Source organism: Stenotrophomonas sp. YIM B06876 (assembly GCF_030711595.1).
In the GTDB taxonomy this organism is placed as follows: Bacteria; Pseudomonadota; Gammaproteobacteria; order Xanthomonadales; family Xanthomonadaceae; genus Stenotrophomonas.
Map to the genome: position 1 here is coordinate 1 of NZ_JAUJUJ010000004.1, position 111,815 is coordinate 111,815.

General features: G+C 65.9%; 108 protein-coding genes, 1 other RNA gene and 1 pseudogene (1 of these 110 running past the window's edge). 48 read left to right on the forward strand and 62 right to left on the reverse strand.

The window, feature by feature from the left end; genetic code table 11:
- The 3 genes from sucB to QZH66_RS03185 form a co-directional block, all read left to right on the forward strand.
- On the forward strand, positions 1–899 hold an 899-nt coding region (sucB, locus tag QZH66_RS03175; RefSeq protein WP_305804507.1), incomplete at its 5' end, for a dihydrolipoyllysine-residue succinyltransferase.
- A 126-nt stretch (positions 900–1,025) separates the two neighbouring features.
- Positions 1,026–2,450, forward strand: coding sequence for a dihydrolipoyl dehydrogenase (gene lpdA, locus QZH66_RS03180; RefSeq protein ID WP_305804508.1), 1,425 nt, complete (start codon positions 1,026–1,028; stop codon positions 2,448–2,450).
- Positions 2,451–2,562: 112 nt separating this feature from the next.
- Positions 2,563–3,156 (forward strand): TIGR00730 family Rossman fold protein, encoded by a 594-nt coding sequence (locus tag QZH66_RS03185; protein ID WP_305804509.1) that lies wholly within the window; start codon positions 2,563–2,565, stop codon positions 3,154–3,156.
- Positions 3,157–3,264: 108 nt separating this feature from the next.
- On the opposite strand, the gene QZH66_RS03190 is transcribed toward QZH66_RS03185, so the two are convergent.
- Positions 3,265–6,168: an EAL domain-containing protein gene (locus QZH66_RS03190; protein WP_305804510.1), complete on the reverse strand. Its 2,904-nt coding sequence runs from the start codon at positions 6,166–6,168 to the stop codon at positions 3,265–3,267.
- 422 nt (positions 6,169–6,590) lie between these two features.
- On the opposite strand from QZH66_RS03190, the gene QZH66_RS03195 reads away from it, so the two are divergent.
- The 3 genes from QZH66_RS03195 to QZH66_RS03205 all read left to right on the forward strand — a co-directional run bounded on the left by QZH66_RS03195 (position 6,591) and on the right by QZH66_RS03205 (position 9,241).
- On the forward strand, positions 6,591–7,187 hold the full coding sequence (locus tag QZH66_RS03195) for a YigZ family protein (RefSeq protein WP_305804511.1): 597 nt from the start codon (positions 6,591–6,593) through the stop codon (positions 7,185–7,187).
- Entirely contained in the window at positions 7,180–8,946 is a 1,767-nt protein-coding gene (locus QZH66_RS03200; protein WP_305804512.1) for an ABC transporter transmembrane domain-containing protein, read from the forward strand. The genes QZH66_RS03195 and QZH66_RS03200 overlap by 8 nt, the downstream gene beginning before the upstream one ends.
- A 94-nt stretch (positions 8,947–9,040) precedes the next feature.
- The gene (locus tag QZH66_RS03205; RefSeq protein WP_305804513.1) at positions 9,041–9,241 is read left to right on the forward strand and encodes a hypothetical protein; all 201 of its coding nucleotides are present in this window, start codon (positions 9,041–9,043) and stop codon (positions 9,239–9,241) included.
- 513 nt (positions 9,242–9,754) lie between these two features.
- Here QZH66_RS03205 and pdxY read toward each other — a convergent pair.
- The 4 genes from pdxY to grpE form a co-directional block, all read right to left on the reverse strand.
- Positions 9,755–10,663 (reverse strand): pyridoxal kinase, encoded by a 909-nt coding sequence (pdxY, locus tag QZH66_RS03210; protein ID WP_305804514.1) that lies wholly within the window; start codon positions 10,661–10,663, stop codon positions 9,755–9,757.
- 135 nt (positions 10,664–10,798) lie between these two features.
- Positions 10,799–11,926, reverse strand: a complete 1,128-nt coding sequence (gene dnaJ / locus QZH66_RS03215; protein WP_305804515.1) for a molecular chaperone DnaJ — start codon at positions 11,924–11,926, stop codon at positions 10,799–10,801.
- 172 nt (positions 11,927–12,098) lie between these two features.
- Positions 12,099–14,021 carry a molecular chaperone DnaK gene (gene dnaK, locus QZH66_RS03220; protein ID WP_305804516.1) on the reverse strand — a complete coding sequence of 641 codons (1,923 nt, stop codon included), beginning with the start codon at positions 14,019–14,021 and terminating at the stop codon, positions 12,099–12,101.
- 146 nt (positions 14,022–14,167) lie between these two features.
- Positions 14,168–14,689, reverse strand: coding sequence for a nucleotide exchange factor GrpE (gene grpE, locus QZH66_RS03225; RefSeq protein ID WP_305804517.1), 522 nt, complete (start codon positions 14,687–14,689; stop codon positions 14,168–14,170).
- 297 nt (positions 14,690–14,986) lie between these two features.
- Here grpE and recN point away from each other — a divergent pair, with 297 nt between their 5' ends.
- A complete protein-coding gene (gene recN, locus QZH66_RS03230) occupies positions 14,987–16,651 on the forward strand; it encodes a DNA repair protein RecN (protein ID WP_305804518.1) in 1,665 nt (554 codons plus the stop codon).
- Between the two features lie 74 nt (positions 16,652–16,725).
- Here the strand turns inward: recN and fur are convergent, their stop codons facing one another.
- Entirely contained in the window at positions 16,726–17,139 is a 414-nt protein-coding gene (gene fur, locus QZH66_RS03235; protein ID WP_305804519.1) for a ferric iron uptake transcriptional regulator, read from the reverse strand.
- Positions 17,140–17,237: 98 nt separating this feature from the next.
- Here fur and bamE point away from each other — a divergent pair, with 98 nt between their 5' ends.
- Positions 17,238–17,633 (forward strand): outer membrane protein assembly factor BamE, encoded by a 396-nt coding sequence (bamE, locus tag QZH66_RS03240; protein WP_305804520.1) that lies wholly within the window; start codon positions 17,238–17,240, stop codon positions 17,631–17,633.
- 10 nt (positions 17,634–17,643) lie between these two features.
- Here the strand turns inward: bamE and QZH66_RS03245 are convergent, their stop codons facing one another.
- Together QZH66_RS03245 and QZH66_RS03250 are read right to left on the reverse strand one after the other, a co-directional pair.
- Positions 17,644–17,913, reverse strand: a complete 270-nt coding sequence (locus QZH66_RS03245) for an RnfH family protein (RefSeq protein ID WP_305804521.1) — start codon at positions 17,911–17,913, stop codon at positions 17,644–17,646.
- Positions 17,906–18,334 carry an SRPBCC family protein gene (locus QZH66_RS03250; protein ID WP_305804522.1) on the reverse strand — a complete coding sequence of 143 codons (429 nt, stop codon included), beginning with the start codon at positions 18,332–18,334 and terminating at the stop codon, positions 17,906–17,908. Before QZH66_RS03250 ends, QZH66_RS03245 begins: the two co-directional genes overlap by 8 nt.
- Positions 18,335–18,392: 58 nt before the next feature.
- On the opposite strand from QZH66_RS03250, the gene smpB reads away from it, so the two are divergent.
- Both smpB and ssrA read left to right on the forward strand, forming a co-directional pair.
- Positions 18,393–18,896 carry an SsrA-binding protein SmpB gene (smpB, locus tag QZH66_RS03255; protein ID WP_305804523.1) on the forward strand — a complete coding sequence of 168 codons (504 nt, stop codon included), beginning with the start codon at positions 18,393–18,395 and terminating at the stop codon, positions 18,894–18,896.
- Between the two features lie 294 nt (positions 18,897–19,190).
- Positions 19,191–19,544, forward strand: a transfer-messenger RNA (tmRNA) gene (ssrA, locus tag QZH66_RS03260).
- A 64-nt stretch (positions 19,545–19,608) separates the two neighbouring features.
- Here ssrA and QZH66_RS03265 read toward each other — a convergent pair.
- Genes QZH66_RS03265 through lexA form a run of 4 tightly spaced genes read right to left on the reverse strand, consistent with a single transcriptional unit; the run spans position 19,609 to position 25,346 of the window.
- Entirely contained in the window at positions 19,609–22,695 is a 3,087-nt protein-coding gene (locus QZH66_RS03265; protein WP_305804524.1) for an error-prone DNA polymerase, read from the reverse strand.
- Positions 22,692–24,110 carry a DNA polymerase Y family protein gene (locus QZH66_RS03270; RefSeq protein WP_305804525.1) on the reverse strand — a complete coding sequence of 473 codons (1,419 nt, stop codon included), beginning with the start codon at positions 24,108–24,110 and terminating at the stop codon, positions 22,692–22,694. The genes QZH66_RS03265 and QZH66_RS03270 overlap by 4 nt, the downstream gene beginning before the upstream one ends.
- Positions 24,111–24,117: 7 nt before the next feature.
- Positions 24,118–24,738 carry a translesion DNA synthesis-associated protein ImuA gene (gene imuA, locus QZH66_RS03275; RefSeq protein ID WP_305804526.1) on the reverse strand — a complete coding sequence of 207 codons (621 nt, stop codon included), beginning with the start codon at positions 24,736–24,738 and terminating at the stop codon, positions 24,118–24,120.
- Positions 24,738–25,346, reverse strand: coding sequence for a transcriptional repressor LexA (gene lexA / locus QZH66_RS03280; RefSeq protein WP_305804527.1), 609 nt, complete (start codon positions 25,344–25,346; stop codon positions 24,738–24,740). The genes imuA and lexA overlap by 1 nt, the downstream gene beginning before the upstream one ends.
- A 94-nt stretch (positions 25,347–25,440) precedes the next feature.
- Here lexA and QZH66_RS03285 point away from each other — a divergent pair, with 94 nt between their 5' ends.
- Positions 25,441–26,463, forward strand: a complete 1,023-nt coding sequence (locus tag QZH66_RS03285) for a GGDEF domain-containing protein (RefSeq protein ID WP_305804528.1) — start codon at positions 25,441–25,443, stop codon at positions 26,461–26,463.
- A gap of 370 nt (positions 26,464–26,833) precedes the next feature.
- Here QZH66_RS03285 and QZH66_RS03290 read toward each other — a convergent pair whose 3' ends face one another.
- Together QZH66_RS03290 and QZH66_RS03295 are read right to left on the reverse strand one after the other, a co-directional pair.
- On the reverse strand, positions 26,834–27,529 hold the full coding sequence (locus tag QZH66_RS03290) for an OmpA family protein (RefSeq protein WP_305804529.1): 696 nt from the start codon (positions 27,527–27,529) through the stop codon (positions 26,834–26,836).
- A gap of 137 nt (positions 27,530–27,666) precedes the next feature.
- Positions 27,667–29,073 carry a deoxyribodipyrimidine photo-lyase gene (locus QZH66_RS03295; RefSeq protein WP_305804530.1) on the reverse strand — a complete coding sequence of 469 codons (1,407 nt, stop codon included), beginning with the start codon at positions 29,071–29,073 and terminating at the stop codon, positions 27,667–27,669.
- A 152-nt stretch (positions 29,074–29,225) separates the two neighbouring features.
- Here QZH66_RS03295 and QZH66_RS03300 point away from each other — a divergent pair, with 152 nt between their 5' ends.
- Entirely contained in the window at positions 29,226–30,089 is an 864-nt protein-coding gene (locus QZH66_RS03300; protein WP_305804531.1) for a hypothetical protein, read from the forward strand.
- Between the two features lie 9 nt (positions 30,090–30,098).
- On the opposite strand, the gene QZH66_RS03305 is transcribed toward QZH66_RS03300, so the two are convergent.
- The 6 genes from QZH66_RS03305 to QZH66_RS03330 all read right to left on the reverse strand — a co-directional run bounded on the left by QZH66_RS03305 (position 30,099) and on the right by QZH66_RS03330 (position 38,496).
- The gene (locus QZH66_RS03305; RefSeq protein WP_305804532.1) at positions 30,099–31,523 is read right to left on the reverse strand and encodes a replicative DNA helicase; all 1,425 of its coding nucleotides are present in this window, start codon (positions 31,521–31,523) and stop codon (positions 30,099–30,101) included.
- Between the two features lie 222 nt (positions 31,524–31,745).
- On the reverse strand, positions 31,746–32,294 hold the full coding sequence (locus QZH66_RS03310; protein ID WP_305804533.1) for an NADPH-dependent FMN reductase: 549 nt from the start codon (positions 32,292–32,294) through the stop codon (positions 31,746–31,748).
- Between the two features lie 68 nt (positions 32,295–32,362).
- Positions 32,363–34,312, reverse strand: coding sequence for an asparagine synthase (glutamine-hydrolyzing) (gene asnB / locus QZH66_RS03315; RefSeq protein ID WP_305804534.1), 1,950 nt, complete (start codon positions 34,310–34,312; stop codon positions 32,363–32,365).
- A 2-nt stretch (positions 34,313–34,314) separates the two neighbouring features.
- Entirely contained in the window at positions 34,315–36,591 is a 2,277-nt protein-coding gene (locus QZH66_RS03320; RefSeq protein WP_305804535.1) for a thiamine pyrophosphate-dependent enzyme, read from the reverse strand.
- Between the two features lie 44 nt (positions 36,592–36,635).
- Positions 36,636–37,295, reverse strand: a complete 660-nt coding sequence (locus tag QZH66_RS03325) for a glutathione S-transferase family protein (RefSeq protein WP_305804536.1) — start codon at positions 37,293–37,295, stop codon at positions 36,636–36,638.
- A 376-nt stretch (positions 37,296–37,671) separates the two neighbouring features.
- Positions 37,672–38,496, reverse strand: a complete 825-nt coding sequence (locus QZH66_RS03330; RefSeq protein ID WP_305804620.1) for a glycine zipper 2TM domain-containing protein — start codon at positions 38,494–38,496, stop codon at positions 37,672–37,674.
- 160 nt (positions 38,497–38,656) lie between these two features.
- Here QZH66_RS03330 and QZH66_RS03335 point away from each other — a divergent pair, with 160 nt between their 5' ends.
- Entirely contained in the window at positions 38,657–38,878 is a 222-nt protein-coding gene (locus tag QZH66_RS03335) for a DUF6116 family protein (RefSeq protein WP_305804537.1), read from the forward strand.
- 4 nt (positions 38,879–38,882) lie between these two features.
- Positions 38,883–39,653, forward strand: a complete 771-nt coding sequence (locus QZH66_RS03340; RefSeq protein ID WP_305804538.1) for a TatD family hydrolase — start codon at positions 38,883–38,885, stop codon at positions 39,651–39,653.
- Between the two features lie 21 nt (positions 39,654–39,674).
- Here QZH66_RS03340 and QZH66_RS03345 read toward each other — a convergent pair whose 3' ends face one another.
- The gene (locus QZH66_RS03345; protein WP_305804539.1) at positions 39,675–40,526 is read right to left on the reverse strand and encodes a tRNA threonylcarbamoyladenosine dehydratase; all 852 of its coding nucleotides are present in this window, start codon (positions 40,524–40,526) and stop codon (positions 39,675–39,677) included.
- A gap of 74 nt (positions 40,527–40,600) precedes the next feature.
- On the opposite strand from QZH66_RS03345, the gene QZH66_RS03350 reads away from it, so the two are divergent.
- Entirely contained in the window at positions 40,601–41,032 is a 432-nt protein-coding gene (locus tag QZH66_RS03350; RefSeq protein ID WP_305804540.1) for a hypothetical protein, read from the forward strand.
- 115 nt (positions 41,033–41,147) lie between these two features.
- The gene (locus QZH66_RS03355; RefSeq protein ID WP_305804541.1) at positions 41,148–41,627 is read left to right on the forward strand and encodes a glycine zipper 2TM domain-containing protein; all 480 of its coding nucleotides are present in this window, start codon (positions 41,148–41,150) and stop codon (positions 41,625–41,627) included.
- A gap of 71 nt (positions 41,628–41,698) precedes the next feature.
- On the opposite strand, the gene QZH66_RS03360 is transcribed toward QZH66_RS03355, so the two are convergent.
- Positions 41,699–41,908 carry a cold-shock protein gene (locus tag QZH66_RS03360; protein ID WP_305804542.1) on the reverse strand — a complete coding sequence of 70 codons (210 nt, stop codon included), beginning with the start codon at positions 41,906–41,908 and terminating at the stop codon, positions 41,699–41,701.
- A gap of 225 nt (positions 41,909–42,133) precedes the next feature.
- On the opposite strand from QZH66_RS03360, the gene QZH66_RS03365 reads away from it, so the two are divergent.
- The 4 genes and pseudogenes from QZH66_RS03365 (at position 42,134) to QZH66_RS03380 (ending at position 45,079) form a co-directional block, all read left to right on the forward strand.
- Entirely contained in the window at positions 42,134–42,619 is a 486-nt protein-coding gene (locus tag QZH66_RS03365) for a DUF456 domain-containing protein (protein WP_305804621.1), read from the forward strand.
- Positions 42,620–42,877: 258 nt separating this feature from the next.
- A pseudogene (locus tag QZH66_RS03370) lies at positions 42,878–44,130 on the forward strand (phospholipase A).
- Positions 44,130–44,492 carry an arsenate reductase (glutaredoxin) gene (gene arsC, locus QZH66_RS03375; protein ID WP_305804543.1) on the forward strand — a complete coding sequence of 121 codons (363 nt, stop codon included), beginning with the start codon at positions 44,130–44,132 and terminating at the stop codon, positions 44,490–44,492. Before QZH66_RS03370 ends, arsC begins: the two are co-directional and overlap by 1 nt.
- A complete protein-coding gene (locus QZH66_RS03380; protein WP_305804544.1) occupies positions 44,492–45,079 on the forward strand; it encodes a hypothetical protein in 588 nt (195 codons plus the stop codon). Before arsC ends, QZH66_RS03380 begins: the two co-directional genes overlap by 1 nt.
- 124 nt (positions 45,080–45,203) lie before the next feature.
- Here the strand turns inward: QZH66_RS03380 and QZH66_RS03385 are convergent, their stop codons facing one another.
- The gene (locus tag QZH66_RS03385; RefSeq protein WP_305804545.1) at positions 45,204–46,757 is read right to left on the reverse strand and encodes a fumarate hydratase; all 1,554 of its coding nucleotides are present in this window, start codon (positions 46,755–46,757) and stop codon (positions 45,204–45,206) included.
- A 136-nt stretch (positions 46,758–46,893) separates the two neighbouring features.
- On the opposite strand from QZH66_RS03385, the gene QZH66_RS03390 reads away from it, so the two are divergent.
- The 3 genes from QZH66_RS03390 (at position 46,894) to QZH66_RS03400 (ending at position 50,470) form a co-directional block, all read left to right on the forward strand.
- Complete coding sequence (locus tag QZH66_RS03390; RefSeq protein ID WP_305804546.1) at positions 46,894–47,538, forward strand: trimeric intracellular cation channel family protein; 645 nt, start codon at positions 46,894–46,896, stop codon at positions 47,536–47,538.
- A gap of 202 nt (positions 47,539–47,740) precedes the next feature.
- A complete protein-coding gene (locus QZH66_RS03395; protein WP_305804547.1) occupies positions 47,741–49,606 on the forward strand; it encodes an ABC transporter ATP-binding protein in 1,866 nt (621 codons plus the stop codon).
- Between the two features lie 84 nt (positions 49,607–49,690).
- Positions 49,691–50,470 carry a ferredoxin--NADP reductase gene (locus QZH66_RS03400; RefSeq protein WP_305804548.1) on the forward strand — a complete coding sequence of 260 codons (780 nt, stop codon included), beginning with the start codon at positions 49,691–49,693 and terminating at the stop codon, positions 50,468–50,470.
- Here QZH66_RS03400 and QZH66_RS03405 read toward each other — a convergent pair.
- Entirely contained in the window at positions 50,437–50,667 is a 231-nt protein-coding gene (locus tag QZH66_RS03405; protein ID WP_305804549.1) for a hypothetical protein, read from the reverse strand. The genes QZH66_RS03400 and QZH66_RS03405 overlap by 34 nt on opposite strands.
- A 105-nt stretch (positions 50,668–50,772) precedes the next feature.
- Positions 50,773–51,264: a glutathione peroxidase gene (locus tag QZH66_RS03410; RefSeq protein WP_305804550.1), complete on the reverse strand. Its 492-nt coding sequence runs from the start codon at positions 51,262–51,264 to the stop codon at positions 50,773–50,775.
- Between the two features lie 152 nt (positions 51,265–51,416).
- Here QZH66_RS03410 and QZH66_RS03415 point away from each other — a divergent pair, with 152 nt between their 5' ends.
- Positions 51,417–53,594 (forward strand): M3 family metallopeptidase, encoded by a 2,178-nt coding sequence (locus tag QZH66_RS03415; protein ID WP_305804551.1) that lies wholly within the window; start codon positions 51,417–51,419, stop codon positions 53,592–53,594.
- A gap of 96 nt (positions 53,595–53,690) precedes the next feature.
- Here the strand turns inward: QZH66_RS03415 and cfa are convergent, their stop codons facing one another.
- From cfa to QZH66_RS03430, 3 genes are read right to left on the reverse strand one after another with little or no spacing between them, the layout of a single operon-like run.
- The gene (gene cfa / locus QZH66_RS03420) at positions 53,691–54,893 is read right to left on the reverse strand and encodes a cyclopropane fatty acyl phospholipid synthase (RefSeq protein ID WP_305804552.1); all 1,203 of its coding nucleotides are present in this window, start codon (positions 54,891–54,893) and stop codon (positions 53,691–53,693) included.
- Positions 54,826–55,659 carry a DUF3298 and DUF4163 domain-containing protein gene (locus QZH66_RS03425; protein WP_305804553.1) on the reverse strand — a complete coding sequence of 278 codons (834 nt, stop codon included), beginning with the start codon at positions 55,657–55,659 and terminating at the stop codon, positions 54,826–54,828. The genes cfa and QZH66_RS03425 overlap by 68 nt, the downstream gene beginning before the upstream one ends.
- 58 nt (positions 55,660–55,717) lie before the next feature.
- The gene (locus tag QZH66_RS03430; protein WP_305804554.1) at positions 55,718–56,005 is read right to left on the reverse strand and encodes a GNAT family N-acetyltransferase; all 288 of its coding nucleotides are present in this window, start codon (positions 56,003–56,005) and stop codon (positions 55,718–55,720) included.
- Positions 56,006–56,226: 221 nt separating this feature from the next.
- Here QZH66_RS03430 and QZH66_RS03435 point away from each other — a divergent pair, with 221 nt between their 5' ends.
- The gene (locus QZH66_RS03435; RefSeq protein WP_305804555.1) at positions 56,227–56,385 is read left to right on the forward strand and encodes a hypothetical protein; all 159 of its coding nucleotides are present in this window, start codon (positions 56,227–56,229) and stop codon (positions 56,383–56,385) included.
- Between the two features lie 95 nt (positions 56,386–56,480).
- Here the strand turns inward: QZH66_RS03435 and QZH66_RS03440 are convergent, their stop codons facing one another.
- Entirely contained in the window at positions 56,481–57,101 is a 621-nt protein-coding gene (locus QZH66_RS03440; protein WP_305804556.1) for a rhomboid family intramembrane serine protease, read from the reverse strand.
- A gap of 8 nt (positions 57,102–57,109) precedes the next feature.
- Positions 57,110–58,681, reverse strand: a complete 1,572-nt coding sequence (locus QZH66_RS03445) for an oligopeptide:H+ symporter (protein ID WP_305804557.1) — start codon at positions 58,679–58,681, stop codon at positions 57,110–57,112.
- A 258-nt stretch (positions 58,682–58,939) separates the two neighbouring features.
- On the opposite strand from QZH66_RS03445, the gene QZH66_RS03450 reads away from it, so the two are divergent.
- Positions 58,940–59,767, forward strand: a complete 828-nt coding sequence (locus QZH66_RS03450) for an endonuclease/exonuclease/phosphatase family protein (protein WP_305804558.1) — start codon at positions 58,940–58,942, stop codon at positions 59,765–59,767.
- An 82-nt stretch (positions 59,768–59,849) separates the two neighbouring features.
- Here the strand turns inward: QZH66_RS03450 and QZH66_RS03455 are convergent, their stop codons facing one another.
- Complete coding sequence (locus QZH66_RS03455) at positions 59,850–60,461, reverse strand: superoxide dismutase (RefSeq protein ID WP_305804559.1); 612 nt, start codon at positions 60,459–60,461, stop codon at positions 59,850–59,852.
- Between the two features lie 256 nt (positions 60,462–60,717).
- Between QZH66_RS03455 and QZH66_RS03460 the strand changes: the two genes are divergently transcribed.
- Positions 60,718–61,164 (forward strand): ribonuclease domain-containing protein, encoded by a 447-nt coding sequence (locus tag QZH66_RS03460; protein ID WP_305804560.1) that lies wholly within the window; start codon positions 60,718–60,720, stop codon positions 61,162–61,164.
- Positions 61,161–61,601, forward strand: coding sequence for a barstar family protein (locus QZH66_RS03465; RefSeq protein WP_305804561.1), 441 nt, complete (start codon positions 61,161–61,163; stop codon positions 61,599–61,601). Before QZH66_RS03460 ends, QZH66_RS03465 begins: the two co-directional genes overlap by 4 nt.
- A 226-nt stretch (positions 61,602–61,827) precedes the next feature.
- Here the strand turns inward: QZH66_RS03465 and QZH66_RS03470 are convergent, their stop codons facing one another.
- Positions 61,828–63,720, reverse strand: coding sequence for an ATP-binding cassette domain-containing protein (locus tag QZH66_RS03470; RefSeq protein WP_305804562.1), 1,893 nt, complete (start codon positions 63,718–63,720; stop codon positions 61,828–61,830).
- Positions 63,721–63,759: 39 nt separating this feature from the next.
- Positions 63,760–64,677 (reverse strand): LysR family transcriptional regulator, encoded by a 918-nt coding sequence (locus tag QZH66_RS03475; RefSeq protein WP_305804563.1) that lies wholly within the window; start codon positions 64,675–64,677, stop codon positions 63,760–63,762.
- 106 nt (positions 64,678–64,783) lie between these two features.
- Here QZH66_RS03475 and QZH66_RS03480 point away from each other — a divergent pair, with 106 nt between their 5' ends.
- Both QZH66_RS03480 and dbpA read left to right on the forward strand, forming a co-directional pair.
- The gene (locus QZH66_RS03480) at positions 64,784–65,854 is read left to right on the forward strand and encodes a YeiH family protein (RefSeq protein WP_305804564.1); all 1,071 of its coding nucleotides are present in this window, start codon (positions 64,784–64,786) and stop codon (positions 65,852–65,854) included.
- Between the two features lie 40 nt (positions 65,855–65,894).
- Positions 65,895–67,271 (forward strand): ATP-dependent RNA helicase DbpA, encoded by a 1,377-nt coding sequence (gene dbpA, locus QZH66_RS03485; RefSeq protein WP_305804565.1) that lies wholly within the window; start codon positions 65,895–65,897, stop codon positions 67,269–67,271.
- 56 nt (positions 67,272–67,327) lie between these two features.
- Here the strand turns inward: dbpA and QZH66_RS03490 are convergent, their stop codons facing one another.
- The 4 genes from QZH66_RS03490 to QZH66_RS03505 all read right to left on the reverse strand — a co-directional run bounded on the left by QZH66_RS03490 (position 67,328) and on the right by QZH66_RS03505 (position 70,542).
- Positions 67,328–67,858 carry an adenine phosphoribosyltransferase gene (locus QZH66_RS03490; RefSeq protein ID WP_305804566.1) on the reverse strand — a complete coding sequence of 177 codons (531 nt, stop codon included), beginning with the start codon at positions 67,856–67,858 and terminating at the stop codon, positions 67,328–67,330.
- A gap of 50 nt (positions 67,859–67,908) precedes the next feature.
- Positions 67,909–69,465 carry a protein adenylyltransferase SelO gene (locus tag QZH66_RS03495; protein ID WP_305804567.1) on the reverse strand — a complete coding sequence of 519 codons (1,557 nt, stop codon included), beginning with the start codon at positions 69,463–69,465 and terminating at the stop codon, positions 67,909–67,911.
- A gap of 38 nt (positions 69,466–69,503) precedes the next feature.
- A complete protein-coding gene (locus tag QZH66_RS03500; protein ID WP_305804568.1) occupies positions 69,504–70,190 on the reverse strand; it encodes a glutathione S-transferase in 687 nt (228 codons plus the stop codon).
- A gap of 142 nt (positions 70,191–70,332) precedes the next feature.
- On the reverse strand, positions 70,333–70,542 hold the full coding sequence (locus QZH66_RS03505) for a cold-shock protein (protein ID WP_039005002.1): 210 nt from the start codon (positions 70,540–70,542) through the stop codon (positions 70,333–70,335).
- 340 nt (positions 70,543–70,882) lie between these two features.
- Here QZH66_RS03505 and QZH66_RS03510 point away from each other — a divergent pair, with 340 nt between their 5' ends.
- A complete protein-coding gene (locus QZH66_RS03510) occupies positions 70,883–71,359 on the forward strand; it encodes a YaiI/YqxD family protein (RefSeq protein WP_305804569.1) in 477 nt (158 codons plus the stop codon).
- A 3-nt stretch (positions 71,360–71,362) separates the two neighbouring features.
- Here QZH66_RS03510 and QZH66_RS03515 read toward each other — a convergent pair whose 3' ends face one another.
- The gene (locus QZH66_RS03515; protein ID WP_305804570.1) at positions 71,363–72,235 is read right to left on the reverse strand and encodes a pseudouridine synthase; all 873 of its coding nucleotides are present in this window, start codon (positions 72,233–72,235) and stop codon (positions 71,363–71,365) included.
- A gap of 60 nt (positions 72,236–72,295) precedes the next feature.
- On the opposite strand from QZH66_RS03515, the gene QZH66_RS03520 reads away from it, so the two are divergent.
- The 3 genes from QZH66_RS03520 (at position 72,296) to QZH66_RS03530 (ending at position 76,192) form a co-directional block, all read left to right on the forward strand.
- On the forward strand, positions 72,296–72,844 hold the full coding sequence (locus QZH66_RS03520) for a YaeQ family protein (protein ID WP_305804571.1): 549 nt from the start codon (positions 72,296–72,298) through the stop codon (positions 72,842–72,844).
- Complete coding sequence (locus QZH66_RS03525) at positions 72,841–74,025, forward strand: NAD(P)/FAD-dependent oxidoreductase (RefSeq protein WP_305804572.1); 1,185 nt, start codon at positions 72,841–72,843, stop codon at positions 74,023–74,025. The genes QZH66_RS03520 and QZH66_RS03525 overlap by 4 nt, the downstream gene beginning before the upstream one ends.
- Before the next feature lie 94 nt (positions 74,026–74,119).
- Positions 74,120–76,192: an EAL domain-containing protein gene (locus tag QZH66_RS03530; protein ID WP_305804573.1), complete on the forward strand. Its 2,073-nt coding sequence runs from the start codon at positions 74,120–74,122 to the stop codon at positions 76,190–76,192.
- Positions 76,193–76,264: 72 nt separating this feature from the next.
- Here QZH66_RS03530 and fabV read toward each other — a convergent pair whose 3' ends face one another.
- The 7 genes from fabV to QZH66_RS03565 all read right to left on the reverse strand — a co-directional run bounded on the left by fabV (position 76,265) and on the right by QZH66_RS03565 (position 83,977).
- The gene (fabV, locus tag QZH66_RS03535; RefSeq protein ID WP_305804574.1) at positions 76,265–77,524 is read right to left on the reverse strand and encodes an enoyl-ACP reductase FabV; all 1,260 of its coding nucleotides are present in this window, start codon (positions 77,522–77,524) and stop codon (positions 76,265–76,267) included.
- Positions 77,525–77,828: 304 nt separating this feature from the next.
- Positions 77,829–78,803 carry a protein translocase subunit SecF gene (secF, locus tag QZH66_RS03540; RefSeq protein ID WP_305804575.1) on the reverse strand — a complete coding sequence of 325 codons (975 nt, stop codon included), beginning with the start codon at positions 78,801–78,803 and terminating at the stop codon, positions 77,829–77,831.
- Positions 78,804–78,822: 19 nt separating this feature from the next.
- Positions 78,823–80,676 (reverse strand): protein translocase subunit SecD, encoded by a 1,854-nt coding sequence (secD, locus tag QZH66_RS03545; protein WP_305804576.1) that lies wholly within the window; start codon positions 80,674–80,676, stop codon positions 78,823–78,825.
- 59 nt (positions 80,677–80,735) lie between these two features.
- A complete protein-coding gene (gene yajC / locus QZH66_RS03550; protein ID WP_305804577.1) occupies positions 80,736–81,062 on the reverse strand; it encodes a preprotein translocase subunit YajC in 327 nt (108 codons plus the stop codon).
- A 121-nt stretch (positions 81,063–81,183) separates the two neighbouring features.
- Positions 81,184–82,323 carry a tRNA guanosine(34) transglycosylase Tgt gene (tgt, locus tag QZH66_RS03555; RefSeq protein ID WP_305804578.1) on the reverse strand — a complete coding sequence of 380 codons (1,140 nt, stop codon included), beginning with the start codon at positions 82,321–82,323 and terminating at the stop codon, positions 81,184–81,186.
- A gap of 112 nt (positions 82,324–82,435) precedes the next feature.
- Positions 82,436–83,467 carry a tRNA preQ1(34) S-adenosylmethionine ribosyltransferase-isomerase QueA gene (gene queA / locus QZH66_RS03560; RefSeq protein WP_305804579.1) on the reverse strand — a complete coding sequence of 344 codons (1,032 nt, stop codon included), beginning with the start codon at positions 83,465–83,467 and terminating at the stop codon, positions 82,436–82,438.
- A gap of 78 nt (positions 83,468–83,545) precedes the next feature.
- Complete coding sequence (locus QZH66_RS03565; RefSeq protein ID WP_305804580.1) at positions 83,546–83,977, reverse strand: Lrp/AsnC family transcriptional regulator; 432 nt, start codon at positions 83,975–83,977, stop codon at positions 83,546–83,548.
- 117 nt (positions 83,978–84,094) lie between these two features.
- Here QZH66_RS03565 and QZH66_RS03570 point away from each other — a divergent pair, with 117 nt between their 5' ends.
- The 3 genes from QZH66_RS03570 to QZH66_RS03580 all read left to right on the forward strand — a co-directional run bounded on the left by QZH66_RS03570 (position 84,095) and on the right by QZH66_RS03580 (position 86,900).
- A complete protein-coding gene (locus QZH66_RS03570; RefSeq protein WP_305804581.1) occupies positions 84,095–85,591 on the forward strand; it encodes an aminotransferase class III-fold pyridoxal phosphate-dependent enzyme in 1,497 nt (498 codons plus the stop codon).
- A gap of 294 nt (positions 85,592–85,885) precedes the next feature.
- The gene (upp, locus tag QZH66_RS03575; RefSeq protein ID WP_305804582.1) at positions 85,886–86,521 is read left to right on the forward strand and encodes a uracil phosphoribosyltransferase; all 636 of its coding nucleotides are present in this window, start codon (positions 85,886–85,888) and stop codon (positions 86,519–86,521) included.
- 79 nt (positions 86,522–86,600) lie between these two features.
- Positions 86,601–86,900: a PsiF family protein gene (locus QZH66_RS03580; RefSeq protein WP_305804583.1), complete on the forward strand. Its 300-nt coding sequence runs from the start codon at positions 86,601–86,603 to the stop codon at positions 86,898–86,900.
- An 85-nt stretch (positions 86,901–86,985) separates the two neighbouring features.
- Here QZH66_RS03580 and QZH66_RS03585 read toward each other — a convergent pair whose 3' ends face one another.
- From QZH66_RS03585 to QZH66_RS03595, 3 genes are all read right to left on the reverse strand, one after another.
- Positions 86,986–87,876: an MBL fold metallo-hydrolase gene (locus tag QZH66_RS03585; protein WP_305804584.1), complete on the reverse strand. Its 891-nt coding sequence runs from the start codon at positions 87,874–87,876 to the stop codon at positions 86,986–86,988.
- Between the two features lie 117 nt (positions 87,877–87,993).
- On the reverse strand, positions 87,994–89,736 hold the full coding sequence (gene ggt, locus QZH66_RS03590; RefSeq protein WP_305804585.1) for a gamma-glutamyltransferase: 1,743 nt from the start codon (positions 89,734–89,736) through the stop codon (positions 87,994–87,996).
- Positions 89,733–90,017: a YfhL family 4Fe-4S dicluster ferredoxin gene (locus QZH66_RS03595; protein ID WP_305804586.1), complete on the reverse strand. Its 285-nt coding sequence runs from the start codon at positions 90,015–90,017 to the stop codon at positions 89,733–89,735. Before QZH66_RS03595 ends, ggt begins: the two co-directional genes overlap by 4 nt.
- Here QZH66_RS03595 and QZH66_RS03600 point away from each other — a divergent pair.
- A complete protein-coding gene (locus QZH66_RS03600; RefSeq protein WP_305804625.1) occupies positions 89,941–90,171 on the forward strand; it encodes a hypothetical protein in 231 nt (76 codons plus the stop codon). The genes QZH66_RS03595 and QZH66_RS03600 overlap by 77 nt on opposite strands.
- Here QZH66_RS03600 and QZH66_RS03605 read toward each other — a convergent pair.
- Genes QZH66_RS03605 through rsmD form a run of 3 tightly spaced genes read right to left on the reverse strand, consistent with a single transcriptional unit; the run spans position 90,147 to position 91,805 of the window.
- Positions 90,147–90,638: a hypothetical protein gene (locus tag QZH66_RS03605; protein WP_305804587.1), complete on the reverse strand. Its 492-nt coding sequence runs from the start codon at positions 90,636–90,638 to the stop codon at positions 90,147–90,149. The genes QZH66_RS03600 and QZH66_RS03605 overlap by 25 nt on opposite strands.
- A 16-nt stretch (positions 90,639–90,654) precedes the next feature.
- Complete coding sequence (coaD, locus tag QZH66_RS03610) at positions 90,655–91,188, reverse strand: pantetheine-phosphate adenylyltransferase (protein ID WP_305804588.1); 534 nt, start codon at positions 91,186–91,188, stop codon at positions 90,655–90,657.
- Complete coding sequence (rsmD, locus tag QZH66_RS03615) at positions 91,185–91,805, reverse strand: 16S rRNA (guanine(966)-N(2))-methyltransferase RsmD (RefSeq protein WP_305804589.1); 621 nt, start codon at positions 91,803–91,805, stop codon at positions 91,185–91,187. The genes coaD and rsmD overlap by 4 nt, the downstream gene beginning before the upstream one ends.
- A gap of 204 nt (positions 91,806–92,009) precedes the next feature.
- On the opposite strand from rsmD, the gene htpG reads away from it, so the two are divergent.
- From htpG to QZH66_RS03635, 4 genes are all read left to right on the forward strand, one after another.
- On the forward strand, positions 92,010–93,923 hold the full coding sequence (htpG, locus tag QZH66_RS03620) for a molecular chaperone HtpG (RefSeq protein ID WP_305804590.1): 1,914 nt from the start codon (positions 92,010–92,012) through the stop codon (positions 93,921–93,923).
- Positions 93,924–94,331: 408 nt separating this feature from the next.
- A complete protein-coding gene (gene ftsY, locus QZH66_RS03625) occupies positions 94,332–95,615 on the forward strand; it encodes a signal recognition particle-docking protein FtsY (protein ID WP_305804591.1) in 1,284 nt (427 codons plus the stop codon).
- A gap of 85 nt (positions 95,616–95,700) precedes the next feature.
- Entirely contained in the window at positions 95,701–96,762 is a 1,062-nt protein-coding gene (mutY, locus tag QZH66_RS03630) for an A/G-specific adenine glycosylase (RefSeq protein ID WP_305804592.1), read from the forward strand.
- Positions 96,763–96,795: 33 nt separating this feature from the next.
- A complete protein-coding gene (locus tag QZH66_RS03635; RefSeq protein WP_305804593.1) occupies positions 96,796–97,071 on the forward strand; it encodes an oxidative damage protection protein in 276 nt (91 codons plus the stop codon).
- Between the two features lie 54 nt (positions 97,072–97,125).
- Here the strand turns inward: QZH66_RS03635 and QZH66_RS03640 are convergent, their stop codons facing one another.
- From QZH66_RS03640 to QZH66_RS03685, 10 genes are all read right to left on the reverse strand, one after another.
- Complete coding sequence (locus QZH66_RS03640) at positions 97,126–97,584, reverse strand: DUF6491 family protein (protein WP_305804594.1); 459 nt, start codon at positions 97,582–97,584, stop codon at positions 97,126–97,128.
- A gap of 101 nt (positions 97,585–97,685) precedes the next feature.
- Positions 97,686–98,399, reverse strand: a complete 714-nt coding sequence (gene lolD / locus QZH66_RS03645) for a lipoprotein-releasing ABC transporter ATP-binding protein LolD (protein ID WP_305804595.1) — start codon at positions 98,397–98,399, stop codon at positions 97,686–97,688.
- A complete protein-coding gene (locus QZH66_RS03650) occupies positions 98,392–99,633 on the reverse strand; it encodes a lipoprotein-releasing ABC transporter permease subunit (RefSeq protein ID WP_305804596.1) in 1,242 nt (413 codons plus the stop codon). Before QZH66_RS03650 ends, lolD begins: the two co-directional genes overlap by 8 nt.
- Before the next feature lie 23 nt (positions 99,634–99,656).
- Positions 99,657–100,106, reverse strand: coding sequence for a hypothetical protein (locus QZH66_RS03655; RefSeq protein ID WP_305804597.1), 450 nt, complete (start codon positions 100,104–100,106; stop codon positions 99,657–99,659).
- Complete coding sequence (locus QZH66_RS03660; RefSeq protein WP_305804598.1) at positions 100,057–100,311, reverse strand: succinate dehydrogenase assembly factor 2; 255 nt, start codon at positions 100,309–100,311, stop codon at positions 100,057–100,059. Before QZH66_RS03660 ends, QZH66_RS03655 begins: the two co-directional genes overlap by 50 nt.
- Positions 100,312–100,431: 120 nt before the next feature.
- Entirely contained in the window at positions 100,432–101,217 is a 786-nt protein-coding gene (locus QZH66_RS03665; RefSeq protein ID WP_305804599.1) for a succinate dehydrogenase iron-sulfur subunit, read from the reverse strand.
- A gap of 18 nt (positions 101,218–101,235) precedes the next feature.
- Positions 101,236–103,026, reverse strand: coding sequence for a succinate dehydrogenase flavoprotein subunit (gene sdhA / locus QZH66_RS03670; protein ID WP_305804600.1), 1,791 nt, complete (start codon positions 103,024–103,026; stop codon positions 101,236–101,238).
- 4 nt (positions 103,027–103,030) lie between these two features.
- Positions 103,031–103,414, reverse strand: a complete 384-nt coding sequence (gene sdhD / locus QZH66_RS03675) for a succinate dehydrogenase, hydrophobic membrane anchor protein (RefSeq protein ID WP_305804601.1) — start codon at positions 103,412–103,414, stop codon at positions 103,031–103,033.
- Complete coding sequence (gene sdhC, locus QZH66_RS03680) at positions 103,411–103,803, reverse strand: succinate dehydrogenase, cytochrome b556 subunit (RefSeq protein WP_305804602.1); 393 nt, start codon at positions 103,801–103,803, stop codon at positions 103,411–103,413. The genes sdhD and sdhC overlap by 4 nt, the downstream gene beginning before the upstream one ends.
- 56 nt (positions 103,804–103,859) lie before the next feature.
- Positions 103,860–104,033, reverse strand: coding sequence for a DUF1674 domain-containing protein (locus QZH66_RS03685; protein WP_305804603.1), 174 nt, complete (start codon positions 104,031–104,033; stop codon positions 103,860–103,862).
- A gap of 39 nt (positions 104,034–104,072) precedes the next feature.
- On the opposite strand from QZH66_RS03685, the gene QZH66_RS03690 reads away from it, so the two are divergent.
- Entirely contained in the window at positions 104,073–104,942 is an 870-nt protein-coding gene (locus QZH66_RS03690; RefSeq protein WP_305804604.1) for a folate-binding protein, read from the forward strand.
- Positions 104,943–104,948: 6 nt separating this feature from the next.
- Here the strand turns inward: QZH66_RS03690 and ugpC are convergent, their stop codons facing one another.
- On the reverse strand, positions 104,949–106,037 hold the full coding sequence (ugpC, locus tag QZH66_RS03695) for a sn-glycerol-3-phosphate ABC transporter ATP-binding protein UgpC (RefSeq protein WP_305804605.1): 1,089 nt from the start codon (positions 106,035–106,037) through the stop codon (positions 104,949–104,951).
- 379 nt (positions 106,038–106,416) lie between these two features.
- Here ugpC and zwf point away from each other — a divergent pair, with 379 nt between their 5' ends.
- The 5 genes in view from zwf to eda are tightly spaced (at most 54 nt apart) and all read left to right on the forward strand, a layout consistent with a single transcriptional unit that may run on beyond the window.
- Positions 106,417–107,859, forward strand: a complete 1,443-nt coding sequence (gene zwf, locus QZH66_RS03700; RefSeq protein WP_345783822.1) for a glucose-6-phosphate dehydrogenase — start codon at positions 106,417–106,419, stop codon at positions 107,857–107,859.
- The gene (glk, locus tag QZH66_RS03705) at positions 107,856–108,863 is read left to right on the forward strand and encodes a glucokinase (protein ID WP_305804607.1); all 1,008 of its coding nucleotides are present in this window, start codon (positions 107,856–107,858) and stop codon (positions 108,861–108,863) included. Before zwf ends, glk begins: the two co-directional genes overlap by 4 nt.
- On the forward strand, positions 108,860–109,582 hold the full coding sequence (locus tag QZH66_RS03710; RefSeq protein WP_305804608.1) for a 6-phosphogluconolactonase: 723 nt from the start codon (positions 108,860–108,862) through the stop codon (positions 109,580–109,582). Before glk ends, QZH66_RS03710 begins: the two co-directional genes overlap by 4 nt.
- Positions 109,583–109,631: 49 nt before the next feature.
- Positions 109,632–111,548 (forward strand): phosphogluconate dehydratase, encoded by a 1,917-nt coding sequence (edd, locus tag QZH66_RS03715; RefSeq protein ID WP_305804609.1) that lies wholly within the window; start codon positions 109,632–109,634, stop codon positions 111,546–111,548.
- Positions 111,549–111,602: 54 nt separating this feature from the next.
- Positions 111,603–111,815, forward strand: the beginning of a protein-coding gene (eda, locus tag QZH66_RS03720) for a bifunctional 4-hydroxy-2-oxoglutarate aldolase/2-dehydro-3-deoxy-phosphogluconate aldolase (protein WP_305804610.1). The gene runs 447 nt beyond the window's last position; only the first 213 of its 660 coding nucleotides appear in the window; its start codon is at positions 111,603–111,605; its stop codon lies beyond the right edge, outside the window.

Here is a 111,815-nt window from a genome sequence, read left to right on the forward strand (position 1 = left end):
CTGCCGCCGCTGCCGCCACCGCCCCCGCACCGGCTGCCACGTCGGCCGCCGCTACCCTGCCCCCGGGCGCCCGTTTCTCGGCCATCACCGAAGGCGTGAACCCGGCGGATGTGGACGGCACCGGCCGTCGCGGCGCGGTGACCAAGGAAGACATCGTCAATTACGCCCGCAGCGGTGGTGCCGGCAAGGCCGGCGGCGCCCGCCCGGAAGAACGCGTACCGATGACCCGCATGCGCCAGCGCATTGCCGAGCGTCTGATGCAGTCCAAGAACACCACCGCGATGCTGACCACCTTCAACGAGGTCAATCTGTCGCGCGTGATGGCCGCCCGCAAGGAGCTGCAGGACGACTTCCAGAAGGCGCACGGCATCAAGCTCGGCTTCATGAGCTTCTTCGTGAAGGCCGCCGCCAATGCGCTGCAGCGTTTCCCGCTGGTCAACGCCTCGATCGACGGCACCGACGTGATCTATCACGGCTATTCCGACATCTCGATCGCCGTGTCCACCGACAAGGGGCTGGTGACCCCGGTGCTGCGCAATGTCGAGCGCCAGTCGTTCGCCGACATCGAGAAGGGCATTGCCGACTACGCCAAGAAGGCGCGTGACGGCAAGTTGAGCCTGGACGAGCTGCAGGGCGGCACCTTCACCGTCACCAACGGCGGCACCTTCGGCTCGCTGCTGTCGACCCCGATCGTCAACCCGCCGCAGAGCGCCATCCTGGGCATGCACACGATCAAGGAGCGTCCGATCGCCGAGAACGGCCAGGTCGTGATCGCGCCGATGATGTATCTGGCGCTGTCCTACGACCACCGCATCATCGATGGCAAGGATTCGGTGCAGTTCCTGGTGGACATCAAGAACCAGCTGGAAAACCCGGGCCGGATGCTGTTCGGCCTGTAATCCCTCCGGCCCCTCGCCCGCAATGGCGAGGGGCTTGGTTTTGCAGGCTCGCATCACCGCCCTCTTCCCGGCGCCCGGCGCCACCGGCTCGGTCCCGAGCCGACGGAAAGCAACAAGGAATCTCAAATGGCTGAACAATTCGACGTCGTCGTCATCGGTGCCGGCCCGGCCGGCTATCACGCCGCCATCCGCGCCGCCCAGCTGGGGCTGAAAACCGCCTGCATCGACGCCGCACTGGGCAAGGACGGCAAGCCCGCCCTCGGTGGCACCTGCCTGCGCGTGGGCTGCATTCCGTCCAAGGCGCTGCTGGACTCCTCGCGCCAGTTCTGGAACATGGGCCACATCTTTGGCGACCATGGCATCAGCTTCAACGACGCCAAGATCGACGTCGGCGCGATGGTTGGCCGCAAGGACAAGATCGTCAAGCAGTTCACCGGCGGCATCGCGCAGCTGTTCAAGGCCAACAAGGTTGCCGCCTACTACGGCTTCGGCCAGCTGCAGGCCGGCAACATCGTCAAGGTCAAGCAGCATGACGGCACCGAAGTCGAGCTGAAGGGCACCAACGTCATCATCGCCGCCGGTTCGGATTCGATCGAACTGCCGTTCGCCAAGTTCAACGGCGACACCATCGTCGACAACGTCGGCGCGCTGGACTTCACCGAAGTGCCCAAGCGTCTGGCCGTGATCGGCGCCGGCGTGATCGGCCTGGAACTGGGCAGCGTGTGGAAGCGCCTGGGTTCGGAAGTCATCATTCTGGAAGCCATGCCGGAGTTCCTGGCCGCGGCCGACGCCGAAGCGGCCAAGGTCGCCGCCAAGGAATTCAAGAAGCAGGGTCTGGACATCCAGCTCGGCGCCAAGGTCTCCAGGACCGAGGTCAAGGGCAAGGAAGTGCTGGTCACCTACAGCGATGCCAGCGGCGAGAAGACGATCACCGTGGACAAGCTGCTGGTTGCTGTCGGCCGTCGTGCCGCCATCAAGGGCCTGCTGGCCGAGGGCACCGGCGTGCAGATCAACGAGCGCGGCCAGATCGCAGTCGATGACCATTGCCACACCGGCGTCGATGGCGTGTGGGCGGTCGGCGACTGCGTGCGCGGCCCGATGCTGGCCCACAAGGGCTTCGAGGAAGGCATTGCGGTAGCCGAGCTGATCGCCGGCCTGCCGGGCCACGTCAATTTCGACACCATCCCGTGGGTCATCTACACCGAGCCGGAGCTGGCATGGGTCGGCAAGACCGAACAGCAGCTCAAGGCGGAAGGCATTCCGTACAAGGCCGGCAGCTTCCCGTTCGCCGCCAATGGCCGTGCGGTTGCCATGTCCGAGCCGGCCGGCTTCGTGAAGGTGCTGGCCCACGCTGAAACCGACCGCATCCTCGGCATGCACATGGTCGGCGTGAACGTCTCCGAGCTGGTGCACGAAGGCGTGCTGGCCATGGAATTCAGCGGCTCCGCTGACGACCTGGCCCGCATCTGCCACGCCCACCCGTCGTTGTCCGAAGTGGTCCACGATGCGGCCATGGCGGTCGGCAAGCGCTCGATCCACAAGGCCAACTGAAGCTGATGCATGTGGAAAAGGCTCCGCCCCGCAAGGGTCGGAGCCTTCTGCTTTCTGGCGTTGGCACCCCCGTCCGCTGCCGGCACCAATCTCGAAAATCCAAGGAAAACCCATGAAATCCATCTGCGTCTATTGCGGTTCCAACCCCGGCAGCAAACCGGTCTATGTGGAGCGCGCCACTGCGCTGGGCAACCGCATCGCCCAGGAAGGACTGCGCCTGGTCTACGGTGGCGGCAATACCGGGCTGATGGGCGCGGTGGCCAACGGCGTGCTCGACGCCGGTGGCCAGGTCACCGGCGTCATGCCGCAGCACCTGATCGACCTGGAGGTGGCGCACAAGGGCCTGACCTCGCTGGAAGTGGTCGGCTCGATGCACGAGCGCAAGTCGCGCATGTTCGATCTTTCCGACGGCTTCGTCGCCCTGCCCGGCGGCTTTGGTACCGCCGAGGAAATGTTCGAGATGCTTACCTGGCGCCAGCTCGGCATCGGCAACAAGCCCTGCGCGTTTCTGGATGTGGACGGCTTCTATGAGCCGCTGATCCGCATGATCGACCACATGGTGAACGAGCGCTTCCTGCACCCGGAACAGCGCACCGATCTGTGGCACGGCCAGGACATCGATCAGATGCTGCAATGGATGCGTGACTATGAGCCGGCGCACGTTTCCAAGTGGATGGACGAAAAGCGCCGCAGCGCCCTGCGCTGAGGGCTGCTTGCACGGCGGCATATGCGCCACGCTTGGCCGACTGGAGCCACGCACGGCGTGGCGGCCTGCCCGGCTCCCTGGGCCGCCTGCCGTCGCCGCCGGCAGGGGTCAGACCGTCTCGTGCAGCTGCCGCGGCGCGGGATAACCCAGCAGGTAGCCTTGCCCGTAGTTGCACCCCAGCTGCTGCAACGTCTGCAGCTGTTGCGCGGTTTCCACGCCTTCGCCAACGGTTTCAATGCCCAGCGTGCGCGCCAGCGAGAGGATCCCTTCCACCAGCGCCCGCGTGTTCTGGCCGTCGTTGGTGTGCAGACCGGAGATGAAACTGCGATCGATTTTCAGCGTCGCGATCGGGAACCGGTGCAGGTAGGAAAGCGCCGAGAATCCGGTGCCGAAGTCGTCCAGCTGTACAACGATGCCACGCTCGCGCAACAGCCGCAGGGTGCGCAGGGTGCGTGGACCGTCATCGAGCAACACCGTCTCGGTGATCTCGACCCGCAACCGGTGCGGATCGGCGCCAGCGGCTTCGATCATGCCGAACAGGCGCGAGGTGAAGTCGGGGGAACGGAAGTGGCGCGGTGACACGTTCACCGACACATAACCCTGGCCGCCGCGCGCCAGGTGGTTGATGACCTGCGCGTAGAGCAGCCAGTCCACCTGCTCGATCAGGCCACTCTCCTCGCCCAGCGCCAGAAAATCACCCGGCAGCAGCAGCCCGCGCCGCTCGTGCTGCCAGCGCAACAGCGCCTCGTAGCCGACCACCCGGCCATCTTCCAGCGCGATGATCGGCTGGTAGAACGGCAGGAAATCGCGGTTGATGATGGCCCGGCGCAGGTCGGCCTCCAGCTCCAGGCTGCTCAGCGCAGCCTCGCGCATGGCGCTGTCGAATATCACGCACCGATCCTGCCGCTGGGCCTTGGCGCGATACATCGCCGCATCGGCATCGCGCAGCAATTCGTCACCGCAGCTGTAACGCGGATGCCACAGGGCGATGCCGATGCTGCCCGAAGGAAACAGCTCGCGATCGGCCACCCACATCGATTCCTCCAGCCCCAGCAGCAGCCGTTGCCCCAGCTCCAGCATCTGCGCCGCTTCGCCACTGCAGCGGACCAGCAATGCGAACTCGTCTCCTCCCAGACGCGCCACCACATCGTCGCTGCCGAGCATGCCGACCAGCCGCCGCGCCACCTCCACCAGCATGCGATCGCCCGCGGCATGGCCAATGCTGTCGTTGACCAGTTTGAACCGGTCAAGATCCAGGAACAGCAGCGCAAAAGCATCGCCTTCGGCAAAGCGCGCCCGCTGGATCCGCTCTTCCAGCCGGTCAAGCAGATGCAGCCGGTTGGGAAGGCCGGTCAACACGTCGTGCATGGCCAGATGGGTGAGCCGCTGCTCGGCGCGCAGGCGCTCGCCTATCTGCGACAACAGCTGCTGGTTGACCTCGCCCAGCTCCCGGGTGCGCTCGCTGACCCGCTGTTCCAGTTCCGCATGGGCGACCCGCAACCGGTTCTGGTCACGTTGGCGGGCCAGCCCGTTGCCGATGTTGTGCGCGACAAATGCCAGCAGCCGCTGGTCGTGCGCGGTGAATTCCACGGCGTCGCTGTAACTCTGTACGGCAATCGCCCCCACCACCTCGTCGTCACTGAAAAGCGGCACCCCAAGCCAGCAATGCGACTTGACCCCGAACTCGGACACCTCGCCGGTGGCCAGCAATGCATCGATATCGCGACGTGACGCCAGCAGCGGCTGGCGCCGCCGCACCGTGTACTCGGTCAAGCCGCCACTGAACGCCCGCGATGTGCGGATGCGGTTGTACTCGTCCACCGAGTAGACAAAGTCCAGTCCATCGCCAGTCGCGTTGACCAGCGCGATATAGAAGTTGCGCGCGTCCAGCAGCCGCCCCACCACCGCATGCACTTCGGCATAGAACTGCTCCAGACTCTGGCAGCTGATCGCCAGCTCGGAAATGTTGAACAACGCCGCCTGCAGCGACTCCGCGCGGCGGCGCTCGACAATCTCCTCCTGCAGGCTGCGGTTGGCCCGCTGCAGCTCCTGGGTGCGGCGCAGCACGCGCTGTTCCAGCTCCACGTGCGCCTGCCGGCGGTCCATTGCGGTAAGGATGTGCTCGGCGACGAAGTTCAACAACGCCCGCTCATCATCCCCATAGCGCGCACCCGGCTCGTAGCTCTGCACCACCACCGCACCGCGCACCTGGCCGTCGCGCCACATCGGCACACCGAGCCAGTCACTGCTTTCCGGACCGGCGCCGGCATCGCGTTGCGTATCCAGCAACTGCAGCAGGGCGCGCGATGGACCATTCAACGGCTGGCCGTGGCGCAGCAGTGCGAACGTCAGGCTGCCGGGCATTTCCGCATGGCTGTAGCTGCGCTCCGGATCGGGCCGGAAAGCATGCTGGGTGTCGGCAAAATACAGGAAGCGGATGGTGCTCTGGGTGTCGTCGCACTCGACGATGAAACAGTTTTCCGCATACATCAACGTGCCAAGCACGCGATGGAAATGACCGAGCATTTCCCCCATTTCCAGATCGGCACCGGCCAGGTCGGCGATTTCATACAGCGCCTTCTGCAAACGTTTGGAAAGCTCCAGCTCTTCGATCTGCAGCCGTTGCCGGGCGGACTCCAGCGCTGAGGCCAACAACGCCTTGGCGGTGCCCAGCCAGGCCTGCTGCTGCATCGGATCCAGCGCAACCGGCGTATCGGCGATGGCCGCAATCCGGCCATTGCTCCCGTCGGCAGTCCAGGCATGCCGCAATTGCCAGTCGCCGGATTCCCCGGCAGGCAGCCCCTGCAATACCTGCAAGGCGCTGTGCCGGAGCTCCCCCTTCGCCCGCGGATAGGTGCTGCTGCCGCTGCCGAGCACACTGTCCTCCCAGGCCACCGCTACTGAACTGCCCGCCGGCAACAGCCCATGCAGCGTCGTCACCACTGTTTCGGCGGGCAAAGTGGTTTCAATCGCGGGCTTTCCCGCGCTGGCTACAGGCTGGCTCGACAACATGCAATCCGATCTCTATCGCCCCGGCATCCCGAAGCTCCCCTGAGCCCAGCATAGCGTCGTCAAAGCACGAAATCCGCCGGCGCCCCCGTTCATTTTCAAGCATCGGGCAGCAGCGGTACTCCACCTCGGCAGAGTACCGGGCGAACAGGCTGCACCGACCCGAGCACCCAGGCTGCACTCCCTGGATGCTGCCCTCCCCTTTTCGATGAAAGCCGGGTGCCGGCCTCTGCGGGCGACGCCCTGCATGCCCGCCATCGCGCGCGGCTGCACCACCTTCTGCTGTGGCAGCCGGGGCCTGCTTGTCGCTTCGCCTTCGATGGTCCCGAAGACCGCATTCTCCGCGACCTGCCGGCCGCCGCTGGAACATCGGGCCGTCGGCGCGGACGCGCACAGCCGCACCGGCAATCACTAGAATGGGGCCAATGCCCGACACCCTTGCCGCAGCCGCCAGCCACACACTGGAGATCAAACACAGCCGGTTCCTGGCCCAGGCCGCGCCGATTGCCGACACCGCCGCTGCGTTGGCCTTTGTACAGCAGGTGAGCGTTGCCGATGCCACCCACAACTGCTGGGCCTACCGGCATGGCAACGAGTACCGCTCCAGCGATGATGGCGAGCCGGCGGGAACCGCCGGTCGGCCGATCCTGGCCGCCATCGACGGCCAAGGCTACGACCGTACCGTGGTGGTGGTGACCCGCTGGTACGGCGGTATCAAACTGGGGGCCGGCGGGCTGGTCCGCGCCTACGGCGGCACCGCTGCCGAATGCCTGCGACTTGCCCTGCGCCAACCATTGATCGAGCTGGCCACACGGACACTGCATTGCGGCTTCGAGGACATCGGTCTCGTGCATGCCGCCCTGGCCGGTGCGGGCGCCGAAAAACTGCACGAAACATTCCTGCCCGAAGGATTGCAGCTGCAGATCCGGCTCCCCGCCGACCAGCTCGACACGTTCACCCTGCGCCTGCGCGACGCCACCCGCGACCGCATCCGCATCACGGAATCCACGCCCCATGAATGACACCGCGCCCACCACGGAACGTTCGCTGCGCAAACTTGGCAGCCTGACCACCCTGTGGCCATTCGTCCGCCGCCACCTCGGCCTGTTTTCCGCATGGCTGGCGGCGTTGGCGGTCTCTTCGGTGGCGACGTTGAGCCTGCCGATGGCAGTGCGGCAGATGATCGACAACGGCTTCTCCGGTGGCGGCCAGATCAACCGCGCCTTCGGCCTGCTGTTCGCCGTGGCGGTGGTACTGGCGCTGGCGACCGCGGCGCGCTTCTTTTTCGTCTCCGTCCTCGGCGAAAAAGTGGTCGCCGACCTGCGCGGCCGGCTCTACGGCCACCTGATCGGGCTGGATGCCGGCTTCCACGACCGCAACCGCAGTGGCGAACTGGTATCGCGGCTGTCGGCCGACAGCGAGCTGCTGCGCAGCGTGATCGGCTCGACCATGTCGGTGGCCTTGCGCAGCGCGGTGACGGTGGTCGGCAGCCTGGCCATGCTGTTTGTCACCAGCCCGCGCCTGGCCGCCTATTCGCTGATCGGCATTCCGCTGGCGGTGCTGCCGATCGTGCTGGGCGCGCGCCGGCTGCAGAAGGTTTCCCGCGCCAGCCAGGACCGGGTCGCCGATGCCAATGCTTTGGCGGCCGAAACCCTGGGCGCGGTGCGCACGGTGCAGGCGCACGCGCGTGAACCCTATGAGCGCGGCCGTTTCGACAGCGCGCTGACGATTTCGGTGGCCACCGCGCGGCAGCGCATCCGCACTCAGGCCATCGTCACGGCGGTGGCGATCATGCTGGTATTCGGCGCCATCGTGCTGGTGCTGTGGTCCGGCGCGCACGATGTGGTCGACGGCCGCATGAGCGCCGGCACGCTCGGCCAGTTCGTGCTGTATGCGCTGATTGGCGGCGGTTCGATCGGGGCATTGGCCGAAGTCTGGAATGAACTGCAACGCGCCGCCGGCGGCATGGGGCGGATCTCCGAATTGCTGCAGGAGACCCCACAGGTACTGCCCCCCGCACAGCCGCAAACGCTGCCGGTACCGCTGCGCGGTGAGATCCGTTTTGAACAGGTGTCCTTCCATTACCCGCAACGGCCGGATCTGCCCGCGCTGGACGGTTTCGACCTGCAGGTGCGGCCCGGCGAAACCGTGGCGCTGGTCGGCCCCTCCGGCGCCGGCAAGAGCACGGTGCTGTCCCTGTTGCTGCGCTTCCACGATCCGCAAGCGGGCTGCGTGCGGGTCGATGGCATCGACGTGCGCCAGCTGGATCCGGCCCGGTTGCGCCAGCAGATCGCGCTGGTGCCGCAGCAGCCGACGCTGTTTGCCAGCAGCGCCGCCGACAACATCCGCTATGGCCGGCTGGAGGCAGACGATGCCCAGGTCCGCGACGCCGCGCGTGCCGCGGAAGCCGACGAATTCCTGCGGCAGCTCCCCGACGGCTACGACAGTGATCTGGGCGAGCGTGGCGCCCGGCTCTCGGGCGGCCAGCAGCAGCGCATCGCCATCGCCCGCGCCCTGCTCAAGGATGCGCCGATCCTGCTGCTGGACGAAGCCACCAGCGCGCTGGATGCACAGAGCGAGCGTGCGGTGCAGCAGGCGCTGGAGCGCCTGATGGCCGGCCGCACCACGCTGGTGATCGCACATCGCCTGGCAACCGTATTGAAAGCCGATCGCATCGTGGTGATGGAACACGGCCGCATCGTCGCCCAAGGCACGCATGCGCAACTGCTGGCCGAAGGCGGACTGTACGCGGAGCTGGCCAAGCTGCAGTTCATCGATTGACGACGCCTCGCTAACGCCGGTTTTCCGATGATCGGCGCCGGTGATGCGGCCATGTCGCGCATCGAACTGCAGCGAATTCCCTTGGAGGCAGATCATGGCTTTCCGGCAATTTCCCGCAACCGGCGCCGACGGCGAGAGCTACATCATCATCGAATTCAAGGACGACGGGCAGCCATCCGGGCACAGCGACGAGCCCCCGTCACCGCGCTACGAGCTGGCTGACGGACGCCACCTGCACCGCCGCGGTCACCAGTTCACTACCGTCGGCGGAGAGTTGACATTGTCGATCGCGTAACGCGACGCCGCTCGCCTTCTGCCGACTTTGCCGATCCAGCCGGACACTGGCCAATATTTCAACAACCGTATTGACACGCTTGCGGCACAAGGGCGGCTGACGGTTATCCACATGTTTGTGCGCATTCCATCCACACCGCCTGTGGATTAGTGTGGCGTTGCAACAGTCAATCGCGCAGCACCCGCCCCCGACCGGTGGCGATCGATTCCGATGGCGCGGCGATGAGCGCATCGGCCTCGCAGTGCGGACCCGAACCGGGGCGGAATTGCACTTTGCCGGCCGCACTGCGCGGGGATGGACGGAGCCCGGGCTCAGGGGGTGAGGTTCGAACACCACGCAACAAACCGGCGCGGTTAACCGGCAGATGCGCGTTTCATCCACGCGGCGGGATGAGCTCGCCCGGCAGATAGCCCACCGCTGGAAACTGCAATGGCCCTGCGTCAATGCGGACACGTCCATCGCGTCGTGGTTGAGCGCAGGAACTGCCGACGCTACGGATCAGCGGCGCCGGGCTCACCCCAGCCGCTGGGCACGGAAACGATGCGGTGCCGACAACGCCGCCGGAGTCGCAGCCAGCACATCCAGCTCTTCGTGACCGGCCGCCAACGTGGCTTCCAGCGCGGCATGCACCCCGGAGATCGCGCGGCCCACGGCTTCTTCGAAGGCCTCGCCACGCAACAGGAAACCCACCAGCAGCGCCATCAGCACATCCCCGGTGCCGGCCACGTCCACCGGCAGGTGCGGCGAGGTCCAGCGCCAGACCTGTTCACGGCTGATGGCCAGGGTGACCAGTTCGCCCGGATCCCCGGACACCGAGTGCGCGATCACCCACTCCGGCCCTCGTGCCAGCAGCACGCGCGACGCGGCGATGGCATCGTCCTCGGCCAGGCTCGGCATGCCGGTCAGCCGGCCCAGTTCGAATGCGTTGGGCGTCACCAGCCAGGCGTGCGGCAGCAGCCGTTCGGAGAAAATATTCTCCAGCCCCGGCTCGACATAAGGGCCGGTATGGGTGTCGCCGATCACCGGGTCCAGGCAATAGCGCAGGTCCGGCGATTGCGGCAGCACCTCATCCAGCCAGTCGGCGAATGCCGCGCCATTGGCAACGCTGCCGAAATAGCCGGAAACCACTGCGCCGGCGCGCTGCGGCAGGCCGCGCTCGCTGGCGCCCTGCAACAACTCGGCCAACCAGTCCGCCGGCAGCACCCGGCCCCGTGTGGTGTCGTAGAACGGCGCATTGCTCAGCAGCGTGGTGGGGACTTCGGCCACGCGCAGCCCCAGCGCCCGCAACGGCGGCACCGCCGCACTGTTGCCGGCATGGCCGTAGACCAGCTGGGATTGAACCGAAATCACGTCCACCGGCGACGGCCCATCAGGACGTTGCCGGCGGCCGTGCACAAGATGGCTTTGGTCGGGATTGTTCATTGCCGCATTTTACTGCGGGCGGAAGTCCCAGGAGCCCCGGGCTGGCGGCTGCGCGGCCGCCCACCGCTCGGGCTTGAGACGGACAAAAAAAGCCGCAGCGAGCTGCGGCTTTCCGGTACGGATCAAACTGCGCGATCAGGACGAGGTCATACGGTCCCAGAAGCCTTTGACACCATCGATGAAGGTGGCCGACTTCGGGGAGTGCTTGCGCGCTTCATCACCGGTGAACGTGGTCTCGAACTGCTCGAGCAGCTTGCGCTGTTCTGCGGTCAGGTTGACCGGGGTTTCGACCACCACGCGGCAGTACAGGTCACCTTCGCTGCGGCTGCGCACCGACTTGACGCCCTTGCCGCGCAGACGGAACAGCTTGCCGGTCTGGGTTTCGGCCGGGATGCGGATTTCCGCATAGCCGCCGAGCGTGGCCACCCGAACGGTGTCGCCCAGTGCCGCCTGCGAGATGCGGATCGGCACATCGCAATGCAGGTCGTCGCCATCGCGCTGGAAGATCGCGTGATCGCGCACCCGCACTTCCACATACAGATCACCCGGTGGCGTGCCGGCCGGGCCGGCCTCGCCTTCGCCGGACAAGCGGATGCGGTCGCCGGTATCCACGCCCGCCGGCACCTTGACCGAGAGCACCTTGTCTTCTTCGACCCGGCCGCTGCCCTGGCAGGTCTTGCAGGGTTTGGCGATGATCTGGCCACGCCCGCCACAGTTGTGACACGCCTGCTGCATGGCGAAGATGCCGCGCTGGATGCGCACCTGCCCGCGACCATGGCAGACGTTGCAGGTCTCGACCTTGCCGTCTTCCGAGCCGCTGCCATCACAGTCATTGCATTCGGCCAGCGTCGGAATCTCGATGCGGCGCTCGACACCGGCCACCGCCTCTTCCAGATCCAGCTCCATCACGTAGCCGATATCGGCCCCGCGACGGGCCTGACGCGGACCGCCCTGGCCGCCCCCGAAAATATTGCCGAAGATGTCGCCGAAGATATCGCCCATGTCCGCGCCGCCGGGACCGCCGCCGCCCATGCCGTGCTCGAACGCGGCGTGGCCATGGGCGTCATACATGCGCCGCTTGTTGCCATCGGCCAGGATTTCGTAGGCCTCCTTGCACTCCTTGAACGCCGCTTCCGAAGCGTTGTCGCCGGGATTGCGGTCCGGATGGTGCTTCATCGCACAACGGCGATAGGCCTTCTTCAGTTCTTCATCAGTTGCCGTGCGGGACACGCCCAGCACTTCGTAGTAATCGCGCTTGCTCATTGGGAAAATCGGGATCCAGGAGTCGGGATTCGTCAAAACGGAGGAACGGAACCGCTTCCGCCCCTCCGCTGGCCGCCCCGACACCGGCTTATCCGGTTGTCAGGACCAATTGCTGCAGGAAGGAACCGGGGCACCGGCAGCACGCCGCCGCCCCGTGTTTCCTGTACCCGGATCAGGACTTCTTGTCGTCCTTGACCTCGGTGAACTCGGCATCGACGACGTCGTCGCCGGCCGGGCCTTCGTTGCCGGCAGCACCGGCAGCCGGCCCCTGCTCACCCGCCGCGGCGGCGGCATACAGCGACTGACCGGCTTCTTCCAGGGTCTTGGCACGCGCTTCGATCTGCGCCTTGTCGTCGCTCTTCATCGCCGTTTCCAGATCCGCCAGGGCCGCCTCGACCTTGCCGATCACGTCGCCGCCGACCTTGCTGCCGTGTTCGGTGATCGCGCTGCGGGTGGCGTGGATCAGGCCGTCGGCCTGGTTGCGCGCCTGCACCAGCTCGTGGAACTTCTTGTCTTCCTCACGGTTGGCTTCGGCATCGGCCACCATGCGCGCGATCTCGTCCTCGGACAGACCCGAACCGGCCTTGATCTCGACCTTCTGCTCCTTGTTGGTCTTCTTGTCCTTGGCCGACACGTGCAAGATGCCGTTGGCGTCGATGTCGAAGGACACCTCCACCTGCGGCAGGCCACGCGGCGCCGGCTCGATGCCGGACAGGTCGAACTTGGCCAGCGACTTGTTGTAGCGGGCCTGCTCGCGCTCACCCTGCAGCACGTGCACGGTGACTGCCGACTGGTTGTCCTCGGCGGTGGAGAACACCTGCGAGGCCTTGGTCGGGATGGTGGTGTTCTTCTCGATGATCTTGGTGAACACGCCGCCCATGGTTTCGATACCCAGCGACAGCGGGGTCACGTCCAGCAGCAGCACGTCCTTGACGTCGCCACCGAGCACGCCACCCTGGATCGCCGCACCGAGGGCCACGGCCTCATCGGGGTTGACGTCCTTGCGCGGCTCCTTGCCGAAGAACTCGCTCACCGCCTGCTGCACCTTCGGCATGCGGGTCTGGCCACCGACCAGGATCACTTCATTGATGTCGCTCGAACGCAGCCCGGCGTCGTTCAGGGCGACACGGCACGGCTCGATCGACTTCTTGATCAGCTCTTCCACCAGCGCTTCGAGCTTGGCGCGGGTCAGCTTGATGTTCAGGTGCTTGGGACCGGAGGCATCGGCGGTGACATACGGCAGATTCACTTCGGTCTGCTGCGCGGTCGACAGCTCGATCTTGGCACGCTCGGCGGCGTCCTTCAGGCGCTGCAGGGCCAGCGGATCCTTGCGCAGGTCGATGCCCTGGTCCTTGTTGAACTCGTCCACCAGGTATTCGATGACGCGGTTGTCGAAGTCTTCGCCGCCCAGGAACGTGTCACCGTTGGTGGCCAGCACTTCGAACTGCTTCTCGCCATCGACGTTGGCGATCTCGATGATCGACACGTCGAAGGTGCCGCCGCCCAGGTCGTAGACCACGATCTTGCGGTCCCTGTTGTCGCCCTTGTCCAGGCCATAGGCCAGCGCCGCGGCGGTCGGCTCGTTGATGATGCGCTTGACGTCCAGACCGGCGATGCGGCCGGCGTCCTTGGTCGCCTGGCGCTGGGAGTCATTGAAGTAGGCCGGCACGGTGATGACCGCTTCGGTGACCTTCTCGCCCAGGAAATCCTCGGCGGTCTTCTTCATCTTCTCCAGCACCCGCGCGGAGATTTCCTGGGCGGCCATGCGCTTGCCGTCGCTGGTCTGCACCCAGGCATCGCCGTTGTCATGGGCCAGGATGCTGTAGGGAACGTGGGAAATGTCCTTCTGCACCTCACCGTCGGTGAACTTGCGGCCGATCAGGCGCTTCACCGCGTAGAAGGTGTTCTTCGGGTTGGTGACAGCCTGGCGCTTGGCCGAGGCGCCCACCAGCACTTCGCCGTCCTTGGTGTAGGCGACGATGGAAGGCGTGGTGCGGTCGCCTTCCGAGTTTTCGATGACGCGGGCCTTGCCGCCGTCCATGATCGCCACGCACGAGTTGGTGGTGCCGAGGTCGATACCAATGATCTTGCCCATGAGGGACGCTCCTGAAGATGTGTCTGGTGCCCGGCCACTGCCGGGTTACGGTTGGGATGTGGGGATGGCCGGATCACATTCAAGCCATTCCCGAAACTGGATTACCGCCAGCGACCCGCATTAAGCGGGCAGCCGGCAAACCTGGATCAGTCGACGCGCGCCACCACCACCAGCGCCGGACGCAGCAGGCGTTCGTTGAGCAGGTAGCCCTTCTGGAACACGGTCACGACCGCACCCGGGGCCACGCCAGCCGGTGCGTCGACCTGGCTGATGGCCTGGTGGTGTTCCGGATTGAAGGTTTCGCCGGAAGGATCCAGCAGGGTCAGGCCGTTGTCGCCGGCCACCTTCAGCAACTGCTTGTAGGTCAGCTCCAGCCCTTCGCGCAGCGGGCTGGGCTCGGCACCGGCGGCGTTGAGCCCGGCATCCAGGCTGTCGAACACCGGCAGCAGCTCGCCCAGCAGCTTCTCGTTGGCGAACTTGCGCGCCTGTTCGATATCGCGGGCCACGCGCTTGCGCTGGTTGTCCAGATCAGCGCGCTCACGCAGCGATTCGGCCTTCAGGGCTGCCAGTTCACTTTGCAGGGCATCGATCTGCTGCTGCGCCGGATCGAGTTCGGGCGCGGCCGGGTCGGGGGTTTCTGGGTTGAAGTCGGGGTTTTCTTGGTTCATTTCCATTTCCCGGGCGGGAGTTCTGCCGCCTACTGCGACCTCGTATGTGGGCATGTGGCGCAGTTTCAAGGCGCCGGCGGTGTCTTCGGCCACCGCCGGCCCGCGGCGGTCTGGTCCGGCCGGGCAAGCCCCTTCCCGAACCGGTAGCGGCCACCTCGTCGACGCCAGGGCCCTCGCCAGGCTTCCGACTCATCTGGTGAGATCGGCAACGGTTACCGTCGCTGGCCCCTTCCCCGCCCGCTCTTTGACCATCCCTGCGCGCATGCTAGCTTTGCGCGGCCTCCGGACCTGCCGACCATGCTCAGACATCTCTCTATCAAGGATTTTGCCGTCGTCCGCGCCACCGAGCTGGAATTCGGCGCGGGCATGACCGTGGTATCCGGTGAAACCGGGGCCGGCAAATCGCTGATGGTGGACGCCCTGGGCTTTCTGTCCGGCCTGCGCGCCGACAGCGGCGTGGTCCGCCATGGCGCCAGCCGCGCCGAGCTGTCCGCCGAATTCACCTTGGCCGATGACGCCGCCGCCCGCCGCTGGCTGCGTGACAACGAGCTGGATGACGATGAGCAATGCCAGCTGCGCCGGGTGATCCGCGCCGATGGCGGCTCGCGCGCCTTCATCAACGGGCGGCCGGTGACGGTGTCGCAGTTGACCGAGCTGGCCGCGTTCCTGGTGGAGATCCACGGCCAGCATGAGCAGCAGGCGCTGCTGGCACGCCCCAGCCAGCTGGCGCTGCTCGATGCCTATGCACGCAACGAGGCCGAACGGGCGCAGGTGCGCACGGCGGCCGCGCAATGGCAGGCGCTGATCGACGAGCGCGACGCGCTGTCACTGCAAGGTGACGTCTCCGATCGCATCGCCTTCCTCGAACACCAGCTGTCCGAGCTCAAGCGCGAGGACCTGGAACCGGCCTCGGTTGCCGCCCTGGGCGCCAGCCATCGCCGCCAGGCCCACTCGGCCGCCTTGATCGAGGCCTGCCAGACCGCCAGCAGCCTGCTCAATGGCGATGAAGGCCCGGCGGTAGTGCATGCGCTGCAGCAGGTCCGCCATGAACTGTCGCGGGTCAGCCAGCATGACGCGCGACTGGGCGAGGTGGATGGAATGCTCGACAGCGCCGCGATCCAGCTGCATGAAGCGCTGGCGCTGCTGGACCGCATCCACGACGACCTCGATGCCGATCCGGAACAGTTCGAACAGATCGAACGCCGGCTCGGGCGCCTGCACGACCTGGCCCGCAAGCACCGGGTGCCGATGGAAGCGCTGGCCGCCCACCGCGATCAGATGGAAGCCGATGCCGAACAGCTGCGCGGCGCCGACGAACGCCTGCAGAAATTGGCCGGTGAAATCGACAAGGCCAGTACCCGCTGGCGGGAAGCGGCCGCGCGCCTGACCGCCAGCCGCGCCGCTGCCGCCGCCACGCTTTCCGCCACCACCACCGGGCTGATCGGCGAGCTGGGCATGGGCGGCGGCCAGTTCCATATCGAGCTTGAGCCCCACAACCAGCTGCGCCCCGATCCCAATGGCGCTGAGCGGGTCGAATTCCTGGTCGCCGCCAACGCCGGCCAGCCGGCGCGCGCGCTGCGCAAGGTCGCCTCCGGCGGCGAACTGTCACGCATCTCGCTGGCGATCGAAGTCGCCGCCTTGGGCATGGATGCGGTGCCGACCATGGTGTTCGACGAAGTGGATTCGGGCATCGGCGGCGCGGTAGCCGATATCGTCGGGGCCAAGCTGCGCGCACTGGGCGAAAAGCGCCAGGTGCTGTGCGTGACCCATCTGCCGCAAGTGGCCGCCAAGGGCCACGCCCACTACCGGGTCAGCAAGGCGCCGGTGGACGGCATGACCCAGAGCGCGGTGGAACTGCTCGACATGGCCCAGCGCCAGGAAGAGCTGGCGCGCATGCTCGGCGGCGTGGAAGTGACCAGGGAAGCGCGCGCCGCCGCGCGCAAGCTGCTGCAGGAAAGCTGACCTGCAAAAGCCGGTGCACATCGGCACCGGCTTCGGGATTTCATCGGGCTGGCGGCATCCGCCAGCAGCCGGGCTCAGCGGCGTTTCTTGCGCACGTAGAGCACCAATGAATGCTCTTCCAGATCATAGCCGTGCTGCTCGGCGATCTGCCGCTGCAGCTCTTCGATTTCGTGGCTTTCGAATTCGATGATCTTGCCGGTATCCACATCGACCATGTGGTCGTGATGGCCCCCGCGGTCCAGCTCATAGACCGCCTGCCCGCCTTCGAAATTGTGCTTGAGCACCAGCCCGGCGGCTTCAAACTGCGTAAGTACGCGATAGACCGTTGCCAGTCCGATTTCATCACCACAATCAAGCAGCTGCCGATAGATGTCTTCGGCAGTCATGTGGTGGTGCGCGGTGCGCTGCTCCAGTAGAGCGAGGATGCGCATCCGTGGATGCGTCACCTTGAGACCGACTTTACGCAGGTCGTGGGATTCCTTTGCCATCATATTCATCGGCGGTTTAACGCCAGTTGCCTCCGTTCGGATCGCGGTGGGTGTCCGGGAGTGTATCATCGGGCGGATTTCCTAAATCCCCATTCCCGATGCGCAATCTCCTGTTGGTCGCCGTTGTAGCCTTGTCCACCACCGGCTGCGGCATCATCTACAAGCAGCCCATCTATCAGGGCAACCTGATCCGCGAGCAGGCCGTCGGGCAGCTCCAGGTCGGCCAGAGCAAGCAGCAGGTCAACGCCCTGCTCGGCACGCCCTCGATCGCAGATCCGTTCCACGCCCAGCGCTGGGACTACACCGCCAGCGAGCGTACCGACCGCGTCGGCAAGACCGTGGTGAAAAATTTCACCGTGTTCTTCGACAACGACCAGGTCACCCGCTGGGAAGGGGATTATTTCCCGAACCAGGATGCCGAGCTCGCCAAGAAGAGCGTGCGCCAGTTCGGCCGCAACCTGGCCAAGGACAAGAAGAAGCGCGGCGGCCGCTGAGGCCCGCAGGTCAACTGCCGGCGTTCGCACGCCGGCGGCGGTTTTCCTTGGGATCGGCCAGTAACGGCCTGAGCAGCTCCACCCGGTCTCCGTCCCGCAGCACCTGCTGTGCCGACGCCAACAGGCCGTGGATCGCATACGCAACCACCGTATCCGCGGTATCCAGCGCCGCCTGTGCCACCGCATCGGCCACCGTGGCACCCTCGCCCATGACCAGCTGTCGCGACTGGCAACGGTCGGGCCACGCCATTACCACCTCGATGCGCAGCGGCTCACTCATTGTCATCGGCGACGCGCACGAAATCGTTGACCATGCGATCGGCCAGTCCCTGGAACCCCAGCGCCAGCGCCGGCCCCAGCAGGCGCGCGGTCGGCTCGAACTCCATCGTCAACGTGACCTTGCATGCATCCTCGGCCAGCACGTGGAATTCCCAGCGGCCATGCAGCCGCTTGAACGGCCCTTCCCGCAACTGCATATCGATACTGTGCGGACGCTGCAATGCGTTTTCGGTCATGAACCAGGTACGGAACGCCCCCAATCCCAGATCCAGCCGCGCCACCAGGCGTTCCGGGCCTTCTTCCAGAATCTGGGCGTTGTCACACCAGCGGAAGCGGCGCGGATACGCGGCAACATCATTGACCAGGTCGAACATGCGCGAAGCCGAATGTTCGACCAGGGCACTGCGGCGGATAGTAGGCATGCGATACGGAATACAGAAGGATCGTCCGGGGAAGCCCCGAATCGGAGACAATAAGGGAATGAGCAAGAAACCCGGCAAGGATAAAGCAAAGAACGCGACGGCCAACAAAACCATCGCGTTGAACAAGCGTGCGCGTCACGAATACCATCTGGAAGAGCGCTTCGAAGCGGGGCTGGTGCTGCAGGGCTGGGAGGTCAAGGCCATCCGCGCCGGCCGCGGCAACATGACCGATGCCTATGCCTACGTGCGCGATGGCCAGATCTACCTGATCGGCGCGCAGATCACGCCGCTGATCCAGGCCTCGACCCACGTGGTGGCCGAAGACCGGCGCCAGCGCAAGCTGCTGCTCCATCGCAGCGAGATCGACAAGCTGATCGGTCGCGTCGAGCGCGACGGCTTCACCCTGGTCCCCACCGCGATGTACTGGAGCAAGAACAAGATCAAGCTGGAAATCGCCCTGGCCAAGGGCAAGCAGAACCACGACAAGCGCGACGCCGCCAAGGACCGCGACTGGGAACGCGACAAGCAGCGCGTCATGCGCCGCCACAACCGCGACGCCTGACGCCATTACCAGCGGATCGGCCAGCGCGCCTCCTCGTGGCCGATCCCGCCACGGCCTCTCCGGATCAGGCGCGGAGCGGAATCCAGGCCCTGCAAGCAGGCTCTGGACAGTCGCCAAAACGGCAATCACCGCACTTCCGCCGCCGCGCCGTCAGCCGCTGCGGCCGAGCATCTCGAAGCAGACCATGGCGCAAACCGCCGGGTGACGATTCAGCTTCTTTCGCGTAGGATGGGCCACGTCAAGTAGTCTTCTGGTCAGTCGTAGATCCAGAAGTGCAGTAACACTGAAGAAATCGGGGGTGCACTGGTTTCGACGGGGGTTATGAAGTCGCTTGGTGCATGCCGAGGGGGTAGCTTTCCTCGTTAATCCAGCTGCAAAACTCTAGTTGCCAACGACGACAACTACGCTCTCGCCGCTTAAGGCGTAAGCCCCGAACCCACTTGTGCCCGTGCTCGTGGATGTAGGGTCATTATCACGGAACCGGCTGTGACGGCTGCCTGTCAGTCACGGCTTAACCAAAACAGGCTGGTCCTGGGGTGCGCTTTGCACACCGTGCTGCCACAGGATGAGACCCAACGGTGAGCTAAGCATGTAGTACCGGGGATGGAGTGCCTTCGGACGGCGGTTCAATTCCGCCCACCTCCACCAATTGGTCACCCAGGTGACACGGAAAAAGCCAGCTAATAGCTGGCTTTTTCTGTTTCAGGCCACCTCAGTGGAAGTCGCGACTGCGGATATCCAGGCTGCCCAGCAACGGCGTCAGGTCTTCCAGGCTGCGGGCGATGACATGGCGCACGCCGGTATCCGCCTCCAGCCGGCCGCTCACCATCAGCAGTTGCGCCTCCAGGAAGATCCGGCGCTGGCGTTCGGCCAGTTGCTGCCAGACCACGACGTTGATCTGGCCATGTTCGTCTTCCAGGGTGATGAAGGTGACGCCACTGGCCGTCTGCGGGCGCTGGCGGCCGGTGACCAGTCCGGCCACCACGATGTGCTGGCGGCCCTGCAGCGTGACCAGCTCCCTGGAGCTGCGGCAGCGTCGGGCCTGCAGCTGGCGGCGCAGGTGCGACAGCGGGTGGCGCTGCAGGGTGGTGCCGAGCGTGGCGTAGTCGGCGCGCAAATCTTCGCCGGCCGTCGGCATCGGCAAGGGCACCTGCACCTCGTCCGTGGCTGCCTGCCCGGCGAACAACGGGCGTTGCGCCTCGACGCCGGCGATTGCCCAGCGGGCGCGATGGCGATGGCCGGCGAGGCCACGCAGTGCCCCGGAATCGGCCAGCAAAGCCTGGGCGCGGGCATCGAGGGCCGCGCGGTGACACAGATCGGCCACATCGGCAAAAGCCCGCGCCGCCCTGGCCTGCTCGATCCGCTGCGCATCGTCTGGATTGAATCCGCGCACCATGCACAGTCCCAGACGGATGGCGAAGCGGGCCGCGTCACGTTCCGGCTCGAGGCTGCAATCCCAGCCGCTGTACCGGACATCCACCGGGCGCGTGGCCACGCCATGGCGGCGCACGTCCTGCAGCAGCTGGTCGGCACTGTAGAAGCCCATCGGCTGGCTGTTGACCAGCGCGCAGGCGAACTCCGCCGGGTAATGGCACTTGAGCCAGCTGCTGGCATAGGCGATCAGCGCGAAACTGGCGGCATGGCTTTCGGGAAATCCGTAACTGCCGAAGCCTTTGATCTGTTCGAAGATGCGCTCGGCAAAGGCCAGCGGATAACCGCGCTCGAGCATGCCCCGGGTCAGCCGTTCACGATGCGCTTCGAGTCCGCCATGGCGCTTCCATGCCGCCATTGAACGCCGCAGCTGGTCGGCCTGGCTGGCGTTGTAGCCGGCGGCGATCATCGCGATCTGCATCACCTGCTCCTGGAACAGCGGCACGCCCAAGGTGCGTTTGAGCACCTCTTCCAACGCCGGCGAGGGATAGCTCACGGCTTCTTCGCCGGTACGCCGTCGCAGGTACGGATGCACCATGTCGCCCTGGATCGGCCCGGGACGCACGATCGCCACTTCGACCACCAGATCGTAGAACGTGCGCGGCTGCAGTCGCGGCAGCATCGCCATCTGTGCCCGTGATTCGATCTGGAACACGCCCACGGTATCGGCGCGGCTGATCATCGCGTAGGTGTCCGCATCCTCGGCCGGGATCGTCGCCAGTGTGTAGTCGCGGCCGCGATATCGCCGGATCAGGTCGAAGGTCTTGCGCACCGCGGTGAGCATTCCCAGCGCCAGCACATCGACCTTGAGCAGGCCCAGCGCCTCCAGATCATCCTTGTCCCACTGGATCACGGTGCGCCCTTCCATGGCCGCGTTTTCCACCGGCACCATGGTGTGCAGCGGCCGTTCGGAAATGACAAAACCGCCCGGATGCTGCGACAGGTAGTGCGGGAAGTTCAGCAGCTCCCCCGCCAGCACCAGGATGCGTCGCAGCAGCGGGCTGTCCGGGTCGAAGCCCTGCTCGCGCAGGCGTTCCCCGGCCGGCATCTGCTCGGACCACTGGCCGACAATGCCGGTCAGCCGGGCAATCGCATCCTGCGGCAAGCCCAGCACCCGGGCGACATCGCGCAAGGCACCGCGGGCGCCATACAACGTGGCGACCGCCGCCAGCGCCGCACGCTCACGCCCGTAGCGGGAAAATACATACTGGATCACTTCTTCGCGCCGCTCGTGCTCGAAATCGACATCGATGTCGGGCGGCTCGTCGCGATCAGCTGAAATGAAGCGCTCGAACAGCAGATTGCTGTGCATCGGGTCCAGTTCGGTGATGCCCAGGGCAAAACACACCACCGAGTTCGCCGCCGAACCGCGCCCCTGGCAAAGAATGCCGCGACTGCGCGCATAGGCGACCAGGTCATGCACGGTCAGGAAATAGGACTCGTACTTTTTATACGCGATCAACGCCAGCTCCTTGTCGATCAGCGCCTGCGCAGCGGCGGGCGTGCCCTGCGGCCAGCGTCTGCGCGCGCCCTGCACCACCAGGTGCGCCAGCCAACCCGCCGCGGTCTGCCCCGCCGGCACCAGTTCATTGGGATACTGGTAATCGATGGCGGCCTTGAGATCGAAACCGCGGCAGCGCGTGGCGACGTGCAGGGTCTGGGCCAGCGCTGCGGGCGGGTAAAGCTGCTCCAGCGCGGCCAGCGGGCGCAGGTGGCGCTCGCCATTGGCGAACAGCAGGTGGCCGGCCTCGGCCACGTTGACGTGATGGCGGATGGCCGTCATCACGTCCTGCAGGGCGCGGCGACCGCGTGCGTGCATGTGCACATCGCCACTGGCCACCAGCGGCAGCGACAGACTGGCGCCCAAGGCCTGCAGATACGCCAACCGGGCGGCATCGTCGGCGCCGTGATGCAACTCCAGCGCAATCCACAGCCGCCCGGGAAAGCGTTCGCCCAGCCAGCGCCCTTCCTCCAGCGCACCGCCCGCGGCCGGAATCCACAGCGCCAGCAATCCTTCCAGGGAGGTTTCCAGATCCTCACGCAGCAGACGGTACCCGCCTTTGCCCGCCCGCCGCCGCGCCTGGGTGATCAAGCGGCACAGGGTCTGGTAGCCGCCGTTGTCTTCGACCAGCAGCACCAGTTTCGGGCCGTGCTCGACCTGCATTTCGCTGCCGACAATCAACGGCACACCGGCGTCCCTGGCCGCCTGCCAGGCGCGCACGATGCCGGCCAGGGTGCATTCGTCGGTGATGGCCAGGGCCTGATAGCCATGCTGCCGGGCGCGCTGGAACAGCTCCGAGGCGGTCGAGGCACCGCGCTGGAAGCTGAAAGCCGACAGGCAATGCAATTCGGCATAGCCGCCACTCATGCGAACCATCCCTGCAGCATGAAGCCGCCCTCGCCGCCCACCTCACGCCAGACCCAGGCGTGCTGGCCGAAACGACTGCTGACCCGGTAGTAGTCACGGCGCATGTCGGCGCCATCCCACCAGCCGCTTTCGATCCGCTCCGGCCCCGACAGCAGCTGTGGAGCGGCGCCCGGCCATGGCACGGCAGCCGGCAACAGCCAGCCCGGCCGCGCGGCAGGCGGCGCGACCGGCACGGTTTTCTTTTCAGCAACCGCTTCGCTGCGCCAGGCCTGCTCCGGGCGGTGGTCGGCGTGCACCCGCAGCCCGTGCACGGCCTGTTCGCCGAGGCGGGCGCGCAGGCGTTCGCGCAACTGCTCCCATGGCGTGTTCTGCTGCGGTCGCGGATCGAACAGTTCGCGATGCCCGGGCACGAAAGCCGGCAACTGGTCGGCGTACAGTCCCATTGCCCGTACCGCTGCAGGCAGCTGCGCCTGCTCCAGGCGATTGCGGGCGATGTCGAACAGCAGCGCCGGATCGCGCTCGGCCGCGAGCAGTCCGATGGTCACCGCGGTGGCCGCGCAGTCCTCATGTTCCAGTTGCAGGGTGAAGCGCTGCACGCTGCCATCGCGCCCGGCCAGGAACGCGGCCAGATCCGAGGCCAGGCGCCGCAACGGGAACAGCAGCGCCTGCGAGGACTCCACTTCATAGCCCAGCTCGATCCGCGCTTCAAACACATCTGGCGGCTGGTAGGGCTGCAGCGGAAACGCGCGCTCCCCCAGCAATGCATCCAGATGCTGCAATACCTGCGGCGGGAAACGCCGGGCAATACTGTCGCGTGGCAACGCGTAAAGCTGCTTGAGCGTGCGCAAGCCCATCCGTTCAAACGCGGTGGCCGCCTCCGCCCCGAAGCCGGCCCGCTGCACCGGCAGCTGTCCCAATGCAGCCCGCAGCTGGCCGGCGTCAATCGCCAGCCCGTCATGGGCATTGGCCAATGCCCGTGCCGCCACCGGATTGGGGGCCAGCACGATACGGTGGCGGAATCCCAATGCCTGCAGCCCATTGCGCAGCCGCGCCTCGAACTGCGGCCACGGCCCGAACAGACCGAGGCTGCCTTCGACTTCGACAATCAGCGCCTGCGCGTACTGCAGGCTGACCTGCGAACTGAAACGGTAGGCCCAGGCCGCCAGCAAGGCATGCCAGCGGGCCTCATCGGCCGGGTCATGGCTGCTGCTTTCAAAACCGGCGGCCAATGCCTGCGCGGTCACCAGCGACAGCCCCGCCTTCAAACCCAGTGCGGCGGCGGCCGGATTGACCGCATGCAGTACCCGGCGCTGCGCCGGCCCGCGCACCAATACCCGCGGTGCGGCGGGATCGGCACAGCCGCGCAGCACGCCGTCCAGCGCCAGATGCGGCAACAGGATGCAGGCCCAGCGCATAAGCCCCTCATTGCACCGCGGCGAAGGGGATCGGCCGCGTCGGCGCCAATCCACCGCGGCATTTGAGCACCCGCAACTGCGCAGGTTGCGCGTCGATGGCAATCCGCAACGCGGCCGGCGAGGGATTGCGCACCGCCGGCAACGGCCGGCAGGCGAAACCCAGGGTCTGCCCGGATTCGGCCGCCACCTGCAGCCGGCGCAAGGCGCGATCATCGGCCAGCTGCGGCCAGCACAACACCGCCGCGCAGCTGCCCGAACGCAGGCACTGCTCGGCGGCCCACAGCGCATCGCGCAACTGCGGCGCCTGTACCACCTGCAGCTGGCGCAACTCGATGCCGGCGGCCTGCCAGGCCGGCGCGTAGGGAATGTAGGGCGGTGCAATCAACACCACCCGCTCGCCGGCCTGGGTCAGCCGTGCCAGCGAGGGCCACAACAAGCGCAATTCGCCCACGCCATCGGCCGGCACCAGCACCTCGGTCAAAGCGGCTTCCGGCCACCCGCCGGTCGGCAGGACCGCATCCAGCGCGGCATGCCCACTGGGCTGGCGACTGGCCGGCATTGGCACCGGCCGGCCACGCCAGATCCGGCGCTCGTGCAGCAGACTGTCCAGAGCCACAACGGCGCCCATCAGCCGCGCCTTACCAGCCCGCAGAACACGCCCTCGATGGCGAAATCCTGCCCCGGCTCCACTTCGATCGGCTGATAGGCCGGATTGCGCGGCAGCAGGCGCAGCGCATGTGTCGAGCGCGACAGCCGCTTGATGGTCAGTTCGCCGTCCAGCCGTGCCACCACCACCTGGCCATTACGGGCATCGGCACTGCGGCGGACCCCGACCAGATCGCCATCGAGAATGCCGTCCTCGATCATCGAATCGCCCTGCACCCGCAGCAGATAGTCCGGCTTGGTGGAAAACAGCCGCGCATCCAGCGCCAGCGTATCCACCAGCCCGGCATCGGCGCCGATCGGGATGCCGGCCGCCACCCGCCCCAGAACCGGCACCCGCAGCAGGTCGGCCCGCGCCTGCAATCCGGCCGGACGGATGCCGCGCGCCTGCCCGGCGGTGACCTCGATCAATCCCGCCCCGGACAGTGCCAGCACATGCTTGCGCGCCGCCCCGCGCGAGGCCAGGCCACAGGCCTGTGCGATTTCCGCCAGCGTCGGCGGCTGGCCATGACCGCTGACCCGATCACGGATGAAAGCCAGGATGGTGGCGCGGCGGGGACTGAGTTCGCTCATGGAGTACATTTGTACTCTATTGTGCGTTTACCCACCAGCGGTAACGGAACAGTGAAAATAGTGAATACGCGATCCCTGTTATTGTCGAAGGCATATGAAACCTTCGCGCGACCACTCCGCCCTGTCCGCCGTCCAACGTGAATTGCGCGGCGCGCCGCTTCACACCCTCGCCCCGGTTACCGCACTGGTGCTGGTGCTGTTCGGACTGTGGCAAGGGGTTGGCGGCCACCCGGGTAACGCCGCCATTTCAGCGGTGTGCGCGCTGCCGGCCATCATCGCCACCCTGATGCTGCGGCAGTCGGCACACCGCTGGGAAGGGGCCGGAATATTGCTGTGCATCAGCACCGTACTGGGCAGCCTGCTCGCGGCCTGGTGGCTTGGGCCCACCGCCCTGGCCTGGTCCTATCTGGCCTTGATGGCCAATTTCTTCATCGCCCGCATCCAGGTGGCCGCCCCGGCCAATCTGCTGTTGGTGGCGGCCCTGCTGGCCACCCCGGACCTGCTGCTGGGCAATCCGGCCAATGTTCCCGGTCTCATCGTGATCGCCCTCACGTTCGGTATCGGCTACCACTTTTCCCGGCGCCTGCAGGGCGACCGTGCCCGGCTGGAGCAACTGGCGGCACTGGACAGCCTCACCGGCCTGCCCAACCGGCGCATGCTGGAAAAAACCCTGCTGCAGCTGATTGGCGATGCCCGCGCCGACCGCTACCAGCATGCGCTGGTGATTCTCGATATCGACCATTTCAAGGGCATCAATGACAGCCATGGCCACAGCGCTGGCGACACCGCTTTGTCGGACCTGTCGATGATCCTGCGCTTCGAACTGCGCGAACATGACAGGGTGTTCCGCTTCGGGGGCGAGGAGTTCGTGATTCTGGCCCATGCCACCTCGCGCGAAAACCTGGAAAGTTTTACCGAACGCATACGCAAAGCGGTCTACCAGTCACTGCGCGGCCCGGATGGACGTATCACCATCTCACTGGGCGCGGCCATGTACGGCGGGGAGAAACACTGGCAGGACTGGTTTTCACGCGCCGATGCGGTGCTGTACCGGGCCAAAAGCAACGGCCGCAACACCTATGTCATCGCCGAAGACATCGTCGAAGAGGTCGCCTGATCCGGCGCAGCCGAGCGGACAGGGGCGCACTGTCCCGCCGTGTCTCACCAGCAGCACGGCGGTACCGCTTGCGAAAGCAGGCATCGCCCGCATTGACCGCAGCGGCCAGTCGGCTGCGACGGAGTATCGGCAGATCCGCGCCACGGTGCGCCGCCTTGTCCGCACGCGGCTGGAACTCCCGCACCGCGCTTGAACCCCAGGCATCGCATGTTCCGCCGCACGGAAGCGCAGCAGGAGGCGGCCGACCAGCCCAGGACAACCGGGTCGTTGACGGCAACGCGTGTACGTGGGCACTTCGCCGCTGCAGATACCGGAAAGGCCGCTTGCGCGGCCTTCCCTTCCTGTTATCGCTGTCAGACGATCGCAACGATCACGAACGCAGCGGGATCAGCCGGATCTCGACGCGACGGTTCTGCGCCCGGCCGGCATCGGTGCTGTTGCTGGCAATCGGATAGGCCTTGCCGGCACCCAGGGTTTCAATGCGCGCACGCTGCACGCCCTGTGCAGTCAGATAGGCCGCCACCGCATCGGCGCGCTCCTTGGAGATACGGTTGTTGACGGCATCGGTGCCGATGCTGTCGGTATGCCCCACCACTTCGATCATGGTCTGGTTGTATTCGGTCAACGTGCTGGCCACGCCGTTGAGCGCACTGTAGAACTGCGGCTTCAACGAGGTCTTGTTGAAATCGAAGGTGATGCCATCCGGCAGATTCAGGGTGATGTTATCGCCCTGACGCTGCACATCGATGCCGGTGTTGGCGGTGCGCTCACGCAGCGCGCGTTCCTGGCGATCCTGGTAGTTGCCCACCGCCGCACCACTGAGTGCACCGATACCGGCGCCGATCATGGCGTGCTGGCGACGCTCGGTCGCGCTGTTGCCCGTCAGCAGACCGGCTGCGACACCGATGGCGCTCCCGATCACCGCGCCCTTGCCGGTGCGGTTCTGTTGCTGGGTGGGGTTGCCGTACTGGTCGCTCTGCACATACGAGCCGCCAGTGGCGCAAGCAGACAGGACAGCGGCGGTGAGCAGCGCGAGGGACACATTGCGGGTTGCGGATCGGATCATGATGTTTCTCCTTGGGGCCGGACAGGGCGGCATGACGTGGCCGGTGAAGCATAAACAGCCGTACGCGATGCGTGCATGACGAGCGCCGCATTCTGTGGCATCCATTCATGTTTCTGTGTGTGCCGTTCAAACAGGACTCACACCCGCTGGTATGCCGCCAGCGCCGCCTCCCGCCCTTGGGCCAGATCCACCAGCGGCTGCCGCGGATAGTCCAGCGCTTTGTCTGCCAGCAATGCCGGGAACAGCCACGGGGCGAAGCGCGCCTTGAGCGGCAGCGCGCCCAGCTCGGGCACCCAGCGGGTGATGTAGCGTGCCTCCGGATCGAATTTCTGCGCCTGTGTCACCGGGTTGAAGATACGGAAATACGGCGCCGCATCCGCGCCGGTACCGGCGACCCATTGCCAGCCCATCGTGTTGTTGGCCAGGTCGGCGTCCACCAGTGTGTCCCAGAACCAGCGCGCGCCATGCAGCCAATGCAGCCGCAGGTGCTTGCACAGGTAGCTGGCCACGATCATCCGCACGCGGTTGTGCATGTAGCCGGTGGCCCACAGTTCGCGCATCCCGGCATCGACGATCGGAACGCCGGTGCGCCCCTGCTGCCATGCCGCCAGCAGCGGTGGATCGGGCGCGGTCCAGGCAAACCGGTCAAACCGGGGGTTGAGGTTGCGCTCACTGGTGTGCGGGAAGTGGTGCAACAGGTGCGTGGAGAATTCGCGCCAGCCCAGTTCGCGCAGATAGCCGTTGACGTCGGCTTCGTTGGCCGCGGTGCGCTGCCGCTCCAGCACCGTGGCGATATGCCACGGCGCGATTTCACCGAAATGCAGATGCGGCGACAACAGCGAAGTGCCCACCCGGTCCGGCAGGTCGCGCTGCTGCCGGTAGCCCTGCAGCGCGCCTTCCACAAAAACGTCCAGCGCCTCGTGGGCCCCGGTTTCCCCGGGCTGCCAGTGTTCCCAGAACCCGTTGTCCCAGGCCAGCGCCGGGTGCAACTGCAGCGCGTCCAGTGGCACGCCGGAAATGGACGGGCGTGGCAGGGCGGCCGGCGCGGCGGACAGCACCGGCAGCTTCCAGCGGGTCAACGCAGTGCGCCAGAACGGGGTAAACACCTTGTAGGGCCCGCCCTGCTGGGTCGCCAGCTCCCACGGCTCGAACAGCAGGCTGCCGTTGTGGCTTTCGGCAACGATGCCCTGCCCGCGCAGCTCGCGCTTGAGGGCGGCGTCACGCGCCTGCGTGGCCGGCTCGTACTTGCGGTTCCAGTACACCGCCTGCGCGCCGGTTTCGGCAATCAATTGCTGCAGTGCTGCGGCACTCGGGCCATGGCGTATCACCAGCTGCGAGCCACGCGCGCGCAGGTCCGCATCCAGGTTCGCCAGCGAACGGTGCAACCAGGCATTGGAGGCCGCGCCCGGCGCCCACGCCCCCTCCTCGTCGGGCGCATGCACATAGACCAGCAGCGGTTCGTGCCCGGCCGCAAGCGCCGCCTGCAATGCGGGATTGTCCTGCAGGCGCAAGTCACGCCTGAACCACACCAACGCAACGGACATTTTCTGAGGCACCGGCCAGTTCGAAGACGCTGATGATAGGTGGTCGCCCGGTGAAAAGAGTGCCCCTGCGGCTGTGCCATGATCCGCAACGGCGGCCGCAGCGGCCCGCCCACGCGCCCCGTGCGGGTGTGCGCCAGCGACGAGGTGCCGTGATGGAAACGCAGCTCAGTGCGGATGCTTCGATCTACCGGATCCTGGTTTTCGATGAAGTGTATTCAGCGCGTGCGGCCCAGGAGCAGGCCGAGAAGAGCAAGCTGTCCGCGTTCGGCACGCTGGCACGCCTGAACCCGCTGAACCGGCCCAGGGCCGAGACGGTCAACCTGTCCAAATCGGAGCTGCGCTACGAGCCGTTCTGGCATGTGGCCGCGCGGCGCGAGATCGACTACGTGCATGAGGCCGTATATCCGCTGCAGGTCACCAATCCCCATGCGCGCCAGCTGGAGATCGCCGGGCAGGCGTTCGAGGTGCTGGCCAACGGCAACAAACCGCGGGTGGAGCTGGCCGTCAATGAACTGTGCCACCGCAAGATCGAGACGATGTTGTACCAGGACGGGCTGAAACGCCCGATCCGCCAGGCCAAGCTGCAGGGCTATGTGCAACGCTACCGCGCGGTGGAGCAGCAGCAACTGGATCTTCCCGGCGGCGTCGCCCCGCAGATGCCCTTCGCCTCGGTGATCCAGGTGATCAAGTCGCAGCTGGCCGCCGAAGCGATCGACGCCCACCGCATCGACAACGACCTGCTGGAATTCGTCAGCGCCAACCTGTACTTCCGCCCGGTGTTCGCCTTCGAATACCTGTGGACCGGCGCCGGCAAGATCGGCGTGATCGAGATCGACGGCCTGACCGGCGAGGTGGTGGAGGATGGCCAGTGGTTCCGCGACAAGCTCGATACCGTGATGTCGCGCGAGATGCTGTTCGAGCTGGGCGCGGAAATGGCCTCGGCCGCGGTGCCCGGTGGCGGCTTCGCGGTGAAGGTGCTGGGCAAGCTGACCCAGGAGCGCAACGGGCGCCCCTGAGCGGATGGCCTATTCGAACGAGCCGACCGAGTCGTGCGAGAGGTTGTCGAAACGGGTGTATTCGCCGAAGAACTTCAGTTTGCACGAACCGGTGGGGCCACCACGGTGCTTGCCGATGATGATCTCGGCCAGGCCCTTGTCCGGCGAACTTTCCTTGTTGTAGTAGTCGTCGCGGTAGATGAACACGATCATGTCCGCGTCCTGCTCGATGGCGCCGGATTCGCGCAGGTCGGCCATCACCGGACGTTTGTCGGTCCGCGTTTCCAGCGAGCGGTTGAGCTGCGACAGCGCGATCACCGGCACGTTCAGCTCCTTGGCCAGCCCCTTGAGCGAACGGCTGATCTCGGAGATTTCGGTGGCGCGGTTCTCGCTGTTGCCGGGCACCGACATCAGCTGCAGATAGTCGATCACGATCAGGCCCAGGTCATGCTCGCGCTTGAGCCGGCGGCACTTGGACCGCAGGATCTCCGGCGACACGCCAGGCGTATCGTCGATGAAGATCTTGGTTTCCTTCAGCATCCGGATCGCACCGGTGACGCGGCTCCAGTCCTCGTCCTCGAGCTGGCCGGTCCGCAGGCGCTGGGCATTGATGCGGCCGTTGGAGGAAATCAGGCGCATCGCCAGCTGCGAGGCGGACATTTCCATCGAGAACACCGCCACGCCCTTTTTCGACTTGATCGCCGCGTACTCGGCGATGTTCAGTGCCAGCGTGGTCTTGCCCATGGCCGGACGCGCGGCAAGGATGATCAGGTCGGTCGGCTGCAGGCCGGCGGTCATCGCATCGAAATCGGTATAGCCGGTCGGCAGGCCGGTGATGTTGCCGCCGTTCTCGAAACGGTTGCGCAACTCCTCGAACGCGTCCTTCAGCGCGCCGGGCATCGCCACGAAGTCGGTGCGGCCGCGCGCGCCCTGTTCGGCGATGGCGAACACCGATTTCTCGGCGCTGGACAGCAGCTCGGCACTGTCACGCCCTTCCGGCTGGAAGCCATCGTTGACGATGTCGGTACCGACCTGGATCAGCTGCCGCAGCACCGCCTTGTCGCGCACGATCTCGGCGTAGGCGCTGATGTTGGCCGCCGACGGCGTGGTGCTGGCCAGCTCGATCAGATAGGCGCCATCGCCGACCACTTCCATCTTGCCCTGCGACTCGAACCATTCGCCCAGGGTGACGGCGTCGAACGGGCGGTCACGCTCGCACAGCTCACGGATCGCGCGGTAGATCAGCTGATGGTCGCGGCGGTAGAAATCCTTCTCGGTCAGCTGCTCGTTGACCTGGTCGAACGCCTGCGGCGCCAGCATCAGGCCGCCCAGCACCGCCTGTTCGGCTTCCACCGAATGCGGCGGCACGCGCAGGCTGTCGATGCGCTGCTCGCTGCGCTCGGAACGGTCATTACGGTCGCTGCGGTCGGAACGGAAACCAGAACGGGCGGACATGAAAAAGCACTTCCTGCATTGAATAACCGTCGGGCATGGTAGACATGCGCCGGCAGCCGGAGCCACGGACAAAGCTGTGGATAACCTGTCTACAAACCGGGATAAGGCGGTCACCGCCCGCCGGTCGTGACACGGTCACATCGCACAACATGCGACCGGCCCCCTTGCGGCGCCGGGACGGGGATTATCGCAGATGGCGCCCGTCCCATGCGCCGGCACGATTCAGCCGTGGTGCTTGCCGATCCAGCGGATGAACGCATCGACAAACCCCTGCAGGAACTTGCGGGTGCCCTCGTTGCTGATGCTGCCATCAGCCTCGATCAACCCCTCCTTGAATTGCAGGAACGCCTCCGGCTGCGCCATCACCGCCAGGTTCACAAACACCAGCACGTTGCGCAGATGCTGCTGGGCCATGGCGGCACCGGGCGCGCCGGGGGAGGCCCCGATCACCGCCGCCGGCTTGCCATCGAAGGCACCGTCGCCGTAAGGGCGCGAAGCGGTATCGATCGCGTTTTTGAGCACGCCCGGGATCGAGCGGTTGTACTCGGGGGTGACGAACAGCACCGCGTCGGCACCGCGCACGTGATTTTTCAGGCGCACGCCCTGTGCCGGGAAATCGCCGTCATTGTCCTGGTTGTACAACGGCAGGTCATCGATCCGCGCGTATTCGAACGTGGCCTGGCCGGCGGCCAGTTTTTCCAGCGCGCGGGCCAGTTGCAGGTTGATGGACTGCTTGCGCAGGCTGCCGACGAAAACAACGATGCGGTACATGCCGGTCCTCCAAAGGAAAAGACCCGCACAGCGTAGTCAGCGTCCCCTTCGGCAACAGTGAAGAACGGTCACGACGAACGTGAGGCCACATCGGCCCGGCTCGCGCGCCAGTGCTCCTGCCAGGCCTGGAACATCAGCACATTCCACAGGTGGGTATGCCATTTGCGCTCGCCCTGGCGGAACCGCCCCCAGATCGCGCCGATGGCCGCAGCATCGAATATGCCGTCTCCGTGCAGGCGCGGCGCCGACAGCAGATCGCCCGCCCACGGCTGCAGGTCACCGCGCAGCCACTGGGTGACCGGTGCGCCAAAGCCGCGCTTGCCGCGATACACCATCGGCGCCGGCAGATAGCGGCACAGCACCTTCTTCAGCAGGTATTTGCTGACGCCATCGCGCAGCTTCATCCGCATCGGCAACGACCAGGCGAACTCGGCCACTTCCCAGTCCAGCAGTGGCGCCCGCGCTTCCAGGCTGGCCGCCATGGTGGTGCGATCGACCTTGCACAGCAAATCGTCGGCCAGATAGGTGGTGAAATCGGCCAGCATCATCGCGTCGGCCGGGCTGCCGGCGCCATGCAGCGGATCGGCCAGGCTGTAGAAGGTGGCCGGCTCATGCGCGCCCAGCACCACCGCGGCAGGATCGCGCCAGCGCGAAATCCGGTTGCGGTACACATCGCCGATGCCCCGGGCACCGGTTTCGGCCAGCAGCGCCGCCAGTCCCCCGGCTCGTGAAGCCTCGCCCTGTCCGGCGGCGCGCTGGCCCAGCCAGCCGCGCACCGCGCCGGGCACCTTCCGCAGCATCGCCCAGTTGCGCATTGCCCGCTGGTAACGGGTGTAGCCGAAAAACAGCTCGTCGCCGCCATCGCCGGACAACGCCACGGTGACGCCGCCACGGGCCAGCCGTGCGACCAGCGCGGTGGGCACCTGCGAGGCATCGGCAAAGGGTTCATCGAACATCGCCGGCAGCTGCGGCACCACCGCCAGCGCGTCGGCGCCGGTGACATACAGCTCGGTGTGGTCGCTGCCCAGATGGGTGGCCACCTCCTTGGCCAGCGGCGCCTCGTCGTGGTGCGAGCCTGCAAAGCCGATGCTGAAACTGTGGATCGGCTGCGTACTTTGCGCCTGCATCATCGCCGCGACGATGGAGGAATCGGTGCCGCCGGAAAGGAACACCCCGACCGGCACGTCGGCCACCATCCGCAGTCCCACCGCCTGGCGCAGGCGCCGGTCCAGCTGTTCCTCGGCCTGCGCGTCGTCACCGCTGAACGGATGGACCAGTGCCGCCTGCATGCGCTCGCGCGCGTTCCAGAATGGCTGCTGCGCCTGATCCGGCCGGTGCGCGGCGGCCCCCGCGGCCACGCTGGCCGCATCCAGGCGCAGGATGCGCCCGGGCATCAGCTTGAAGGCGCGCTCGTGGATGCAATGCGGCGCCGGAATGTAGTCCAGCCGCAGCAACAGGGTCAGCGCGTCGCGGTCGATGCCGTTGTCGAAATCCGGGTGCTGCCACAGCGCCTTGAGTTCGGAGCCGAACACCAGGGCGTCACCGGCCCAGCCGTAGTACAGCGGCTTTTTGCCAACGCGGTCACGGGCCAATGACAGGCAGCGCTGCTGGCGGTCCCACAACGCGATGGCGAACATGCCGTTGCAGCGCTGCAGCGCCATCTCCAGCCCCCACTGCATGATCGCCGCCAGCAACACCTCGGTGTCCGAGTGGCCGCGGAAGCCATGGCCGACCGCCTCCAGCTCGGTGCGCAGCGCGGCGAAATTGTAGATCTCGCCGTTGTAGGCCAACTGGTAGCGGCCATCGGCCGAGGCCATCGGCTGGTGGCCCAGCGGCGAGAGGTCGAGGATGCTCAAGCGGCGATGGGCCAGGGCGACGCCCTCGGCCGCATCGACCCACACCCCGCGGTCATCCGGGCCACGGTGGGCCAACGCATCGCCCATCGCCCCGGCCAACGCCGACAACACCTGCTCCTGCTGCCGCGCCACCGGCAGCAGCATTCCCGCCAATCCACACATATCTATTCCTGCGCCAGCTCCGCGGCGGCGTTCAAGATGTCATTGTCGCCCGGAAGCACCAGCAACGCCGCACCGGCCAACGGGGTATAGGTGTCGGCGCCCACCACCCGACGCATCGGCAGCGCGCCGTGACCGGCCTCGACCAGCGCGGTGATCACCCCTTCGCCCACCCCGGCACTGCGCCGCCCCTCGTCCACCACAATGATCCGCCGGGTCCCGGCCGCCTGCGCGGCGATGAAGTCCGCGTTCAACGGCACCAGCCAGCGCAGGTCCACCACCTTGACCTTCCAGCCGTGCGCGGCCTCGATACCCGTGGCCGCACGCAGGCTCATCGGCACGCCATTGCCATAGGTGAAGATCACCAGGTCCGCGGCGCCTTCGGCATAGACCCGCCCTTCGCCCGGCAGCATCGCCTCATCCGCTGCCGGGTACGGGAACAGCCACTGGCCATCTCCGGCTTGATGCAGATCCTTGGTCATGTACAGCGCGATCGGTTCAAGGAATACGCAGACCCGCCCGTCCACCCTGGACAGCGCCGCCAGGGTACGCAGCATCGTGGCGGCGTCATCGCCGCGCGACGGGCAGCCCACCACCAGCCCGGGGATGTCGCGGATGGCAGCGATCGAATTGTCATTGTGGAAGTGACCGCCGAAGCCCTTCTGGTAACCCAGCCCGGCAATGCGCACCAGCATTGGATTGCGATACTGGTCGTTGGAGAAGAACTGCAGCGAGCAGGCCTCGCCACGCAGCTGGTCGGCGGCGTTGTGCAGGTAGGCCAGGTACTGGATCTCGGGCACCGGCAGCATGCCCATGTTGGCGAACCCCTGGGCCATGCCCAGGATCATGGTTTCATCGAGCAGCGTGTTGAACACCCGGCGCGCGCCGAAGGCTTTCAACAGGCCCTTGCTGACCGTGTAGACCCCGCCCTTCTGCGCCACGTCCTCACCGAACAGCACCGTTTCGGGGTACTTGCAAAACAGGTCGTGCAGTGCCTGGTTGATCTGGACCGCCAGATGCCGCGGCGGCTGGTTTTCCGGCAAAGCCGCTTCGCTGCCGAAGACCTGCAGGCGCCGCGCGGCAAAATCCGCCCGCGCCGCTTCGGCCTGCACCTTGTCCGGCGAATACGGTGCCAGTGGCCGCACCACCTCGGCCAGTGACGCCAGCCGCGGGCGCTGGTCCGCCGCTTCGGCCGCGGCAAAACAGCGCTGGCGGGTCTGTTCGTACAGCGCCAGTACTTCGGCCTTGTCCATGACACCGGACTCCACCGCGATCTGCGCCGAGCGCAGCAGCGGGTCGGACGCCTCGACCGCGCACAACTCGTCCAGCGCCCGCCATTCGATCTCGAAATCGGTACCGGCGTGGCCCATCAGCCGGGTCGTGCGCAGATGCAGGAAGGTCGGCCGCCGCGTCTGCCGGCAGTGCTGCACCGCGCGCTGCACGTCCGCATAGCCGTGCGCCAGATCCAGCCCGTCGGCCTGGAAGTAATCCAGCCCGGGGCGGTTGCGGAAGCTCTCGCCGATCCAGCCGCTGGGGGTTTTCACCGAAATGCCGATGCCATTGTCCTCGCACACGAACAGCACCGGCGCCGGCAGCTTCTGGTACGCGCTCCAGGACGCGGTATTGAAGGCGGTCTGCGCGGTGGCGTGGTTGGCCGAGGCGTCGCCGAACGAGCAGATGGTGATGCTGTCTTCGGGAATGGGCAGCGGATGCCCCAGACGTTTGCCGGCCTCGATCGCCATCGCCGTTCCCAGTGCCTTGGGCAGGTGCGAGGCGATCGTGGAGGTCTGCGGCAGCACCCACAGCGGCTTGCTGCCCCACACCTTGTGGCGGCCGCCACTGGCCGGATCATCCTTGCTGGCGGCAAACGACAGCGCCGAATCCATCACCGGGTCCATGCCCGGCAGCTTGCGGAAGCGCTCGGCCATGAACCCGCCGGAGCGGTAGTGCAGGAACGCCGGATCGGTATGCCGCGCCGCCCGCGCCACCATGGCGTTGCCCTCGTGGCCGGAGGAACCGATGGTGTAGAAGACCTTGTTCTGTACCCGCAGCACGCGCGCCATCAGGTCCAGATGGCGGCTGATCAGCTGCGACTGGAACAGTTCGCGGAACCCGCGCACATCCAGGGCGCTTCCCGGCACCACCGGCGCCTCGTCCTGCGGCGCGCTACGCGGCCCCTCGGGCAATCCTTTTACGAATTCGGTGAAGTTGAAGTCACAGATCTCGGCGCGGTTCAGACCCTTCATACGTGCCGGAATGGGATGGGGAACACTTGCGAACATGCAGTCGGACTCCGCTCCACGACGGGAGATGATGAGAGGAAGATTCAGTGTGATCGGGCGATTCGGGCGCCGGCCTCGGCGTCAGGTTCAGGCATCGCCACAAAGCCGGACTGCTGGCCGATCCGCGCCAGCCAGCGCCGGATTGACGGGTACGGCTCCAGCGTGATGCCGCCATGCGGCGCGACCGCGGTATAGGCGTGCAGCGCGATGTCGGCGATGCCGTAATCCGCACCGGTGAACCAGTCGTTGTCGGAAAGATGCCGTTCCATTACCGCCAACGCCTGGTGCCCGCGCGCGCGCAGCGCAGGCAGCTCGCCGCGGCGCGGCGAATCAGCGGCGGTCCAGCCGCAGATGAAACGCGCCACCGCGATATACGGCTCGTGGCTGTACTGCTCGAAAAACATCCACGACAGCGCCTGCGCGCGCTGCCATCTGTCCGCGGGCAGAAACGGCGTGCCTTCAGCCAGCCAGCACAGGATGGCGTTGGATTCGGTCAGGATGCGGCCGTCCTCGCGCTCGAGGATCGGCACTTTTCCATTCGGATTGCGCGCCAGGAACTCGGCGCTGCGGGTCTGGCCGTGGGCACTGTCCACCTCCACCCAGCGGTAACGGCTGCCCAACTGCTCGAGCAGCAACCGCACCTTGTGGCAATTGCCCGAGGTGGACATGCCATATACGGTCAGTGGCGCTCGCGGAGTGCCCATCGCTGCGATTCCTCGGGTGGTTGCCGATACCGGACGCCGTCAATCACACCGCAATCACATCGTATTGAAAAGGGCCGCCGCAGCAATCGTCCGGGCGGCCGCGGCCGCGCCACGCCTGCCGCGATTCAACCCGTCCCCGGATTGCGTGCCGATCGGGCCGGCAGGCGCTCGATCCGCCAATCAACAGGACGGGCCCAGCCTGGGCCACCGCCGTGCGTTGACGTTGTCCCGGGCGATGGAATGGCCCCCTCTCCCATCCCAACGTTCCCGATAGCCAGCCGATGCCCGCCGATGCGGCCCCGGCGCTTGGTCGTGACCCTGAAATGCAACGAGGCCGGCAATGCCGGCCCCGGTGCTGTCATCCATGGGATGGCGGTTACTGTTTGCTGGACGCCGTTTCGACCGCAGCCGTCTGCGTCACCACCTGGCCATCGACCACCGGCAGGCGGTCACTGGCCGGCTTGGCCGGCATACGGATGGTCTTTTCCTGGCCATCGTAACGATAGGTCACGTCGTACCCGATGGTCTGGTTGGCATTGCCCATGGCGATCCGGCTGCCGGGCTTGCTGTCCATGCGCATGGTGCCGGTGGTGCCGTCGGCGTTGCGGTAGGTGACGTTGTAACCGGTCACGCGCGAGGACTCGGAGGTGCTGTTCTCGGTACGGCACTGACGCTCGGTGCGGGTGACCACGCGGCCACCCACATGGCGCTTGTCGACCTGGTTGCCGATCACCCCGCCCGCCACCGCACCGGCCGCCGTGGCCGCCTTCTTGCCGTTGCCGCCGCCAACCTGGTTGCCCAGCAGGCCGCCGATCACCGCACCGGCCACGGTGCCGCCGACGTTGCCGTCACGCTCCGGCAGGCGTTCCTGCACCTGCACGTCCTCGCACACTTCACGCGGCACGGTGGTGGTCGAGGTTTCCCGTACCGGCTCGGTGCCGATGACCGCGGCGTACAGCTTTTCCTTCTGCGTCACCGGGTTGACCTTGAGCACATCGGCGTATTCAAGCTTGCCACCGGCAGCCAGCTCATCCTTGGCCACGGCATCGTCGGCCACCAGCGCGGTATCAAGCACCGGACGACCGGCATCGCCCAGCACCGCGGGGGTCTTGTCGCGGCCACTCATGAATGCAGCAGTGGCGATGCCGCCGACCAGCAAGGCTCCCGCAGCAACGAGGATCGTTGTCGTGTTGCTCTTCATTTCCAGCTCCTTGCGGAAGATCCGCACTGTTGATGGGCGCAATTCCACCATGATCAAGCTGAACAGATCCATCCGGCCCTAACAATTGCCCTTCGAAAGTTGAGCCTGCGTCGCAATATCGGGCGTGTTAGCGTCTTCCACGATCCTGAAGGACCCCGCCATGTCGAGCCCGATACTGCTGCCGCTGCTGGGATGGGCGCGCAAGCTGCGCTATCCCACCCTGTTCAAAATCACCGCCGCGCTGTTCGTGCTCAGCGTGCTGCTGCCCGACCCGGTGCCATTCATCGACGAGATCCTGTTCGGCCTGGGTACCCTGTTGCTGGCCAACTGGAAGCGCCGCAAGGATCCGGTCCAGCCGCCGGCGCTGCCGCGCAGGCGTTGAGCCGGTGCAATTGATCGACAGCCATTGCCATCTGGATGCGGCCGAATTCGATTCCGACCGCAGCGCCGTGATGGCGCGCGCCGCGGCCGCAGGAGTGGTGGCCCAGGTGGTTCCGGCGGTCACCGCCGGCAGCTGGGCCAAGCTGAAATCGGTGTGCGCCCAGCATCCCGGTCTCTACCCTGCCTTTGGCCTGCATCCGATGTTCCTGGCCGAACACCGGCCCGAACATCTGGCCGCGCTGGGTGAATGGATTGAACGTGAGCGCCCCTGCGCGATCGGCGAATGCGGGCTGGACTTCTTCATCGAGGGATTGGACCCGGACCGCCAGCGCCACTATTTCAACGGCCAGCTGCAGCTGGCCCGCGACCACCGGCTGCCGCTGATCGTGCACGCGCGGCGCGCGGTGGAGGAAGTGATTCTGTCGATCCGCCGCACCGGTGGCTTGCGCGGCGTGGTGCACAGTTTCTCCGGCAGCCCCGAGCAGGCGCGCCAGCTGTGGGATCTGGGCTTCCTGATCGGCCTTGGCGGGCCCATCACCTATCCGCGCGCCAATCGCCTGCGCACGCTGGTGGCCGGGATGCCGCTGGAATTCCTGCTGCTGGAAACCGATGCACCCGACCAGCCGGACCTGGCCATCCACGGCCAACGCAACGAACCGGCGCGGCTCACCCACATTGTCGAGACGGTGGCGGCGTTACGCCGGCAGCCGGTGGCCGAGATCGCCACGCAAACCACCGCCAACGCCCGCCGCCTGTTCAACCTGCCGGCACGCTGAAGCAGGCCGCGCGCATGCCCCTCATCCGGCCGCCACCTCCTGCGACATGGCCCCCTCCGCCGCCCCCGTCCCAACCTGCCTGCCCGGACGCGGTTTGAGCAGCATCTCCAGCGCCTTGCCCACCGCGGCAAACGCGAATGCGCCGGTGATGTGTGTGGCAGCGCCCAGTCCGGCGCCACAGTCCAGCTTCAGCGCAGCATCGGCCCCCAGCTGCGGCCGCAGCCCGCACACGCTGCCATCGGCCTGCGGATACTTGACGTTCTCCAGCGAGTACACCGCCGGTACCCCGAAGTAACGCGAGGCGTTCTTGGGGAAATGGAAGTCGGTCCGCAATTTCTTGCGGATCAGCGCCATCATCGCGTCATGCTCGGTACGCGAGACATCGCGGATCCTCACCAGGGTCGGATCGGTACGCCCACCGGCCGCGCCGACGGTCAAAATCGGCAGCTTGCGGCGGCGGCACCAGGCGATCGCCTCCACCTTCACCCGGAAACTGTCACAGGCATCGATCACCAGGTCGAAGCCGCGGTCCAGCAACGGCTCCATATTGGAAACGGTGAGGAAGTCCTCGATCGCCTCGGCCTCGATATCCGGATTGATCGCCCGGCAGCGTTCGGCCATCGCCAAAGCCTTGTTGCGGCCGTACTGCCCGGCCAGCGCCGGCAACTGGCGGTTGGTGTTGGAGACGCAGATGTCATCGGCATCGATCAGGGTGAGATGGCCCACCGCGGTGCGCGCCAACGCCTCCACTACCCACGAGCCGACCCCGCCCATGCCGACCACGGCCACCCGGCACGCCGAAAGCCGCTCGATGGTGCCGGCACCATACAACCGGTCGATACCGGCAAAACGTTCACGCAGTTGTTCATTCATGCGCGCATTTTAAACGTGACCGCCGCCGCGCCGCGCGTCGTACCATCGCCAGAACCCAAACCGAGCCCGTGCCCATGCCTGACGCCCCTCGTCCGCCGTCCAACGCTTCGCGCTATCTGTTTGTGCTCATCGCCGGTCTGCTGATCGGTGCCGTCGCCACGGTGATGCTGGTGCGCGCCATCCACGCCCGCCAGGACCCGCTTCCCGGCAGCCTGATGCACGTCATGAATGCGCAGGCGCAAATGCTGCGCAAGAGCCGGGATCAGAACCGGTGCGGCGCCACCGAGGTCGTTCCACGCCTGCAGGCCATGCGCCTGCTGTCCAATGACCTGGACCTGGCGTTTCCCGGCCTGCGCGATGACAGCCGCTTCCAGCAGCATGCCAGCCGGTTCCGCGCGACCTTGAACGATGCGCTGGCCGCGCCGCCACAGGATTGCGTCGCGCTGGCAACGCTGAATGAAGCCATCGGAACTGATTGCAAGGCCTGTCACCAGGATTTCCGTTGACTGCGAACTCGTATTCATCCTGACGCACGGTTGGCACTGTGTTCACGTGCAAGGCGACACGATCGGCGCCATGCGGATCAACTCCGCATCCTTTTCACTGGCAAGGAGAACCACCATGAACATCAAACTGATCGCCGTCGGCGCCGTTGCCAGCCTGGCGCTGGCCGGTTGTGCCACCTCACCCGGCTACAGCAACGGCGGCTACAGCAACAACAGCTACGGCAACCAGGGCTACCAGAACACGCGTTGCAACGACTGCGGCATCGTCACCCGTATCGATACAGTGGCCTCGGGGCGCACCGCGCCTGCCGCCACTGGCGCCATCCTGGGCGGCATTGTCGGCGCCGTGGCCGGCCATGAGATTTCCGACCATACCGGCGGCAGCCGCGGCAACAAGAACATCGCCTCCGTCGCGGGCGCTGCAGCCGGCGCATTGGCCGGCAACAAGATCCAGCAGAATGTCACCGGCGACTCCTACGACATCCAGGTACGGATGGATGACGGCCGCGTGGTCGTGATCAACCAGAAAGACCTGGGAGGAATCCGCGAGAACACCTATGTCCGCGTCGTCAACGGACGTGTTGTGCTGCGCTGACCGGTCAGCGTGCCCCCCCCAACAGAAAGGCCCGCGCAAGCGGGCCTTTCTGTTGCATGTGCCCGGGGAAATCAGGCCGGCTGCACGGCGTCGGCCTGCAGGCCCTTCTGCCCTTGGACGACCGTGAAGCTGACCTGCTGGCCTTCTTTCAGACTCTTGAAGCCATCGGTCTGGATGGCGCGGAAATGCACAAACACATCCTCGCCATTTGCGCGGCTGATGAAGCCGAACCCCTTGGCATCATTGAACCACTTGACGGTACCGGTTTCGCGATCGGACATCTCACTGACTCCATGTAACAGGATCTCGTTGTTGGATACGCCCCTTCTAGGGCGGCTGACTGCAAGGAGGAAGCGAGGTGCAGCGGATCGATCACTCAACCCATCAGGCCACGATTCACGGTGACCTTGCCAAGCTCAGCGGCTGAAACGTAACCCGCGCGCAACCTATTTGCAATATCCAAAACACCGCCCTGTCAAGTCCATTTCAGCACACCGGGGACAATTATCGACGTTTCGTTCATCTTGTATCTGGTCGCCACGGTGCTGGTGCTCACGGGCATCGCCGGCGTGGTGCTGCCGGTCCTGCCCGGTATTCCACTGGTGTTTGCCGGATTGCTGCTGGCGGCCTGGGCAGACGGGTTCCAGCACGTGGGCTGGCTGCCCTTGTTGATCCTGGGACTGTTGACGCTGGTATCGCTTGTCATCGACCTGATTGCCACCACGGCCGGTGCACAGCGGCTCGGCGCCAACCGCAAGGCGGTGTGGGGGTCCCTCGCCGGCACCGTGGCCGGGCTGTTTTTCATGCCGATCGGGCTGTTTGTGGGGCCATTTATCGGCGCCCTGCTTGGCGAATACTGGCACGGCCGGCAAATCGGCCAGGCCGCGAAAGTCGGACTGGGCACCTGGCTGGGCATCATTCTGGGAGTCGCCTTCAAACTCGGCCTGGCGCTGGCCATGCTGGGGGTGTTCGCCCTTGCCTGGTTTATCTGAGGCGCCTCTCTCCCATCATCTGCCCGCAATTCCCGCAACGCGCGGGAGCAGCCACTGCAACCGCACGCAGGCGCCGCACATGGCTTTTCTCCGACTTGCCGCCGGCGACGCGGAAAGGGCGAAAAACCGCTGCGTGCTGCCGTCAGAATCCGGATCATCGACAATATGGACGGATCGGGCAGCTGGCGACGGAACCTTCCGGAAGTTCCCGCCCCCGTCGCCCGCCTTCACTCCTCTGTACCCGCAACGGAAGCTCCCATGCGCAAACGTCCGCTCCACCGGCTCCTGCTACTGTCCTTGCCGGCGATATCGCCACTGGCTTTTGCCCAGGATGCCACGCCCATGCCGGCATCCCCCGAGGCCTGCCTGGCCCTGGACGCGGACGCGGCACGCCTGGCCTGTTACGACACCGCGCTCGGCCGTGCCCCGGTCGACACCCGCGCCGCCGATGCGGCGGCCAGCGCTGCGCTGCTTGAAAAAAGGCAGGAACAAACCCCACAGGCATTGCAGGACAGCACCGGCACGGGCGGCGTACGCAAGCGGGTGCGCGAACTGTTTGCCTATGACGAGCGGGAGGACGTGATGGCCAATATTGGCAAGGGCTCCCTGCTGGACAGCCGCTGGGAGCTGGCCAAGGATTCCAAGTTGGGCACCTTCCAACTGCGTGCCTACAAGCCGGTCTATCTGCTGCCGGCGTTCTGGGCCAGCAAGCCCAACCAGATGCCGCAATCGCCCAACCCGGCCAATTCGGTCTCCCAGCCCGAAGACCTGAGCAGCTCCGAGGTCAAATTCCAGATCAGCTTCAAGACCAAGATCGCCGAAAACCTGTTCGGCAACAACGGCGATATCTGGGGCGGCTATACCCAGAGCTCGCACTGGCAGGCCTACAACAGCGCGCTGTCGCGTCCGTTCCGGGAAACCGACTACGAGCCGGAAGTGATGCTGGTGTTCCGCAATGGCTATTCACTGTTCGGCTGGAACGGCCGCATGAGCGCGATCCAGCTCAACCACCAGTCCAATGGCCGCAGCGACCCGCTGTCGNGGTGTTCCGCAATGGCTATTCACTGTTCGGCTGGAACGGCCGCATGAGCGCGATCCAGCTCAACCACCAGTCCAATGGCCGCAGCGACCCGCTGTCGCGCAGCTGGAACCGGGTGATCTTCAATGTCGGGCTGGACCGGGAGAACTGGGCGCTGACGCTGCGTCCGTGGTACCGCATTCCCGAAGGATCACGCGACGACAACAATCCCGATATCCAGGATTACATGGGCCGCGGTGACGCCACCCTGGTCTACAACCGCGATGGCCATGAACTGGCGTTGATGGCCCGGCATTCGCTGCGCAGCGGCAAGCGCGCGCATGGGGCGCTGCAGCTCGACTACGGCTTCCCGCTCAACAAGCAGCTGCGCGGACATGTGCAGGTGTTCGACGGCTATGGCGAAAGCCTGATCGATTACAACCACAAAGCCACCTACATCGGTGTAGGTGTTTCACTTCTGGAGTGGTTCTGATGAAAGCGACAATCTGGCACAACCCGCGCTGTTCCAATTCCCGTGGCGCACTGGCGCTGCTTCAGGAAGCAGGCGCGGAGGTGGAGGTCATCAATTACCTGGACACGCCGCCCTCGGCGACCGAGTTGCATACCCTGCTGGCCGAAATGGGTATGCCCGCGCGCGACCTGCTGCGCAGCAAGGAGGCCGCGTACAGTGAGCTGGGACTGGCCGCGCAGCTTGACGACGACTTGGCGCTGATCAACGCCATGGCCGCGCACCCGGCGCTGATCAACCGCCCGATCGTGCGCACCCCCAAGGGCACTGCACTGTGTCGCCCGCCGGAAAAGGTGCGGGCTCTGCTTCCTGACTACAACGGATGATGATTTCCTTGTTGCTCGCCGGCGCTTTGGGCTGGGCCGTGGAGCCGGGCATCATCTGCCGCAAAGAAGGCCAAGGTGAGGTCATGGAACGGATGGGTCCCGTAGCGGAGGGCCACTACCGATTGGGTGGATATGGGGATTACATACCGCAAGCAGATGTATTCGAGCTGCGCCGCTCAAACCAATTGCAAGCCCGCCTGGTACACCAGTCCATGGGCTACAGCTGTGAAACCTATCTGGACGAGAAGCAATGCCCGTCTCTTGTTCAGGCAGAGCAGGCGCTCATGCAACTTTCCTATATTGAAAAAAATGGGCCCGCGGCACCGGTATGGCCCCGAAATTCTCGCCCCGTGCACGGCGACGGATTTGTATTCGAGTATCAGCCGTCCGGCGAAGGCATTCGCAGGGCTGTTTACGACCCGACTCTGCTGGCCCGCCAACCCGAACATCCGGCGGGGAAACTGATCGCCCGCATCTGGCAAGTGGAACGCCAATGCGGGCCCGACCTGGCCCGCAAAACACAGCGAAAGAATTACGAAGCTGATAAAGCAAAGAACCAGGCTCTGAATCTGGGTGTCCGTAGCTGATTTGCGCCAAGGGCAGGCGCCCCAACCAGCGATGTGCCGGCCCTCCGCTGACCGGCTCCGCCGGAAAACAAAACGGCCCGGGCAGAACCCGGGCCGTTTCGGCATCCTCGGCAGCACTGGCGGTTTATTCGACCACCACCGGAATCTTGCCGATGCGGGCCTGCCATTCGCGCGGACCGGTGGTGTGCACCGACTCGCCGGTGGAATCCACCGCCACGGTCACCGGCATGTCCTGCACCGTGAACTCGTAGATGGCCTCCATGCCCAGATCGGCGAAACCGACCACCTTGGCCGCCTTGATCGCCTTGGACACCAGATAGGCCGAACCGCCCACCGCCATCAGGTAGGCCGACTTGTTATCACGGATCGCCTCGATCGCCGCCGGGCCACGCTCGGCCTTGCCGACCATGCCCAGCAGGCCGGTCTGTTCCAGCACCTGGCGGGTGAACTTGTCCATGCGGGTCGCCGTGGTCGGGCCGGCCGGGCCCACCACTTCGTCGCGCACCGGATCGACCGGGCCAACGTAGTAGATGAAGCGGCCCTTCAGATCGACCGGCAGCGGCTCGCCCTTGTCCAGCATTTCCACCATGCGCTTGTGCGCGGCATCGCGGCCGGTCAGCAGCTTGCCGTTGAGCAGCAGGGTCTGGCCCGGCTTCCAGCTGGCCACGTCTTCCGGGGTGATCGTGTCCAGGTCGACCCGGGTGCCCTTGGAGGCATCGTAGGTGATCTGCGGCCAGTCTTGCAGCGACGGCGGATCCAGCATCACCGGGCCGCTGCCGTCCAGGGTGAAGTGCGCGTGGCGGGTGGCGGCGCAGTTGGGGATCATCGCCACCGGCAGGTTGGCGGCATGGGTCGGGAAGTCCTTGACCTTGATGTCCAGCACCGTGGTCAGGCCACCCAGGCCCTGTGCACCGATGCCCAGCGCATTGACCTTGTCGTACAGCTCCAGGCGCAGCTCTTCGGCACGGTTGGACGCGCCGCGGGCCTTGAGCTCGTTGATGTCGATCGGCTCCATCAGCGATTCCTTGGCCAGCAGCATCGCCTTTTCGGCGGTGCCGCCGATGCCAATGCCGAGCATGCCCGGCGGGCACCAGCCGGCGCCCATGGTCGGCACGGTCTTGAGCACCCAGTCCACGATCGAGTCGGACGGGTTGAGCATGGCGAACTTGCTCTTGGCCTCCGAACCGCCGCCCTTGGCCGCGACGATCACCTCGACCGTGTTGCCCGGCACCACCTTGACGTTGACCACGCCCGGGGTGTTGTCACGGGTATTGGTGCGCTTGCCGGCCGGATCGGCCAGCACCGAGGCGCGCAGCTTGTTGTCCGGGTAGGCGTAGGCGCGGCGCACGCCCTCGTTGGCCATGTCCTCCACGCCCATGGTGGCGTCGTCCCAGCGCACGTTCATGCCGATTTCCAGGAACACGGTGACGATGCCGGTGTCCTGGCAGATCGGCCGGTGACCTTCGGCGCACATCCGTGAATTGATCAGGATCTGGGCCATCGCCTCCTTGGCGGCCGGCGACTCCTCGCGCTCGTAGGCGGCGGCAAGGCTCTTGATGTAATCGACCGGGTGGTAGTACGAGATGTACTGCAGCGCGTCGGCGATGGACTGGATCAGGTCTTCCTGCTTGATGGAGACCGGCTGACGGGAATCACGGGAATTGACGGGATGGCTCACGGCGGGCTTCGACTCGGCTTGCAGTGGGAGAACCCGGCCATTCTACGCCGGCAAGCCGAAAGCGGCCTGCGCCGGTCCGCATCGCAGGCAGCGGCCACGATGGCCGGCCCCGCCGGCAGCGGTCACAATCCCCATCATGAATACTCTGGTACTGATCCTCGACCTCATCGGCACCTTCGTTTTCGCCCTGTCCGGGGCGACGATGGGGGTGCGCCGCCATCTGGATATCTTCGGCGTGCTGGTGCTGTCCTTCGCCGCCGCGCTGGCCGGCGGCATCACCCGCGACCTGCTGATCGGCGCCACTCCGGTGGCGGCGATCAGCGACTGGCGCTACCCGGCCATTACCCTGGCTGCCGGCACCGTCACCTTCTTCTGGGCGCCGCTGATCGAGCGCATGCAATACCCGGTACGCATGTTCGATGCGATGGGCCTTGCCCTGTTCGCCGTGGCCGGCACACAGAAAGCACTGTCGTACGGCATCGATCCGCCGATCGCCGCGGCGCTGGGCATGCTTACCGGCATCGGCGGCGGCATCGCCCGTGACGTGCTGTTGGCGCAGGTACCGCTGGTGTTGCAGGCCGAGCTGTATGCCGTTGCCGCGCTGGCCGGCGCCGCCGTGGTGGCATTGGGGCACTGGGGCGGCCTGCCGCCCGTGCCCTGCGCCCTGGCCGGGGCCGGTCTGTGCTTCGGCCTGCGGATGATGGCCATGCATTACGGCTGGCACCTGCCGGTGGCGCTGCAGTCCTCCGATCCCCCGCCACCGGAAGGCCCGCGGCGCTGAGCGTGCCCCGCATTCGCGGCGATGTCCGGTGGGCGGCATCAGACCAGGGCCGTAAAACCCTGCTGCGGCAGATGCTTCGGGGGGTTTTTGGCATTGCCGGTTGCCGGTGGCCACGCTGGGGTGGCTGCGTGGCTGCCGCCTGTGCCGCAGACGCCGATGCGCTTACCCTGAAGCCGTCTTCCGCGTCCGCGTTGCGCCCGTAATGCCAACCACCCCCGCTCCCACCGCACGAACCCAGCCCAGCCTGCGTGCGCGCTTCAACGCGATGCGCAACCTGCCGCCGTTCCTGCACATGATCTGGCGTACCAGCCGCGGCTTGACCCTGGCCAGCCTCGGGCTGCGCCTGCTGCGCTCGCTGCTGCCGGTGGCGATGCTGTACGTGGGCAAGCTGATCATCGACGAGGCGGTGCGGCTGGCAGGGTTGCCCGGCGCCTTCCCGCCGCTGGAGCAGGCGCTGTCCACCCACCTGCTGGACCACCTGTTGCTGCTGCTGGCCATCGAGCTGGGGCTGGCGATCGGGTCGGACCTGCTCGGCCGGCTGGTCAGCTACGCCGACGGATTGCTGTCCGAGCTGTTCACCAATGCCAGCAGCATCCGCCTGATGGAGCATGCCGCGGAGCTGGATCTGGAGGATTTCGAAGACCCGGACGTGCAGGACAAGCTGGATCGTGCGCGACGCCAGACCATGGGCCGGATGAACCTGATGAGCCAGCTGTTCGGCCAGGTGCAGGACGCGATCACCGTGGCCAGTCTGGCCGTCGGGCTGGTCGTCTACGCCCCGTGGCTGATCGCGCTGCTGGTGGTGGCGCTGGTGCCGGCGTTCATCGGCGAATCGCACTTCAATGCGATCGGCTATTCGCTCAACTTCCAGTGGACGCCGGAACGCCGCCAGCTCGACTACCTGCGCCAGACCGGGGCCAGCGTGGAAACCGCCAAGGAGGTGAAGATCTTCAACCTCCACCGTTTCCTGATCGAGCGCTACCGCGCCCTGGCCAGCAGGTTCTACCTGGCCAACCGCGCGCTGGCCCGCAAACGCGCGGTCTGGGGCACCCTGCTGGCCGCGCTCGGCACCCTGGGCTACTACGTGGCCTACGGCTACATCGCCTGGCGCACGGTGCGCGGCGACTTCTCCATTGGCGACCTGACCTTTCTGGCCGGCAGCTTCCAGCGCCTGCGGCAGTTGCTGGAGGGGCTGCTGATCGGTTTTTCGCAGGTCGCCAGCCAGGCCATGTACCTGGACGACCTGTTCTCGTTCTTCGCCATCGAACCGGAAATCCAGTCACGCAGCGACGCGCTGCCGGTACCGCAACCGATCCGCCAGGGTTTCGTGTTCGAGAATGTGGGTTTCCGCTATCCCGACGCCGAGCGCTGGGCGGTGCGCGGCCTGGATTTCGAACTGCGTGCGGGCGAAGTGCTGGCGCTGGTCGGCGAAAATGGCGCCGGCAAGACCACGCTGGTGAAGCTGCTCGCACGCCTGTATGACCCGGATGAGGGCCGGATCCTGCTCGACGGCCGCGACCTGCGCGACTACGACCTGCACCAGCTGCGCGCCAATATGGGGGTGATCTTCCAGGATTTCGTGCGCTACCACCTGTCTGCCGGCGAGAACATCGGCGTCGGGCGGGTGGACGCCATGGACGACCCGGCGCTGATCCGCGATGCCGCACGCCGCGCGATGGCCGATGCAGTGGTCGAAGGCCTGCCCGGCGGCTATGACCAGCTGATCGGGCGCCGCTTCAAGACCGGCGTGGACCTGTCCGGCGGCCAATGGCAGAAGATCGCCATCGCCCGGGCCTACATGCGCGATGCGCAGGTGATGATCCTCGATGAACCGACCGCCGCACTGGACGCGCGGGCCGAATTCGAGGTGTTCCAGCGCTTCAAGGAGCTGTCGGACAACCGCACCGCGGTGCTGATCTCGCACCGCTTCTCCAGCGTGCGCATGGCCGATCGCATCCTGGTGCTGGCTGACGGCCGGATCGAAGCCAGCGGCACCCACGCCGAGCTGATGGCGCAAGGCGGCCGCTACGCCGAACTGTTCGAGCTGCAGGCCGCCGGCTACCGCTGAAACCCCGGCATGGCCCGGGTTAATGAGAGTCCCTCTCATTCGGGATAGAATAGCGCGGCTAACTTTCCGGATACGAACAACGGTATGTCTTCCGCTTTTGGCGCCGAAACGGTGCTTGAAGTCCGTCACTGGACGGACGCCTACTTCAGTTTCACCACCACTCGCGACAGCGGTTTCCGCTTCGAGAACGGCCAGTTCGTGATGATCGGACTGGAGACCGAAGCGCGCCCGCTGCTGCGCGCCTATTCCATCGCCAGCGCCAACTGGGAGGAGAACCTCGAGTTCTTCAGCATCAAGGTCGAAGACGGCCCGCTGACCTCGCGGTTGCAGCACATCCAGCCCGGCGACAAGGTACTGGTGGGCAAGAAGCCGACCGGCACCCTGTTGATCAGCGACCTGCATCCGGGCAAGCACCTGTACCTGCTGGGCACCGGCACCGGCATGGCGCCGTGGCTGAGCGTGATCAAGGACCCGGAAACCTACGAGCGTTTCGACAAGGTGATCCTCACCCACGGCGTGCGCTTTGAAAAAGACCTCGCCTATCGCGATTACTTTGAAAAGGAAATCCGCGAGCACGAATTCCTTGGCGACATGATCGGCGACAAGCTGCTGTATTACCCGGCCGTCACCCGCGAGCCGTTCCGCAACCATGGCCGCCTGACCGCCTTGCTGGAAAGTGGCCAGATGCAGGAAACCCTGGGCCTGCCGCCGCTGGACCCCGAACACGACCGCGCCATGATCTGCGGCAGCCCGCAGATGCTGGCCGACCTGCGCAGCGTGCTCGATGCCCGCGGTTTCCAGACCTCGCCGCGGATCGGCCAGCCCGGACACTATGTGTTCGAGCGCGCGTTCGTCGAGAAATAAGCGCTGCCGGACGCGTGGCCGTGGCCGCAGGCGTTGGCGCGCGGCACGTATCGCCCGGTGAAATCGGCCGGATCAGGACGATCCAGCCGTTTTCCCCGCACCGGGTTGATCGGTGGCCGCGCGGCCCGCTGCGGAAATCCCATGGCGCGGTGATCAATAGCGACCTCACCAATGCCCGTACCGGCAATGGCAGTCACGTACAGCAGCGCCGCCCCCGCAACGCGCTGCAAGCGGGGGACGGGCGGCCACGGATGGCGCTGTTGGCCTGTCCCCACCAGCGCCTGCGTCCAGGCCGGGCACCTCTACCCAGCGCTGCCCAACGCGGCCTCGATGTCCACCGCCAGGCTCTCGGGGGTAGCTGTGGGCGCATAGCGCTTCAGCACCTGCCCGGCACGGCCGACCAGGAATTTGCTGAAATTCCACTTGATCGCACCGATGCCGAGCAGCCCGGGCTTCTGCTGCTTCAGCCATTGCCACAACGGATCGGCATCGGCGCCATTGACTTTGATCTTGGCCAGCACGGGAAAGCCGACCTCGTAGTTCAGCGAGCAGAACTGGCGGATCTGCGCCGCATCGCCGGGTTCCTGATGACCGAACTGGTCACAGGGAAACCCCAGCACCACCAGCCCCTGCGGACCGTAGCGGCGCCACAGCTGCTGCAGACCCGCATATTGAGGCGTGAAGCCGCATTTGGACGTCACATTCACCACCAGCAACACCTTGCCGGCGTAAGCGGACAGCGGCTGGATCCGGCCATCCAGATCGGCGGCTTCAAAATCGAAAGCGGTGGTCATCGCATCACTCCTTGCGTGGTCCGCCAGCCTACGCCGGCATCCGGGGTATCGCACGCACGCTACGTCCGCGGCGGCAACCCTGCCCTTTGACACCCCCCAGCCCCCGGCGGACGGGTTAACCTCACCGGTTCAATATTTCTGGAGAACATCCCTTGACCACTCGCCTTGCCCTCGCTGTCGCCGTGACCCTGGGCCTTGCCCTGCCGGCCTATTCGGCCAGTGCCGCCACCGCGACCACCCAGGCGGCCGAGCAGGCCAATCCGTTCTTCGCCGAGAGCACGCTGCCGCTGCACTTTCCGCAGTTCGACAAGATCAGGGACAGCGATTTCGCCCCGGCCTTCGACGCCGGCATGGCGCTCCAGCTGAAGGAAGTGGAGGCCATCGCCAACAACAAGGCCAAGCCGACCTTCGACAACACCCTGATCGCGCTGGAAAAAAGCGGCGCCGTGCTGGACCGTGCCACCACCGTGTTCTTCGCGCTCAGCGGCGCCGACACCAACGACGCCCGCAAGCAGCTGCAGGCCGAGTATTCGGCCAAATTCGCCGGCCACCGGGATGCCATCAACCTCAACGGCAAGCTGTTCGCGCGCATCGAAAAGCTCTACAACGACCGCGCCAAGCTGGGCCTGGATGCCGAAGGCCTGCGGCTGGTCGAGAAGTACCATGACAACTTCGTCCGCGCTGGCGCCAAGCTGTCCGACGCCGACAAGGCCACGCTCAAGGCGATGAACGCCGAGCTGGCCAACCTGGGTACCACCTTCAGCCAGAACGTGCTGGCCGAGGTCAATGCCTCCTTCATCGTGGTCGATGACGTCAAGCAGCTGGACGGCCTGTCGGCCGAGCAGATCGCCGCGGCCGCCGAGGCGGCCAAGGCGCGCAAGCTGGACGGCAAATACGTCATCGCCCTGCTCAACACCACCGGCCAGCCGGCGCTGACCAACCTGACCAACCGCGCGCTGCGGCAGAAGATCTACGAAGCGTCGGTGTCGCGTGGCAGCAAGGGCGGTGACTACGACAACACCGCACTGGTGGCGCGCATCATGACCCTGCGCGCGCAGAAGGCCGCGCTGATGGGCTTTGACAACTACGCCGCCTATTCGCTCGGCAACCAGACCGCCAAGACCCCCGAAGCGGTCAATGCGATGCTGGGCCAGTTGGCCCCGGCCGCCGTGGCCAACGCCAAGCGCGAAGCCGCCGACCTGCAGGCGATGATCGATGCCGAACAGAAGGCCGCCAAGAAGCCGGGCTTCGAGCTGCAGCCGTGGGACTGGGCCTTCTACAGCGAGAAGGTGCGCCAGGCCAAGTACAACTTCGACGAATCCCAGCTCAAGCCGTACTTCGAGCTGAAGAGCGTGCTGGAAAACGGCGTGTTCTTCGCCGCCGGCAAGGAATTCGGCCTGAGCTTCAAGCAGCGCACCGACCTGCCGGTCTACCACGACGACGTCACCGTGTATGACGTGTTCGACGCCGATGGCAGCCAGCTGGCGATCTTCATCTTCGACCCGTACGCGCGCCAGTCCAAGCGTGGCGGTGCGTGGATGAACGCCTACGTCTCGCAGTCGGCGCTGACCGGCAACAAGCCGGTGGTCGCCAACCACCTCAACATTCCCAAGCCGCCGGCCGGCAAGCCGACGCTGCTGACCTGGGATGAGGTCAGCACCACCTTCCACGAGTTCGGCCACGCCCTGCACGGCATGTTCTCGAACGTGAAATACCCCTACTTCTCCGGTACCGCGGTGCCGCGCGACTTCGTCGAGTTCCCCTCGCAGGTCAACGAGATGTGGGCCGACGAGCCGAGCATCCTGGCCAACTACGCCAAGCACTACCAGACCGGCGCGGCGATGCCGCAGGCATTGCTGGACAAGGTGATCGCCGCCTCGAAGTTCAACCAGGGCTTTTTGACCACCGAATACCTGGGCGCGGCGATGCTCGACCAGAGCTGGCACCAGATCGGCGTGAAGGAGGTGCCGGCGGCCGCGGATGTGATCACGTTCGAGCGCGCCGCACTGGAGAAGGACGGCATCTACTACGGGCCGGTGTCGCCGCGTTACCGCACCACCTACTTCAGCCACATCATGGGCGGTTATTCGGCCGGCTACTACGCCTACATCTGGTCCGAAGTGCTCGATGCCAACACCCAGAAGTGGTTCCGCGAAAATGGCGGTCTGTCACGTGCCAATGGCGACCATTTCCGCAACACCCTGCTGTCGCGCGGTGGCAGCGTGGATGCGATGGAGCTGTTCCAGAACTTCGCCGGCCATGCACCGCAGATCGAACCGTTGCTGGAAAAGCGTGGCCTGACCAGCGGCAGCGAAGCCGCCTCGCCGTAAGCCACACGCCTCGCCTTCACTGTTTGGCCTGAAAACCGCCCGGAACATTCCGGGCGGTTTTCTCATGCCATCGACAACCGCCAGGCACCGCCGGATTCAACGCGGCGCGATGTATCCGCCCGCCACGCCCTGCGGCGACAGCACCAGCTGCCACAACTGCGAATGGCGGGCGCGGAAGGTGGCCATGGACGCGGCCAGATAGAAGCGCCACATCCGCCGGAACCGCTCGTCGTAGCGCTCATCAAGCCGGTCCCATGCTGCTTCCACGTTGCGTCGCCACGCCTGCAACGTCAGGTCGTAGTCGGTACCGAAATTGTGCCAGTCCTCCAGCACGAACAACCGCTCCATCGCGGCGGTGATCTGCACGGCCGAGGGCAGCATCGAATTGGGGAAGATGTATTTGCCGATCCATGGATCGGTATGGTCACGGCTGACATTGGTGCCGATGGCATGCAGCAGGAACAGGCCATTGTCCGGCAGGCAGCGCCGCGCCACCTCGAAATAGGTCCGGTAGTTCTTCACCCCGACGTGTTCGAACATGCCGACCGAGAGAATCGCATCGAACGGCTCGTCCAGTTCGCGATAGTCCTGCAGCCGGATATCCACCGGCAACCCCTCGCACAGCTGGCTGGCAAACACCGCCTGCTCCTGCGAGATGGTGATGCCAACACCGCGCACGCCGTAGCGCTCGGCAGCGAACTTGAGTGCTTCGCCCCAGCCACAGCCGATATCCAGCACCCGCATGCCCGGACTGAGCCGCAACTTGCGGCAGATCAGGTCGAGCTTGGCTTCCTGCGCGGTATCCAGGTCGTAGGCGTTGCGCCAGTAGCCGCAGCTGTAGACCAGTCGTTTCCCGAGCATGGCCTGGTACAGGTCGTTGCCCAGGTCGTAATGGCGCTTGGCGACCTCGAAACCGCCCTGCCCGGACTGCAGGTTGAACAGTTTGGCGCGCAACGCATCCCAGAGCTCACCGGTGCCATGCACGCGCTCGTCCAGATTGGCCTTGAGCAGGTGGAACAGGAAGGCATCCAGCGAGCGGGCCTGCCACCAGCCGTCCATGTAGCTCTCCCCAAGACCGAGCGAGCCCTGCGCCAGTACCCGGGCGTGGAAGCGTGGATCCTGGATATGGATGTCCTGCGGGCGGTCGCCACCGAGGGTGACGTCGGCCTCCTGCAGCAATGCCTCAACTCGCCGTTGCAGTCCTGCATCCACCATTTCGGCCTCCGTTACGTTACGGGTTTGCGAACAACTCCTGATAAGCCGGCGCCACGTAAGGCAGCAATACCTTGGCCGGCACATCCACACTCTGGGTACCGTCCGAATATGGCCCGACCTGATAGGGCGGAAACACGAAACGGATCGCCGCGATACGGCCGCCGGCATCCAGCAGCGGCTGGAACTGGGCGAAGTTGTCCGCCGTGGGCGAGGTGCCCTCGTCAATCATCTTGGAGAGGTTGCGGACCTGGGCCCGCTGCTCTTCCGGTGACAACGCCTCCGCTTCGGCACGGGCGATCGCCTGCTCGCGCAACTGCCGCGCGACATAACCGCCGATGGCCTTCCAGCCCTCGCCGGAAGGCACCATCTGCGCAGCGCTCAGCATTTCCTCCCGGCCCGGCAGCCAGACGAAACGCGCCACCAGCGGCTCGCCGTGGGCCCCGCCGGTATAGCGGCTGCCATCCGCCGTTGCGGCCACGACCCGCGGCGTATCCACCGCCAGCTCGAAGCTCAGCGACAGCTCGTAAGGGGCAGTGGGCTTGTCATTGCCCAGCACCTCCACCGCCTCCAACAGCTCCTCCTTGGCCGCCGCGGCATAGGTGACCAGCGCTCGCGCCAGCCCCGGATATTTGGCGGCCGCCGGCGGATAGCTGATGCCCACCACATAGCGTGAAGTGGTTTCGATCACGTCGCGCAGATCCGGCGCCGCCGTGGTCCCGGCGGCGGCCGGTCCGGCAGCGCTTACCGCCGGCGCCTGTTCGGCCACGCCGGCCTCGTTGTTCCTGCCGCATCCTGCCGCCACCAGCAGCACCAGCACTGCTGCGCACGATCCCTGTCGGTACTTCTTCATTCGCAAACATCCCCTTCTGTTGTCAGGCCCGTCAATCCGCTGCCATCAAGGCGCCAAGTTACTCCACCAGGTCGGCATATTCATCATGCCGGCGCAGGAACACCGCCGCATATTCGCAGGCGGGCACCACCTTCAACCCGGCGGCTCGCGCATAGTCCAGGGCGGCGACCGTCAAAGCCCCGGCGATGCCCTTGCCACCGATGGCCGCGGGCACTCCGGTATGGGTGATGACCATCCGCGGTCCCTCTTTGCGGTATTCGAGCCGGGCCTGGTGGCCGTCCACGTCGACATGGAAGCATTGGCCTGTGGGGTTGTGCCGGATAGCGAGCTCAGCGGGAATATTCATCCGGGTCGGGTTCCGGTGGAGGGAGCTCCATTGTGCCGGCTGGCGCTGCACGCGGCCGGTGAATCCGCCGATGACACAAGCCGCCGCGGTGCGTCACTTTCCGGCCCGGCCCCAGGCCGGGCACCGCTGTTTGCGACGGAAACACCGGAAACAGCCGGAATAAAAGCTGGCATGGCATTTGCGAATGTCTCACCACAGGACAGCAACCGACGAGGCACGCCATGCAGAACTTCGATCAGACCCTCCCCGCCAACGACCACGATTCCTCGCTGCTGGAAGGGCTGTTCCAGCTCGCCGTCAGTGGCCATACCCAGGGCTGGGAGTTCGAGCAGATCGACAGCGAGGTCTACACCCGCCTGCAGCAGGCCTACGCCGCCTGAGCGGCGACCGCGCAGGCACGCCTGCGCAGCGACCCACGGCCCCTGCAGCCACTGCCGCAGACCGTTCCAGCAGCGGCCGCGCAACGCACCCGCTGTCAGCCGCCGAAGCTGGGATTCATCAGCTGCTGCAGGAATACCTGCAGCACCCGTGGCTCCATGATCACCATGAAAATCACCCCGAACGCCGCACCGGCCAGGTGCGCGCTGTGGTTGATACGATCACCACCGCGCTTGTCCATCCAGATGCTGTAGCCGACATAGAACACGGCATACAGAATCGCCGGCGCCGGGATGAACAACACCAGGATGATCGTCCACGGCGAGATCAGGATGAAGGCGAACAGCACCGCCGACACCGCGCCTGACGCGCCCAGGCTCAGGTAGTTCGGGTTCTTCTGGTTCTTCAGATAGCTGGGCAGGATCGACACCACCAGCGCTGCCAGATAGAACAACGGGTAGGTCAGCCCGCTTCCGCTGAGCTGGGTCATGACCTGCTCGATCGCGCGCCCGAAAAAGAACAACGTGATCATGTTGAACAGCAGGTGGGAAAAATCGGCATGGATGAAGCCGTAAGTCACCAGCCGGTCGTACTGGTGGTGGCGGTCCACGGCCGGCGGCCACAGGATCAGACGGTCGGCCAGCTTGCGGTTGCTGAAAGCCAGCCACGACACCAGCCCGGTGAGGGCGATCAGGATCAGGGTGAAGGGAGCGTCCATGTTCTTCCTCAGACCGCGGTACGGTAGTTGTCGACCATCTTGTAGCGTCGCGCATACAGGCCGAACACCAGTGCGGCGATAAAGGCGAAGCCGGCGAAGAAGAACATCAGGAATGCCGCCTCGCTCAGGCCGCTGCTGGCGATACGGTGGGTCACCGCGTCATTGCGCACCGCCGCGTTGGACAGCAGCACCCACAGGTTGCCGATGGTGGTGGTCAGGTTCCAGAAGCTCATCACCACGCCCTTCATCGCCGGCGGCGCCTGGCTGTAGGCGAACTCCAGGCCGGTGGCCGATACCAGCACCTCGCCGAAGGTCAGCAGCGCATACGGCAGGATCTGCCAGGTGATGGACATGGCGTCGCCGCCATCCATCACCACCTGGATGCCCCCCACCACCACCCAGGCCAGACCGCTGAAGGCGATGCCGGCGGTCATCCGCCGCAACGCGGTCGGTTCCCAGCCGAGCTTGCGCAGCAGCGGATACAGCACCAGGTTGTTGAACGGGATCAGCACCATCACCAGCGCCGGATTCAGCGCCTGCATCTGTGAGGCGGTGAACCAGCTGGGCATGCTCATTTGCTGGCCCTGCAGCACCCAGGTCGAAGCCTTCTGGTCGAACAGCGAGAAGAAAGGCGTGGTCAGGGCGAAGATCACCAGCACCTTGAGCACCGAGCGCACGCCCTCCACCGCTTCGTCCGGATGCACGCCACGGGCGCGCTCCAGCTGCCACCAGGTACCGCCACCGATGCCGGCCAGCACCAGCACCAGCGCGATACACAGGCAGATCACGATCCCCAGGGTGGGCACCAGGGCCAGCGAGGCGATGGCCAGCACCACGCCCAGCATCGCCATGACCAGCCCGGGACGGCGCTGCCCGGGCGCATGCGCGGTCAGCGCGGTACGCACGACGTTGCCGAACGAATGCGGGTCCTTGGGCGGCAACGGCACCAGCTCGTATTTTTTACGCCCCATCCAGAACACGAACGTGGCGATGAACATCAGGATGCCGGGAATGCCGAACGCCCACGCGGGGCCGAGATTCTTCAGCGCCAGGGGGATCAGCAGCGAGGCGAACAGCGAGCCGAAATTGATGATCCAGTAGAAGGCGTCGAACACGACCTTGGCCAACTTTTTGTTGGTCTGGTCGAACTGGTCGCCCATGAACGAGGCCACCAGCGGCTTGATGCCGCCCGCGCCCAGCGCGATCAGCCCCAGGCCAACGAAGAAGCCCTGCCGGCTGTCTTCAAAAAAGGCCAGACAGGCATGGCCGGCGCAATAGATCAGGCTGAACCAGAGGATGGTGTGGTATTTGCCGAAGAATTTGTCGGCCAGCCAGCCACCGAGCAGCGGGAAGAAATACACGCCGATCATGAAGCTGTGCATGATGTCCTTGGCCTCGCCCGCGCGGGCCGAGGTGGTCATCTCCTGCAGCAGCAGCGAGGTGACCAGGAACTGCACCAGGATGTTGCGCATCCCGTAGAAGCTGAAGCGCTCGCAGGCTTCGTTGCCGATGATGTAGGGAATCTGGCGGGGCATCCGTGCCTTGGGGAGGGCGCTTGCGGCCTCGACGGGGTGCGTCATCTAGGGGCGATCCTGAGTACAAAAGTTGCAAGCGTAACGCATTGCATGCACGCAGCGCCCGCTCCTGCCAACCATTGGAACGCGCGGCGCCAGGAAGCGGCAAAGGTGCAGCTCCCGGCCCCGCCTACGGTGGAGCGTCCCCGGATCGATCCGCGGCCCCGATCTGCGCGGTCCGGGGAGCGGCCGCCGTGGCCTGCACGATGCCTAGACAGGCGCCATGACTACGATAGCCACCTGCTCCGCTGAAGAAGCTGCTCCATGTCGCGTTGGGCATGTCTGCCACTGTTGATACTCGCATTTGCTCCGCAGACACACGCACAGGGCACGCACGCTCCTGCCTTGAGCATCGCCAGCGTGCAGCTTCCCGCTGAACCCGGGGAATGGCAAAGGCGCCGTGACGAAATCCTGGCAATGATGCAGACCCTGCAGCCGGACGTGATCGCCGTACAACAGGTGATGCAGGCGCCGGATGAACTCAATCCGGCCTGCTGGATGGCCAAGCGGCTGCGCTACAGCTGCGACTTCGTCACCGCCGACCCTCCCAGCCAGCCACAGCGCCGCGGCAATGCGATGCTGACCCGTCGAGCGGTCATCGAAGATGGCGTCACCCTGCTGCATCCCCCCGGCCAGTTCAGCGCGGCCGGCATGCTGCGCCTGCAACTGGACGAAGGCCCGGTGAATGTCTACGTGGTGCGCTTGCGCCCGGAAGAAAACTCGGTGATCGCACGGCGCCACCAGACCCATGACCTGCTGGCCTGGATCGCCGCCACCGCCGATGGCCTGCCCTGCTTGATCGTCGGGGATTTTGCCGCTCCCACCGACGAACTGGTGCGGCAGTTGCCCGGATTCCAGCCGGCGCGCCGCAATCCGTCCGCCCGGCATGCCGAACCGGCCGCCGCGCCGAGTGCGACGGGCCACGGCATGGACGTGCTGTACCAGGTGCGACAGTTCGCCGACATCGCGCGGCAACCGCTGCATCTGCAGGCGACTGATCCGAAGTCACCGCCCCTGCGGCTGGGGATGATGGCGACCCTGCAGCTGAGCGCGGCCGCGATCACCGCCCCGCCCGAGTCCCCGCCCCCGTAAACGGCAACGGCCGGACATCGCTGTCCGGCCGTTGCAGGTCTTCATCCGGCCGGGACACTGGGGTGGCCCGGCCGAGGTCGCATCAGGCCATCGCGGCCTGGTAACGACGCTCCACTTCGTTCCAGTTGATCAGGCCGTAGAAGGTTTCAATGAACTCGGCGCGACGGTTCTGGAACTTCAGGTAGTACGCGTGCTCCCACACGTCGATGGTCAGCACCGGGGTGCGGCCGTCCATCAGCGGGCTTTCCTGGTTGGAGCTCTTCTCCACCAGCAGCTTCTTGTCCGCGGTCACGCTCAGCCATGCCCAGCCCGAGCCGAACTGGGTCAGCGCGGCCTTGGTGAAGGCTTCCTTGAACTTTTCGAAACCGCCGAGCTGCTCATCGATCGCCTTGGCCAGCTCGCCGCTCGGCGTACCGCCGGCGTTCGGCGCCATCACTTCCCAGAACATCGCATGGTTGCCATGGCCGCCGCCCTGGTTGCGCACACCCTGCTGCAGGTTTTCCGGCAGCGTCTTGACCTTGCGCAGCAGCTCGTCGATCGGCATGTCGGCGTATTCGGTACCTTCAACCAGCGCGTTGAGGTTGTTGACGTAGGTCTGGTGGTGCTTGGAGTGGTGGATTTCCACCGTGGCCGCGTCCATGTACGGTTCCAGCGCGTCGTAGGCGTAAGGCAGCTTGGGAAGGGTAAAAGCCATGAGGGATCTCCTTGGGTTTTGAGCCTGGGGTTCTATATCCGGCAACCGCCGGGCAATACAGCCGGTCAATGGTAGGCAGGATGGGCCAACTTACCAAGGGCGATGTAAAGGAATCTTCGTTCTGCGCCGTTGTGCCGCGCCGAGACTTTCTTTCCCGCTGGTGCGGCGCACCGCCGCCGATAACGGCCGGTTAAAGAAAAGATCGCGGCAAGCCTGATAATCGACCCTCTCGTTCGTTCTTCCGGATACCCTGCCGATGCGCAAACCTCGCCTGCTGGTCACCGCCGCGCTGCTGCTGATTGCCGGGCTGTGGGCCATGAAGGTGGTGCAACAACCACCCAGACCGCAGTTCGCCCCGGCAATCAGTGACATCTCGTCCCCGCCACCGGCGCGCCCGGACACCCGTGATCCACTGCCGTCGTTCCTGCCGGCACAAGCGCGCGCGATGATTCCCGTGATCCAGCGCGGCGGCCCGTTCGCGCACCGGCAGGATGGCAGCGTATTCGGCAACCGCGAACACCGTCTGCCGCAACGTCCGCGCGGCTACTACCGCGAGTACACCGTGGACACGCCCGGGCTGGGCCATCGCGGCGCGCGGCGCATCATCACCGGCGGCGAACCACCCGACGTCTGGTTCTACAGCGACGACCACTATGAAAGCTTCCGCAGTTTTGACGTCCCCGCCGACGGGAGCAGGCCATGAGTGACAGCGGCTTCGACTTCGACATGGGGCTGGAAGACCCGGCCCGCGCCGGCGTGTTCGCGGTGGGCGATGGCGACCTGGGCGATCTGGCCGCGGCCGCTGGCGATGCCGGCCTGCGGGTGTGCAGGATCGACCTGGAAGGCTGCACCGGCAAGCGCACCTTGCTGCTGCGGATTGCCACCCGGCTGGACTTCCCCTCTGGCCGCGGCCGCAACTGGGATGCGTTGTCGGACGGACTGCGCGATCTGTCCTGGCTGCCCGGCAACGGCTATGCGCTGCTGTTCAATGATGCTGGCGCACTGCGGGATGGCAGTGCGGAGGATTTCGACACCCTGCTCGACATCCTGGCCGAAGCCTCCAGCAGCTGGGCCGAGGCGAACGTGCCGTTCTGGGCGTTTATCGAGTTGCCAGGCGGGGACGCCGACGGCGCGCCCTGACCGGCCCGGCACCGGCCAGGCCGGTGCGTCAGGCCCGGGGGACAACCCGGACTGTATGCGCCAGCAGCAAGTCACCGTCCCGCTCGCCCGCAGCATCGGCGCGGCTGCAACAGCCCCGCAAGCACCACACTACGAAGGCCGGCCCAACCCGGCGCAGGCGCCGGGCGGGTGAACATGCACCGCCCGCCGGGATTACCCGCTGCCTGCCATCGCCGGCAGGCCGGCTTCAGGCATCCAGTTCCGACCAGCGCGCGTAGGCCGCATCCAGCTCGGCCTGCACTTCCGTCAGTTTCCGGGTGTGGGCGGCCATGGCCGCCGCATCGCGCTGGTAGAACGCCGGATCGTTCATCGTCGCCGTCATCGCCCCGACCTCGCCTTCCAGCGTTTCGATTTTCAACGGCAACTGTTCCAGTTCGCGTGCCTCTTTGTAGCTGAGCTTGCGCTTGGGCGCGGCGGCGGCCACGGTGACCACCGGTGCGGCCACCGCCGGAGTGGCAGTGGCCGATGCCTTGGCCACCGCGGCGGCATTGACCAGCGCGTCCGGCCGCTGGCGCACCCAGTCGGTGTAGCCGCCGACATACTCGCCGACCACCCCGTTGCCTTCCATCACCATCGTGGAAGTGACCACGTTGTCGATGAAGTCACGGTCATGGCTGACCAGCAGCAGGGTGCCGGTGTAGTCGCCCAGCAGTTCTTCCAGCAGCTCCAGCGTTTCCACGTCCAGATCGTTGGTCGGTTCGTCCATCACCAGCAGGTTGGACGGCTGCGCGAACAGCTTGGCCAGCAGCAGCCGGTTGCGCTCGCCGCCGGACAGGCGGGTGATCGGCGCGCGTGCGCGCTCCGGAGTGAACAGGAAGTCCTGCAAATAGGCATGTACGTGCTTGCGCTTGCCGTTGAGCTCGATGAAGTCGGCGCCTTCGGCCACGTTCTCGATCGCGCTCCAGTCTTCGCGCAAGGTGGCGCGGTACTGGTCGAAATAGGCTATCTGCAGGTTGGTGCCGGTGCGGATCTCGCCCTGCTGCGGCTGCAGCTCGCCCAGCAGCAGCTTCAGCAGCGTGGTCTTGCCGCTGCCGTTGGGGCCGATCAGGCCGATACGGTCGCCACGCAGGATGATGCTGGAGAAATCGCGCACCATCGTACGGGCGCCGAACGCGAAGGAAACCTCCTTGGCCTCGATCACCTTCTTGCCGGAGTTCTCCGCCTGCGCGGCCTCCATGCGCACGTTGCCCCCCAGCTCGCGGCGTTGGCTGCGCTCGTTGCGCATCGCCTTGAGGCGGCGCACACGTCCCTCGTCGCGGGTACGGCGGGCCTTGATGCCCTGGCGGATCCAGACTTCCTCCTGGGCCAGCATCTTGTCGAAACGGGTGTTTTCCTGCGCCTGCGCATTGAGCCGCTCCTCGCGGCGGCGCTCGTAGTTGGCCCAGTCGCCGGGCCAGCTGGTCACCTGGCCACGGTCGATCTCGACGATGCGGGTGGCCAGTGCACGCAGGAAGCGGCGGTCATGGGTGACGAACACCACGCTGCCGTTCCAGCCCTTGAGGAACATTTCCAGCCAGTCGATGGACTCGATGTCCAGATGGTTGGTCGGTTCGTCCAGCAGCAGCAGGTCCGGCGCGGACACCAGCGCGCGTGCCAGCAGCACCCGGCGCTTCATGCCACCGGACAGCCGCGCGAACTCGGCGTCGCCATCCAGATCCAGCTTGGTCAGGGTTTCTTCCACCCGCTGGTCCAGACCCCAGCCATCGGCGGCGTCGATCTTGGCCTGCACATCGCCCAACGCATCGCCATCGAACACGTCGGCATGGCTGAGGCGGTGGAACTCGGCCAGCCAGTGGCCCAGATCGCCGAGGCCATCGGCGACCACGTCGAACACGCTGCCGGCGGCGCCATGCGGCACTTCCTGCTCGAGCCGGGTCACGCGCACGCCCTGCTGGACGCGCACTTCCCCGTCGTCGGGCTTGAGCTCGCCGGCCATCAGTTTCATCAAAGTGGATTTGCCGGCGCCGTTGCGGCCGATCAGGGCAATACGCTCACCCGGTTCGATCGTCAGTTCGGTTTTTTCCAGCAACAACGGGCCGCCGACGCTGTAGTCGACGTTCTGCAAAGTAATCAGAGGCATGGGGCTATTGTACGGGTTGCCGCCCCGCGCCGGCACGGATCAGCGGGGATCGCAGGACCCGGCAGTCATTTCCAGCAGCCGCACCACGTTGCCGGAAAGCTGCCGCCCGGGATGGCTCACCACCCACAGCTGGCGCGACAGCACCGGCAATGGCGTGGCCAGGTATTCCAGCCTGCCCAACGCGACCAGATCGGCCACCACATGCCGCGACAGGCAGGCCAGCCCCAGTCCGGCGGCCGCGCCCTGCTTGATCGCCTCGGTGCTGCCCAGCTCCATGACCTCGGCAAACCCGTGCAGGTGCGGCAGCAGCGCCTGTTCCGCCGCCTCCCGGGTGCCAGAGCCCACCTCGCGCAACAGCCAGCGCGCCTGCCGCAGCTGCCGCAGGTCCGCCCCCGCCCGCAGTCCGGCACTGTGTGGATGCCGGCCGCCGTAGACGATCACCAGTTCATCCTCACGCCAAGGCAGCACCTGCAGGCCGGCGTCATGGCACGGGCCCTCGATCAGGGCGATATCGACCTCCAGCCGCTGCAAGGCCGCAACCATCTGCCCGGAGTTGCCGATCCGCAGATCCACCCGCAACGATACGCCTGCGCCCTGCAGCGCAGCGATGCGGGCCGGCATCAGATAGTTGCCGATGGTGGTGCTGGCACCGATCTTCAGGTATTCGGGCAGCCCTTCCCCCGATTGCGCGGCGTGGCCGATGCGGAAGCGCCGCTCGATATCGGCCGCTTCCGCCAGCAGGGCGCGGGCCGGCGGCAGCAGGGCGCGCCCGCTGCCATTGAGCACCAGCCGCCGCCCCACCCGGTCGAAAACCGGCGCCCCCAGCAGCGACTCCAGCTCGTTCAGCGCCGCGCTCACCGCCGACTGGGACAGCGCGATCCGCTCGCCAGCCACGGCCGTGGTACCGCCGTCAGCAATGGCGACGAAGATCTGCAACTGGCGCAGCGAAAGACGCATGGGCAATATCAACCTGTTTCCAGGGTTGGTTATAGCAAAACAATTCGTTTTTCTGGTCGAATGAACAGGGCGACGATGGCCTTACTCCCTGAATGGCCCGGTTGTCATGGCTTACCTCTCCCCTTCTTCCATTGCGCATTCCATCCGGCGCAGCCGTGCGTTGCTCCCCGGCCTGCTGCTGGCCGGCGGCATCGCCGCACTGTCGATGTGGTCGGGTGAACAGGCCTGGCTGCAGGATCACGGCATCAGCGCACTGACGATCGCCATCGTTGTGGGCATTGTGCTCGGCAATACCGTTTACGGCCGCCTGGCGGGCCGCGCCCACGACGGCGTCGGCTATGCCAAACAGAAGCTGCTGCGCGCCGGCATCGTGCTGTACGGCCTGCGCCTGACCCTGCAGGACATCGGCCAGGTCGGCAGCGCCGGCGTGCTGATCGACGCGCTGGTGCTGTCGAGCACCTTTGCGCTGGCGTGGTGGCTGGGTACCCGGGTGCTGAAAATGGACCGCGCCACCACCTTGCTGATCGGCGCCGGCAGTTCGATCTGCGGGGCCGCCGCGGTGATGGCCGCCGAACCCGTGGTCAAGGGCCGCGCCGAGCAGGTCGCCATCGCCGTGGCCACCGTGGTCGTGTTCGGCACCGTGGCGATGTTCCTGTACCCCGCGCTGTACCAGTGGGGCGTCGCCGCCGGCTGGATGCCTCTGGATGAGCCGAACTTCGGCGTATTTGCCGGTTCCACCATCCACGAGGTGGCCCAGGTGGTCGCGGCCGGCCGTGCGGTGAGCCAGTCCACCGCCGATGCGGCGGTGATCACCAAGATGGTGCGGGTGATGATGCTGGCCCCCTTCCTGGTCGGGTTGTCGGCCCTGCTTGCCCGCGGCACCGGCCACGGAGGCGGCGGCGCCCGCTCGAAGATCACCATTCCCTGGTTCGCATTCGGCTTCATCGCCATGGTCGCCTTCAACTCGCTGCAACTGCTGCCCGCGGCCGTGGTGCAACCCCTGGTGCAGCTGGATACCGTGCTGCTGGCCATGGCGATGGCCGCACTGGGCCTGACCACCCATGCCTCGGCACTGCGCCAGGCCGGCTTCAAGCCGCTGTTGCTGGCCTTGCTGCTGTTCGTCTGGCTGCTGGGCGGCGGCATGGCGATCAACCTCGGTGTGCGGGCGCTGGGTTGATCCGGCAGGCACGCCCGTGCGGCATCTGCGAAAATGCGCCATGAACGATTTCACCTCCATGGCGCTGTCGCCGGCCCTCGCCCCCGGCATCGATGCGCTGGGCTACACCACCATGACCCCGATCCAGGCGCAGAGCCTGCCGCCGATTCTCGACGGCCGCGACCTGATCGCACAGGCGCCGACCGGCAGCGGCAAGACCGCGGCCTTCGGCCTGGGCCTGCTGCAGCGGCTGGACCCGGCCGTCATCCGCGCCCAGGCGCTGGTGCTGTGCCCGACCCGCGAACTGGCCGACCAGGTCGGCAAGCAGCTGCGCAAGCTCGCCACCGGTATTCCCAACCTGAAGTTGCTGGTGCTCACTGGCGGCATGCCGCTGGCCCCGCAGCTGGCCTCGCTGGAAGCGCACGATCCGCATGTGGTGGTCGGCACTCCCGGGCGCATCCAGGAACTGGGCCGCAAGCGTGCCCTGCATCTGGGCGGCGTGCGCACGCTGGTGCTGGACGAGGCCGACCGCATGCTCGATATGGGCTTCGAGGAACCGATCCGCGAGATTGCCGGCCGCACCAGCAAGGACCGGCAGACGCTGCTGTTCTCGGCCACCTTCCCCGATCAGATCCGCGACCTGGCCCGCGCGCTGCTCAAGGACGCGGTGGAAGTCACCGTCGATGGCGCCGCCAGCGCACCGTCGATCCACCAGCTGTTCTTTGAAATCGACCCGGCCAGCAAGCAGAAAGCACTGGGCGGGCTGCTGCTCAGGTACACGCCCGAATCGGCGGTGGTGTTCTGCAACACCCGAAAGGATGTGGACGAGGTGGCCAACTCGCTGCAGCAGTTCGGCTTCTCGGCGCTGGCCCTGCATGGCGACATGGAACAGCGCGACCGCGATGAAGTGCTGGTGCGCTTCGCCAACCGCAGCTGCAACGTGCTGGTCGCCAGCGACGTGGCCGCACGCGGGCTGGACGTGGAAGACCTGGCCGCGGTGATCAACTATGAGCTGCCGACCGATATCGACACCTACCAGCACCGCGTCGGCCGCACCGGCCGTGCCGGCCGTACCGGCCTGGCGATGAGTCTGGTCACCGGCCGTGAGCGCAGCCGCGCCGATGCCCTGGAAGCCGTCCAGGGCAACCTGCTGAACTGGCAGAAGACGCCACTGGCCACCGCGCGCCCGGCGGTCCTGCCGCAGGCGGCGATGGAAACGCTGCGCATCGATGGCGGCAAGACCGACAAGCTGCGGGCCGGTGACATCCTCGGCGCGCTGACCGGCGAGGCCGGCCTGTCAGCCAAGGCGATCGGCAAGATCGACATCTATGCCACCCGTTCCTATGTCGCGATCACCCGCGAGCAGGTCGGCAAGGCGATCTCGCGGCTGGAGGCCGGCAAGATCAAGGGCAGGCGTTTCCGCGTGCGCAGGATGTAACCCGGGTTGTCACCGCTGCGCCGCCGGTTCCCCCTGCGGCGGCGCGCTGTCCGGCGTCAGTAGTCCAGCGTGGCCACCAGCGGCACTGCCGCCGGCCAGCGCCCGCGCCCGCCCAATCCCGGCAGTTCCACCAGTACCGCGGCACCGGCCACCACGGCCTGCAACTGCCGCGCCAGCGACAATGCCGCCAACAGCGTGCCACCGGTGGCCAGCACGTCGTCCACCAGCAGCACCCGTGCCCCCGGCGGCACCGCGTCGGCATGCACCTCGATACGATCGCTGCCGTATTCCAGCTCGTAGTCCTGGGTCAGGAGGCGGCCGGGCAATTTGCCGGGCTTGCGCAGCGGGACAAAACCCACCCCGAGCACGTGCGCCAGCGCCGCGCCGAGGATGAAGCCACGCGACTCGATCCCGAGCACCGCCTGCAACCCCGCCCCGCGCCACGGTTGCGCCATCGCCTCGACGGCCGCGGTGAAGTCATGACCGTCGGCCAGCAACGGGGTGATGTCCTTGAACAGGATGCCGGGCCTGGGAAAGTCGGCGACATCGCGGATCAGTTTGGCCCAATCGGGCGAGGAAGTGGTCATAGGTCTACGGTCGGGAACAAAGGAGTCGGCAACGGCGCACGCCGCAGCAATCAGGAACTGCAGGACAGCATCGAACAGCCGGCCCTGTCGCGCGCCCAGTCCGGGCGCCGTTGCGCGAAATGTTCGCGGCCCGGCTGCTCGTCGTACGGATGGCGCATGACCTCCAACAGCTCGGAGATTCCCGCGTAATCGCCCTGCCCGGCGCGATCGATCGCTTCCTGCGCCAGATAATTGCGCGGCACATAGAGCGGGTTGGCCAGGCGCATCTTCGCCATCCGCGCCGCCGCCGGGAGCAGATCGTCCTGCAGCCGGCCGGCGTAGCGCTGCAACCACTCATGCAGGCGCCCGGCCACCGCCGCACGCCGTTCATCGTTGTAGAACGCCGGCGCCAGCAACTCCACTGCAGGATGTTGCGGGTCGAACCCGTCAAGCGCGCGGAAGGCCAGGGTCATATCCATTTCCCCTTCCTGCATCAGCGCCTGCAGCGTTGCCATCAACGCCGCGTCACCTTCGCGCCAGTCGCCCAGTCCCAGCTTGGCCACCACCGTGTCGCGCTCGGCCTGCGCATACACCGCCTGGAACTGGTCCAGCCCGGCCTGCAATGGTTCGGACCCGCCGAACAAGGGCGACAGCGCCTGGGCGAGCCGCACCAGATTCCAGTGCGCCACCTGCGGCTGGGTGCCAAAGCGGTACCGCCGCCCCTGCGCATCGGTGGTATTGGGGGTCCAGTCCGGGTCGTAGTTGTCCACCCAGCCGTACGGCCCGTAATCGACGGTCAGGCCGAGGATCGACATGTTGTCGGTATTCATCACCCCATGCACGAACCCGACCCGCATCCAGTGGGCCACCATCAACGCGGTGGAACGGCAGACCTGCGCAAACCAGTCGGCGTAACGCGACGGCCCGGCCGCGCCCAGCTGCGGGAAGTCGCGGTCGATACAGAAATCGGCCAGTTGCCGCAGCAACGCGGTTTCGCCGCGCGAAGCCGGCAACTCGAAACTGCCGAAACGGATGAATGAGGGCGCCACCCGGCACACCACCGCGCCGGGCTCGGCAACCGGATTGCCGTCGTAGAACATGTCGCGCACCACGCTCTCGCCGCTGGCCACCAGACTCAGCGCCCGCGTCGTGGGTACGCCGAGGTGGTGCATCGCTTCGCTGCACAGGAATTCACGCAGCGACGAGCGCAGCACCGCACGGCCATCCGCACCGCGCGAGTACGGGGTTCGACCCGCCCCCTTGAGCTGCAGCTCCCAGCGCCCGCTATCGGCGACCAGTTCCCCCAGCGAAATCGCGCGACCGTCGCCGAGCTGCCCGGCCCATTGTCCGAACTGGTGGCCCCCGTAATTGGCCGCCCACGGCTGCATACCGGCATACAGCGCATTGCCGCCGAACACCTGGGCAAATTCAGGCGCCTGCAGCAGCGGCGCGGTGAATCCCAGCAATGCAGCCACTTCGGGCGAATGCGCTATCAGCTGCGGGGCGGCGACCGGCGTCGGCATCACCGACGACCACAGCGCTCCCACGACTTCGCGGCGACGCGGACCGGACTCGGGATCGCCCGGCAATTCCCGCACGAAGCGGTTGTCGAAATTAAAAACAGTCATGGTCAAAGCATAGTCCGCCGGCGATGAATCACCACAACTCAGCTGACGGGCAGCTCCAGGCTTCCGCCCTGCCGCAGTGCGCGCTGATAGGACGGACGCTGGGCGATACGCTGCAGGAACCGCTGCAGATGCGGATGCCCGGCGAATCCTTCAGCACGTGCGGCGGCCGCCTGCACCGGAAAGCTCATCTGGATATCCGCCGCGGTAAAACGCTCGCCAGCAAACCAGCCGGTGGCGGCCAGCTCGCGCTCCATCCAGTCCAGATGCAAACGCACCTGCGGGCCGACGTATACCCGCATCGCCCTGTCGACAATCGCACGGGCCACCGGCCGGGCGAAGAACGGCATCTTCGCCGCACGGAGCCGCGAGAACACCAGTGTCATCAGCAGCGGCGGCATCGCCGAACCTTCGGCGTAATGCATCCAGTAGCGGTAACGCAACCGCTCGGGCGAATCCACCGGCAACGGCGTGGGCGAGAGCCGGCGTTCGCTGTCATAGCGGTCTGCCAGATACTCCAGGATCGCGCCGGACTCGGCCAGCACATGTCCGCCGTCCACCAGCACCGGCGATTTCCCCAGCGGATGCACCGCGCGCAACGCCGGCGGCGCCAGCAGCGTGGCCGGGTCGCGCTCGTACTTGATCAGCTGATAGGGAAGCTCCAGTTCTTCGAGCATCCACAGCACCCGCTGCGAACGGGATTGGTTGAGGTGGTGGAGCGTGATCATCAGGCAGCCTCGGCAGTGGTGCACCCATCGTAGTCATCGGACGCAAAAGTGGCGTCAGCGCGATGGAATGCGCCCAAACAAAAAACGCCGGAAGCTTGCGCTTCCGGCGTTCTGGGCGACCTTGCGGCAGCGGGGCGTCTAATTAGACGGCCTGCACCTGGTCAGCCTGCATACCCTTCTGGCCCTGCACGGCGACGAACGTCACCTTCTGGCCTTCCTGCAGCGACTTGAAGCCGGTGCCCTGGATGGCGCGGAAATGCACGAACAGGTCCGGGCCGCTTTCCGGGGTGATGAAGCCGAAGCCCTTGGCATCGTTGAACCACTTGACAGTACCGGTCTGACGATCAGACATATCCAAACTCCTGAAACAATAGTGAAAAAAATCGCAGCCACCGAGTATTCGGAGCCGAGACTGAGTTGCAGGCGTTGGTAAAGCGGATCGATGAGCGGATCGTGAGATCAACTGCACCAGGCCACGATTCACGGTGACCCTAGCAAACACAGTGAGACGGACGATACGCGGCTTTTCTTGAAAAAGCGATATATATCGCATTAAGTTTTTGCAAGAGGTTCATCGCCGTGAACAAACCCCAAATATTCAGGCGCTTGGGCTCCGCCTGTGCGGACACCCGTACTGCAGCGCAACAACCCAGTGCGCATTCAGCTGCAGACAGCTGCTGTAGATGCCTTCCATGATACCCGCTCCCATGACGGCCTCGGCCAGCCGGATCTGGGTGGATGCTGACGCCTGCCCCGGGGTGATCAAGGAAATCCTGTTCCGCGCCGCCGAGCGTGCGCAGGTGGAAATGACGCTGGTGGCCAACCAGTGGCTGCGCACACCGTCTTCGCGCTTCATCCGCGCGCTCCAGGTGGCCGGCGGCTTCGATGCGGCTGACCATGAAATCGTCGACCGCCTCGCCGCTGGCGACCTGGTGGTCACCCAGGACATCCCGCTGGCGGCGCGGGTGCTGGAAAAAGGCGGGATCGCGCTGAACCCGCGCGGTGAGCTGTATACCGCCAACAACATGGCCGAGCGCCTGTCGATGCGCAATTTCCTGGAAGAGCTGCGCGGCAGCGGGGTGCAGACCGGCGGCCCGGCCGCATTCCACGCCCGAGACCGCCTGGCCTTCGCCAACCAGCTGGACCGCTGGCTGGCGCAGCGGCGCTGAGCCTCAGCCCAGCAGCTCCCGGGCACTTTCAAAGCGCCGGTACTGGCCGCTGAGCGGATCGATGAACGCCAGGGCGCGGGCCAGCAATTGCAATGGCTGGCGGTAGTCCTGCTCGGCGCGCCGGGAGAGCGCCGGATAGAAGTCGTCGCCCGCAATCGGGGCGCCCAGTGCCGCCATATGCACGCGCAACTGGTGCTTGCGGCCGGTGACCGGCTCCAGCCCGTAACGCCAGACCGGACCATTGGCCTCCAGCAGGCATATACGGGTAATTGAATTGGCCTGGCCCGCACTTTCGCGCATGCGGAAAAACGGCTCACCGCGCTCGAGCCGGCTGCTGTGCTCATGCGGGAACTGCAGCCGCGGCAGCGCCGGTGCCAGCGCCTCGTAGTGCTTTTCAATGCGGCGTTCGCGAAACAGCGCCTGGTAGGCCGCGCGACTGTCCGGATCGACCGAAAACAGCACCAGGCCGGCGGTACCGCGATCGATCCGATGCAGCGGCACCAGATCGCGGATACCGGTGGTGGCGACCAGGCGGGCCAGCAAGGTCTGGCGCACATGGCGGCCGGCCGGCGTCACCGGCAGGAAATGCGGCTTGTCGGCCACCAGCAGATGCCGGTCGTGATGCACGATGCGCTCACTGAACGGAATCAACGGCTCGTCGGCCACCTCGCGGTAATAGACGACCTCCAGGCCCAGCTGCCAAGACCGGTCCGCCGCCAGCGGTCGGCCCTGGCGGTCCTGCACCCGGCCGCGTGCGAACCGGTCCTGCCACTGCGCGCGATCCACGCCGGCAAACCTCGCACACAACCCGTCCAGCAGCGTCGCCCAGTCACCGGCAGGCAACTGCAGGCGGCTGGGCAGCAGGGGATCATCCATCGGCAAGGATCCAGGCATGGCCAACGCATTATCATGGCGATCTTTGTTCCCGGTATCTCCATGGCCCTTACCGCCACCATCCGCAAGGCCGAGCTGCAGATCAGCGACATGGACCGCGGCTACTACGCGACCCACAACCTGACCTTGGCCCAACATCCCTCCGAGACCGACGAACGGCTGATGGTGCGCCTGCTGGCGTTCGCCCTCAACGCCGATGACCGGCTGGAGTTCGGCAAAGGCCTGAGCACCGAGGACGAACCGGACCTGTGGCAGCACGATTACACCGGCGCCATCGAACAGTGGATCGACCTGGGCCATCCGGATGAATCGCGGGTGCGCAAGGCCTGCAACCGCAGCAAGCGGGTCCAGGTGGTCAACTACGGTGGCCGTGCCTCGGACATCTGGTGGGAAAAACAGGGCAAAGCACTAGCGCGTTTCGCCAACCTGTCCGTCGTCGATCTGCCGGCCGAGTTCGTCGAGCAATGGGGCACCCGGATCCAGCGCGCCATGCGCTGGAGCGTGCTGATCCAGGACGGCGAGGTGCAGCTGCTCAACGACCAGATGCAACTGCAGGTGATCCCGGCCTGGCGCAAGCCGATCCCGGCATGAGCACGATCCGCTGCGATGTGCTGGTGATCGGCGCCGGCGCGGCGGGCCTGATGTGTGCGCTGACTGCCGGCCAGCGCGGACGCCTCGTGCAGGTGATCGACCACGCCAACAAGATCGGCAAGAAAATCCTGATGTCCGGCGGCGGCCGCTGCAACTTCACCAATACCGGCACCACCGCGGCCCAGTTCCTGTCGGCCAACCCGCATTTCTGCAAATCGGCGCTGGCGCGTTACACGCCAGCCGATTTCATTGAAATGGTGGACCGACACCGCATCGCCTGGCATGAAAAGGAGCTGGGCCAGCTGTTTTGCGACCTCTCTTCCAAGCAGATCGTGAAGATGCTGGTCGACGAGTGCACAGCGGCCGGGGCGCAGATCCGCGCCAATTGCGGCGTGGACAGGGTCGAGCGAGGCAGCGATGGTTTCCGGGTGCACACCGCGCAGGGACTGTTCCACGCCAGTTCGCTGGTGATCGCCACCGGCGGGCTGTCGATTCCCAGCCTGGGCGCGACCGGATTCGGCTATGAACTGGCCCGCCAGTTCGGCCACGAAGTGTTGCCCACGCGCGCCGGGCTGGTGCCGTTGACGCTCAGTGGCAAACACCAGGAACGCTTTGCCGATCTCAGCGGAGTCGCACTGCCGGTGGAGGCCCGCTGCAACGGGCAGCGCTTCCGCAATTCGATGCTGCTGACCCATCGCGGCATCAGCGGCCCGGCCATCCTGCAGATCTCCTCGTTCTGGCAACCCGGCGACGACCTGCGCCTGGACCTGCTGCCCGGGTTCGATGCCGGAGACTGGCTGCGCACGATGAAACGCGATCGCGGCGCCGCTGAACTGCGCACCGTGCTTTCCGAAGTGATGCCACGGCGCCTGGCGCTGCGACTGTGCGAGCAGTGGCTCGGCGACAAACCGGTGCGGCAGCTGGACGAGCGCGAACTCAGGACCGCCGCGCAGCTGCTGGCGGACTTCCCGCTGGTGGCCAGCGGCACCGAAGGCTACCGCACCGCTGAAGTCACCCTGGGCGGCGTGGATACACGCAAGGTGTCTTCGTCCACCATGGAATCGCAACTGGTGCCGGGGCTGCACTTCATTGGCGAAGTGCTGGATGTGACTGGCTGGCTGGGCGGCTACAATTTCCAGTGGGCCTGGGCATCGGGCCATGCCGCTGGCCATGCGGTTTGAACCACGGGTACGCCAATACGTGAAGCCGGGCCGGTTCGCGCATGGACGCCACCATGACCATCGTGTATTAAACCCCGACCGAGGGGAGTTCTGAATGCAAAACGGCAAAGACATCACCATCCGCCTGCTGATTGTCGATGACAGCGGCGAGAACGCCGAAGCGATCGTCAGCACCTTGCGCAACAGTGGCATCGCCGTGCGCCCGACCCGCCCACACAACGCCGAGGAACTGTCGCAGGCGCTGAACAGCCAGCCGATCGATCTGGTGCTGGCCGCCGCATCGCAGAGCATTCCGCTGCTGCTGGTCACCCAGCAGATTGCAGCCAGCGGCAAGGACATTCCCATGATCCTGCTGGCCGATCGCATCGAGGAAAACGAGCTGGTCGAATCGGTGGCCAACGGCATCCGCGCCATCGTGCTGCGACAACGCCCCGAACATCTGCTGGCGGTGGTCCGCAACGAATGGACCGACCTGCAGGCCCGCCGCGGGCTGCGCCGGATCGAGGCGCAGATGCGCGAAACCGAGCGCCGCTGTGATGCGCTGATTTCGTCTTCGCGCGATCCGATCGCCTATGTCCATGAAGGCATGCATATCCGCGCGAACGAAGCCTATCTGGACATGTTCGGCTATGACTCGTTCGAGGACGTGGAAGGCATCTCGCTGCTGGACATGGTCGCCCCGGCGCATATGGAGGATTTCAAGCAGCTGCTCAAATCGCTGAGCAAGGGCGATACCCCGCCGCCGCAATACCAGGTTGATGCGCGCAGCCAGACCGGCGATATCTTCCCGGCCACGATGGAGTTCACCGCGGCCAGTTACGAGGGCGAATCCTGCTTCCAGGTGGTATTCCGCCGGCGCGAGGAGTTCGATCCGGAGCTGGCGCGCGAGGTGGAGGACCTGCGCCAGCGCGACCAGGTCACCGGGCTGCTCAACCGCCCGACGTTCATGGTGCAACTGGAAAACGCGGTTGCCCAGGTCAGCCGCAGCGATGGCCAGTACGGGTTCCTGCTGGTCGAACCGGACCATTACGCGCGGTTGCTGCCGGATATCGGCCTGGACTCGGCCGATGCGCTGATCGCCGCGCTCGGCCAGCACCTGGCCGCCGCGCTGGACAGCGGCACCCAGGTGGCCCGCTTTGGCGAGCACAGCTTTGCGGTACTGCTGGAAGGCAACTATCCCCACACCGCGGCCATCGCCGAGCAGATCCGCCAGGCGTTTTCCGCCCATGTGTTCAGCATCGGCGAGCGCTCGGCCACGGTCACCGTCAGCCTCGGTGGCGTGCAGGTCGGCGAGAAGATCGCCAGCGTCGGCCAGGTGTTGGCGCGCGCCAGCGAATGCGTGCATGCCGCAATCGAACTGGGCGGCAACAACATCAAGGTGTTCGATCCCGGTGCCGCCGATCGCGTCGAGGAAGAACGCGTGCAACGCTGGGTGGAGCGCCTGCGCGAGGCGTTGGCGGGCGACGGCTTCCAGCTGCGCTACCGGCCGGCACTCAACCTGCAGGGCGAGCCCACCGAGCTGTATGAGGCCTCGCTGCAGCTGGAGAACAATGGCGAGCTGGTCAGCCCGTCCACGTTCCTGCCGATTGCCGAAGAACACGGCCTGCTCGGCAAGATCAACCGCTGGATGGTGAGCCACGCGATCCAGATCCTGGGCGAGCGCAAGCGCGACGGCCACACCACCCGGCTGATGCTGAAAATCACTCCGGAGTCGTTCTCCGACCCGGAAATGATCGCCCTCATCCATACCGGTCTTGCCACCCATGGCGTGGCGGGTGAACAACTGTGGCTGCAGACCCCGGAAGCGAAGGTTTTCACCCATCTGCGCAATGCCCAGCAGTTCCTCGCCGATGTTTCGCGACTGGGCTGCAAGATGGGGCTGGAGCAGTTCGGCTCGGGGCTGGATTCGTTCCAGCTGCTGGCCCACTTCCAGCCGGCGTTCCTCAAGCTGGATCGCGACTTCACCGCCGATCCCGCCCAGGCCAGGGAGCAGCAGGAGAAAATCCGCGAGATCACCCGCCGCGCGCAGGAGGCAGGCATCCGCACCCTCGCCGAATGCGTTTCCGATGCGGCCACCATGAGCCTGCTGTTCAGTGCCGGGGTGGATTACGTGCAGGGCGATTTTGTCGGCCCGGCAACGGCGACGATGAACTTCGATTTCAGCTGAGTGTTGCTGTTGGCGGCTGTGAAAAGGCCGCGCTTTGCGCGGCCTTTTCTTTTCCGGCGTGCTCCGGCCTGATCAGACTTCGACCAGGTCCGGAATCAGCACCTCCGGATTCACGTCGGCATCGTAGTCCACGCCGTCGATGCCGAAACCGAACAGGCGCAGGAAGTCGGCCTTGTAACCGGCCAGATCGCTGATCGCGTACAGGTTTTCGTTGCTGACCTGCGGCCACAGCGCCACCACCTTGGCCTGCACTTCCGGCGCCATTTCCTTGTAATCGGCGCGCAGACGACCCTCGGCGTCGACCAGCGCCACGGGCCGCCCCTTGCCATCGACCAGTTCACGACGGAGATGGTCGGCGGCATTGGCACCGCCCTGCGGGCCGTTGTAGAGGATGTCGTACAGGGTATCGAGCTGTTCGATACAGCCTTCATGGGTGCCCTGCTCTTTCATCACCTTGAACAGCAGCGACAGGTACAGCGGCATGGTCGGAATCGCCGAGCTGGCCTGGGTCACCACCGCCTTGAGCACCGACACCCGCGCATCGCCGCCCAATGCGGCCAGCTTGGCGCGGATGCCCAGCACTTTCTGGTCCAGATCCTTCTTGGCGGCGCCAATGGAACCGTTCCAGTAGATCGCCTGGGTGATCTCTTCGCCGACATAGGTGAACGCCGTGGTGGTGGCGCCTTCGGCCAGTACGCCGGCCTCCAGCAACGCATCGATCCACATCTGCCAGTCCTCGCCGCCCATCACCGCAACGGTGCTGGCAACCTCGTCAGCCGTGGCCGGCTGCAACGTGGTTTCGTTGAGCACTTCCTTGTCGGTATCCAGTCCACGCAGCGTGATCGGTGCACCGACCGGCTTCAGCGTGGAGTTGATGATCTCCCCGGTGCGCGGATGCTTGCGGCGCGGCGAGGCCAGGCTGTAGACCACCTGGTCCACCTGGCCCAGATCCTGCTTGATCAGCTCGATGGTCTTGCGCTTGACCTCATCGGAAAACGCATCGCCATTGATGCTCTTGGCATACAGTCCGGCCTGCCCGGCAAACTTGTGGAACGCCGCCGAGTTGTACCAGCCGGCGGTACCGGGTTTGCTTTCGGTGCCTGCACGTTCGAAGAACACCCCCAGGGTGGCCGCATCACTGCCGAAGGCCGCGGTGATCCGCGCCGCCAGGCCGTAGCCGGTCGACGCGCCGATGACCAGGACCTTCTTCGGGCCATGGGCGAGCTTCGGCTTGGCCTTGATGTAGTCGATCTGCTCCTTGACGGCCGCCTCGCAACCAGCGGGATGGGTGGTGACGCAGATGAAGCCGCGCACTCGCGGTTTGATGACCATGAAAACCTCGATCTTGAAATAAAAAGGGGGGCCCTGCCCCGGCCCCCGCACATGCTGGCGCACACGCCGGTGACTCCGCGGAGCAACGCATTGCAGGCACCGCCGTCATCGCACGCAGGGATGCGGGCGTAAGCCGCCCCGCGGCATGCGCTGGACTGGAGCTGATCGTAGTGTGCACACCCACTGAAAACAACCGACGCCGGCGCATGGTGCGGGCGCGTCCGGCGCCAGCCGGCACGCGTTGCCGGAGCAAAAGAAAAGCCGCGCAGAGCGCGGCTTTTCCGGTAACACAGATGCGATGAGGTCAGGGACGACGCGCCAGCTCTTCGACATCCTTGGCCTTGGGCAGCAGGTCCTGCTTGGTCACCGCCAGCGCCCCCATGGTCAGCAGCGGACAAGCGATGAAGATCGAGGACAAGGTACCGATCACCGCACCGATCATCTGCGTCAACGCCAGCCCTTCGAGCGAACCACCGCCGTAGATGTACAGGGCGAGCACCGACAGGAAGAACACCAGCGAGGTGATGATCGTGCGCGACAGGGTCTGGTTGATCGAGCGGTTCATGACTTCCAGCGGCTCGACCCGCAAGCTGCGGAAGTTTTCGCGCACGCGGTCGAAGACCACGATGGTGTCGTTGATCGAGAAGCCCATCACCGACAGCAGACCCGCCAGCACGGTCAGATCGAACTCGCGCCCGCTCAACGAGAAGTAGCCGGCGACCACAATCACGTCGAACATCGTGGTGACGGTGGCGACGATGGCAAACTTCATCTCGAAGCGGAAACCGATGTAGATCAGGAAGCCGACCATCACGAATACGGCGGCATAGATCCCGTTCATGGCCAGTTCCTTGCCGACCTGCGGGCCGACAAACTCGGTGCTCATGACCGTGGCTTTGTTGCCCTGCGCCGAGATCGCCGACAGCACTGCCTGTGCGGTGCGGTTGTTGGCCTCGCCCGAGCTCACCCCTTCAGGCACTTCCTGCGGCTGCAGGCGGATCAGCAGATCACTGCCGCTGCCGAAGTTCTGCACCTGGGCGCCACCGTAACCGGCCGCCTCCAGATGCTGACGCACGGAATCGACGTCAGCGGGCTTTTCGAAACGGACTTCGACCACGGTGCCGCCGGTGAAATCCAGCGCGTAGTTGAAACCTTTGAAGGCCATCAGGCCAATGGATGCGAGCAGCAGCAGCGCCGCGGCGATGACCGCCACCCAGCGCGTACGCATGAAGTCGAACCGGGTGTCGTTCGGGATCAGATGCAACGGGAACAGTTTCATGGATTTGCTCTTCTTCCCGTCAGATGGCCAGGGACTTGAGTTTCTTGCGGCGGCTGTAGACCAGCACCGCCAGCGCGCGCGACACGGTAATGGCCGTGAACATCGAGGCGAAGATGCCGACGATCATGGTCACCGCGAAGCCCTTCAACGGACCGGTACCGAATGCATACAGCGCCACGCCGGCAAGGATGCCGGTGAGGTTGGCGTCCAGAATGGTGCCGGATGCCTTCTCGTAGCCCGCGGTGATCGCGGCCTTGGGCGGCATTCCGAGCCGCAACTCTTCGCGGATACGTTCGTTGATCAGCACGTTGGCATCCACCGACAGGCCGATCGACAACGCCAGGCCGGCAAAACCGGGCAGCGTCATCGTCGCGCCGAACAGCGACATCACCGCCACCACGATCAGCAGGTTGAACATCAGCGCCACCGAGGTGATCACGCCGAACATGCGGTAATACACGGTGAAGAACACCAGCGTGAACAGGAACGCGTACAGCACCGCGGTCACGCCGCGCTCGACGTTTTCGGCACCCAGGCTCGGGCCGACGATGCGCTCTTCGACGAAATCCATCGGCGCGGCCAGCGAACCGGCACGCAGCAGCTTGGCCAGGTTGTCCGCTTCGGTCTTCTCCAGCCCGGTGGTCTGGAAACTCTTGCCGAACACGCCATTGATGTTGGCCACCGAGATCACTTCCTCCTTGACCCGGAAGCTGCGCACTTCCTTGCCGTCGACCATGCTCACCTGCGGCACGCGCTCGGTGTAGACCACCGCCATCGGCTTGTTCACGTTGGCGCTGGTGAAGTCGAACATGCGCTGCCCGCCGACGTTGTTCAACGTCACGCTGACGGCCGGCATGCCGTTCTGGTCGTTGGCGACGCTGGCGGCCACCATCTGGTCACCGGTCACGATCACGCGCTTGTTGAGCAGGATCGGGCCGCGATTGTCACGCAGCTGGTACACCTTGGCTTCCGGCGGGACGCGACCACTGGCGATGGCGTCCTGCGCATTGCCATCGACCACGGCACGATATTCCAGTGTCGCGGTGGCGCCGATCATGCGCTTGGCCTCGGCGGTGTCCTGCACGCCCGGCAGCTGCACTACCACGCGGTTCTCGCCCTGGCGCTGGATGATCGGCTCGGCCACGCCCAGCTCGTTGACGCGATTGCGCAGCGTGGCGATGTTCTGCTCGATCGCGCCGGTGGCGATCTGCGCCAGTTCGGCGTCCGGAACGCTGACCGTGATGCGGTTCCCGGTCACGTCATAGCCCAGCGTCGGCTGCGCTTTGGCCAGGGCCGCACGCGCGTTGGCGGGGGCATCGGCACCAGCCGACGGACTCAACGTGGCGACAATGCTGTTGTCGGCACGGCGCTCGACCGACTGGTACGGGATGCGGGCTTCGCGCAGGCTGCTGCGGATGTCCTCGGCATAGGCGTCCAGACGCTTTTCCAGCGCGGCCTTCTGGTCCACTTCCAGCACGAAGTGCACGCCACCCTGCAGGTCGAGACCCAGCACCATCGGCTTGCCGCCCAGGTCGCTGAGCCAGTCCGGCACGGTCGAGGCCAGGTTGAGCGCGACCACATAGTTCTCGCCCAGGCTGTCACGCAACACGTCGTTGGCCGCCGTCTGTGCCTGCAGGCTGGGCAGGCGCACCATCATGCTTTCGCCCTCCCTTGCCACGGAGATCGGCGCCACGCCGGCCTTGGACAACTCGGCTGCGACCTTGTCGCGCAAGCTGTCGTCGAGCTGGCCACCGCGGTTGGCGGTGATCTGCACGGAGGGATCCTTCTGGTAGATGTTCGGCAGCGCGTACAACGCGCTGACTGCCAGAATGATCAGGATGAGGAAGTACTTCCAGCGTGGGAATTCGAGCATTGCAGGATCCTGCGCGACGCCCCGTCAGGGCGCCACGTCGTGACAATCGGAGGATGCGGTCAGGCGGATTTGAGCGTGCCCTTGGGCAGGACGTTGCCGATGGCGCCCTTCTGCACGCGGATGCGCACGTTGTCGGCCACTTCCAGGGTGACGAAGTTGTCGCCCAGCTCGGTGACCACGCCGGCGATGCCACCGCTGGTCAGCACCTCATCCCCCTTGCTGATCTTCTCCAGCATCGCCTTGTGTTCCTTCTGGCGCTTCATCTGCGGGCGGATCATCAGGAAGTACATGATCGCGATCAGGATGATCGGGAACAGCAGGGTGCTCATGCCCATGCCCGGCGAGGCGGCCTGGGCGACGGGAAGAAAAATGGCGATCGGATTCATCTTGTGTCCTTGTATTGGGCGACTTGCCGCCCCTGGGAGCGGGCAATAACGCTGCGAAACGGGGTCAGCCCCGAAGTATGCCACGGCCCCGGGCACGCGTGCCGGGAGCCGTTGCGACGACCTATTCCCCGGTGAGTGCCGGGGTACTGGCACCGCGGGCTGCATAGAACGACTCGCGGAACGCGGCAAAGGTTCCCGCGGCGATGGCCTGGCGCATGTCGGCCATCAGTTTTTCGTAATAGAACAGGTTGTGCAGCGTACCCAGCATCGGCGCCAGCATTTCGTTGCAGCGGTCCAGGTGGCGCAGGTACGAGCGGGTGTAGCCACTGGTGCAGGCGTGGCAGCCGCAGCCCGGCTCGATGGGGTCCAGGTCGCGCTCGTAGCGGGCGTTGCGGATGCGCACGGTGCCGAACGAGGTGAAATAGTGGCCGTTGCGGGCGTTGCGGGTGGGCATCACGCAATCGAACATGTCCACGCCGCGGGCGACGCCTTCGACCAGGTCTTCCGGGCGGCCCACGCCCATGAGATAGCGCGGGCGGTCGGCCGGCAGGATCGGGTGCAGGTGGTCGAGCATGGCGTTGCGCTCGTGCTCGGGCTCGCCCACCGCCAGGCCGCCAATGGCATAGCCGTCAAAGCCGATCCGCTGCAGGCCTTCGGCCGAACGGCTGCGCAGGTCGTGATGCACACCGCCCTGGACGATGCCGAACAGGGCGGCGTCGTTGTCCAGCGCATCGTGCGCGTTGCGGCTGCGCTGGGCCCAGCGCAGGCTCAGCTCCATGGAGGTGCGTGCCACCTCTTCGGTGGCGGGGTAAGGCGTGCATTCGTCGAAAATCATGACCACGTCCGAATCCAGCACCTTCTGGATCTTCATGCTCTCTTCCGGGCCCAGGAACACCCGGGCCCCATCGGTCGGCGAAGAGAAGGTCACGCCCTGCTCGGTGATCTTGCGCCGGTGCGCCAACGAGAACACCTGGAAGCCGCCGGAGTCGGTGAGGATCGGGCCGTGCCAGCGGGCAAAGCCGTGCAGGCCGCCGTGGTCGCCAATCACATCCAGACCGGGCCGCAGATACAGGTGGAAGGTGTTGCCAAGGATGATCTCGGCACCCAGCGCGCGGACCTGCTCGGGCAAGATGCCTTTGACCGTGCCATAGGTTCCCACCGGCATGAACGCCGGGGTTTCCACAGTTCCGCGGGGGAAGGTCAGGCGGCCGCGGCGGGCGCGGCCATCGGTGGTCTGCAGCTGGAACGCAAGTCTGGACATGGTCTGGTCGATTCTTTTCTGGCGCGTATTGTCGCGGATCGGGCGTGGCGGCGCAGAGGCGGCTGCCGCAGCCGGTGATCCATCGCGGAAAGCCGGGGTCGGGCGCGGCGCCTCAGTCGGGCGCGGGATACAGCAGCATCGCATCGCCATAGCTGAAGAAACGGTACTGCTGCTCGATGGCATGGGCGTAGGCGTCGAACACCCGCTGCTTGCCGGCGAATGCGGAAATCATCATCAGCAACGTGCTTTCCGGCAGGTGGAAGTTGGTGACCATCGCATCGACGCTGCGGATGCGGTAACCGGGCAGGATGAAGATCCGGGTTTCCCCGGAAAACGGCTGCACCTGCCCATCGCGCATCGCAGTTTCCAGCGCCCGTACCACGGTGGTGCCGACCGCGATCACCCGCCCGCCGGCGGCGCGGGTGCGCTGGACCTGCTCCACCAGCCCGGCGCCGACATTGAGCCATTCGCGGTGCATCACATGCTGGGACAGCTCGTCGACGCGGACCGGCTGGAACGTGCCGGCGCCCACATGCAGGGTGACATGGCCGAATTCGACCCCGCGCTCGCGCAGGCGCGCCAGCAGCGGCTCATCGAAATGGAGGCCGGCGGTGGGCGCCGCCACCGCGCCGACTTCCCTGGCAAAAACGGTCTGGTAACGCTCGCGGTCATCCACCCCGGGTGCGCGCTGGATGTAGGGCGGCAACGGCAAATGCCCGGCGTGCAGCAGCCAGCTTTCCAGCGGCTCGGGAATCTCGAAGCGCAGCACATAGAACTCGCCATCGCGGCCCAGCACCTCGGCCTCGCCGCCGGCGTCCAGCGCGATCCGGCTGCCGGTCTTGGGCGACTTGCTGGCGCCGATCTGGGCGCGGGCCTGCTGTGCCCCGAGCAGGCGTTCGATCAGGATCTCGACCCGGCCCCCGGAAGCCTTCTGTCCGAACAGGCGCGCCGGGATCACCCGGGTGTCGTTGAACACCAGCAGATCGCCGGGCTGCAGCAGTTCGGGCAGATCGCGTACATGGCGATCATCGAACGCGGCCGGGGCCGGCGGCACCACCATCAGGCGGCTGGCCGAACGTTCGGCCAAGGGCGCCTGGGCAATCAGCGCCTCGGGCAGGTCGTAATGGAAATCGGACTTCTTCAACGCCGGCACATCGCAACAGGGGGCCGATATTGTATTCCGCGGCCGGCCGTGGCGCGCTGCCGGCCGCTCCCGCGCCGGCTAACGTTCGAACTTGGTCGACAGGATGATCGAGGAAACAGTGCGTTCGACCCCGTCGATCGCGCCAATGGCATCGGTCAGCACGTCCATTTCGCCAACCCCGCCCACCACCCCCAGCGCGATCAGGTCGTGGCTGCCGCTGACCGAGTGCAGCACCCGCACTTCGGGAATCTCGCGCAGCGCCTTGACCACCACCGCCATCTTTTTCGGCAGCACGGTGATCATGATGTGCGCCCGCACCTGCCCCTGCTCGTACTCGGCATGGGTGCGCACGGTGTAGCCGCTGATCACCCCCTGCTGTTCCAGCCGGTCGATGCGGCTCTGCACCGTGGTGCGCGACAGCCCCAGACGCCGGGCGATCTGCGCGGTCGAGGCGCGGGCATCTTCACGCAACACGGAAAGCAGGCGCTCGTCGGCGGCGGATATCTTCATAGTGCAAACCGGTTTCGTCGATATGACGAAATTACCCGGTTTCCTGCGCAATTCACATCTGCCAAATGACCAGCGGCTCCAGATAATGGCTGGACAAGTCCAAATCTGGAGATGAGCATGACCGTTCTCGGCCCCCTCGCCCCGTTGCGCGCACACACCGGCACCCGCCTGACCGAAGGCCTGGACGATGCCAGCGTCGAGCGCCTGGCGGCGGCTCATCCCGACCTGGGCAAGGCCATTGCCGCCGCCGCGGCCGAATACACCCGCGTGCGCGACGACATAGCCGGGCTGCTCGACCAGGACGAGTCAAGCCAGATCCACGCCATGCAGGACGGCTTCGTCAATTTCTACGCCGACGACTGCATTACCCCTTACGTGGCGCTGGCGGCGCGCGGGCCATGGGTGGTCACGCTGAAAGGCGCGGTGCTGTACGACGCCGGCGGCTACGGCATGCTCGGCTTCGGCCACACCCCCGAGGCGGTGCTGGAGGCGATGGCCAAGCCGCAGGTGATGGCCAACGTGATGACCCCGAGCCTGTCGCAGGCGCGCTTCATCAAGGCGTTGCGCCAGGAAATCGGTCATACCCGCGGCGGCTGTCCGTTCACCCATTTCATGTGCCTGAACTCCGGGTCCGAGTCGGTCGGCCTGGCTGCGCGCATTGTCGATGTCAACGCCAAGCTGCAGACCGATCCCGGCGCCGCGCACGCGGGGGCCACCATCAAGCGGGTGGTGATCAAGGGCAGTTTCCATGGCCGCACCGAACGCCCGGCGCTGTATTCGGACTCCAGCCGCAAGGCGTACCTGCAGCATCTGGCCAGCTATCGCGGCGAGGATTCGGTGATCACCGTCGCCCCCTACGACGCCGAGGCGTTGAAGCAGGTGTTTGCCGATGCCGGGCGCAACCACTGGTTCATCGAAGCGGTGTTCCTGGAGCCGGTGATGGGCGAAGGTGACCCTGGCCGTTCGGTCCCGCCGGCGTTCTACAACGTCGCCCGGGAACTCACCAGCGCCCATGGCAGCCTGCTGCTGATCGACTCGATCCAGGCCGGTTTGCGCGCCCACGGCGTGCTGTCGCTGGTGGACTATCCCGGCTTCGAAGGCGTGCAGCCGCCGGACATGGAGACCTATTCCAAGGCGCTCAATGCCGCGCAATTCCCGCTCTCGGTACTGGCCGTCAACGAAAAGGCCGCCGGGCTGTACCGCAAGGGCATCTACGGCAACACCATGACCACCAACCCGCGCGCGTTGGACGTGGCCTGCGCCACCCTGGCCCAGCTGACGCCGGCCGTGCGCAGCAATATCCGCGAGCGCGGCGCCGAGGCGCTGCGCAAGCTGGAAACGCTCAAAACCGAACTGGGCGGGCTGATCACCAAGGTCCAGGGCACCGGGCTGCTGTTCTCCTGCGAACTGGCGCCGCAGTTCAAATGCTACGGCGCCGGCTCCACCGAGGAATGGCTGCGCCGGCGCGGAGTCAATGTCATCCATGGCGGCGAGAACTCGTTGCGCTTCACCCCGCACTTCCAGATGGCCAGCGACGAGCTGGAGCTGCTGGTCGGGCTGATCGGCCGCGCCCTGCGCGAAGGTCCACGACGCGCGCAGGCGACCGCCGCCTGACGCCCCTCAAGCCCGGTCGCCACCGCGGCCGGGCCCGCGATCGGCCAGCGGTCCCTGCCGGGGCCGTTTTTACCGGCGGGGCTGGATATCCGCCGGGCATCGTCTCGCGCATCCGGCCGCGCCGACACCGTGCAGTCGATGCATCCACCTGCCCTGCCAGTAGCGCCGGCCCCGCCAACGGTGGTGGTGTTCAACCACAGCGGGCAGATATTCCGGTCCGTCATTACCGCCCGCAGTGGCCGTAGCAAGGGTGACTGCGGCAAACTGGCCGCCTCCCCATTGATGTGCCCGACCATGAAAACTGTTGAAGTCCGCCACCCGCTGGTACAGCACAAAATAGGCCTGCTCCGCAGCGCGGCGATGAGCACCAAGGAATTCCGCGAGCTGGTCGACGAGCTGGGCACGCTGCTGGCCTACGAGGCCACCGCCGACCTGGAAACCGAAACGCATACGCTCCAGGGCTGGGCCGGTCCGGTGCAGGTGCAACGCATTGCCGGGGCCAAGATCACCCTGGTGCCGATTCTGCGGGCGGGGCTGGGCATGCTCAATGGCGTGCTGGCGTTGATCCCGGCAGCACGCGTCAGCGTGGTCGGCCTGCAGCGGGATGAAGAAACCCTGCAACCGGTGCCGTACTTCGAACGCCTGACCGGACGGCTGGAAGAACGCGACGCCCTGATCCTGGACCCGATGCTGGCCACCGGCGGCACCCTGATCGCCACCATCGACATGCTCAAGCGCGCCGGCGCCCGGCACATCAAGGGCATCTTCCTGGTGGTCGCACCCGAAGGCCTCAAGGCGGTGGAAGCGGCGCATCCGGACGTGGAGATCTACACCGCGGCAATCGACGAGCGCCTCAACGAAAAGGGCTACATCCTGCCCGGCCTGGGCGATGCCGGCGACCGGATTTTCGGTACCCGGGTCAGCGACTGACCACTGGTCCGGCGACCTTCACACCGGCTTACCCGGGGCTGCACGGATGCTGTGCCGACACCCCAGCCCCGGAGCCACCATGAAGCCCCTGCCCTTCCTCGCCTGCCTGCTGCTGACGGCCGTGATTCCGTTGGCGGCGAACGCGGCCACGCCCACCGCGCAACAGCAACGCATGGCCGAATGCTCGGCCAAGAACAAGGGAATGAAGGGCGAGGCCTACAAGGAAGCCCAGCGGGCCTGCCTGAGCAGCCACCCAGCGGCGGCGGCTGCCACCACGCCGCAGCAGCGCATGACCAAATGCAATGCCGACGCTGGCGCCCGGCATCTCACTGGCGATGCCCGCAAAAGCTTCATGAGCAGCTGCCTCAAAACCCACTGACCCGCACGTGACCGGCAGGGTGGGCAAGGCTCCCCCTGTCGGCGGCCGGCAATCCCCCGGCCGCCACGCACCGCATCTGCAGCCGTCATCCGCCCAGCGGGCGCGCCTTCAACTCACCCAGTTCATGGGTGGTGCCGAACCGCCCCTTTTCATCCCGCACCACCTGGGCCAATGCGCAGTCCGGGTCGTGGGTGAAAAACAGGTGTACGTTGCGCGCCAGCTTGTCTTCCAGGAACGCGCGCTTCTCGTCGATCAGCAGCTCCGCATTGCGGTCATAGCCCATGGTGATCGGCACATGCACCCATGACCGCCCCGGAATCAGGTCCGCACAGAACACCACCCCGCCATGCGGCTGGCCGCCGACCCGTTCCGGGCCGACCACCTCGGCCAGCATCAGCCCCGGGGTGTGGCCATCACTGAAGCTGAAACGCACCGCCCGGCCCAGCGTCTGCGAATACTCGCCCGCCACCACTTCCAGCCGGCCACTGCCCTGCAACAGGCCCGGCAGCGCGGGAATGAAACTGGCGCGGTCGCGCGGATGGGGATTGAGCGCCCGCTCCCAATGCTCGGCGCCCACCATGAATGTCGCGTTCGGGAACAGCAGCTCAGGCTCGCGATCCTCGCTCCAGGGCGCGAGCAGACCGCCGGCATGGTCGAAATGCAGGTGGCTGAGCACCACCACGTCGATGTCCTCATGTTCGAACCCGGCTTCGCGCAGCGAGTCGATCAGGATGTGCCGGGATTCCTGCACCCCGTAGCGCTCGCGCAGCTTGGGCTCGAAGAACGCGCCGATGCCGGTTTCAAACAGCACCGTCTTGCCGTTGAGCGGGCTGACCAGCAATGAGCGGCACGCCAAGGTGATGCGGTTGAGATCGTCAGGTGCAGCCCATTTCTGCCAAAGCGCCTTGGGAGCGTTGCCGAACATCGCACCGCCATCAAGCTTCTGTGTATTACCGCGGATCGACCATAGTTTCATATGAAAATTCTACCCGCGCCGCGTTAAATATTCGCAATTTGCCTGCACCCTAGAGTTGACACCGCAGCACGCAAAAACCCCGCCGCAAGACGGGGTTTTCACCGGCCAATCGGTGACTCAGTTGGCCGGCTGGTTGAACTGCACTTCGGCGCTGCCGACCGGGTTGCGCGGGTCACTGCCACCGCTGAGCGTATTGCTGCGACGGTCCCATTCCACCGTCTGCAGGTTGCCCCAGACATGGCTGGACCCGCGGCCACCGCTGGCGCTGTCGCCAGGCAGATCGATCCTGTGCCCCATCGCCTGCAGCTGTTTGACCACATCGGCACTGAACGCGCCGGTTTCAGCCGAGATCTCGTCCGGCAGCCACTGGTGGTGGTAACGCGGCAATGCGGCAACCTGCTGCGCGCTCAGGCCATCGTCGTAACCGAGGATCCCCAGCAGCACCATGGTGATGATGCGGCTGCCACCGGGCGTGCCGATCACGATGACCTTGTCGGCGTTCTCCATGAACGTCGGCGTCATCGAGCTGAGCATGCGCTTGCCCTTCTGCGGTGCATTGGCGGCATAGCCCATCACCCCGAACGCATTGGGCGTGCCGGGCTTGAGCGCGAAATCGTCCATTTCGTTGTTGAGCAGCACCCCGGTGCCGGCCGGGATCAGTCCCGAGCCATACAGCAGGTTCACCGTCTGGGTACCGCCAACGCGGTTGCCTTCGGCATCGATAATCGAGAAATGGGTGGTCTCGTCATCCTCCAGCGGCGTCGGCTGGCCGGAAAGCAGGTCGCTGGGCGTGGCCTTTTCCGGATGGATGGTGGAACGCAGGCCCTTGGCGTAATCCAGGCTGGTCAGCACCTCCTGCGGAATGTGGACGAAGTCCGGATCACCGAGGAAGAAGGTGCGATCGCGATAGGCACGGCGCATCGCCTCCACCACCAGGTGGGTGCGGTGCGCTTCATCCAGCGACTTCAGATCCCAGCCCTGCAGGATCTGCAGCATCGAGGCCAGCGCGATCCCGCCGGAAGACGGCGGCGAGGCGGTGGTGATCTTCCAGTCGCGGTAATTGAAGGTGATCGGCTCGCGGGTCTTGACCGTGTAGCCGGCCAGCTCGTCGGCGCTCCAGCGGCCGCCGGCCTGCTTCACGCCCTTGAGCAGTTTGCGGGCGGTCTCACCGCGGTAGAACCCGTCAAAGCCCTTTTCCGCCAGCAGCTGCAGCGTGTGCGCCAGCTCCGGCTGCCGTAAGATATCGCCCTCGGCAATCGGCTTGCCGTTGCGCAGGTACACCTCGCGCGTTCCGGGATAGCGCTCCATCACCTCGCGCCGCGAGGCATAGCCGGCGGCCATCCGTGCATACACCGGGAAACCGTCGCGCGCGACGCGAATGGCCGGTGCCAGCGAGGCCTTCAACGGCAGCTTGCCGTGCTGACTGGCCAGCTGTGCCAGCGCGGCCGGCAATCCGGGGATACCGGCCGACCACGGGCCGTTGACCGAGCGGTCACGGTCCAGCTCGCCGTTCCGGTCGAGGAACTGCGCAGCCGTGGCCGATTCGGGCGCGGTTTCGCGCGCATCCAGCATCACATCCTTGCCGGTGCGGGCGTCATGCAACAGGAAGAAGCCACCACCGCCCAGGCCCGAGCTGATCGGCTCAACCACCGCCAGGGTGGAAGACACCGCAACCGCCGCGTCGAACGCATTGCCGCCCTGGGCAAGGATTTCCAGACCGGCCTTGGTCGCCAGCTCGTGGCCGCTGGCAATCACCGCACCATCGGGACGGGTGGCCAGCGCCGCAGTCGCCTCGGCCGACCACGCCGCAGGCGACAGCACCAGGGCCAGCAACAGAAAACAACGCGCAGAAAAATTCATGCGGATGGAGACTCCGGTTCGTAAAGTTCAGGGTGATCGCGCTGCAGGCGGTGCAACTTGCCCAGCAGGTCGGCATGGCTTTCGGGAATATCGGGGTCCGGATCGATGCACTCGACCGGGCACACCACCACGCATTGCGGTTCGTCGAAATGACCAACGCATTCGGTGCAACGCGCAGGATCGATCACATAGATGGTTTCACCCATGCTGATCGCCTTGTTCGGACAGGCAGGCTCGCAGACGTCGCAATTGACGCAAAGCTCATTTATTTTCAACGACATGGCGATGCTCCACGCCCGCGCCAGCCGGCGGATGGAGCGACCTCTGGCGGTGCTTCCATCCCATGCGGCGCGGCGCTGCCGCCGGCCGCAACCGGATGCGCATTGCGCGCATCCGGCCTTGCACGGGTATTACTTGGCTTCAACAAAGATGTAATCGGCGCCGGTCGGCTGCACGATCGTCTGCACGCGGGCATTGTCGGCCGCATCGCCGATATACACCACGCGCACGCCCTTCATCGAATCGGGCTGCACGCCCTTGAACGCGGCGTCGATCATGTCGGCCATCTTCGACGATGCCGAGGAACCGAAGGCGAGCATGTTGCCCGGCTGGATGCCACGCCCGATCGCGGCGGTGGCGCTTTCCACCTGGCGCTCGTACTTCTCGGCGAACTGCGGATCGGACTCCGGCGGCAGGTAGTACAGGAACGGGTTGTTGCTGATGTTGCCGATGTTCTGCACGGCAACCGCCTGCAGGTACTGCCTCCAGCCGGCATCGTCGTCCTTGGCCGGGGCGACCAGGGCCTGCTGCGCCTCGGCAGCCGGCGCGGCTTCTTCCTTTTTGCAGGCCGTGAAAGCCAGCACCATTGAAGCGGCCAACATCACACGCATCGCGTTTTTCATGGAGTTCCTCCCTCTCTTAAGATTGTTTCGGTAATTCGGATGAACAGCTGCCCGAGCGGGCTTCCCGGGCCTTGCGCAGCACCTCCAGCACCGAGGCCGGCACAAAGCCGGACACATCACCGCCCAGGCGCGCGATCTCGCGCACCAGCGATGAGGAAATGAAGCTGTGCTGTTCGGACGGGGTCAGGAACAAAGTCTCGACCTCCGGAATCAGATGCCGGTTCATGCTCGCCATCTGGAATTCGTATTCGAAATCGGACACCGCGCGCAGGCCGCGCAGCAGCACGCCGCCGTGGACCGAGCGCACGAAATGCGCCAGCAGGTTGTCGAACCCGACCACCTCGACATTGTCGTGATGCTTCAGCGCTTCAACGGCCAGCGCCACGCGCAGCTCCAACGACAGCGTCGGCCCCTTGGACGGGCTGTGCGCCACGCCCACCACGATCTTCTCGAACAGCGGCGCCGCCCGGTTTACCAGGTCGATATGACCATTGGTGATCGGGTCGAAAGTGCCCGGGTAGACAGCGATGCGGCGATTGGCCGAGGTCATGCGTGGGTTACCGCGTGAAGGTCGTCGCGAAGTGTAGCAGCGGCGCGGCGGTACAGGGCATAGGCCACCTCGCGGGTCGCACCCTCGCGATGCAGCAGCCACTGCCCCGGCAACGCCGGCAGCGCCTGCAGCGGCGCCTCAACATACAGCCAGGCATCGGCGGCCAGATGCCGTGGCAGCAGTTCGATCACCTGTGGCCACAGGCCGTCGGCAAACGGCGGATCGACGAACACGAGGTCGGCCGGCGCGGTCGACGGGGTTTCCAGCCAGCGCAACGCATCGGCGGCCACCACCTCCAGCTGCGCGGCCGCACCCAGCCGCGCGGCCACCGCGCGCAGCCCTGCCACCAGCTGCGGATCACGTTCCACCAGGACCGCCGAGGCGGCGCCACGCGAGACCGCTTCCAGCCCCAGCGCGCCGCTGCCGGCAAACAGGTCCAGCACCCGCGCGCCCGGCAGTTTCGGCATCAGCCAGTTGAACAGGGTTTCGCGCACGCGGTCGCTGGTCGGCCGCAGTCCCGGCAGATCCGGCACCGGCAGGCGCGTATTGCGCCAGCGACCGCCGACAATGCGCACTTGGCCCAGCGCCGACGCGGCCGGCGGCTTGCCGCGGCTCATGCCGGCGGCCCCATGCAATCCGGCGGAACTTGTTGGAAAACCAGTGGCATCGGCAGGCCAGACATCGTGAAAAGAGCGGCCTCGCATGATAGACCAGCCCGACGCGGACGCCGCACACCTTGAAATCCCGCCGATCACCCTTACCCGTTGAGGCAGCCGCCGCAACTGTCACGCGGCACGTCAGCCACGGAGCACGATCGACCGATGAACGCAGAAACCCACAAGGAAACCCTGGGCTTCCAGACCGAGGTGAAGCAGCTGCTGCACCTGATGATCCATTCGCTGTACTCGAACAAGGAAATCTTCCTGCGCGAGCTGGTGTCCAATGCCGCCGACGCCGCCGACAAATTGCGTTTCGAAGCGCTGACCCGGCCCGAACTGCTGGAAGGCGGCGGCGACCTGCGCATCCGCATTGAAGTCGACCCGGCCGCGCGCACCCTGAGCATCGATGACAACGGCATCGGCATGAGCCGCGAGGAGGCCGTCACCCACCTGGGCACCATCGCCAAGTCCGGCACCGCCGATTTCCTGCAGCACCTGAGCGGCGACCAGAAGAAAGATTCCAACCTGATCGGCCAGTTCGGTGTCGGCTTCTATTCGGCGTTCATCGTTGCCGACCAGGTCGACGTCTACAGCCGCCGCGCCGGCCTGCCGGCCAGCGAGGGCGTGCACTGGTCGTCCAAGGGCGAAGGCGATTTTGAAGTGGCCACCGTCGACAAGCCCGGACGTGGCACCCACATCGTGCTGCACCTGAAGGACGGCGAGGAAGGCTTCGCCGACGCCTGGAAGCTGCGTACCCTAGTCAAGAAGTACTCCGACCACATCGGCCTGCCGATCGAGATGCGGAAGGAGCATTACGGCGAGGAAAAGGACGCCGACGCCACGCCGGAATGGGAAACCGTCAACCGCGCCAATGCGCTGTGGACCCGGCCCAAGTCCGAACTCAAGGATGAGAATTACCAAGAGTTCTACAAGCACACCGCGCACGACCCGCAGAATCCGCTCGCATGGAGCCACAACAAGGTCGAAGGCAAGCTCGAGTACACCTCGCTGCTGTATGTGCCGGGCCGGGCGCCGTTCGACCTGTACCACCGCGACGCGCCCAAGGGCCTGAAACTCTACGTGCAGCGCGTCTTCATCATGGACCAGGCCGAACAGTTCCTGCCGCTGTACCTGCGCTTCATCAAGGGCGTGGTCGATTCCAACGACCTGCCGCTGAACGTCTCGCGCGAGATCCTGCAGTCCGGCCCGGTGATCGACTCGATGAAGTCGGCGCTGACCAAGCGCTCGCTGGACATGCTGGAGAAGCTGGCCGCCGACAAACCGGAGGAATACACCGGTTTCTGGAAGAACTTCGGCCAGGTGCTGAAGGAAGGCCCCGCCGAGGACTACGGCAACCGCGAGAAGATTGCCGGGCTGCTGCGCTTCGCCTCGACCTATGACGCCAGTGGCGAGCCGAGCGTGTCGCTGGCCGATTACCTCGGGCGCATGGTCGAGGGCCAGGACAAGATCTATTACCTGACCGGCGAGAGTCATACCCAGGTCAAGGACAGCCCGCACCTGGAGGTGTTCCGCAAGAAGGGCATCGAGGTGCTGCTGCTCACCGACCGCATCGACGAGTGGCTGATGGGTTACCTGACCGAATTCGACGGCAAGTCGTTCGTGGATATCGCCCGTGGCGACCTCGACCTGGGCAAGCTGGAATCGGAAGAGGACAGGAAGGCACAGCAGGAAACCGCCAAGGCCAAGGAAGCCCTGGTCTCGCGCCTGAAAACCGCGCTGGGCGAGGATGTGGCCGAAGTGCGCGTGTCCCATCGCCTGACCAACTCACCGGCGATCCTGGCCATCGGCGAGCAGGACCTGGGCCTGCAGATGCGTCAGATCCTGGAAGCCAGCGGCCAGAAGGTGCCCGACACCAAGCCGGTGTTCGAATTCAATCCAGCCCACCCGCTGATCGAAAAGCTGGATGCCGAAGCCGACATGGAGCGTTTCAACGACCTGTCGCGCGTGCTGTTCGACCAGGCTGCGCTGGCCGCCGGTGACAGCCTGAAGGATCCGGCCGCGTACGTGCGCCGGCTCAACAAGCTGCTGCTGGAACTGGCGGTGTCGCCAGGCTGAAGCGAGATGCCGGCCCTGCCGGGGTTCACGCCCCGGCAGGGCCGGCAATCCTGGCGATCCTGCGCAATGCGGCGCAGGCTCGCCCGGTCAGGCAAAGATATCGAGCACGCTGCCCAGCAGCTCATCACCGCGCCGGATCACCGCCGCATTGGCCGCAAACGCGGCCTGGGCCGGGATCGCGGCCATCAGGGCAGTCACCGCCGGCATGATTTCGTGTGCGGACTGCCGGCAATCACCTCTGCCGCCACCCGGAGGTCCTGCATGGCGACCCGCATGCCGGATCCGGCAATCGCAAAAATGGAGTTCATGTGCCCGGCATCGGCCGTGAACCCGCCGACTTTAGCCCGCTGTCCACGGCTCCCGACCGGGCCGGTGGTAGCATGTAGACCTATCAAAGCGCCTTTTCCCATGCTCAGTTTTTTCCGTCGCAAGAAACCCCTGGATACCGCTGAAACGCCCAAAACCCAGCACTACAGTGCCGAGGAACTGGCCGCCGCGTTTCCGCACCCTGACAGCGCGGCGGCAGTACCGGAAACGCCGGCGACACCGGCCATGCCCGCGGAGCCGGAGGTTGCGCCGATCTCCGCGGCCCCGCCGGCCCTGGCCACGACCGATGCCGCGATCGAAGCGCCCCTTCCTGCGCCAATGACGGCTGCGCCGGCGCCGGTCGCGGTAGAGCCGGTGATTGCTCCGGCTGCCGCCACTGCCACGCCCCTGCCGGCTGAGGATCTGCTCGGCGCCAGCACCGCACCGGCCGCCGCGGCCGGCAAAATCGGCTGGCGCGAGCGCCTGCGCAACAGCACCTTTGCCCGCAGCTTTGGCGGCCTGTTCTCGCGCAATCCCAAGCTCGACGACGATCTGCTCGATGAAATTGAAACCGCGCTGATCACCGCCGACGTCGGCGTTCCGGCCACCACGGCGCTGGTCGAGGATTTGCGCAAGCGCATGAAATCGCGCGAATTCGTTGATGCCAACGCGCTGCTGGCTGCCCTGCGTGCGGATCTGATCGCATTGCTGCTGCCGGTTTCCAAGCCGCTGCTGATCGACCGCAGCGCCAAACCATTCGTGATCCTGACCATCGGCGTCAACGGCGTCGGCAAGACCACCACCATCGGCAAGCTGGCCAAGCGCTTCAAGGACCAGGGCCACAGCCTGATGCTGGCCGCCGGCGACACCTTCCGCGCCGCCGCAGTGGCGCAGTTGCAGATCTGGGGTGAACGCAATGGCGTGGCCGTGGTGGCGCAAGGCCAGAACGCCGATGCCGCATCGGTCGCGTTCGACGCGCTGCAGGCCGGCAAGGCCCGCGGCATCGATGTGCTGATTGCCGACACTGCCGGCCGCCTGCACACCCAGACCGGGCTGATGAACGAGCTGAGCAAGATCCGCCGGGTGATCGGCAAGGTCGATGCGAGCGCACCGCACGAAGTGCTGATGGTGATCGACGGCACCACCGGTCAGAACGCGCTGTCGCAGCTGCGCCAGTTCCATGCCGCCGCCGGCGTCACCGGCCTGGTGGTGACCAAGCTCGACGGCACCGCCAAGGGCGGCGTGGTGTTCGCGCTGGCACGCGAGTTCGGCATTCCGATCCGCTTTGCCGGCATCGGCGAGCGCCCGGAAGATCTGCGCGTGTTCGATCCGGAAGCGTTCGTCGATGCGCTGTTGCCGGAAGCGCTCGGCAGCCCGCAAGCCTGAGCCCTCGTAGACGCGGCAGCAGTCGCGATGAGGTCTCCACGGGAAATATCTGTCGCGACCCACGTCGCTCCTACCGAACCCCGCCTTGACGACTCCGCCCCACGACCCGTTTCCCACGCGCCTGCTCACCTGGTTCGAGCTGCACGGCCGCCATGACCTGCCCTGGCAACACCCGCGCACGCCGTACCGGGTCTGGCTGTCGGAAATCATGCTGCAGCAGACCCAGGTGGCCACGGTCATTCCGTATTTCCTGCGCTTTCTGCAGGCATTTCCCACCCTGCGCGACCTCGCCAACGCCGACACCGATGCGGTGATGGCGCAATGGGCGGGGCTTGGCTACTACGCCCGTGCGCGCAATCTGCATGCCGCCGCACGACGCTGCATGGAATTGCATGAGGGCCAGCTGCCACGGGATTTCGATGCCCTGCTCGCATTGCCCGGCATTGGCCGCAGCACGGCCGGGGCGATACTCGGTCAAGCCTGGAATGACCGGTTTGCAATCCTCGACGGCAATGTGAAACGGGTACTCAGCCGCTATCACGGCGTCGCCGGCTTTCCCGGCCTGCCCGCAATCGAGAAGCAGCTCTGGGCCATTGCACAGCAACATGTGCAGCAGGTTCCCACCGCTCGGCTGGCCGACTACACCCAGGCGCAGATGGATTTCGGCGCCACGCTGTGCACCCGCGCCAATCCCGCCTGCATCCTGTGTCCGCTGCAAAGCGGTTGCGCTGCATACCGGGAAGGGCTCACCGACTCGCTGCCCACACCGAAGCCGACAAAAAAGCTGCCGGAGCGCGAGGCCGTGGCCTTGCTGCTGGAAAACGAGCACGGCGAACTTCTTCTCAACCGTCGCCCGCCCACCGGCATCTGGGCATCGCTGTGGACACTGCCGCAGGCCGATACCGATTCGGCGATGCGGGAATGGTTCGAGCGCGAACTCCACGGCCATTACGACAACGCCGAGGAGCTGCCGCTGATCGTGCACACCTTCAGCCATTACCGGCTGCACCTGCAGCCGCTGCGACTGCGCAAGGTCGCCTTGCGCGACCGGGTCGGCGACAATGAAGCGCTGCGCTGGGTATCACGCGCGGCACTGCCATCGCTCGGGCTGCCTGCCCCGATCCGCAAGCTACTCGACAGTCTGTAACCGGTACTGTCCCCGCCTATCAGGAACCCCCGCATGTCCCGCACCGTTTTCTGCCAGTACGAACAACGTGAAACCGAAGGCCTGGATTTCGTCCCCTACCCCGGCGAACTGGGTCAGCGCATCTTCGCCGGCATCGGCAAACAGGCCTGGAGCAGCTGGCTGGCCCACCAGACCATGCTGATCAACGAGAACCGGCTGTCGCCGCGCGATCCCAAGCACCGCGCGTTCCTGGAAGAGGAACTGCAGAAATTCCTGTTTTCCGGCGGCGCCGAGAAGCCGGCCGGCTACGTCGCACCGACCGCCGACTGAGCCTTATACCGCCCGGGCATGGCTGGGTGGCCACGCCCGGCCGACTGCATCGGTTCAGTCCTGCGGCGCCGCTGCGGCCTCGCGCGCCTCGAGTTTGGCCTCGCGCATCTCCCGCTCCGACATCCGCAGCGCTTTCACGTCCAGCGGCCGGATGGTCTGGATCCGGCAGGGAATATGCGGCCCCGGATTGCCACCCCGCACGATCACATTGTCGAAGCGGGCCGAGACCTGCCCCATCATGTTGGTGACTGAAATGGCCGGGGCGTAGGACAGGTCCATGCAGGGTCCGGACAGCTCCAGCAGCCAGGCCTCGTTGGGCCGGGTCCATACCGCCAATGCGCTGTCCCCCAATTCGGTCCAGCCATTGAGCGAGCCGAAATACTGGAACCCCTTGACCGGCTCACCGGCGTGCGCGCGGTACAGGTCCAGCCGCTCGGTCTCACTCAATTTCCCGGTCGTGGCGCAGGCTGCCAGACTGCAGGCCAGCACGGCAATACCAATCAGACGCTTCATGGCGATCCTCCGGAGATGGGCTCACGGGGGATGATGCGCCTATTCAAACGCCGGAGAAAGTGCCGCAACGGGCGCCTGCGACGGTTCTGCCGGCGCGCGCTTCAGACCGCAGCGGCGGCCAGCTCGTGCAGCCGGCCTTCGCGCAATTCCAGCACCCGGTCCAGCTTGCGGGCCAGACTGCGGTCGTGGGTGACCAGTACCAGGCTGGTCCGGTGCGCGCGGTTCAACTCCAGCATCAGCTCGAACACCGTGGCGGCGGTCTTGTCATCCAGATTGCCGGTCGGCTCGTCGCCCAGCACGCAGGCCGGTCGATTGACCAGCGCCCGCGCCACTGCCGCGCGCTGGCGTTCGCCGCCAGACAGCTCGCCGGGCTTGTGCTCCAGCCGGTGGCCCAGCCCGACGGATTCCAGCAACGCCAGCGCCCGCGCCCGTGCATCCCCCACTTCGGCGCCCCCCAGCAGCACCGGCATCATCACGTTTTCCAACGCGGTGAATTCCGGCAGCAGGTGATGGAACTGGTAGACGAAACCCAGCGCGCGGTTGCGCAGCTGGCCGCGCGCGGTATCCGAAAGCCGCGACATGCGCTGGCCGGCCACATAGACCTCGCCGGCGGTGGGAACATCCAGCCCGCCCAGCAGGTGCAGCAAGGTGCTCTTGCCGGCACCGGAGGCACCCACGATCGCCACGGTTTCGCCCGCGGCCACCTGCAGTTCCAGGCCGTCAAACACCGGCGTGCGCATCTTGCCTTCGGCGTAGGTCTTGCCGAGCCGTTCGGCGCGGATCACGGTTTCCATTGCAATACTGGCCTCATTCATAGCGCAGCGCCTCGGCCGGCTGGGTGCGGGCGGCGCGCCACGCCGGGTACAGCGTGGCCAGGAAACTCATCAGCAACGCGACCAGGGTGATCACCACGATGTCGCCACTTTGCATGTCGGTCGGCAGCCCGGTGATGTAATACACATCCTCCGGCAGCAGCTTGATGTTGAACGCCGCCTCGATCAGGCCCAGGATGCGCTCCAGATTCAAGGTCAGGGCGATGCCGCCGACCACCCCGGCAATGGTGCCGAACACACCAATCAGCGTGCCCTGCACCATGAACACCTGCATCACCCCTCCCGGGGTCAGGCCCAGCGTGCGCAGGATGGCGATATCGGCCTGCTTGTCGGTCACCAGCATCACCTGCGAGGACACCAGGTTGAAGGCGCCCATGGCGATGATCAGTGACAGCAGGATGCCCATCACCGTCTTTTCCATGCGCAGCGAGTGGTAGAGATTGGCGTTCTGCTGGGTCCAGTCGCTGACCCGGTAATAGCCCTGCAGCTTCAGCGCCAGGTCGCGCGCCACGGTGTAGGCCTGGTCCATGTCATGCAGCCTCAGCCGCACCCCGGTCACGCCATCCACCCGCAGCACCCGTTCCAGATCCTGCATGTTGACGAAGGCCACGCCGCGATCGATCTCGTTGTAGCCGGCTTCGAAAATGCCGGAGACCTTGAACCGTTTGGTGCGCGCCATTGCGCCCACCGGCGTGCCCTGGATCTCGGCCAGCGTCGCCACCACGCTGTCGCCCACTCCCACGCCCAGCCAGGTTGCCAGCTCTTGCCCGAGCAGGATGTTGAACTCCCCCGGCTGCAGGCTGTCGAGCGAGCCCTGCTTCAGCTTCTGCCCGATCACCGACACCTTCGGCTCCTGCGCCGGATCGATGCCCTGCACGATTGCACCCTGCACGCGTGGCCCGGCCAGCATGCCCTGGATCTCGATATAGGGCGCCGCGCCTGCCACGCGCGGGTCTTTCATCGCGATATCCACGGCGCGCTGCCAGTCGGCCATCGGCGCGCCGTCGCTGGTAACGGTGGCGTGCGCGGACATCTGCAGCAGGCGGTCGCGGATTTCCTTCTGGAAACCGCTCATCACCGCCAGCGTGGTGATCAGCACCGTGACCCCGAGCGCGATGCCGAGGATCGATGCCATCGAGATGAAGGAAATGAAACCGTTGCGGCGTTTGGCGCGCAGATAGCGCAATCCGATTGCGACAGGAATGGGTTTGAACATGCGCTTCAGCCAGTCAGAGGCGACTATGGTGCCACTTGCCGGGGCAACTGCGAAACGCGCCGTGCCTCCAGGACCAGCCGCAGTTCACGTCGCTGCAGCCGGGTCAACGTATCAGGCCAGAACAGCAGCTGCCGGCGCCGGCGCAGATCACACCATGACAGCACCGTCAGCGGACCACGGCACTGCAGTTGCAGCGCGGTTATCGCCTCGCCGTCGACGTGGGCGGGCCGCTCGCCTCGGGGAATCACCAGGGTGCGGCGTGGACGCCGATATTCGCGCGCGACCAGAACCAGCGCCGCCAGTGCCGCGGCAGGCGCGGCTGCCCACATCGCGGCGGTGGGCATTTCAGAATGCGTGATCGCCAGCGGCGCCAGCGTACCGAGCAGCAGCAGCGCGCCCGACAGCCAGCGCGAGGGCCGCCACTCAAGCCGGCAAGGCGCGGATATAGGCGATGAGTTGTGCCTGTTGCGCATCGGGACAAGCCTCGTAGCCCATGGACCAGCGCCACAATTTATCGTCTTCGCTGTCCAGCAGCTGTAGGAAAACCTCGCGTTCGTCGGCAGGCGCCTGCGCCCACCGCCGGTCCAGGTAACGGCCGAACAGCTGGTCGAGCTCGCGCATGCCGCGCCGGCAACGCCAACGCAGCTTCTTGAGCAGGACTTCTTCTTCGTTGTTCATCACTCACCTTTGCCACTGGCCACCTCCGCAACGCGGGTGGCACAAACAAAGACGGCACCGGACAGAAGACCGGTGCCGCCAGCGTCACAAGCCCGTAACGGCCTCGTGCAATCGACTGCGTCAGGCGCGGCGCGCCATCATCAACTTCTTGATTTCCGCGATCGCCAGCGCCGGGTTCAAGCCCTTCGGACAGGTCCGTGCACAGTTCATGATCGTGTGGCAACGGTACAGCTTGAACGGATCTTCCAGATCGTCCAGGCGCGCACCGGTGTCCTCATCGCGCGAATCGATGATCCAGCGATAGGCCTGCAACAGGATCGCCGGGCCCAGGTAACGCTCGCCGTTCCACCAGTAGCTCGGGCAGCTGGTCGAGCAGCAGGCGCACAGGATGCACTCGTACAGGCCATCTAGCTTCTTGCGGTCTTCCGGCGACTGCAGGCGTTCACGGTCCGACGGCGCCGGGGTCTGGGTGCGGATCCACGGCTTGATCGAGGCGTACTGCGCGTAGAAGTGGGTCAGATCCGGCACCAGATCCTTGACCACGTCCATATGCGGCAACGGGTAGATCGGCACTTCGGCCTTGCCACAATCGGCAATGGCACGGGTGCAGGCCAGGGTGTTGGTGCCATCGATGTTCATCGCGCACGAGCCGCAGATACCCTCGCGGCAGGAACGGCGGAACGTCAGGGTCGGATCGATCTCGTTCTTGATCTTGATCAGCGCGTCCAGAACCATCGGGCCGCACGCATCGAGATCGATCTCGTAGGTGTCGGTGCGGGGATTCTGGTCGTCGTCCGGACTCCAGCGGTACACCTTGAAGGTGCGCAGATTCTTGCCGCCGGTAGCGGACGGAAAGTGCTTGCCCTTGGTGATGCGGGAGTTCTTCGGGAGTGCGAATTCAGCCATTTTCTCTATTCTCCCGGATCAGTAGACGCGCGGCTTCGGCGGGACCACGTCCACGTCCTTGGTCAACGTGTACATGTGCACCGGACGGTAGTCGAAGCTGCACTTGCCCTTGTCATCGACGGTCACCAGCGTGTGCTTCTGCCAGTTGACGTCATCGCGCTCCGGATAGTCCTCGTGCGCATGCGCGCCACGGCTTTCCTTGCGCTGTTCGGCCGAGTTGATGGTCGCCACCGCGTTGAGCAGCAGGTTGTTCAACTCGTAGGTTTCGATCAGGTCCGAATTCCACACCAGCGAACGGTCGGAGACCTTGACGTCCTGGAACGAATCGAACACTTCGGCCATCTTCTGGCAGCCCTCAGCCAGCGTCTTGCTGGTGCGGAACACGGCGGCGTCGGCCTGCATCGTGCGCTGCATGCGGTCGCGGATGACCGAGGTCGCGGTGTCACCATCAGCGTGGCGCAGCTTGTCCAGCAGGCCCAGCGCCTTGTCGCAGGCGTCGGACGGCAGCAGCTTGTGCGGCGCGCCCGATTTGATCGTGGCGGCACAGCGGTTGGCCACCGCACGGCCGAACACGACCAGGTCGAGCAGCGAGTTGGAGCCCAGGCGGTTGGCGCCGTGCACCGACACGCAGGCCGCTTCACCTATCGCGTACAGGCCCGGCACCACGGCATCGTTGTTGTCGCCGACCTTGCGCACCACTTCGCCGTGGTAGTTGGTCGGGATGCCGCCCATGTTGTAGTGCACGGTCGGAATGACCGGGATCGGCTGCTTGTGCACGTCCACGCCAGCAAAGATGCGCGCGCTTTCGGCAATGCCCGGCAGCTTCTCGTCGATCACGCCCGGCCCCAGGTGGGTCAGGTCGAGCAGGATGTGGTCCTTGTGCTCGCCGACGCCACGGCCTTCGCGGATCTCGATGGTCATCGAACGCGACACCACGTCGCGCGAGGCCAGATCCTTGTAGTGCGGTGCGTAGCGCTCCATGAAGCGCTCGCCATTGCTGTTGCGCAGGATGCCGCCCTCGCCCCGCACCCCTTCGGTGATCAGGCAGCCGGCGCCATAGATGCCGGTCGGGTGGAACTGCACGAACTCCATGTCCTGCAGCGGCAGGCCGGCACGGGCGACCAGACCACCGCCGTCGCCGGTGCAGGTATGGGCCGAGGTGGCACTGAAGTAGGCGCGGCCGTAGCCGCCGGTGGCCAGCACCACACCGTGCGAACGGAACAGGTGCAGGGTGCCTTCGGCCATGTCCAGCGCGAGCACGCCGCGGCAGACGCCTTCCTCGTCCATGATCAGGTCGAGCGCGAAATACTCGATCATGAAACGCGCGTTGTGCGCCAGCGACTGCTGGTACAGCGTGTGCAGCATGGCGTGGCCGGTACGGTCGGCGGCGGCGCAGGTCCGCTGCGCGGACGGACCTTCACCGTACTTGGTGGTCATGCCGCCAAACGGGCGCTGGTAGATCTTGCCGTCTTCGGTGCGCGAGAACGGAACGCCGTAGTGCTCCAGCTCGATGATGGCCGGAATCGCTTCGCGGCACATGTACTCGATGGCGTCCTGGTCACCCAGCCAATCCGAACCCTTGATGGTGTCGTAGAAGTGGTAGCGCCAGTCGTCTTCGCCCATGTTGCCGAGCGCGGCGGAAATGCCACCCTGCGCGGCCACGGTGTGCGAACGGGTCGGAAAGACCTTGGTAATGCAGACGGTCTGCAGGCCCTTTTCGGCAAGGCCGAAGGTCGCGCGCAGACCGGCACCACCGGCGCCGACGACGACCATGTCGCATTTGTGTTCAGTGATCTTGTAGGCGGACATCTAATCAGTTCCCTAACGCGATGCGGGCGACCGCAAAGATGCTGACGATCGCGCCGACCACGGCGACGAACTTCACCGTGGTCTGCAGCGCCAGAGCCAGCAGCGAGTTGTGGATGTAGTCTTCCAGCACGATCTGCAGGCCGAGCTGGGCGTGCCAGAACATGGCCACCAGGAAGCCGACCAGCAGCATTGCATTCCACGGCTTGGCCACCGCTTCGGTGGCGCTCACGTAGTCGGCGCCGATCAGGCCCAGCACAAACACCAGGAACCAGATGGCCAGGAAGACCAGCGCCGTGGCGGTCAGGCGCTGGTGGACGAAATGCTCGGTACCGGACTTGGCGCTGCCCAGTCCACGCGCATTCTTGAGCGGAGTGCGGTAACGGCTCATACGCCACCTCCCAGACAGACATACACCCAGATCGCCGCGGTGATCAGCAGGCTGCCGATGACCGACATCCAGCTGCTGCGGATGAAAACGGGAATGCTGAAGCCGATCGCGAAGTCCTGCACGATGTGGCGGATGCCGTTGCACAGGTGATAGGCGAACGCCCAGCTCCAGGCAAACAGGAACAGCTGGCCATACCAGGCCCCGGCATGGCCGGTGAAGCAGTTCCAGGATTCGGGGCCCATCATCAGGGCGAGCAGGCCGCCGGCGATGATCAAGGCTCCAACAGACAGGAAGATGCCGGTGGCTCGATGCAGGATCGAGGTGGCCATCTGGATCTGCCAGCGATACACCTGAAGGTGCGGGGAAAGGGGGCGTGGTCGGGTCGCCATTTGCTGCGCTCGTTTTCTCGGCTGGGCGGCGTGGGGCCGCGTTGGCTCAATGCTGATCAGAAATCGATGCAGCGTCCATTTTTCTCCCAGTCACCATATCGCACCGGATCAAGTCCGCCGCGACCACCGATTTCCTCGGGCACCGGCGGCGGCTCGGGACGTGGAGATGTCGCGGGTGCCAGCGGCGCTTCAGTTTCGGAATCTGGAGAGGGGGTTGTTTGGCCTATCATTGTCGGTCTCGCAACGCACAAATTTTAGTCCCCGTTCACGTGTCTGACAACCTGCCATCCCCATTCAGTGGCTTTTGCACGCTGGCCACCTCGCAAGTCGTCGCCCTTTCCGGCGCCGACGCCCTCGCCTTTGCCCAGGCCCAATTCGCCAGCGACATCCTCGCGCTGGCCGATGGCCACTGGCAATGGAGCACCTGGCTGTCCGCCAAAGGCCGCGTCCTCAGTGTTTTCCAGCTGTTGCGGCTCGATGCGCGGAACCTGCTGCTGTTGCACCACGATGGTGACGCCGTGGCGGTGGTCGAGCAGCTGCGCCGGTTCGTGTTCCGCCGCAAGCTCAGCATCAGCCTTGACGAGGAACGGGCGGTGACGGCGGGCATGTGCGCGCCGCGACAGGCCCACGCTGCGCGCATTGCGCAGCTGGACGATGCAACGCTGGAGCTGGATGTGGGCGCAGCGGTGATGCCGCGCACAGTGCGCGTCGTTTGCCGCGCCGTGACGGACCTCCCCCACGATGGCGACAGCGATCAGGCGCTGGCCTGGCGTCAATCCGATCTGCGTTACGGCCTGCCGCGGCTGGACCCCTCGCAGAGCGGGCAGTGGACGCCGCAGCAACTGGGGCTGGACCGGCTGGCCGCTTACAGCGTCAGGAAAGGCTGCTATCCCGGCCAGGAAATCGTCGCCCGCACCCATTTCCTGGGCAAGGCCAAACGCTCGCTGCAGCTGTTGCAGACCTGCGGCAGCGCTGTTGCCGGCACCGCGGTGACCCAGCACGGCGTCACCGTAGGCACCGTCGCCAGCAGCGCCGGTGCACTGGCGCTTGCCGTATTGCCGCTGGAACTGGAAGGAACCGTGGAAGTCGATGGCCACCCCGCCCCGGCCATCGCGCTGCTGGACGGACTGGCGCGCTGATCAACCCTAACCGCTGGCCACCAGCAGGCGGTCACCGGAATCGGCAGCAAAAAAATGCAGCGCCGGCGGATGCACCGCCACCTCGATCTGCTGGCCGATAGCCGGCAACACCTGCGGCGCGACCCGCATCACCAGCGGCTGCTCCTGGCAGTGCATGTTGACGAAGATCTCGTTGCCGACCGGCTCGATCCCTTCCACCTGCGCGGCAAACCCGGCACCGGGCTGCAGATGTTCGGGGCGCACCCCGACCACCAGCTCATGCCCCAACCACGTCTGCTCCACCGCGGCGGCTCCCAGCGGAATGACCCGGCCCTCACCCTGGTCCAGCACCACCTGGCCGGCGCCCTCGCGCCGCAACACACCGCGCAGGAAATTCATCGCCGGGCTACCGAGGAACCCGGCGACAAACAGATTGGCCGGATGCTGGTACAGCGCCATCGGCGTATCGATCTGCTGCACCACCCCGTCGTTGAGCACCACGATGCGCTGGCCCAGCGTCATCGCTTCGACCTGGTCATGGGTCACATAGATCATCGTGGTGCCGAGCTTGCGGTGCAGCTGCGCGATCTCGGTGCGCACCGAGTGCCGCAGTTTGGCATCCAGGTTGGACAGCGGCTCATCCAGCAGGAACACCGCCGGCTCGCGCACCAGCGCCCGGCCGAGCGCGACCCGCTGCCGCTGCCCACCCGACATGGCTCGCGGCAATGTATCGAGCAACGGCGTCAGCCCCAGGGTCTCGGCGGCCGCGGCCACCCGCTGCCTGACCGTGGCCTTGTCGAAACCGCGCAACTTCAATCCGAAGGCCAGGTTCTCCGCCACGGTCATGTGCGGGTACAGCGCATAGTTCTGGAACACCATGGCGATATCGCGATCCTTCGGCGCGACGTCGTTGAGCACGCGTCCGTCAATCGTCAACGTGCCGCCGCTGATGTCTTCCAGCCCCGCCACCATCCGCAACAGGGTCGACTTGCCACAGCCGGACGGCCCCACCAGCACCAGCAGCTCGCCGTCACCGGTCTCGAAGCTGGCATCGCGCACCGCGACCTGGCCGTTGTCATAGACCTTGCGCACATTGTCGAACCGCACTTTCGCCATCATCCACCTCGTCGCCTTGCCATTGCCGCACCGCCCCATGTCGCCAGCGGCAGGTCGAACGCGGCAGCCCGGAAGCGAGCTGCGCCATATCGATACAGTAGAAACATCTTGCCATGCACAGGTTTTCACATGGCACCATCAGACTGACGGCATCGGCGCGCGATCACCCACCCGTTGCCGGCAACATCCACTGCCGGCAGATCCGGCCCCGAGAGAATGACGAGTCCCACCCGCCCGTCAGGGATCGAGCGCGCAGGTTGGCGTCCGGACGAGGGAAGCGGGCCAATGAATCCAGGCCCGTGGTCGCCCCCTGGAAAGCTCCCGATATCACTGGAAAAGGCGATTGATAACGATGTCACCAGTACCTGAAACTAGAATCATGCACGACACCCTGCTTCTGTTTGGCGCCACCGGCGACCTGGCCCAGCGCTACCTGTTCCCCTCCCTGCTGCGACTGCTGGGGGATGGCCTGCTGCCCGAAGATTTCCGCATCCGTGCGCTGGCCCTGTCGGCGCATGACACCGCCAGCTTCCACGAGATTCTGCGCCCGCGCCTGCAACAGGCAATGCCACAGGCCACGCTGGACGACATCGACGCCCTGCTGCAGCGGCTGGACTACCGCGCGGTGGATCTGCGCAACCCCGAAACGGTGGCCGAAGCGGTCAGCGACCTGGCCCCGCGCCGTTGCGTGAGCTACCTGGCCATTCCGCCAGGCCTGTATATCTCAACCTGCCAGGGCCTTGCCCTGGGGGGGGCACTGGAAGCACCGAACCGGCTCATGCTGGAAAAGCCGATCGGCTCGGACTCGGACAGCGCCGCGGAAATCCTGCACGCCATTGCCACGCTGATCGACGAGGACCGCGTGTTCCGCCTCGATCACTACCTGGGCAAGGCGCCGGTGCAGAACCTGATGGCGCTGCGCTTCGGCAACACCCTGCTGGAGGCGGTGTGGAACCGCAACCACATCGAATCGGTGCACATCCTGGTGGCCGAAAGCGAAGGCGTGGATGGCCGCGACGCCTACTACTCGCGCTCCGGTGCCCTGCGCGACATGGTGCAGAGCCATATCCTGCAGCTGTTGTGCCTGGTGGCAATGGAGCCGCCGTCATCGATGGAGGCCGACCGTATCCGCGATGAAAAGGTCAAGGTGCTGCGTGCGCTGCGTCCACTCGATGCCGAACATGCCGCGCGTGACAGCGTGCGTGGCCGCTACACCGCCGGCCGCATCGACGGCCAGCCGGCACAGGCCTACCAGCCGCCGGAAGGCAGCGAGGCGGAAACCTTCGTCGGTGTCACCGCCCATATCGACAACTGGCGCTGGGCCGGGGTGCCGTTCCATCTGGTCACCGGCAAGCGGCTGGGCGAGCGCACCAGCCGGGTGGTGGTCACGCTCAAGCCGGTGACCCACTGGCTGTTCGAGCGCCCCGACCGCCACCACGCCACGCCCAACCGGCTGACCTTCCAGTTGCAACCGCAGGAGAATATCCAGCTCGGGCTGATGAGTTCGCTCGCCGGTCCGGAATGGGGCGCACTGGAACTGCGGCCGCTGGAACTGGAACTGTCGGTGCCGACCGGACTGTATCGCCGCATCGCCTACGAACGCCTGTTGCTGGACGTTCTCAACGGCAATCACGCCCTGTTCGTGCGCGATGACGAAGTGCGTGCGGCCTGGGCCTGGATCGACAGCGTCAGCGATGCCTGGAAGGCCGCTGCCCTGCCGCTGCAGCCGTATCCGGCCGGATCGTGGGGACCGGCACAGGCCCATGCCTTCCTGCCACAGGGCGTCGACCAGGACCCTGCGGCATCCGGAGGCGCACCGTGACCTGCGCCGCTGGCGCGGTGCTGGTTGCAGACATCGGCGGCACCAATGCGCGCTTCGCACTGGCCCGCGCCGCTGCTCCCGTCGCCCTGGACCAGGCCAGCATTGTGGAATATCCGGTGGCGCAGTTCCCCTCGCTGGCCGCCGCCGCCGCCCACTACCTGCAGCAGAGCGGTGCCGATGTGCGCAGCGGCGTGTTTGCCGTCGCCGGCCGTGTCGATGGCGACGAGGCACGCATCACCAATCATCCATGGGTGATCTCGCGCCCGCGGATCAGCGCGGCGCTCGGTCTGGAACGGCTGCACCTGATCAACGACTTCGTCGCGCAGGCGATGTCGATCACGCTGCTGCAGGCCACTGACGTGGTGCAGATCGGGGCGCCGCCATGGCAACCGGGCAGCGTTGGCCAATCGCGCAACTATTGCGTGATCGGGCCGGGCACCGGGCTCGGCGTCGGCGGGCTGGTCCTGCGCAACGGCCGCAGCTATCCACTGGCCACGGAAGGCGGGCATGCCAGTTTCCCTCCCGGCACCCCGGAGGAGGTCCGCATCCTGGAGATCCTGACCAGGCAGTTCGGGCGGGTGTCCAATGAGCGCCTGGTGTGCGGCCCGGGGCTGGCGAACATCCATCGCGCACTGAGCGAAATCGCCGGCACCGATCCGGGCCAGCTGCAGCCGGCCGACATCACCGCACGCGCCGGCCGGGGCGATGCCCTCTCACTGCGCGCGATCGACGTGTTCCTTGCGGTATTCGGCGCAATCAGTGGCGATGCGGTGCTGGTGCAGGGCGCGTGGGACGGTGTGTTCCTGACCGGCGGGCTGGTGCCCCGTATGCTCGAAGGGCTGCAGCACTCCGGTTTCCGCCAGCGATTCGAGAACAAGGGCCGTTTTTCGGCCGCGATGGCGCAGATACCGGTGCTGGCCATCATCCATCCCTGCCCCGGCCTGCTCGGCGCCACCGCCTATGCGATCGACGCCCTGCACGACCTTAAAGGAGATTCTCCATGACCACCGCCGCCACCTCCGATCGCATCACGTTTGTCCGCCACCATGAACCCGATGGCTGGATCGAGAGTGTGGCGCGGGAAATGGCCGACATCCTGGAACACGGGATCCGGCAGACCGGGCGGGCGCGCATGCTGCTTTCCGGCGGCACCACCCCGGCACCGGTCTACCAGGCGCTGGCCGAACTGCCGGTGCAATGGGACCGGGTTGAAGTCGGCCTGGTCGACGAGCGCTGGCTGTCGCCGCAGGACCGCGACAGCAACGCATGGCTGGTCCGCGACAGCTTTCTGCAACGCGCCGAGGGCGCGCATTTCGATCCGCTGGTGCGCGTAGGCAAGCCGTTGTCCGAGTGTGTGCACAGCGCCAACCTGCACGCCCGGCACAGCCAGGCCCCCTGCCTTGCGGTACTGGGGATGGGCAGCGACGGACATACCGCCTCGCTGTTCCCCGGCGCGCGCGATCTGCACGTGGCGCTGGAAAGCCCGCAGCCATATGCCGCGCTCGATGCCACGGGGTGTCCGGTCGCCAATGACTGGCACCTGCGCATCACATTGACCCCGCACGGGCTGGCCCCGATTGGCGCGCGGCTGCTGCTGCTGCGTGGCCAGCAGAAGCTGGACGTGCTCGATGCCGCGCTCCAGTCCACCGATGTTTCGCGTTACCCGGTGCTGGCGGCCATTGCCGCGCCCGGCCCGAAATTGCGCGTGCACTGGTGTGCCTGACGCCCTGCCGCATTGCCCCGGCGCCCTCCCTCTTTTCCAGCGGTAAGCCATGAGCCTGCATCCCACCATCCACGCCATCACCGAACGTATCCGCCAGCGCAGCGCCGCGTCGCGCGCCGCCTATCTGGGCGGGGTCGAAGCCGCATTGCGCGAAGGGCCGTTCCGCTCGCGCCTGAGCTGCGGCAACCTGGCCCACGCGTTCGCCGCCAGTGGTCCCACCGACAAGGGACGCCTGCGCGGCGATGCCACCGCCAACCTGGGCATCATCAGCGCCTACAACGACATGCTGTCGGCGCACCAGCCGTTCGAGCACTATCCCGACCTGATCCGCGCCACCGCCCGTGAGCTTGGTGCCACCGCGCAGGTGGCCGGGGCGGTACCGGCGATGTGCGACGGCGTCACCCAGGGCCGTGGCGGCATGGAGCTGTCGCTGTTTTCGCGCGACATCATCGCCCAGGCCACCGCCATCGGCCTGAGCCATGACATGTTCGATTCCACCGTCTATCTGGGCGTGTGCGACAAGATCGTGCCGGGCCTGCTGATCGGCGCATTGGCGTTCGGCCATCTGCCGGCGATATTCGTGCCGGCCGGGCCGATGACTCCCGGCATTCCGAACAAGCAGAAGGCCGAGGTACGCGAGCGTTATGCCGCCGGCCAGGCCAGCCGCGAGGAACTGCTGGAAGCCGAAGCCGCCTCCTACCACGCCCCGGGCACCTGCACGTTCTACGGCACCGCCAATTCCAACCAGGTGCTGCTCGAAGCGATGGGGGTGCAATTGCCGGGCGCCTCGTTTGTCAACCCGGAAATGCCGTTGCGCAACGCCCTGACCCGCGCCGCCACCGCGCGCGCGCTGGAAATCTGTGCACTGGGCGATGATTTCCGTCCACTGGGCCGGCTGATCGATGAGCGCGCCATCGTCAACGCCATCGTGGCGTTGATGGCCACCGGCGGCTCCACCAACCACACCATCCACTGGATCGCGGTCGCACGCGCCGCCGGTATCGTCCTGACCTGGAACGATATGGATGCGATCTCGCAGGTGGTGCCGCTGCTGACCCGGGTCTACCCCAATGGCGAGGCCGACGTGAACCGCTTCGCCGCTGCCGGCGGTACCGGTTTCGTGTTCCGCGAACTGATGGATGCCGGGCTGATGCATGACGACCTGGCTACGGTCATGGCCGGCGGGATGCGCGCCTATGCGCAGGAACCACGGCTGCACAGCGGCGGGCTGAGCTATGTGCCGGCCGTCCACGCCAGCGCCGATGAATCGGTGGTGCGTCCGGCCACCAACGCCTTCGAGGCCCAGGGCGGGCTGCGCCTGCTGCGTGGCAATCTGGGCCGGTCGCTGGTCAAGCTGTCGGCGGTAAAGCCCGAACACCGCCGCATCCAGGCCCCGGCGGTGGTGGTGGATGCACCGCAGACGCTCAACAAGCTGCATGCCGCCGGCGCGTTGCCGCAGGACTTCGTCGCGGTGGTCCGCTACCAGGGACCGCGTGCCAACGGCATGCCCGAACTGCATTCGCTGGCCCCCCTGCTGGGCCTGCTGCAGAACCAGGGGCGGCGGGTGGCACTGGTTACCGACGGCCGCCTGTCTGGCGCCTCGGGCAAGATTCCCGCGGCCATCCATGTCACTCCCGAGGCCTCGCGCGGCGGCCCGCTGGCCCGTATCCGCGAGGGCGACATGATCCTGTTCGACGGCGAAGCGGGAATCCTGGAGGTGCAGGTCGATCCGGTCGAATGGGCCGCCCGCGCGCTTGCGCCCAACAGCGCGCCCGCCGGGCATGACCTCGGCCGCAACCTGTTTGCGCTCAATCGCCAGGTGGTGGGCCCGGCCGATCAGGGGGCGATCTCGATCTCGTGCGGGCCGGCCAGCGCCGATGACGGCATCTGGGAATACGACGCCGAATACGAGCTGGGCGGCGATGCGGCCGCGGCGGCCGCCCCCCACGAAGCCAAAGACGCCTGAAACACCTGCACGCGCCCGCACCCGGCGCGCGCCATCGCCCCACGAGGAATCCGAATGAACATCGCTCCGCACCAGGATCGCGCCGGACAACTGCTGCACGCCGCCGGCATCCTGCCGGTGGTCACCGTCCACACCCTCGACCAGGCGCGTGCGGTCAGCGCCGCGCTGCTGGAAGGCGGGCTGCCGGCGATCGAGCTGACCCTGCGCACGCCGGTCGCCCTGCAGGCGCTGGCGATGCTCAAGCGCGAGCTGCCGGACGTGGTGGTC

Excerpts from the sequence above, each read along its gene's own strand:
- lpdA (WP_305804508.1), top strand. The coding sequence starts at position 1,026 with ATGGCTGAACAATTCGACGTCGTCGTCATCGGTGCCGGCCCGGCCGGC.
- QZH66_RS03185 (WP_305804509.1), top strand. The coding sequence starts at position 2,563 with ATGAAATCCATCTGCGTCTATTGCGGTTCCAACCCCGGCAGCAAACCG.
- QZH66_RS03190 (WP_305804510.1), bottom strand. The coding sequence starts at position 6,168 with ATGTTGTCGAGCCAGCCTGTAGCCAGCGCGGGAAAGCCCGCGATTGAA.
- QZH66_RS03195 (WP_305804511.1), top strand. The coding sequence starts at position 6,591 with ATGCCCGACACCCTTGCCGCAGCCGCCAGCCACACACTGGAGATCAAA.
- QZH66_RS03200 (WP_305804512.1), top strand. The coding sequence starts at position 7,180 with ATGAATGACACCGCGCCCACCACGGAACGTTCGCTGCGCAAACTTGGC.
- QZH66_RS03205 (WP_305804513.1), top strand. The coding sequence starts at position 9,041 with ATGGCTTTCCGGCAATTTCCCGCAACCGGCGCCGACGGCGAGAGCTAC.
- pdxY (WP_305804514.1), bottom strand. The coding sequence starts at position 10,663 with ATGAACAATCCCGACCAAAGCCATCTTGTGCACGGCCGCCGGCAACGT.
- dnaJ (WP_305804515.1), bottom strand. The coding sequence starts at position 11,926 with ATGAGCAAGCGCGATTACTACGAAGTGCTGGGCGTGTCCCGCACGGCA.
- dnaK (WP_305804516.1), bottom strand. The coding sequence starts at position 14,021 with ATGGGCAAGATCATTGGTATCGACCTCGGCACCACCAACTCGTGCGTG.
- grpE (WP_305804517.1), bottom strand. The coding sequence starts at position 14,689 with ATGAACCAAGAAAACCCCGACTTCAACCCAGAAACCCCCGACCCGGCC.
- recN (WP_305804518.1), top strand. The coding sequence starts at position 14,987 with ATGCTCAGACATCTCTCTATCAAGGATTTTGCCGTCGTCCGCGCCACC.
- fur (WP_305804519.1), bottom strand. The coding sequence starts at position 17,139 with ATGGCAAAGGAATCCCACGACCTGCGTAAAGTCGGTCTCAAGGTGACG.
- bamE (WP_305804520.1), top strand. The coding sequence starts at position 17,238 with ATGCGCAATCTCCTGTTGGTCGCCGTTGTAGCCTTGTCCACCACCGGC.
- QZH66_RS03245 (WP_305804521.1), bottom strand. The coding sequence starts at position 17,913 with ATGAGTGAGCCGCTGCGCATCGAGGTGGTAATGGCGTGGCCCGACCGT.
- QZH66_RS03250 (WP_305804522.1), bottom strand. The coding sequence starts at position 18,334 with ATGCCTACTATCCGCCGCAGTGCCCTGGTCGAACATTCGGCTTCGCGC.
- smpB (WP_305804523.1), top strand. The coding sequence starts at position 18,393 with ATGAGCAAGAAACCCGGCAAGGATAAAGCAAAGAACGCGACGGCCAAC.
- QZH66_RS03265 (WP_305804524.1), bottom strand. The coding sequence starts at position 22,695 with ATGAGTGGCGGCTATGCCGAATTGCATTGCCTGTCGGCTTTCAGCTTC.
- QZH66_RS03270 (WP_305804525.1), bottom strand. The coding sequence starts at position 24,110 with ATGCGCTGGGCCTGCATCCTGTTGCCGCATCTGGCGCTGGACGGCGTG.
- imuA (WP_305804526.1), bottom strand. The coding sequence starts at position 24,738 with ATGGGCGCCGTTGTGGCTCTGGACAGTCTGCTGCACGAGCGCCGGATC.
- lexA (WP_305804527.1), bottom strand. The coding sequence starts at position 25,346 with ATGAGCGAACTCAGTCCCCGCCGCGCCACCATCCTGGCTTTCATCCGT.
- QZH66_RS03285 (WP_305804528.1), top strand. The coding sequence starts at position 25,441 with ATGAAACCTTCGCGCGACCACTCCGCCCTGTCCGCCGTCCAACGTGAA.
- QZH66_RS03290 (WP_305804529.1), bottom strand. The coding sequence starts at position 27,529 with ATGATCCGATCCGCAACCCGCAATGTGTCCCTCGCGCTGCTCACCGCC.
- QZH66_RS03295 (WP_305804530.1), bottom strand. The coding sequence starts at position 29,073 with ATGTCCGTTGCGTTGGTGTGGTTCAGGCGTGACTTGCGCCTGCAGGAC.
- QZH66_RS03300 (WP_305804531.1), top strand. The coding sequence starts at position 29,226 with ATGGAAACGCAGCTCAGTGCGGATGCTTCGATCTACCGGATCCTGGTT.
- QZH66_RS03305 (WP_305804532.1), bottom strand. The coding sequence starts at position 31,523 with ATGTCCGCCCGTTCTGGTTTCCGTTCCGACCGCAGCGACCGTAATGAC.
- QZH66_RS03310 (WP_305804533.1), bottom strand. The coding sequence starts at position 32,294 with ATGTACCGCATCGTTGTTTTCGTCGGCAGCCTGCGCAAGCAGTCCATC.
- asnB (WP_305804534.1), bottom strand. The coding sequence starts at position 34,312 with ATGTGTGGATTGGCGGGAATGCTGCTGCCGGTGGCGCGGCAGCAGGAG.
- QZH66_RS03320 (WP_305804535.1), bottom strand. The coding sequence starts at position 36,591 with ATGTTCGCAAGTGTTCCCCATCCCATTCCGGCACGTATGAAGGGTCTG.
- QZH66_RS03325 (WP_305804536.1), bottom strand. The coding sequence starts at position 37,295 with ATGGGCACTCCGCGAGCGCCACTGACCGTATATGGCATGTCCACCTCG.
- QZH66_RS03330 (WP_305804620.1), bottom strand. The coding sequence starts at position 38,496 with ATGAAGAGCAACACGACAACGATCCTCGTTGCTGCGGGAGCCTTGCTG.
- QZH66_RS03335 (WP_305804537.1), top strand. The coding sequence starts at position 38,657 with ATGTCGAGCCCGATACTGCTGCCGCTGCTGGGATGGGCGCGCAAGCTG.
- QZH66_RS03345 (WP_305804539.1), bottom strand. The coding sequence starts at position 40,526 with ATGAATGAACAACTGCGTGAACGTTTTGCCGGTATCGACCGGTTGTAT.
- QZH66_RS03350 (WP_305804540.1), top strand. The coding sequence starts at position 40,601 with ATGCCTGACGCCCCTCGTCCGCCGTCCAACGCTTCGCGCTATCTGTTT.
- QZH66_RS03355 (WP_305804541.1), top strand. The coding sequence starts at position 41,148 with ATGAACATCAAACTGATCGCCGTCGGCGCCGTTGCCAGCCTGGCGCTG.
- QZH66_RS03360 (WP_305804542.1), bottom strand. The coding sequence starts at position 41,908 with ATGTCCGATCGCGAAACCGGTACCGTCAAGTGGTTCAATGATGCCAAG.
- arsC (WP_305804543.1), top strand. The coding sequence starts at position 44,130 with ATGAAAGCGACAATCTGGCACAACCCGCGCTGTTCCAATTCCCGTGGC.
- QZH66_RS03380 (WP_305804544.1), top strand. The coding sequence starts at position 44,492 with ATGATTTCCTTGTTGCTCGCCGGCGCTTTGGGCTGGGCCGTGGAGCCG.
- QZH66_RS03390 (WP_305804546.1), top strand. The coding sequence starts at position 46,894 with ATGAATACTCTGGTACTGATCCTCGACCTCATCGGCACCTTCGTTTTC.
- QZH66_RS03395 (WP_305804547.1), top strand. The coding sequence starts at position 47,741 with ATGCCAACCACCCCCGCTCCCACCGCACGAACCCAGCCCAGCCTGCGT.
- QZH66_RS03400 (WP_305804548.1), top strand. The coding sequence starts at position 49,691 with ATGTCTTCCGCTTTTGGCGCCGAAACGGTGCTTGAAGTCCGTCACTGG.
- QZH66_RS03410 (WP_305804550.1), bottom strand. The coding sequence starts at position 51,264 with ATGACCACCGCTTTCGATTTTGAAGCCGCCGATCTGGATGGCCGGATC.
- cfa (WP_305804552.1), bottom strand. The coding sequence starts at position 54,893 with ATGTGCCGGCCAAGGTATTGCTGCCTTACGTGGCGCCGGCTTATCAGG.
- QZH66_RS03425 (WP_305804553.1), bottom strand. The coding sequence starts at position 55,659 with ATGAAGAAGTACCGACAGGGATCGTGCGCAGCAGTGCTGGTGCTGCTG.
- QZH66_RS03430 (WP_305804554.1), bottom strand. The coding sequence starts at position 56,005 with ATGAATATTCCCGCTGAGCTCGCTATCCGGCACAACCCCACAGGCCAA.
- QZH66_RS03435 (WP_305804555.1), top strand. The coding sequence starts at position 56,227 with ATGCAGAACTTCGATCAGACCCTCCCCGCCAACGACCACGATTCCTCG.
- QZH66_RS03440 (WP_305804556.1), bottom strand. The coding sequence starts at position 57,101 with ATGGACGCTCCCTTCACCCTGATCCTGATCGCCCTCACCGGGCTGGTG.
- QZH66_RS03445 (WP_305804557.1), bottom strand. The coding sequence starts at position 58,681 with ATGACGCACCCCGTCGAGGCCGCAAGCGCCCTCCCCAAGGCACGGATG.
- QZH66_RS03450 (WP_305804558.1), top strand. The coding sequence starts at position 58,940 with ATGTCGCGTTGGGCATGTCTGCCACTGTTGATACTCGCATTTGCTCCG.
- QZH66_RS03455 (WP_305804559.1), bottom strand. The coding sequence starts at position 60,461 with ATGGCTTTTACCCTTCCCAAGCTGCCTTACGCCTACGACGCGCTGGAA.
- QZH66_RS03460 (WP_305804560.1), top strand. The coding sequence starts at position 60,718 with ATGCGCAAACCTCGCCTGCTGGTCACCGCCGCGCTGCTGCTGATTGCC.
- QZH66_RS03465 (WP_305804561.1), top strand. The coding sequence starts at position 61,161 with ATGAGTGACAGCGGCTTCGACTTCGACATGGGGCTGGAAGACCCGGCC.
- QZH66_RS03470 (WP_305804562.1), bottom strand. The coding sequence starts at position 63,720 with ATGCCTCTGATTACTTTGCAGAACGTCGACTACAGCGTCGGCGGCCCG.
- QZH66_RS03475 (WP_305804563.1), bottom strand. The coding sequence starts at position 64,677 with ATGCGTCTTTCGCTGCGCCAGTTGCAGATCTTCGTCGCCATTGCTGAC.
- QZH66_RS03480 (WP_305804564.1), top strand. The coding sequence starts at position 64,784 with ATGGCTTACCTCTCCCCTTCTTCCATTGCGCATTCCATCCGGCGCAGC.
- dbpA (WP_305804565.1), top strand. The coding sequence starts at position 65,895 with ATGAACGATTTCACCTCCATGGCGCTGTCGCCGGCCCTCGCCCCCGGC.
- QZH66_RS03490 (WP_305804566.1), bottom strand. The coding sequence starts at position 67,858 with ATGACCACTTCCTCGCCCGATTGGGCCAAACTGATCCGCGATGTCGCC.
- QZH66_RS03495 (WP_305804567.1), bottom strand. The coding sequence starts at position 69,465 with ATGACTGTTTTTAATTTCGACAACCGCTTCGTGCGGGAATTGCCGGGC.
- QZH66_RS03500 (WP_305804568.1), bottom strand. The coding sequence starts at position 70,190 with ATGATCACGCTCCACCACCTCAACCAATCCCGTTCGCAGCGGGTGCTG.
- QZH66_RS03505 (WP_039005002.1), bottom strand. The coding sequence starts at position 70,542 with ATGTCTGATCGTCAGACCGGTACTGTCAAGTGGTTCAACGATGCCAAG.
- QZH66_RS03510 (WP_305804569.1), top strand. The coding sequence starts at position 70,883 with ATGATACCCGCTCCCATGACGGCCTCGGCCAGCCGGATCTGGGTGGAT.
- QZH66_RS03515 (WP_305804570.1), bottom strand. The coding sequence starts at position 72,235 with ATGGATGATCCCCTGCTGCCCAGCCGCCTGCAGTTGCCTGCCGGTGAC.
- QZH66_RS03520 (WP_305804571.1), top strand. The coding sequence starts at position 72,296 with ATGGCCCTTACCGCCACCATCCGCAAGGCCGAGCTGCAGATCAGCGAC.
- QZH66_RS03525 (WP_305804572.1), top strand. The coding sequence starts at position 72,841 with ATGAGCACGATCCGCTGCGATGTGCTGGTGATCGGCGCCGGCGCGGCG.
- QZH66_RS03530 (WP_305804573.1), top strand. The coding sequence starts at position 74,120 with ATGCAAAACGGCAAAGACATCACCATCCGCCTGCTGATTGTCGATGAC.
- fabV (WP_305804574.1), bottom strand. The coding sequence starts at position 77,524 with ATGGTCATCAAACCGCGAGTGCGCGGCTTCATCTGCGTCACCACCCAT.
- secF (WP_305804575.1), bottom strand. The coding sequence starts at position 78,803 with ATGAAACTGTTCCCGTTGCATCTGATCCCGAACGACACCCGGTTCGAC.
- secD (WP_305804576.1), bottom strand. The coding sequence starts at position 80,676 with ATGCTCGAATTCCCACGCTGGAAGTACTTCCTCATCCTGATCATTCTG.
- yajC (WP_305804577.1), bottom strand. The coding sequence starts at position 81,062 with ATGAATCCGATCGCCATTTTTCTTCCCGTCGCCCAGGCCGCCTCGCCG.
- tgt (WP_305804578.1), bottom strand. The coding sequence starts at position 82,323 with ATGTCCAGACTTGCGTTCCAGCTGCAGACCACCGATGGCCGCGCCCGC.
- QZH66_RS03565 (WP_305804580.1), bottom strand. The coding sequence starts at position 83,977 with ATGAAGATATCCGCCGCCGACGAGCGCCTGCTTTCCGTGTTGCGTGAA.
- QZH66_RS03570 (WP_305804581.1), top strand. The coding sequence starts at position 84,095 with ATGACCGTTCTCGGCCCCCTCGCCCCGTTGCGCGCACACACCGGCACC.
- upp (WP_305804582.1), top strand. The coding sequence starts at position 85,886 with ATGAAAACTGTTGAAGTCCGCCACCCGCTGGTACAGCACAAAATAGGC.
- QZH66_RS03580 (WP_305804583.1), top strand. The coding sequence starts at position 86,601 with ATGAAGCCCCTGCCCTTCCTCGCCTGCCTGCTGCTGACGGCCGTGATT.
- QZH66_RS03585 (WP_305804584.1), bottom strand. The coding sequence starts at position 87,876 with ATGAAACTATGGTCGATCCGCGGTAATACACAGAAGCTTGATGGCGGT.
- ggt (WP_305804585.1), bottom strand. The coding sequence starts at position 89,736 with ATGAATTTTTCTGCGCGTTGTTTTCTGTTGCTGGCCCTGGTGCTGTCG.
- QZH66_RS03600 (WP_305804625.1), top strand. The coding sequence starts at position 89,941 with ATGCTGATCGCCTTGTTCGGACAGGCAGGCTCGCAGACGTCGCAATTG.
- QZH66_RS03595 (WP_305804586.1), bottom strand. The coding sequence starts at position 90,017 with ATGTCGTTGAAAATAAATGAGCTTTGCGTCAATTGCGACGTCTGCGAG.
- QZH66_RS03605 (WP_305804587.1), bottom strand. The coding sequence starts at position 90,638 with ATGAAAAACGCGATGCGTGTGATGTTGGCCGCTTCAATGGTGCTGGCT.
- coaD (WP_305804588.1), bottom strand. The coding sequence starts at position 91,188 with ATGACCTCGGCCAATCGCCGCATCGCTGTCTACCCGGGCACTTTCGAC.
- rsmD (WP_305804589.1), bottom strand. The coding sequence starts at position 91,805 with ATGAGCCGCGGCAAGCCGCCGGCCGCGTCGGCGCTGGGCCAAGTGCGC.
- htpG (WP_305804590.1), top strand. The coding sequence starts at position 92,010 with ATGAACGCAGAAACCCACAAGGAAACCCTGGGCTTCCAGACCGAGGTG.
- ftsY (WP_305804591.1), top strand. The coding sequence starts at position 94,332 with ATGCTCAGTTTTTTCCGTCGCAAGAAACCCCTGGATACCGCTGAAACG.
- QZH66_RS03635 (WP_305804593.1), top strand. The coding sequence starts at position 96,796 with ATGTCCCGCACCGTTTTCTGCCAGTACGAACAACGTGAAACCGAAGGC.
- QZH66_RS03640 (WP_305804594.1), bottom strand. The coding sequence starts at position 97,584 with ATGAAGCGTCTGATTGGTATTGCCGTGCTGGCCTGCAGTCTGGCAGCC.
- lolD (WP_305804595.1), bottom strand. The coding sequence starts at position 98,399 with ATGAATGAGGCCAGTATTGCAATGGAAACCGTGATCCGCGCCGAACGG.
- QZH66_RS03650 (WP_305804596.1), bottom strand. The coding sequence starts at position 99,633 with ATGTTCAAACCCATTCCTGTCGCAATCGGATTGCGCTATCTGCGCGCC.
- QZH66_RS03655 (WP_305804597.1), bottom strand. The coding sequence starts at position 100,106 with ATGCGCAACAGGCACAACTCATCGCCTATATCCGCGCCTTGCCGGCTT.
- QZH66_RS03660 (WP_305804598.1), bottom strand. The coding sequence starts at position 100,311 with ATGAACAACGAAGAAGAAGTCCTGCTCAAGAAGCTGCGTTGGCGTTGC.
- QZH66_RS03665 (WP_305804599.1), bottom strand. The coding sequence starts at position 101,217 with ATGGCTGAATTCGCACTCCCGAAGAACTCCCGCATCACCAAGGGCAAG.
- sdhA (WP_305804600.1), bottom strand. The coding sequence starts at position 103,026 with ATGTCCGCCTACAAGATCACTGAACACAAATGCGACATGGTCGTCGTC.
- sdhD (WP_305804601.1), bottom strand. The coding sequence starts at position 103,414 with ATGAGCCGTTACCGCACTCCGCTCAAGAATGCGCGTGGACTGGGCAGC.
- sdhC (WP_305804602.1), bottom strand. The coding sequence starts at position 103,803 with ATGGCGACCCGACCACGCCCCCTTTCCCCGCACCTTCAGGTGTATCGC.
- QZH66_RS03685 (WP_305804603.1), bottom strand. The coding sequence starts at position 104,033 with ATGATAGGCCAAACAACCCCCTCTCCAGATTCCGAAACTGAAGCGCCG.
- ugpC (WP_305804605.1), bottom strand. The coding sequence starts at position 106,037 with ATGGCGAAAGTGCGGTTCGACAATGTGCGCAAGGTCTATGACAACGGC.
- zwf (WP_345783822.1), top strand. The coding sequence starts at position 106,417 with ATGCACGACACCCTGCTTCTGTTTGGCGCCACCGGCGACCTGGCCCAG.
- QZH66_RS03710 (WP_305804608.1), top strand. The coding sequence starts at position 108,860 with ATGACCACCGCCGCCACCTCCGATCGCATCACGTTTGTCCGCCACCAT.
- edd (WP_305804609.1), top strand. The coding sequence starts at position 109,632 with ATGAGCCTGCATCCCACCATCCACGCCATCACCGAACGTATCCGCCAG.